The organism is Klebsiella sp. A52 (assembly GCF_018388785.1).
GTDB lineage: Bacteria > Pseudomonadota > Gammaproteobacteria > Enterobacterales > Enterobacteriaceae > Klebsiella > Klebsiella aerogenes.
The window spans coordinates 686,270-801,612 of sequence record NZ_CP074437.1 but is presented as its reverse complement, the minus strand read 5'-3'; the positions used below and the strand labels follow the sequence as shown (position 1 = coordinate 801,612).

At 51.9% G+C, this 115,343-nt stretch carries 104 protein-coding genes, 2 tRNA genes and 3 rRNA genes (2 of these 109 running past the window's edge); 35 read left to right on the top strand and 74 right to left on the bottom strand.

Going from position 1 to position 115,343, the window contains the following annotated elements; genetic code table 11:
- From KGA69_RS03685 to pepA, 3 genes are all read right to left on the bottom strand, one after another.
- A protein-coding gene (locus tag KGA69_RS03685) for a valine--tRNA ligase (protein ID WP_049060380.1) crosses the window boundary here: on the bottom strand, positions 1 to 2,419 show its 5' portion. 437 nt of this gene lie to the left of the window's left edge; 2,419 of the gene's 2,856 nt are visible here — the first part of the coding sequence; it begins with the start codon at positions 2,417 to 2,419; its stop codon lies beyond the left edge, outside the window.
- Complete coding sequence (gene holC, locus KGA69_RS03680) at positions 2,419 to 2,862, bottom strand: DNA polymerase III subunit chi (protein ID WP_020079783.1); 444 nt, start codon at positions 2,860 to 2,862, stop codon at positions 2,419 to 2,421. The genes KGA69_RS03685 and holC overlap by 1 nt, the downstream gene beginning before the upstream one ends.
- A 121-nt stretch (positions 2,863 to 2,983) precedes the next feature.
- Entirely contained in the window at positions 2,984 to 4,495 is a 1,512-nt protein-coding gene (gene pepA / locus KGA69_RS03675; protein ID WP_008807121.1) for a leucyl aminopeptidase, read from the bottom strand.
- Positions 4,496 to 4,885: 390 nt separating this feature from the next.
- On the opposite strand from pepA, the gene lptF reads away from it, so the two are divergent.
- Together lptF and lptG are read left to right on the top strand one after the other, a co-directional pair.
- Complete coding sequence (gene lptF, locus KGA69_RS03670) at positions 4,886 to 5,983, top strand: LPS export ABC transporter permease LptF (RefSeq protein WP_045394713.1); 1,098 nt, start codon at positions 4,886 to 4,888, stop codon at positions 5,981 to 5,983.
- On the top strand, positions 5,983 to 7,065 hold the full coding sequence (lptG, locus tag KGA69_RS03665) for an LPS export ABC transporter permease LptG (RefSeq protein WP_045394714.1): 1,083 nt from the start codon (positions 5,983 to 5,985) through the stop codon (positions 7,063 to 7,065). Before lptF ends, lptG begins: the two co-directional genes overlap by 1 nt.
- 142 nt (positions 7,066 to 7,207) lie before the next feature.
- Here the strand turns inward: lptG and KGA69_RS03660 are convergent, their stop codons facing one another.
- Both KGA69_RS03660 and KGA69_RS03655 read right to left on the bottom strand, forming a co-directional pair.
- Positions 7,208 to 8,710: a helicase HerA-like C-terminal domain-containing protein gene (locus tag KGA69_RS03660; protein ID WP_047046200.1), complete on the bottom strand. Its 1,503-nt coding sequence runs from the start codon at positions 8,708 to 8,710 to the stop codon at positions 7,208 to 7,210.
- 87 nt (positions 8,711 to 8,797) lie between these two features.
- Positions 8,798 to 9,619 carry a TIM barrel protein gene (locus KGA69_RS03655; RefSeq protein ID WP_213292844.1) on the bottom strand — a complete coding sequence of 274 codons (822 nt, stop codon included), beginning with the start codon at positions 9,617 to 9,619 and terminating at the stop codon, positions 8,798 to 8,800.
- 355 nt (positions 9,620 to 9,974) lie between these two features.
- On the opposite strand from KGA69_RS03655, the gene KGA69_RS03650 reads away from it, so the two are divergent.
- Positions 9,975 to 11,480 (top strand): CoA-acylating methylmalonate-semialdehyde dehydrogenase, encoded by a 1,506-nt coding sequence (locus KGA69_RS03650; RefSeq protein ID WP_213292843.1) that lies wholly within the window; start codon positions 9,975 to 9,977, stop codon positions 11,478 to 11,480.
- Between the two features lie 18 nt (positions 11,481 to 11,498).
- Positions 11,499 to 12,299 (top strand): 5-deoxy-glucuronate isomerase, encoded by an 801-nt coding sequence (iolB, locus tag KGA69_RS03645; RefSeq protein ID WP_047046197.1) that lies wholly within the window; start codon positions 11,499 to 11,501, stop codon positions 12,297 to 12,299.
- 84 nt (positions 12,300 to 12,383) lie between these two features.
- Here the strand turns inward: iolB and KGA69_RS03640 are convergent, their stop codons facing one another.
- Complete coding sequence (locus tag KGA69_RS03640; protein WP_015368536.1) at positions 12,384 to 13,238, bottom strand: MurR/RpiR family transcriptional regulator; 855 nt, start codon at positions 13,236 to 13,238, stop codon at positions 12,384 to 12,386.
- Between the two features lie 148 nt (positions 13,239 to 13,386).
- Positions 13,387 to 15,300 (bottom strand): bifunctional 5-dehydro-2-deoxygluconokinase/5-dehydro-2-deoxyphosphogluconate aldolase, encoded by a 1,914-nt coding sequence (locus tag KGA69_RS03635; protein WP_213292842.1) that lies wholly within the window; start codon positions 15,298 to 15,300, stop codon positions 13,387 to 13,389.
- Between the two features lie 527 nt (positions 15,301 to 15,827).
- Between KGA69_RS03635 and iolD the strand changes: the two genes are divergently transcribed.
- The 5 genes from iolD to KGA69_RS03610 all read left to right on the top strand — a co-directional run bounded on the left by iolD (position 15,828) and on the right by KGA69_RS03610 (position 22,328).
- A complete protein-coding gene (iolD, locus tag KGA69_RS03630) occupies positions 15,828 to 17,768 on the top strand; it encodes a 3D-(3,5/4)-trihydroxycyclohexane-1,2-dione acylhydrolase (decyclizing) (protein WP_047078563.1) in 1,941 nt (646 codons plus the stop codon).
- A gap of 47 nt (positions 17,769 to 17,815) precedes the next feature.
- Complete coding sequence (locus KGA69_RS03625; RefSeq protein WP_101705572.1) at positions 17,816 to 18,829, top strand: bifunctional inositol 2-dehydrogenase/D-chiro-inositol 1-dehydrogenase; 1,014 nt, start codon at positions 17,816 to 17,818, stop codon at positions 18,827 to 18,829.
- Positions 18,830 to 18,870: 41 nt separating this feature from the next.
- On the top strand, positions 18,871 to 19,755 hold the full coding sequence (locus KGA69_RS03620) for a sugar phosphate isomerase/epimerase family protein (RefSeq protein WP_213292841.1): 885 nt from the start codon (positions 18,871 to 18,873) through the stop codon (positions 19,753 to 19,755).
- A 23-nt stretch (positions 19,756 to 19,778) separates the two neighbouring features.
- Entirely contained in the window at positions 19,779 to 20,678 is a 900-nt protein-coding gene (gene iolE, locus KGA69_RS03615) for a myo-inosose-2 dehydratase (RefSeq protein ID WP_047046183.1), read from the top strand.
- Between the two features lie 153 nt (positions 20,679 to 20,831).
- The gene (locus KGA69_RS03610) at positions 20,832 to 22,328 is read left to right on the top strand and encodes a sugar porter family MFS transporter (protein WP_015368530.1); all 1,497 of its coding nucleotides are present in this window, start codon (positions 20,832 to 20,834) and stop codon (positions 22,326 to 22,328) included.
- 100 nt (positions 22,329 to 22,428) lie between these two features.
- Here KGA69_RS03610 and KGA69_RS03605 read toward each other — a convergent pair whose 3' ends face one another.
- The 8 genes from KGA69_RS03605 to KGA69_RS03570 all read right to left on the bottom strand — a co-directional run bounded on the left by KGA69_RS03605 (position 22,429) and on the right by KGA69_RS03570 (position 30,775).
- Complete coding sequence (locus KGA69_RS03605) at positions 22,429 to 23,739, bottom strand: ABC transporter substrate-binding protein (protein WP_213292840.1); 1,311 nt, start codon at positions 23,737 to 23,739, stop codon at positions 22,429 to 22,431.
- The gene (locus tag KGA69_RS03600) at positions 23,732 to 24,805 is read right to left on the bottom strand and encodes an ABC transporter ATP-binding protein (protein WP_213292839.1); all 1,074 of its coding nucleotides are present in this window, start codon (positions 24,803 to 24,805) and stop codon (positions 23,732 to 23,734) included. Before KGA69_RS03600 ends, KGA69_RS03605 begins: the two co-directional genes overlap by 8 nt.
- 5 nt (positions 24,806 to 24,810) lie before the next feature.
- Complete coding sequence (locus KGA69_RS03595; protein WP_213292838.1) at positions 24,811 to 25,635, bottom strand: phosphodiesterase; 825 nt, start codon at positions 25,633 to 25,635, stop codon at positions 24,811 to 24,813.
- Positions 25,636 to 25,645: 10 nt separating this feature from the next.
- Positions 25,646 to 26,533, bottom strand: a complete 888-nt coding sequence (locus KGA69_RS03590; RefSeq protein ID WP_063447659.1) for a carbohydrate ABC transporter permease — start codon at positions 26,531 to 26,533, stop codon at positions 25,646 to 25,648.
- Positions 26,523 to 27,395: a carbohydrate ABC transporter permease gene (locus KGA69_RS03585; protein ID WP_015368525.1), complete on the bottom strand. Its 873-nt coding sequence runs from the start codon at positions 27,393 to 27,395 to the stop codon at positions 26,523 to 26,525. Before KGA69_RS03585 ends, KGA69_RS03590 begins: the two co-directional genes overlap by 11 nt.
- Positions 27,396 to 27,537: 142 nt before the next feature.
- The gene (gene ahr, locus KGA69_RS03580; RefSeq protein WP_032709732.1) at positions 27,538 to 28,557 is read right to left on the bottom strand and encodes an NADPH-dependent aldehyde reductase Ahr; all 1,020 of its coding nucleotides are present in this window, start codon (positions 28,555 to 28,557) and stop codon (positions 27,538 to 27,540) included.
- Between the two features lie 113 nt (positions 28,558 to 28,670).
- Positions 28,671 to 30,140, bottom strand: a complete 1,470-nt coding sequence (locus KGA69_RS03575) for a SulP family inorganic anion transporter (RefSeq protein ID WP_213292837.1) — start codon at positions 30,138 to 30,140, stop codon at positions 28,671 to 28,673.
- On the bottom strand, positions 30,137 to 30,775 hold the full coding sequence (locus KGA69_RS03570) for a carbonic anhydrase (protein ID WP_213292836.1): 639 nt from the start codon (positions 30,773 to 30,775) through the stop codon (positions 30,137 to 30,139). Before KGA69_RS03570 ends, KGA69_RS03575 begins: the two co-directional genes overlap by 4 nt.
- 573 nt (positions 30,776 to 31,348) lie before the next feature.
- Between KGA69_RS03570 and KGA69_RS03565 the strand changes: the two genes are divergently transcribed.
- The 3 genes from KGA69_RS03565 (at position 31,349) to KGA69_RS03555 (ending at position 35,441) form a co-directional block, all read left to right on the top strand.
- A tRNA-Leu gene (locus KGA69_RS03565) sits at positions 31,349 to 31,433 on the top strand.
- A gap of 188 nt (positions 31,434 to 31,621) precedes the next feature.
- A complete protein-coding gene (locus KGA69_RS03560; protein WP_213292835.1) occupies positions 31,622 to 32,878 on the top strand; it encodes a tyrosine-type recombinase/integrase in 1,257 nt (418 codons plus the stop codon).
- Positions 32,879 to 32,891: 13 nt separating this feature from the next.
- On the top strand, positions 32,892 to 35,441 hold the full coding sequence (locus KGA69_RS03555) for an N-6 DNA methylase (protein WP_213292834.1): 2,550 nt from the start codon (positions 32,892 to 32,894) through the stop codon (positions 35,439 to 35,441).
- Between the two features lie 208 nt (positions 35,442 to 35,649).
- On the opposite strand, the gene KGA69_RS03550 is transcribed toward KGA69_RS03555, so the two are convergent.
- Positions 35,650 to 35,961, bottom strand: coding sequence for a conjugal transfer protein TraD (locus KGA69_RS03550; RefSeq protein WP_213292833.1), 312 nt, complete (start codon positions 35,959 to 35,961; stop codon positions 35,650 to 35,652).
- 832 nt (positions 35,962 to 36,793) lie between these two features.
- Here KGA69_RS03550 and mobQ point away from each other — a divergent pair.
- Positions 36,794 to 38,278, top strand: coding sequence for a MobQ family relaxase (gene mobQ / locus KGA69_RS03545; protein WP_213292832.1), 1,485 nt, complete (start codon positions 36,794 to 36,796; stop codon positions 38,276 to 38,278).
- 240 nt (positions 38,279 to 38,518) lie between these two features.
- Here mobQ and apeA read toward each other — a convergent pair whose 3' ends face one another.
- The 4 genes from apeA to KGA69_RS03525 all read right to left on the bottom strand — a co-directional run bounded on the left by apeA (position 38,519) and on the right by KGA69_RS03525 (position 42,297).
- The gene (gene apeA / locus KGA69_RS03540; RefSeq protein ID WP_213292831.1) at positions 38,519 to 40,324 is read right to left on the bottom strand and encodes a HEPN family anti-phage protein ApeA; all 1,806 of its coding nucleotides are present in this window, start codon (positions 40,322 to 40,324) and stop codon (positions 38,519 to 38,521) included.
- A 564-nt stretch (positions 40,325 to 40,888) separates the two neighbouring features.
- Positions 40,889 to 41,164: a hypothetical protein gene (locus tag KGA69_RS03535; protein ID WP_213292830.1), complete on the bottom strand. Its 276-nt coding sequence runs from the start codon at positions 41,162 to 41,164 to the stop codon at positions 40,889 to 40,891.
- A 9-nt stretch (positions 41,165 to 41,173) separates the two neighbouring features.
- Positions 41,174 to 41,704 (bottom strand): hypothetical protein, encoded by a 531-nt coding sequence (locus tag KGA69_RS03530; protein ID WP_213292829.1) that lies wholly within the window; start codon positions 41,702 to 41,704, stop codon positions 41,174 to 41,176.
- 5 nt (positions 41,705 to 41,709) lie between these two features.
- Positions 41,710 to 42,297 carry a hypothetical protein gene (locus KGA69_RS03525; RefSeq protein ID WP_213292828.1) on the bottom strand — a complete coding sequence of 196 codons (588 nt, stop codon included), beginning with the start codon at positions 42,295 to 42,297 and terminating at the stop codon, positions 41,710 to 41,712.
- Positions 42,298 to 42,638: 341 nt separating this feature from the next.
- Here KGA69_RS03525 and KGA69_RS03520 point away from each other — a divergent pair, with 341 nt between their 5' ends.
- From KGA69_RS03520 to KGA69_RS03505, 4 genes are all read left to right on the top strand, one after another.
- Entirely contained in the window at positions 42,639 to 43,088 is a 450-nt protein-coding gene (locus KGA69_RS03520; RefSeq protein ID WP_213292827.1) for a hypothetical protein, read from the top strand.
- 125 nt (positions 43,089 to 43,213) lie between these two features.
- Positions 43,214 to 43,690 (top strand): hypothetical protein, encoded by a 477-nt coding sequence (locus tag KGA69_RS03515; RefSeq protein ID WP_213292826.1) that lies wholly within the window; start codon positions 43,214 to 43,216, stop codon positions 43,688 to 43,690.
- Positions 43,691 to 43,786: 96 nt separating this feature from the next.
- Complete coding sequence (locus KGA69_RS03510; RefSeq protein WP_213292825.1) at positions 43,787 to 44,215, top strand: hypothetical protein; 429 nt, start codon at positions 43,787 to 43,789, stop codon at positions 44,213 to 44,215.
- A 165-nt stretch (positions 44,216 to 44,380) separates the two neighbouring features.
- Positions 44,381 to 44,788: an H-NS family histone-like protein gene (locus tag KGA69_RS03505; RefSeq protein ID WP_213292824.1), complete on the top strand. Its 408-nt coding sequence runs from the start codon at positions 44,381 to 44,383 to the stop codon at positions 44,786 to 44,788.
- Positions 44,789 to 44,852: 64 nt separating this feature from the next.
- Here the strand turns inward: KGA69_RS03505 and KGA69_RS03500 are convergent, their stop codons facing one another.
- Positions 44,853 to 46,103 carry a hypothetical protein gene (locus KGA69_RS03500; RefSeq protein ID WP_213292823.1) on the bottom strand — a complete coding sequence of 417 codons (1,251 nt, stop codon included), beginning with the start codon at positions 46,101 to 46,103 and terminating at the stop codon, positions 44,853 to 44,855.
- Positions 46,104 to 46,245: 142 nt separating this feature from the next.
- On the opposite strand from KGA69_RS03500, the gene KGA69_RS03495 reads away from it, so the two are divergent.
- Positions 46,246 to 46,695 (top strand): N-acetyltransferase, encoded by a 450-nt coding sequence (locus tag KGA69_RS03495; protein ID WP_213292822.1) that lies wholly within the window; start codon positions 46,246 to 46,248, stop codon positions 46,693 to 46,695.
- A 57-nt stretch (positions 46,696 to 46,752) separates the two neighbouring features.
- Here KGA69_RS03495 and KGA69_RS03490 read toward each other — a convergent pair whose 3' ends face one another.
- The 4 genes from KGA69_RS03490 to KGA69_RS03475 all read right to left on the bottom strand — a co-directional run bounded on the left by KGA69_RS03490 (position 46,753) and on the right by KGA69_RS03475 (position 51,701).
- Positions 46,753 to 49,404, bottom strand: a complete 2,652-nt coding sequence (locus KGA69_RS03490; RefSeq protein ID WP_213292821.1) for a DotA/TraY family protein — start codon at positions 49,402 to 49,404, stop codon at positions 46,753 to 46,755.
- A gap of 16 nt (positions 49,405 to 49,420) precedes the next feature.
- The gene (locus tag KGA69_RS03485; RefSeq protein WP_213292820.1) at positions 49,421 to 49,945 is read right to left on the bottom strand and encodes a hypothetical protein; all 525 of its coding nucleotides are present in this window, start codon (positions 49,943 to 49,945) and stop codon (positions 49,421 to 49,423) included.
- Positions 49,946 to 50,264: 319 nt separating this feature from the next.
- The gene (locus KGA69_RS03480) at positions 50,265 to 51,029 is read right to left on the bottom strand and encodes a hypothetical protein (RefSeq protein ID WP_213292819.1); all 765 of its coding nucleotides are present in this window, start codon (positions 51,027 to 51,029) and stop codon (positions 50,265 to 50,267) included.
- 423 nt (positions 51,030 to 51,452) lie between these two features.
- Positions 51,453 to 51,701 (bottom strand): hypothetical protein, encoded by a 249-nt coding sequence (locus tag KGA69_RS03475; RefSeq protein ID WP_223683755.1) that lies wholly within the window; start codon positions 51,699 to 51,701, stop codon positions 51,453 to 51,455.
- Positions 51,702 to 52,367: 666 nt separating this feature from the next.
- On the opposite strand from KGA69_RS03475, the gene KGA69_RS03470 reads away from it, so the two are divergent.
- Positions 52,368 to 54,098 (top strand): pentapeptide repeat-containing protein, encoded by a 1,731-nt coding sequence (locus KGA69_RS03470; protein WP_213292818.1) that lies wholly within the window; start codon positions 52,368 to 52,370, stop codon positions 54,096 to 54,098.
- 228 nt (positions 54,099 to 54,326) lie between these two features.
- Positions 54,327 to 54,836 (top strand): hypothetical protein, encoded by a 510-nt coding sequence (locus KGA69_RS03465; RefSeq protein ID WP_213293158.1) that lies wholly within the window; start codon positions 54,327 to 54,329, stop codon positions 54,834 to 54,836.
- A gap of 5 nt (positions 54,837 to 54,841) precedes the next feature.
- Here the strand turns inward: KGA69_RS03465 and KGA69_RS24100 are convergent, their stop codons facing one another.
- From KGA69_RS24100 to KGA69_RS24095, 8 genes are all read right to left on the bottom strand, one after another.
- A complete protein-coding gene (locus KGA69_RS24100) occupies positions 54,842 to 55,177 on the bottom strand; it encodes a hypothetical protein (protein ID WP_223683757.1) in 336 nt (111 codons plus the stop codon).
- Between the two features lie 102 nt (positions 55,178 to 55,279).
- Entirely contained in the window at positions 55,280 to 55,528 is a 249-nt protein-coding gene (locus tag KGA69_RS03460; protein ID WP_213292817.1) for an H-NS family histone-like protein, read from the bottom strand.
- A 60-nt stretch (positions 55,529 to 55,588) separates the two neighbouring features.
- On the bottom strand, positions 55,589 to 55,939 hold the full coding sequence (locus KGA69_RS03455) for a hypothetical protein (RefSeq protein ID WP_213292816.1): 351 nt from the start codon (positions 55,937 to 55,939) through the stop codon (positions 55,589 to 55,591).
- Between the two features lie 39 nt (positions 55,940 to 55,978).
- On the bottom strand, positions 55,979 to 56,215 hold the full coding sequence (locus tag KGA69_RS03450; protein ID WP_213292815.1) for a hypothetical protein: 237 nt from the start codon (positions 56,213 to 56,215) through the stop codon (positions 55,979 to 55,981).
- 54 nt (positions 56,216 to 56,269) lie between these two features.
- Complete coding sequence (locus KGA69_RS03445) at positions 56,270 to 56,566, bottom strand: hypothetical protein (protein ID WP_213292814.1); 297 nt, start codon at positions 56,564 to 56,566, stop codon at positions 56,270 to 56,272.
- Positions 56,567 to 56,645: 79 nt separating this feature from the next.
- Complete coding sequence (locus KGA69_RS03440) at positions 56,646 to 56,960, bottom strand: hypothetical protein (RefSeq protein WP_213292813.1); 315 nt, start codon at positions 56,958 to 56,960, stop codon at positions 56,646 to 56,648.
- A gap of 183 nt (positions 56,961 to 57,143) precedes the next feature.
- Positions 57,144 to 57,347: a helix-turn-helix transcriptional regulator gene (locus KGA69_RS03435; RefSeq protein ID WP_021535617.1), complete on the bottom strand. Its 204-nt coding sequence runs from the start codon at positions 57,345 to 57,347 to the stop codon at positions 57,144 to 57,146.
- A gap of 293 nt (positions 57,348 to 57,640) precedes the next feature.
- Positions 57,641 to 57,898 (bottom strand): NIPSNAP family protein, encoded by a 258-nt coding sequence (locus KGA69_RS24095; RefSeq protein WP_223683756.1) that lies wholly within the window; start codon positions 57,896 to 57,898, stop codon positions 57,641 to 57,643.
- 460 nt (positions 57,899 to 58,358) lie between these two features.
- On the opposite strand from KGA69_RS24095, the gene KGA69_RS03430 reads away from it, so the two are divergent.
- Positions 58,359 to 58,919, top strand: a complete 561-nt coding sequence (locus KGA69_RS03430; RefSeq protein WP_045394764.1) for a hypothetical protein — start codon at positions 58,359 to 58,361, stop codon at positions 58,917 to 58,919.
- Positions 58,916 to 59,257, top strand: coding sequence for a putative T6SS immunity periplasmic lipoprotein (locus KGA69_RS03425; protein ID WP_045394766.1), 342 nt, complete (start codon positions 58,916 to 58,918; stop codon positions 59,255 to 59,257). The genes KGA69_RS03430 and KGA69_RS03425 overlap by 4 nt, the downstream gene beginning before the upstream one ends.
- 40 nt (positions 59,258 to 59,297) lie before the next feature.
- Here KGA69_RS03425 and KGA69_RS03420 read toward each other — a convergent pair whose 3' ends face one another.
- Positions 59,298 to 60,167, bottom strand: a complete 870-nt coding sequence (locus KGA69_RS03420; protein WP_045394768.1) for a phosphorothioated DNA-binding restriction endonuclease — start codon at positions 60,165 to 60,167, stop codon at positions 59,298 to 59,300.
- A 179-nt stretch (positions 60,168 to 60,346) separates the two neighbouring features.
- Between KGA69_RS03420 and KGA69_RS03415 the strand changes: the two genes are divergently transcribed.
- Positions 60,347 to 60,979 (top strand): HNH endonuclease, encoded by a 633-nt coding sequence (locus KGA69_RS03415; RefSeq protein ID WP_213292812.1) that lies wholly within the window; start codon positions 60,347 to 60,349, stop codon positions 60,977 to 60,979.
- Between the two features lie 27 nt (positions 60,980 to 61,006).
- Positions 61,007 to 62,002, top strand: a complete 996-nt coding sequence (locus KGA69_RS03410) for a hypothetical protein (protein ID WP_213292811.1) — start codon at positions 61,007 to 61,009, stop codon at positions 62,000 to 62,002.
- 89 nt (positions 62,003 to 62,091) lie between these two features.
- Here the strand turns inward: KGA69_RS03410 and KGA69_RS03405 are convergent, their stop codons facing one another.
- From KGA69_RS03405 to KGA69_RS24210, 8 genes are all read right to left on the bottom strand, one after another.
- Positions 62,092 to 62,436 carry a DUF1294 domain-containing protein gene (locus KGA69_RS03405; RefSeq protein ID WP_213292810.1) on the bottom strand — a complete coding sequence of 115 codons (345 nt, stop codon included), beginning with the start codon at positions 62,434 to 62,436 and terminating at the stop codon, positions 62,092 to 62,094.
- A gap of 114 nt (positions 62,437 to 62,550) precedes the next feature.
- Positions 62,551 to 63,300 (bottom strand): DNA/RNA non-specific endonuclease, encoded by a 750-nt coding sequence (locus tag KGA69_RS03400; protein ID WP_224107526.1) that lies wholly within the window; start codon positions 63,298 to 63,300, stop codon positions 62,551 to 62,553.
- A complete protein-coding gene (locus KGA69_RS24215) occupies positions 63,263 to 63,391 on the bottom strand; it encodes a hypothetical protein (protein WP_264753184.1) in 129 nt (42 codons plus the stop codon). The genes KGA69_RS03400 and KGA69_RS24215 overlap by 38 nt, the downstream gene beginning before the upstream one ends.
- Positions 63,392 to 63,587: 196 nt before the next feature.
- On the bottom strand, positions 63,588 to 66,737 hold the full coding sequence (locus KGA69_RS03395) for a CusA/CzcA family heavy metal efflux RND transporter (RefSeq protein WP_213292808.1): 3,150 nt from the start codon (positions 66,735 to 66,737) through the stop codon (positions 63,588 to 63,590).
- Between the two features lie 11 nt (positions 66,738 to 66,748).
- Positions 66,749 to 68,011 carry an efflux RND transporter periplasmic adaptor subunit gene (locus tag KGA69_RS03390; protein ID WP_049061235.1) on the bottom strand — a complete coding sequence of 421 codons (1,263 nt, stop codon included), beginning with the start codon at positions 68,009 to 68,011 and terminating at the stop codon, positions 66,749 to 66,751.
- Positions 68,012 to 68,055: 44 nt separating this feature from the next.
- Positions 68,056 to 68,400, bottom strand: coding sequence for a cation efflux system protein CusF (gene cusF, locus KGA69_RS03385; protein WP_049061236.1), 345 nt, complete (start codon positions 68,398 to 68,400; stop codon positions 68,056 to 68,058).
- Positions 68,401 to 68,417: 17 nt separating this feature from the next.
- A complete protein-coding gene (locus tag KGA69_RS03380) occupies positions 68,418 to 69,803 on the bottom strand; it encodes an efflux transporter outer membrane subunit (RefSeq protein WP_049061237.1) in 1,386 nt (461 codons plus the stop codon).
- On the bottom strand, positions 69,790 to 69,912 hold the full coding sequence (locus KGA69_RS24210) for a hypothetical protein (protein WP_257394921.1): 123 nt from the start codon (positions 69,910 to 69,912) through the stop codon (positions 69,790 to 69,792). The genes KGA69_RS03380 and KGA69_RS24210 overlap by 14 nt, the downstream gene beginning before the upstream one ends.
- A gap of 64 nt (positions 69,913 to 69,976) precedes the next feature.
- Here KGA69_RS24210 and cusR point away from each other — a divergent pair, with 64 nt between their 5' ends.
- The 3 genes from cusR (at position 69,977) to KGA69_RS03365 (ending at position 72,522) form a co-directional block, all read left to right on the top strand.
- A complete protein-coding gene (cusR, locus tag KGA69_RS03375; protein ID WP_047046104.1) occupies positions 69,977 to 70,660 on the top strand; it encodes a copper response regulator transcription factor CusR in 684 nt (227 codons plus the stop codon).
- Positions 70,650 to 72,092 carry a Cu(+)/Ag(+) sensor histidine kinase gene (locus KGA69_RS03370; protein WP_047078540.1) on the top strand — a complete coding sequence of 481 codons (1,443 nt, stop codon included), beginning with the start codon at positions 70,650 to 70,652 and terminating at the stop codon, positions 72,090 to 72,092. Before cusR ends, KGA69_RS03370 begins: the two co-directional genes overlap by 11 nt.
- A gap of 109 nt (positions 72,093 to 72,201) precedes the next feature.
- On the top strand, positions 72,202 to 72,522 hold the full coding sequence (locus KGA69_RS03365) for a hypothetical protein (RefSeq protein WP_045394792.1): 321 nt from the start codon (positions 72,202 to 72,204) through the stop codon (positions 72,520 to 72,522).
- A gap of 92 nt (positions 72,523 to 72,614) precedes the next feature.
- Here the strand turns inward: KGA69_RS03365 and KGA69_RS03360 are convergent, their stop codons facing one another.
- Positions 72,615 to 73,736: a ribosomal protein uL16 3-hydroxylase gene (locus tag KGA69_RS03360; RefSeq protein WP_045394793.1), complete on the bottom strand. Its 1,122-nt coding sequence runs from the start codon at positions 73,734 to 73,736 to the stop codon at positions 72,615 to 72,617.
- 592 nt (positions 73,737 to 74,328) lie between these two features.
- On the opposite strand from KGA69_RS03360, the gene KGA69_RS03355 reads away from it, so the two are divergent.
- The 6 genes from KGA69_RS03355 (at position 74,329) to KGA69_RS03330 (ending at position 80,580) form a co-directional block, all read left to right on the top strand.
- A 16S ribosomal RNA gene (locus tag KGA69_RS03355) occupies positions 74,329 to 75,868 on the top strand.
- 85 nt (positions 75,869 to 75,953) lie between these two features.
- A tRNA-Glu gene (locus KGA69_RS03350) sits at positions 75,954 to 76,029 on the top strand.
- Positions 76,030 to 76,211: 182 nt separating this feature from the next.
- Positions 76,212 to 79,116: ribosomal RNA gene (locus KGA69_RS03345) — 23S ribosomal RNA — on the top strand.
- Positions 79,117 to 79,212: 96 nt separating this feature from the next.
- Positions 79,213 to 79,328 (top strand): 5S ribosomal RNA (rrf, locus tag KGA69_RS03340).
- The 16S, 23S and 5S rRNA genes sit together here with 1 tRNA gene alongside, the layout of an rRNA operon.
- Positions 79,329 to 79,662: 334 nt before the next feature.
- Positions 79,663 to 79,938: a DUF2574 family protein gene (locus tag KGA69_RS03335; protein ID WP_020079736.1), complete on the top strand. Its 276-nt coding sequence runs from the start codon at positions 79,663 to 79,665 to the stop codon at positions 79,936 to 79,938.
- Positions 79,939 to 80,262: 324 nt separating this feature from the next.
- Entirely contained in the window at positions 80,263 to 80,580 is a 318-nt protein-coding gene (locus KGA69_RS03330) for a hypothetical protein (protein WP_020079735.1), read from the top strand.
- A 27-nt stretch (positions 80,581 to 80,607) separates the two neighbouring features.
- Here the strand turns inward: KGA69_RS03330 and KGA69_RS03325 are convergent, their stop codons facing one another.
- From KGA69_RS03325 to KGA69_RS03315, 3 genes are read right to left on the bottom strand one after another with little or no spacing between them, the layout of a single operon-like run.
- A complete protein-coding gene (locus tag KGA69_RS03325; RefSeq protein ID WP_047043805.1) occupies positions 80,608 to 81,732 on the bottom strand; it encodes an ABC transporter permease in 1,125 nt (374 codons plus the stop codon).
- A complete protein-coding gene (rbbA, locus tag KGA69_RS03320) occupies positions 81,732 to 84,491 on the bottom strand; it encodes a ribosome-associated ATPase/putative transporter RbbA (protein WP_213292807.1) in 2,760 nt (919 codons plus the stop codon). Before rbbA ends, KGA69_RS03325 begins: the two co-directional genes overlap by 1 nt.
- Complete coding sequence (locus KGA69_RS03315) at positions 84,488 to 85,552, bottom strand: HlyD family secretion protein (protein ID WP_213292806.1); 1,065 nt, start codon at positions 85,550 to 85,552, stop codon at positions 84,488 to 84,490. The genes rbbA and KGA69_RS03315 overlap by 4 nt, the downstream gene beginning before the upstream one ends.
- A 372-nt stretch (positions 85,553 to 85,924) precedes the next feature.
- Between KGA69_RS03315 and KGA69_RS03310 the strand changes: the two genes are divergently transcribed.
- The gene (locus tag KGA69_RS03310) at positions 85,925 to 87,319 is read left to right on the top strand and encodes a diguanylate cyclase (protein ID WP_045395430.1); all 1,395 of its coding nucleotides are present in this window, start codon (positions 85,925 to 85,927) and stop codon (positions 87,317 to 87,319) included.
- 45 nt (positions 87,320 to 87,364) lie between these two features.
- Here the strand turns inward: KGA69_RS03310 and trpS are convergent, their stop codons facing one another.
- The 25 genes from trpS to dagR form a co-directional block, all read right to left on the bottom strand.
- Entirely contained in the window at positions 87,365 to 88,372 is a 1,008-nt protein-coding gene (gene trpS, locus KGA69_RS03305; protein ID WP_213292805.1) for a tryptophan--tRNA ligase, read from the bottom strand.
- A gap of 275 nt (positions 88,373 to 88,647) precedes the next feature.
- Complete coding sequence (locus tag KGA69_RS03300) at positions 88,648 to 89,211, bottom strand: hypothetical protein (protein ID WP_223683747.1); 564 nt, start codon at positions 89,209 to 89,211, stop codon at positions 88,648 to 88,650.
- Positions 89,212 to 89,451: 240 nt separating this feature from the next.
- The gene (locus KGA69_RS03295; protein WP_004204123.1) at positions 89,452 to 89,781 is read right to left on the bottom strand and encodes a DMT family transporter; all 330 of its coding nucleotides are present in this window, start codon (positions 89,779 to 89,781) and stop codon (positions 89,452 to 89,454) included.
- A gap of 17 nt (positions 89,782 to 89,798) precedes the next feature.
- Positions 89,799 to 90,203, bottom strand: a complete 405-nt coding sequence (locus tag KGA69_RS03290) for a DMT family transporter (protein WP_049061341.1) — start codon at positions 90,201 to 90,203, stop codon at positions 89,799 to 89,801.
- A gap of 31 nt (positions 90,204 to 90,234) precedes the next feature.
- Positions 90,235 to 90,903 carry a hypothetical protein gene (locus KGA69_RS03285; protein WP_213292804.1) on the bottom strand — a complete coding sequence of 223 codons (669 nt, stop codon included), beginning with the start codon at positions 90,901 to 90,903 and terminating at the stop codon, positions 90,235 to 90,237.
- 12 nt (positions 90,904 to 90,915) lie between these two features.
- On the bottom strand, positions 90,916 to 91,536 hold the full coding sequence (locus KGA69_RS03280; RefSeq protein WP_045395440.1) for a phosphate propanoyltransferase: 621 nt from the start codon (positions 91,534 to 91,536) through the stop codon (positions 90,916 to 90,918).
- Positions 91,533 to 91,931 carry a BMC domain-containing protein gene (locus KGA69_RS03275; protein WP_045395442.1) on the bottom strand — a complete coding sequence of 133 codons (399 nt, stop codon included), beginning with the start codon at positions 91,929 to 91,931 and terminating at the stop codon, positions 91,533 to 91,535. Before KGA69_RS03275 ends, KGA69_RS03280 begins: the two co-directional genes overlap by 4 nt.
- A gap of 12 nt (positions 91,932 to 91,943) precedes the next feature.
- Positions 91,944 to 92,891: a choline TMA-lyase-activating enzyme gene (gene cutD, locus KGA69_RS03270; protein WP_045395444.1), complete on the bottom strand. Its 948-nt coding sequence runs from the start codon at positions 92,889 to 92,891 to the stop codon at positions 91,944 to 91,946.
- Between the two features lie 85 nt (positions 92,892 to 92,976).
- Positions 92,977 to 96,363: a choline trimethylamine-lyase gene (cutC, locus tag KGA69_RS03265; RefSeq protein WP_213292803.1), complete on the bottom strand. Its 3,387-nt coding sequence runs from the start codon at positions 96,361 to 96,363 to the stop codon at positions 92,977 to 92,979.
- 133 nt (positions 96,364 to 96,496) lie between these two features.
- Entirely contained in the window at positions 96,497 to 97,678 is a 1,182-nt protein-coding gene (locus tag KGA69_RS03260) for a 1-propanol dehydrogenase PduQ (RefSeq protein WP_213292802.1), read from the bottom strand.
- A gap of 17 nt (positions 97,679 to 97,695) precedes the next feature.
- Positions 97,696 to 97,953: a EutN/CcmL family microcompartment protein gene (locus KGA69_RS03255; RefSeq protein WP_015368471.1), complete on the bottom strand. Its 258-nt coding sequence runs from the start codon at positions 97,951 to 97,953 to the stop codon at positions 97,696 to 97,698.
- A 24-nt stretch (positions 97,954 to 97,977) separates the two neighbouring features.
- Positions 97,978 to 99,579: an acetaldehyde dehydrogenase (acetylating) gene (locus KGA69_RS03250; RefSeq protein WP_213292801.1), complete on the bottom strand. Its 1,602-nt coding sequence runs from the start codon at positions 99,577 to 99,579 to the stop codon at positions 97,978 to 97,980.
- Positions 99,580 to 99,632: 53 nt separating this feature from the next.
- On the bottom strand, positions 99,633 to 99,911 hold the full coding sequence (locus KGA69_RS03245) for a BMC domain-containing protein (protein ID WP_004146125.1): 279 nt from the start codon (positions 99,909 to 99,911) through the stop codon (positions 99,633 to 99,635).
- Between the two features lie 12 nt (positions 99,912 to 99,923).
- Positions 99,924 to 100,208, bottom strand: a complete 285-nt coding sequence (locus tag KGA69_RS03240) for a BMC domain-containing protein (RefSeq protein ID WP_002442227.1) — start codon at positions 100,206 to 100,208, stop codon at positions 99,924 to 99,926.
- 17 nt (positions 100,209 to 100,225) lie between these two features.
- Complete coding sequence (locus KGA69_RS03235; protein WP_012542984.1) at positions 100,226 to 100,504, bottom strand: BMC domain-containing protein; 279 nt, start codon at positions 100,502 to 100,504, stop codon at positions 100,226 to 100,228.
- 446 nt (positions 100,505 to 100,950) lie between these two features.
- Positions 100,951 to 101,469 carry a FidL-like protein gene (locus tag KGA69_RS03230; protein ID WP_213292800.1) on the bottom strand — a complete coding sequence of 173 codons (519 nt, stop codon included), beginning with the start codon at positions 101,467 to 101,469 and terminating at the stop codon, positions 100,951 to 100,953.
- Complete coding sequence (locus tag KGA69_RS03225) at positions 101,466 to 102,269, bottom strand: winged helix-turn-helix domain-containing protein (protein ID WP_063416117.1); 804 nt, start codon at positions 102,267 to 102,269, stop codon at positions 101,466 to 101,468. Before KGA69_RS03225 ends, KGA69_RS03230 begins: the two co-directional genes overlap by 4 nt.
- Positions 102,270 to 102,290: 21 nt before the next feature.
- Positions 102,291 to 102,875: a TetR/AcrR family transcriptional regulator gene (locus KGA69_RS03220; protein ID WP_015704263.1), complete on the bottom strand. Its 585-nt coding sequence runs from the start codon at positions 102,873 to 102,875 to the stop codon at positions 102,291 to 102,293.
- A 166-nt stretch (positions 102,876 to 103,041) separates the two neighbouring features.
- Positions 103,042 to 103,788, bottom strand: coding sequence for a 2-dehydro-3-deoxy-phosphogluconate aldolase (gene dagF, locus KGA69_RS03215; protein WP_213292799.1), 747 nt, complete (start codon positions 103,786 to 103,788; stop codon positions 103,042 to 103,044).
- Entirely contained in the window at positions 103,775 to 104,884 is a 1,110-nt protein-coding gene (gene dgaE / locus KGA69_RS03210) for a D-glucosaminate-6-phosphate ammonia lyase (RefSeq protein ID WP_049060889.1), read from the bottom strand. The genes dagF and dgaE overlap by 14 nt, the downstream gene beginning before the upstream one ends.
- Before the next feature lie 3 nt (positions 104,885 to 104,887).
- Positions 104,888 to 105,748: a PTS system mannose/fructose/sorbose family transporter subunit IID gene (locus tag KGA69_RS03205; protein ID WP_161799897.1), complete on the bottom strand. Its 861-nt coding sequence runs from the start codon at positions 105,746 to 105,748 to the stop codon at positions 104,888 to 104,890.
- Entirely contained in the window at positions 105,745 to 106,494 is a 750-nt protein-coding gene (locus KGA69_RS03200; RefSeq protein WP_015368463.1) for a PTS mannose/fructose/sorbose/N-acetylgalactosamine transporter subunit IIC, read from the bottom strand. Before KGA69_RS03200 ends, KGA69_RS03205 begins: the two co-directional genes overlap by 4 nt.
- Positions 106,495 to 106,519: 25 nt before the next feature.
- On the bottom strand, positions 106,520 to 107,005 hold the full coding sequence (locus KGA69_RS03195; RefSeq protein WP_015368462.1) for a PTS sugar transporter subunit IIB: 486 nt from the start codon (positions 107,003 to 107,005) through the stop codon (positions 106,520 to 106,522).
- Between the two features lie 10 nt (positions 107,006 to 107,015).
- Positions 107,016 to 107,468, bottom strand: coding sequence for a PTS sugar transporter subunit IIA (locus tag KGA69_RS03190; protein WP_411710446.1), 453 nt, complete (start codon positions 107,466 to 107,468; stop codon positions 107,016 to 107,018).
- Positions 107,469 to 107,563: 95 nt separating this feature from the next.
- Positions 107,564 to 110,365 (bottom strand): transcriptional regulator DagR, encoded by a 2,802-nt coding sequence (gene dagR / locus KGA69_RS03185; RefSeq protein ID WP_049060350.1) that lies wholly within the window; start codon positions 110,363 to 110,365, stop codon positions 107,564 to 107,566.
- 179 nt (positions 110,366 to 110,544) lie between these two features.
- Here dagR and fosA point away from each other — a divergent pair, with 179 nt between their 5' ends.
- Positions 110,545 to 110,967, top strand: a complete 423-nt coding sequence (gene fosA / locus KGA69_RS03180; protein WP_063447363.1) for a FosA5 family fosfomycin resistance glutathione transferase — start codon at positions 110,545 to 110,547, stop codon at positions 110,965 to 110,967.
- 55 nt (positions 110,968 to 111,022) lie between these two features.
- On the opposite strand, the gene symE is transcribed toward fosA, so the two are convergent.
- The 3 genes from symE to KGA69_RS03165 all read right to left on the bottom strand — a co-directional run.
- Positions 111,023 to 111,358: an endoribonuclease SymE gene (gene symE / locus KGA69_RS03175; RefSeq protein WP_126034200.1), complete on the bottom strand. Its 336-nt coding sequence runs from the start codon at positions 111,356 to 111,358 to the stop codon at positions 111,023 to 111,025.
- A 223-nt stretch (positions 111,359 to 111,581) separates the two neighbouring features.
- Positions 111,582 to 114,845, bottom strand: a complete 3,264-nt coding sequence (locus tag KGA69_RS03170; protein ID WP_213292798.1) for a type I restriction endonuclease subunit R — start codon at positions 114,843 to 114,845, stop codon at positions 111,582 to 111,584.
- A gap of 95 nt (positions 114,846 to 114,940) precedes the next feature.
- A protein-coding gene (locus KGA69_RS03165; RefSeq protein ID WP_213292797.1) for a restriction endonuclease subunit S crosses the window boundary here: on the bottom strand, positions 114,941 to 115,343 show its final stretch. Its footprint extends 989 nt past the window's final position; only the last 403 of its 1,392 coding nucleotides appear in the window; the start codon falls outside the window, past its right edge; it ends in the stop codon at positions 114,941 to 114,943.

The following is a 115,343-nucleotide window of genomic DNA, read 5'->3' as shown; positions in this document are numbered from 1 at the left end:
CGGCAACGATCGCCTGCTTCAGCCATTCGGTATCCGCCAGCGCCGCTTCATCAACCTGAGAAGCCTCATACTGCGGGAACGGCTGCAGCATGATGGTGTCAGCGTTAATACCGCAAATGACCTTCACGCGCTGCCAGATGGTCTCGGTGATGAAAGGAATAATCGGGTGCGCCAGGCGCAGCAGACCTTCCAGCACGGTCACCAGCGTATGGCGAGTGCCGCGCAGTTCCGCTTCGCTGCCGCCGTTCATGACCGGCTTGGTCAGTTCGAGGTACCAGTCGCAGAACTGGTTCCAGGTGAACTCATACAGGATGCCCGCGGCGATGTCGAAGCGGAAGTTATCCAGCGCTTCGCGGTACGCTTTCACGGTCTGGTTGAATTCAGCCAGGATCCAGCGGTCGGCCAGGGACAGCACCATCTCGCCGCCGTTAAAACCGCAATCCTGATCTTCGGTATTCATCAGCACGAAGCGGCTGGCGTTCCACAGCTTGTTGCAGAAGTTACGGTAACCTTCCAGACGCTTCATATCCCAGTTGATGTCGCGGCCGGTAGAGGCCAGCGCCGCCAGGGTAAAGCGCAGGGCGTCAGTGCCGTGCGGCTCGATGCCGTTCGGGAACTGTTTCTCGGTACGCTTGCGGATTTTTTCCGCCAGTTGCGGCTGCATCATGTTGCCGGTACGTTTCTCCAGCAGCTCCGGCAGGGTGATACCGTCAACCATATCCAGCGGGTCAATGACGTTACCCTTGGATTTGGACATCTTCTGGCCTTCGTCGTCGCGGATAAGGCCGGTCATGTAGACGGTCTTAAACGGAACCTGCGGCTTGCCGTTTTCATCTTTGATGAAGTGCATGGTCATCATGATCATGCGGGCAATCCAGAAGAAGATGATGTCGAAGCCGGAGACCATCACGCTGGTCGGATGGAACTGACGCAGCGCGTCGGTGTTTTCCGGCCAACCGAGGGTGGAGAAGGTCCACAGCGCGGAAGAGAACCAGGTATCCAGAACATCTTCGTCCTGACGCAGGGCAACGTCGGCGCTCAGGTTGTTTTCCTGACGCACTTCGTCTTCGCTACGGCCAACATAGACGTTGCCGTCGTTGTCATACCATGCCGGGATGCGGTGACCCCACCACAGCTGACGGGAAATACACCAATCCTGAATATCGCGCATCCAGGAGAAGTACATGTTTTCGTACTGCTTCGGCACGAACTGAATGTCGCCATTCTCAACGGCTTCAACTGCCGGCTTGGCCAGCACGTCGGCACGCACATACCACTGGTCGGTCAGCATCGGTTCGATAACCACGCCGCCGCGGTCGCCGTAAGGCACGGTCAGGTCGTGCGGTTTGATTTCTTCCAGCAGGCCCAGCGCGTCGACAGCGGCAACCATCGCTTTACGCGCGGCAAAACGTTCCATCTTCTGGAATTCAGCCGGGATCTCGTTGGAATAAACGTCGGATTCGTTGCCTTTGGTGTCATAGACTTCCGCGCTTTCGCGGATGTCGCCATCAAAGGTCAAAATATTAATCATCGGCAGCTGATGACGGCGGCCAACTTCGTAGTCGTTAAAGTCGTGCGCCGGGGTGATTTTCACGCAGCCGGTGCCTTTTTCCATGTCGGCGTGTTCATCGCCAACAATCGGAATGCGGCGGTTAACCAGCGGCAGCACCACGAATTTACCAATCAGGTCTTTGTAGCGCGGGTCTTCCGGGTTTACGGCCACGCCGGTATCGCCCAGCAGGGTTTCCGGACGAGTGGTGGCGACCACCAGGTAATCTTTACCGTCAGCGGTTTTCGCGCCATCGGCCAGCGGATAGCGGATGTGCCACATGGAACCTTTCGATTCGCGGTTCTCCACTTCGAGGTCGGAAATGGCGGTGCGCAGTTTCGGGTCCCAGTTCACCAGGCGCTTGCCGCGATAAATCAGGTCTTCTTTGTACAGGCGAACGAAGACCTCTTTCACCGCGTTGGACAGGCCTTCGTCCATTGTGAAGCGCTCGCGCTCCCAGTCTACGGAGTTGCCGAGGCGGCGCATCTGGCGAGTAATGGTGCCGCCGGATTCCGCTTTCCACTGCCAGATTTTATCGATGAAGGCATCGCGACCGTAGTCGTGGCGGGTTTTACCTTCTTCAGCGGCAATCTTACGCTCAACCACCATCTGGGTGGCGATACCCGCGTGGTCGGTACCGGCCTGCCACAGGGTGTTTTTACCCTGCATGCGCTGGTAGCGAATCATGGTATCCATGATGGTTTGCTGGAAGGCATGACCCATATGCAAACTGCCGGTGACGTTCGGCGGCGGGATCATGATGCAGAAGCTCTCCTGGCTTTCATCACCATTCGGTTTGAAATAGCCCTGCTTTTCCCAGTGCTCGTAAAGCGGCTGTTCGATATCTTGTGGGTTGTATGTCTTTTCCATTATTTCCAGGTTGCCGTGTTCAGGTTGAAACCAGCCATGCGGTACGCTTTATAGCGTTCGCGCGCCAGTTGTTTCAGAGAATCTTCGTAAGGGACAAAGTCTATCACTTCTGTGAAAGCGGTGGCAAAATCTGCAAAGTTTAGCCGCAGGCTGATAAGAATATCCCGCGGACTGCTGTTGCGCTTTTGCGGCCAGGCAATTTCTACCGGCGCGCCGCCTCTCGGGCCTTCGCCCGCCAGGTTATGCGGCACAAAGCTCTCCGGCGGCCGCGTCCACAGCGCTTCGTCGAGGCGAATAGCCTGCTGTTCATCTTCACAGGCGATCAGTACGCGCTTGCCGTTGCGCCAACGTTCTGCGGCAATTTCACACACCAGCTGTTCGACGGCGCTGAGCTCGTCGACGGTGTCTTCGTTGTCCAGAAGATAGAACGTTGCGTTTTTCATATATGGGGCTTCTTGTTGTGGATTTAAATGCAAAGCCGGGTGGCGCTACGCTTACCCGGCCTACAAACGGCATCTTTCCGTAGGCCCGGTAAGCGTAGCGCCACCGGGCATCAGACGGCAATCACTCTTCGCCGTTAAAACCCGCACGATTGAGCAGGAACTGAGACAGCAGCGCCACCGGACGACCGGTTGCGCCTTTGGCCTTCCCGGAACGCCAGGCGGTACCGGCGATGTCGAGGTGTGCCCAGTTGTACTTACGGGTGAAGCGTGACAGGAAGCAGCCAGCGGTAATCGCGCCGCCAGGACGGCCGCCGATGTTGGCCATATCCGCAAAGTTGGACTCCAGCTGATCCTGGAACTCGTCGGCCAGCGGCAGACGCCATGCGCGGTCGCCGGCCAGTTCGGAGGCGCCGATCAGCTCATGAGCCAGCGGGTTATGGTTCGACATCAGGCCGGTGATGTGATGGCCGAGGGCAATCACGCAGGCGCCGGTCAGCGTTGCGACATCGATAACCGCTTCTGGTTCGAAGCGCTCAACGTAGGTCAATACGTCGCACAGCACCAGACGGCCTTCGGCATCGGTATTCAGCACTTCAACGGTCTGTCCGGACATGGTGGTCAGAACGTCGCCCGGGCGGTACGCGCGGCCGCCAGGCATGTTTTCACAGCCCGCCAGCACGCCGATGACGTTGAGCGGCAGCTGCAGCTCGGCCACCATTCGCATTACGCCGTAAACCGCTGCCGCGCCGCACATGTCGTACTTCATCTCGTCCATGCCTTCGGCAGGCTTGATGGAGATACCGCCGGAGTCGAAGGTCAGGCCTTTACCGACCAGCACGATAGGGCGCGCGTCTTCAGACGGGTTGCCTTTATACTCGATGACCGACATCAGCGACTCGTTCTGCGAGCCGTTGCCGACGGCAAGATAGGAGTTCATCCCCAGCTCGCGCATCTGCTGCTCGCCGATTACGCGGGTGATGACGTTCTTGCTGTAGGTGTCGGCCAGCTGGCGCGCCTGGGAAGCAAGGTAAGCCGCGTTACAGATATTCGGCGGCATGTTGCCGAGGTCTTTCGCCGCTTTGATACCGGCAGCGATCGCCAGGCCATGTTGAATGGCGCGTTCGCCGCTGGTGAGCTCGCGGCGAGTCGGCACGTTGAAGACCATTTTACGCAGCGGACGACGCGGCTCGCTTTTGTTGGTCTTCAACTGATCGAAGCTGTACAGCGTCTCTTTGGCGGTTTCAACGGCCTGGCGAACTTTCCAGTAGTTGTTGCGACCTTTAACGTGCAGTTCGGTCAGGAAGCAGACGGCTTCCATCGAACCAGTGTCATTCAGAGTATTAATGGTTTTCTGAATAACTTGTTTATACTGACGTTCATCCAGTTCGCGCTCTTTACCACAGCCGATGAGCAGAATGCGCTCAGACAGGATGTTCGGCACATGGTGCAGTAACAAGGTCTGGCCAGGCTTGCCTTCGAGCTCGCCGCGACGCAGCAGGGCGCTGATGTAACCGTCGCTGATTTTATCGAGTTGTTCGGCGATGGGGGAGAGGCGACGTGGTTCGAAGACGCCGACCACGATACAGGCACTCCGCTGCTTCTCCGGGCTACCGCTTTTTACACTGAACTCCATGCACTATGCTCCTGAATCTTAAAGACAACAGTGGTGGCTACGGCTATACTCGTCGCCTTTCCAGTTGCAGATGCGTTGGCTACGCCTGCTTACCCCTGACGCTGGCTGATGCCGCACCGGGGCTTCACAGTCCTGCCGCCTTTCTACAACTCGAAATCCATTGAGTATATAATTGCAAGCTTTCGTAACTCATGTCCGCTGTTGCGGTGACTTCGTGTTAATCTTAACGTTATTACGGCTTTGGTTCGTCAGAAAAGATCCTGATACGCAGAACCGATGAGTCATTTAATCTTAGCGATGTTTTCGACGACAAAAGAGAATAAATGACGTTTAAGCCATGAAACAAGCAATTTTCCTGCAATAAGACGGGTTTTTACGGGCGTATTTATAGTGATAATCATAAGATATCTGGTTCGTGAGACGCTGAAAAGCCAGTTGGCGATCCTATTCATCCTGTTGCTGATTTTCTTCTGTCAGAAACTCGTCAGGATCCTCGGCGCCGCGGTAGATGGCGATATCCCGACCAACCTGGTGCTCTCGCTGTTAGGGCTGGGCGTACCGGAAATGGCGCAGCTCATTCTGCCCCTGAGTCTTTTCCTCGGGCTGTTGATGACGCTCGGCAAACTGTATACCGAAAGTGAAATTACGGTGATGCACGCCTGCGGCTTAAGTAAAGCCGTATTGATTAAGGCGGCGATGATCCTCGCCCTGTTTACCGGCGCCGTCGCGGCGGTCAACGTGATGTGGGCGGGGCCGTGGTCGTCGCGCCATCAGGACGAAGTACTGGCGGAAGCCAAAGCTAACCCTGGAATGGCGGCGCTGGCTCAGGGCCAGTTCCAGCAGGCCAGCGACGGCAGCGCGGTGCTGTTTATCGAAAACGTCAACGGCAACCGCTTCAACGACGTGTTCCTGGCGCAACTGCGGCCTAAAGGCAACGCGCGTCCTTCCGTGGTGGTGGCGGACTCCGGCGAGCTGTCGCAGAAAAAAGACGGCTCCCAGGTGGTCACCATGACCCAGGGGACGCGTTTTGAAGGCACGGCGATGCTGCGCGATTTCCGTATTACCGACTTTAAAAACTACCAGGCGGTTATTGGCCATCAGGCGGTAGCGGCCGATCCCAGCGACACCGAACAGATGAATATGCGCACCCTGTGGCGTACCGACACCGATCGCGCCCGCGCCGAACTGCACTGGCGCTTCACGCTGGTGGCGGCGGTGTTCATGATGGCGCTGATGGTTGTCCCGCTCAGCGTGGTGAACCCGCGTCAGGGCCGCGTGCTGTCTATGCTGCCGGCGATGCTGCTGTATCTGGTGTTCTTCCTGCTGCAAACGTCGATCAAATCGAACGCGGGTAAAGGCAAAATGGACCCCGCCATCTGGATGTGGGGCGTGAACCTGCTCTACTTCGCGCTGGCGGTGCTGCTTAACCTGTGGGATACGGTGCCGATGCGTCGTTTCCGTGCCCGGTTTAATAAAGGAGCGGTGTGATGCAGGCGTTTGGCGTACTTGACCGCTATATCGGTAAAACCATTTTTAACACCATCATGATGACGCTGTTCATGCTGGTGTCGCTCTCCGGCATTATTAAGTTTGTCGACCAGCTGAAAAAAGCCGGGCAGGGCAGCTATGATGCGCTGGGAGCAGGACTCTATACCATTCTCAGCGTACCAAAAGATGTGCAAATTTTCTTCCCAATGGCGGCCCTGCTTGGGGCTTTGCTGGGGCTGGGGATGCTGGCGCAGCGTAGCGAACTGGTGGTGATGCAGGCTTCCGGCTTTACCCGTATGCAGGTGGCGCTGGCGGTGATGAAAACGGCGATCCCGCTGGTGTTGTTGACCATGGCGATGGGTGAATGGGTGGCGCCGCAGGGCGAACAGATGGCGCGTAACTACCGAGCGCAGCAGATGTACGGCGGTTCGCTGCTGTCGACCCAGCAGGGTTTGTGGGCGAAAGACGGGCATAATTTTGTCTACATTGAGCGGGTGAAGGGCAACGATGAGCTGGGCGGGGTGAGCATCTACCAGTTTAACGATAACCGTCGTCTGCAATCTGTCCGTTACGCCGCTTCCGCTAAGTTTGATAATGAAGCTAAGGTTTGGCGTCTGTCGCAGGTTGATGAGTCCGACCTGACCGATCCGAAGCAGGTAACCGGTACCCAGATGGTCAGCGGTACCTGGAAGACCAAACTAACGCCGGACAAACTCGGCGTGGTTGCGCTGGATCCGGATGCGCTGTCAATCAGCGGCCTGCATAATTACGTGACCTATTTGAAGTCCAGCGGTCAGGATCCGGGCCGTTACCAGCTCAACATGTGGAGCAAAATCTTCCAGCCGCTGTCGGTGGCCGTGATGATGCTGATGGCGCTGTCGTTTATTTTTGGTCCATTGCGGAGCGTGGCGATGGGCGTGAGGGTCGTTACCGGGATTAGCTTCGGCTTTATCTTCTACGTCCTCGATCAGATATTTGGCCCACTGACGCTGGTTTACGGCATACCGCCAATCATCGGCGCGCTGCTGCCAAGCGCAAGCTTCTTCCTGATAAGCCTTTGGCTGATGATGAGAAAAGCGTAGTTCGATAAATAACCCGGCCAAGCGCAAGCAACGCCGGGTTTTTTATGCCTGCCGTTTGAGTGGCTATCCGCAATGTAATGCCCTGTATTGTTGTCGCCCGGATCGGACGCAGCGCGCCGCAATCCGGGGCTCGACACTGACGTTAACGGCGCCTTCCGCCAAGCAGGCTGCCCAGCATGCCGCGGACAATCTGGTTGGTGACCTGACGTACGGCGCTTTTGGCCGCGGTCTGTACGATACCGTCTCGTTTACCGCCGCGCGGGCCAGTCGTGCCGAACAGAATATCTTTCAGTCCGCCGAGCAGCCCGTCGTCATCGCCGCTTTGTTGGCCTTTTGCCGGCGGCGCCGACTGCTGCTCTGTGGCGACCTGCACCCCTTTTTGCAGCATTTCGAAGGCCGACTCGCGGTCAATCTCTTCTTCATACTTGCCGTACAGCGCCGAGTGGTTAATCAGGCCATTACGCTCATCATCGCTGACCGGCCCCATACGTGAACATGGGGCGATGACCATCGCACGCTCTACTACCGACGGACTGCCTTTTTCGTCGAGGAAGGAGATCAGCGCTTCGCCGGTACCGAGCTCCTGAATGGCCTGCTCGGTACTGAACGCCGGATTGGCGCGCATGGTCTGGGCGGCGGTCTTCACCGCTTTTTGATCCTTCGGGGTAAAGGCTCGCAGGGCATGCTGCACGCGGTTGCCCAACTGGCCGAGCACGGCATCCGGGATATCCGACGGATTCTGCGAGACAAAATAGACGCCGACTCCTTTAGAACGGATAAGGCGAATCACCTGCTCGATTTTATCCAGCAGTACCTGTGGCGCATCGTTAAACAGCAGGTGGGCTTCGTCGAAGAAGAACACCAGCTTCGGTTTTTCGAGGTCGCCGGCTTCCGGCAGGCGCTCGTAGAGTTCGGAGAGCATCCACAGCAGGCTGGCGGCGTACAGCTTCGGCATCTGATAGAGCTTTTCAGCGCTGAGGATATTAATCACCCCTTTACCGCTGGCATCGACACGCATCCAGTCCTGAATATCCAGCATCGGTTCGCCGAAGAAGTGCTCTGCGCCCTGCTGCTCCAGGGTTAACAGCCCGCGCTGGATAGCGCCGACCGACGCGCTGCTGATATTGCCATACTGGTTCTGGAAGGCTTTGGCGTTATCGCCAATAAACTGGGTAATGGCGCGAAGATCTTTAAAGTCGAGCAGCAGCAGACCGCGATCGTCAGCGATACGGAAAATAATGTTCAGCACGCCGCTTTGTACTTCATTAAGATTGAGTAAGCGGGCGAGCAGCAGGGGGCCGAGGTCCGACACCGTGGCGCGCACCGGGTGGCCCTTTTCGCCAAATATATCCCAAACAACCACCGGGTTGGCGTGCGGCTCCCAGTCGGTAACGCCGATTTTTTCCAGACGCGCCTGAAGTTTCTCAGAGCTCTGGCCTGCCTCCGCGATACCGGTCAGGTCGCCTTTCACATCGGCCATAAAGACCGGCACGCCGATCTCAGAAAACGACTCCGCCAGCTTTTGCAGAGTAACGGTTTTACCGGTGCCGGTGGCGCCGGTAATTAAGCCGTGACGGTTGGCCATTGCAGGCAGCAGATGGAGCTGTTTGTCCAGCGTGCGTGCAATTAGCAGGGGTGAGCTCATGATCGATTCCTCCATTTATCCTGCGTCGATTATAGGCAACCTGACAGCAAAAAGAGGGAGGAAATCGATAACTCTCAACGTTTAATCTCACGCGCAGTGGCGTTGAATCAGCGCAATGCTCTGTTCAATCTCGTGGCGAATATCCTCTTCACGCCATGACGCCAGCTGCGGGGCGAAAGGCTCGAAGGCGTAATCGCCACGATATCCGCGGGCTTCGAGATGTTTTACCTGCTGGCAGGTCAGCAGCCTATCTTGTGGTGTCAGCATGATGCGCTCGTCGTCGGTCAACTGTTCGCGCGGGCGGGGATCGTCGACGCCGGAGAGATGCACCAGGCCTATATCAGTAATGTCCAACTGGCTGAATTCCTCTTCAGCTTGTGGATAGAGGTGATGGTGGAAAGTATCAATTAACAGTTTAAACGGCACCTGGGCGTCGCGAATGAGCGCCTGAGCCTGAACCGCAGAGCGTAGCGAACTTTGTGGGAACCCAAGCGGCTCGACCAGGCCCTGAATGCCATATTGTTCGAACAGCGGCGCCAGCTCGCGCATAGCAGCAAGCGTTTCTTGCGGCGCTACAACGGTGCCATCATTTAACGGGCACATCACCAGCGATTTGGCGCCAATAGCCTGCGCCTCTTTTAGCAGCGACTCCGTCAGCTGACGTACTTCAGCGCTGCGGCGGTTGAAGGGATAGACGGCGTTGATCGTCAGAATTTCAAGCTGGTAACGGTCGGCCAGCCTGCGCACCTGCTGGTAGGTGAGCGCGTCGGTGACTTTACCGCTGGGTAAATCATTACGCAGCTCGACCTTATGCAGCCCGAGTTCGCTCACCAGACGGAAAAACGCCTCAATGCTGAGCGACGGCGCAATTTTACGATTGATACAGAAACGCTGCAGGGCAATGGCCATTTGACACTCCTGACAAGATGTTGACTGGTTTAGTTCGATTGCCAGATAGTTAAAATGTTTATTTCATCATTGGCAATGGATGAAATGATGGTTATTTGAGCACGATCGCAAAATAGTTGCTGCGCCATTTCATGGTTTACATCAAAGCTAACCGCATAAAATCTCACCTTCTATACTGCTGTGATATGAAATCACATAGAGAGAGGCTTGCTGAAAAATGCGACAGCTATCACCAAAGTGGAATTTCATTTTATCTGTTTATTGAAATATAAATTTCATTTTACTACGGTTATAGCACAGCACAATCAGCGACGGGCCGTAACTTGAACGGCCTTCTACACTATGAGGCGAGAAGATGACTATCACAGGTAACTTTATTGGTGGGAAAACGTTAACCAGCAGCAGCCGCGAAACGATGCCGGTGTACGACCCGGCCACTGGCGATGTAGTTCGCGAAGTCACGCTTTCCACCGCGCAGGAGGTTTCCGACGCAATCCAGGTCGCTCGCGACGCTTTTGACAGCTGGTCCCGCACCACGCCGCTGCGCCGCGCCCGCGTGCTGTTCAATTTTAAAATGCTGCTCGAACAGCACGTCGATGAACTGGCGGGAATTATCGTTAGCGAGCACGGCAAAGTGTGGTCCGATGCGTTGGGCGAGCTGACCCGCGGCATGGAAGTGGTTGAGTTCGCATGCGGTATTCCGCATCTCATTAAAGGTGAGTTTTCTTCCGACGTGGGTACCGGCGTCGACAGCTATTCGCTCATGCAGCCGCTGGGCGTGGTGGCGGGGATAACGCCGTTTAATTTCCCGGCGATGGTGCCGATGTGGATGTTCCCCATCGCGCTGGCCTGCGGCAACAGCTTCGTGCTGAAACCACCGGCGCTGGCGCCAACCGCGGCGGTACGCATGGCTGAGTTACTGAAAGAAGCCGGTCTGCCGGATGGCGTCTTTAACGTCATCCATTGCAGCAATGAAGATGCCGAGCAGCTTTATACCGACCCGCGTATTGCCGCCGTCAGCTTTGTCGGCTCCTCCGGCGTGGCGGAATATATCTATAAAACCGCCAGCGCTCACGGAAAACGCGTCCAGGCGTTTGGCGCGGCGAAAAACCATGCCATCGTGATGCCGGACGCCGATCTTGATGCGACCGTGAATGCCATTATGGGCGGCGCGTATGGTTCCGCTGGCGAGCGCTGTATGGCCCTGCCGGTAGTGGTGGCCGTCGGTGACGAGACCGCAGATAAGTTAATCGCCCGCCTGAAACCATTAGTCGAGTCGCTGAAAGTCGGTCCCGGCTGCCTGCGCGGTAAAGACGAAAACGAAATGGGGCCGGTGGTATCCGAAGCGCATCAGAAAAAAGTACTTGGCTATATTGATAAGGGCGTCAGCGAAGGGGCGTCGTTGGTGGTGGATGGCCGCAGGCTTCGCGTGGCCGGGCATGAGGACGGATATTACGTTGGCGGTACGCTGTTTGACCATGTCACTCCGGAAATGACCATCTGGCGTGAAGAGATTTTTGGCCCGGTGCTGGGGATCGTCCGCGTCGCTGATTACCAAAGCGCGCTGGCGCTGGTTAACAGCCATGAATTTGGCAACGGCAGCGCCGTCTTTACCAGCAACGGCCATACCGCCCGCGAGTTCGTCCATGACGTACAGGCCGGCATGGTTGGCGTCAACGTACCGGTGCCGGTGCCGATGGCCTTCCATAGCTTCGGCGGCTGGAAGCGCTCGGTATTTGGCGCGCTGAACGTCCACGGGCCGGACGGCGTCCGCTTCTATACCCGTATGAAAACTGCCACCGTGCGCTGGCCGCAGGGGCAGCAAACCGTATCTGAATTCAGTATGCCGACGTTAGGTTAATCGGCGAAGGAGAACGCTATGTCGTTATTGGCTAAAGCGCAAAAAGAGGGACATATCCAGCACATCACCCCGCAGAGCGCGGGGTGGCAGTATATTGGCTTTGATGTCTGGATGTTAAAACAGGGGCAAACCGTGACCCTGGAGAGCGGCGAGCGTGAGCTATGTCTGGTACTGGTTTCCGGGCTGGCCTCGATCAAAACTCAGCACGCCGATTTTCCCGACCTTGGTAAACGCATGTCGCCATTCGAGCGTACGCCGCCGTGGTCGGTCTATGTGCCGCCGCACGATAAGGTCGAGGTCACTGCAGATTCCGATCTTGAGCTGGCGGTTTGCAGCGCGCCGGGCAAAGGCAGCTTCCCGGCGCGAGTGATACGGCCTGAGGATGTCGGCGTAGAGCATCGCGGTAAAGGGCGCAACCAGCGCCTGGTGCACAATATTCTGCCGGATAATGCGCAGGCGGATTGCCTGCTGGTGGTGGAAGTCTACACCGAAGAAGGGGCGACCAGCTCCTGGCCATCGCACAAGCACGATACCGCGCTGCCGGGGCAGGAAACCCAGCTGGAAGAGACCTACTACCACCGCTTCGATCCGCCGCAAGGTTTTGCCTTTCAGCGAGTGTACACCGATGACCGCAGCCTGGATGCCTGTATGGCGCCCTATAACCATGATGTGGTGATGGTGCCGCGCGGCTATCATCCGGTAGCGGCGATCGCCGGTTACAACAGCTACTATCTGAACGTAATGGCGGGGCCGGATCGTAAGTGGCTATTTACCTGGGAAGACGATCACGCTTGGATCAACAGCGATCGCTATTCATAGTGCGCGATAAACGAGAAAAGCCGGGGATGTCCCGGCTTTTTTGTCTGTTGATTGCCGTTGTTTACATCGTAGCGCAACGGGTAATCAGGCGCGGTGCTGCTGCGGCTCTTTGCTGCTATTCAATGCCAGCGATACCGCCAACGTCTGCGCCAGGCACAGCGAGGCCACCTGCGAACGGAAACCATCTACCTGCGCTTCACGCACCACAAAGCACACATCACTGAAGGCGGCAAGCGGGCTTACCTGGCTATCGGTAATGGCGATTTGTCGCGCCTTGCGCTGGGCGCCAAGCTCAACCAGCTCCACCACTTCACGGGCGTAGGGCGAGAAACTCACCGCCACAACCACATCCTTCGGCCCCACCAGACTGAGCTGCTCGGTGAACATCCCGCCGAGGCCGTCGATCAGGAAGGCTTTGCGATCCAGATGGCGCAGCGCGTAGGTCAGGTAAGAGGCGACGCTGAACGAGCGACGCAGGCCGATGACATAGATATTTTCCGCATCCGCCAGTAAATCTACCGCGCGGTTGAGGTCTTCGCCGGAGGTCTGCATTGCCAGTTGCTGCAGCGCCTGGGTATTGACCATGCTGAACATGTTGAGGATTTCCGTCGGCGTTTCCGGCGGCGTCGTTTCGTCGTTAGTGGTCTGGCGGAACAGACGCGCGCGCTCGGTGTAGTTGGCGGTCTCTTCCATCAGATGCTGCCTGAACATCTGCTTCATTTCGTTAAAGCCGCTGAAGCCAAAGGCGTTAGCGAAGCGAATCAGCGTTGAGGGCGGAACGTCAGCCTGTTGCGCAATGGAGGCTACGGTATCGAAAGCAACGCTATTACTGTTATCCAGTATATAGCGCGCCACCTGCTTCAGACGTTTGCTGAGCGTGTCGTAGCGCCGTCTGATTTCATCCTGCAGGATGGTCAGTTGGGTCGGATTATTAGCCATAAGTTGCGCTCTGAGAAAATGGAAGGAATATGGCTTCCAGTGTACCAAATGAAGCGAATTTTTCATTTTTTGCGATGAAATACGCGATTCATTTCACGAAGAAACCGCAGGCCCGCCATTTTCAAGGAAGAGGCGGGCCTGAAGGAGGTTAGCCGCGCGCTTCGCGCCAGTAGCCGATGAGCCGCAAATAGTTACGCTTCACTTCATCGATTAGCGCGGCGTCATCCAGTTCGCCCTGCATCCAGCGGCGCGAAGGCTGGCCAAAGATGGTGCGGCCGACGGCAAAACCCTTGATCATCGGGTGTCCGGCCGCTTCGGCGAAACCTGAACGCAGGCGATCCGATGGGGCATCCAGCCCCAGGAGCAGGATGCCCCGGCACCATGGATCTTCGCGCTCGATAAGCGCTGAGATCCGCTCCCACTGGGCGCTGGCCAGCGGCGGCAGTTTCCACCAGTCCGGCTGGATCCCCAACTGATAGAAGTGCTCCAGCATAGTGTGGTAGTGGCGTTCGTCTTTGTCCGGTCCGTTCTCCGGCAGGATCACTTCCAATAGCAGCTCGTGTCCGGACTTATTACAGGCCTGCCATACTTCCAGCAGCAGCGCGTCCTGCTCGGCGCGCAGCGCCGCCGGATCGTCCGGATGGTAAAAGACCAGACATTTGACGACGTGCTCCAGCGGCCAGTCGATCAGCTGCGAGCCAATATTGCCATGCTCAAGGCGCAGCGGACGTGAACTGGGGAGCTCGATCGGCCGGCCGATCCACCAGCCTTTACCGGTAATGGCGTTAAGCGCACGCTGGCCGTAGGTGCCGTCGGCCAGGATACCGCTACGCTGTTCAAGCCCGGCCTCAGCGGCTGCGGCTTCGGCGGCTGCCAACAGTAGCAGCTTGAGCCGGGGAATGCAGGCCGGATCGCGGCCGGTTTCTAACGCCAGGTCCGCCAGTTGTTTGCGGTGGTCAAAGGCGAAGATACATAGCTCTGGCCACGGCTGGCGGCGGCTGGTCACCCGGTGCAAGTGATTGAGCCGCGCATCGATATCCGGGCGCGGAACGGCATCTGCCCGCGATAGATAATCATCAAGTTCGACTTTCGTCGGCATCGCCGGCGCGCAGCCGTGGCGCGAAACCACCAGCGCGCCGCAGGCGTTGGCGTAGCGGCAGGCCTGTTCCCAGCCTTCATCATTCAGCCAGCCGCGCAGCAGGCCGGACATAAAGGCGTCGCCGGCGCCGAGCACGTTAAGCACCTCGACGCGAACGCCCTGCTGCAGCGGGACGCTATCCCAGCTATCCGGGATCGCGCCTTCCAGCACCACGCAACCCATCGGCCCGCGCTTGCAGACCAGCGTCGCGTTAGTGGCGTGGCGCACGTTTTTCAGCGCGGTGAGGGTGTCGGTACTGCCGCCGGCAATATGAAACTCCTCTTCGGTGCCCACGACTAAATCGAACAGATGCAGAACTTCCTGCAGCTGGCGGGTCACCGGTCCGGATTCAATGAAACGCGTTTCACCGTCGCCCAGCGAAGTAAGCCCCCACAGCACCGGACGGTAATCGATATCCAGCGCGGTACGCAGGCCGTGGCGGCGGGCGTATTCCAGCGCCTTCAGTACCGCGTCTCGGGTATTGGCGTGTGAAAGGTGGGTGCCGGTCACCGCCAGAGCGCGTGAAGAGGCGATGTACTCCTCATTGATATCGTCAGGCGTCAGCGCCATATCGGCGCAGTTGTCGCGGTAGAAAATCAGCGGGAAGGTATCCTGATCCTTAATGCCCAGCATCACCAATGCGGTCAGCCGTTCTTTATCCGTGATCAGATATTCGGTATCGACACCTGCGCGGCTGAGGGTTTCACGCAGGAAGCGACCGTTGTGTTCATCGCCAACGCGGGCCAGCATCGCTGATTTCAACCCCTGAATCGCGGTGCCAAAGGCGACGTTGCCTGAGGAGCCGCCGAGATATTTGGCGAAACTCGCCACATCTTCCAACCTTGCCCCTATCTGCTGGGCGTAGAGATCGACGGCCACCCGGCCAATACAGATGACGTCGAGCCGCTTAACTGCTGCATTCATCGCTTGGGTTTCCTTTTGCATATTTGCTGCCAGGAGAAGGTCGCTCGAGTGACGGTCTGCCGTGAACAGCCTGATGGTTATTGGTTATCTCTAGTTTGAGAAATAAATATTTCATTTTCAAATCTAATCGAAATTAAAAAACCAAAAGTGTGAAGGATCTACCACTCTGCGCGGCTGAGCAGCTGCCTGCTCATACATGCTGTCTGCGTCCCGTTTACCCATGTCCCCCTTTTTTTAATATCAATATTATCCATAATTTTCATGTAGATAATCTTGTTTTTCCTCTTTTGTTTGGAAGACTTCTCGCGAAGGAGATGTAAGTGAAACGTGTGAAATGGGTAGAGAGTTTGATCCTTCTCGCAAAATGAAACATTTCTTCTGTATTTGTGTTTAATGAAAAAAATGTTTGCCTATAATCCAAAAATATTCCAGTGGACGTTAACGGCTTTCCCGCACCTACGCCATCTTCTTTGGCGAGCAAAGCGCTAACTCACACGACAAATACTGAACGATAAGGATTAGGCAACATGGGCAAACTGAGACTGACAATGGCGCAGGCGCTGGTGAAGTTCCTTGATAACCAGTATCTGGAGGTGGACGGCGAAGCGCAGAAATTCGTGAAAGGGATTTTCGCTATCTTTGGTCACGGCAACGTGTTGGGCTTAGGCCAGGCGCTGGAAGAGAACAGCGGCGAACTGCGGGTTTTCCAGGGGCGTAATGAACAAGGCATGGCCCATGCGGCCACCGGCTTTGCCCGTCAATCACTGCGCCGGCAGATCATTGCTTGCACTTCTTCCATCGGTCCCGGGGCGGCCAACATGATCACCGCCGCGGCGACGGCTACGGCCAACCGCATCCCGCTGTTATTACTGCCGGGCGATGTATTCGCTACCCGCCAGCCGGACCCGGTACTGCAGCAAATCGAACAGAGCCACGATCTGAGTATCACGACTAACGACGCGTTTCGCGCGGTGAGTAAGTACTGGGATCGTATTACCCGCCCGGAACAGCTCATGAGCGCCTGCATTAATGCCATGCGCGTGCTGACGGATCCGGCGGAAACCGGCGCCGTCACCTTGTGTCTGCCGCAGGACGTGCAGGGTGAAGCCTGGGATTATCCCGAGTCCTTTTTTGCCCGCCGCGTCCACCGTCTGGATCGCCGTCCGCCAAGCGCGGCGCAGCTGGCTGATGCGGTAGCGGCAATAAAAGCCAGCCGTAAACCGCTTATCGTCTGCGGCGGCGGCGTGAAATATTCCGCGGCAGGCGATGCGCTGGTGAGCTTCGCCGAACGTTACGGCATTCCGTTTGCGGAAACGCAGGCCGGTAAGGGCACGGTGGTTTCATCGCATCCGCTGAACGTCGGTGGCGTTGGCGAAACGGGCTGTCTGGCTGCCAATCTGTTGGCGAAAGAGGCCGATCTGGTCATCGGTATCGGCACACGTTTTAGCGATTTCACCACCTCCTCGAAATGGATATTCCAATCCCCTGGCGTGCGCTTTCTTAACGTTAACGTCAGTAATTTTGATGCCTGGAAGCTGGACGGCATCCCAATGCTGGCGGACGCCCGCGAGGCGCTAAGCACGCTCAGCGCTGCGCTGTCGAACGAGCCCTGGCAGGCAGAATGGGGCGCGCAGATTGCAAGCGTCCAGAGCCGGCAGATGAAAGAGACCCAGCGCGTCTATCAGGCGGTCTGGCAGGAAACGGATTTCGTACCAGAAATTGATGACCATATTGACCGCGAATCGGTATATCGCGAATTCCGTCAAATCACGGATTCTACCCTGACGCAAAGCAGCGTTCTTGGCCTGCTGAACGAGTCGCTGGCGGCGGATGCGGTCATTGTGGCGGCGGCGGGCAGCCTGCCGGGGGATTTACAACGCGTCTGGCGCAACCGGGCGCCGAATACCTATCACGTCGAGTACGGCTACTCATGCATGGGTTATGAAGTCAACGCCGCTCTCGGCGTGAAGCTGGCGCAGCCGCAGAGCGAGGTCTATTCGCTGGTCGGCGATGGCTCCTTCATGATGCTGCACTCTGAACTGGTCACTTCCTTGCAGGAGCGGGCGAAGATCAACGTCATTCTGCTCGACAACATGGCGAACGGCTGCATCAACAACCTGCAGCTGGAACACGGTATGGATAGCTTTGGCACCGAGTTCCGCTACCGCTCGGCGGAAAACGGCCAGCTGCAGGGCGGGCTGGTGCCGGTGGATTTCGCCACGATCGCTTCCGGCTACGGCTGCAAGACCTGGCGGGTCACCACCCTCGATGAGCTTCGCCACGCGCTGGATGCCGCTCGCCGTGAAACCGTCAGCACGCTTATCGACATTAAAGTGCTGCCGAAAACCATGGTCCACAAATACGGGAGCTGGTGGAACGTCGGCGTGGCGCAGACGGCGCTGTCGGAACGCATCCGTAAAGTCGCTGAAATGATTAATGAAAAACGCGCCCAGGCGCGGGATTACTAACAAAGAACACGAACCCTGAACCCTACAGAACTACGGAGAGAACCATCATGTCACTCAAATTAGGTGTCATCGGCGCAGGCGCCATCGGTAAAGAACATATCCGTCGCTGCACCCAGGTCTTACAGGGGGCGACCGTGGTCGCCGTTTCCGATATCAACGCCGATAACGCCCGTGCGGCAGTAGCGCTGCCGGGCGTGCAGGCGGAAGTCTACGCCGATGGTCATGATGTGATTAAAGCCAGCGACGTTGACGCCGTGCTGGTGACCTCCTGGGATCCAACCCATGAAGAGTACACCCTGGCGGCTATTGAGGCCGGTAAGCCCGTATTTTGCGAAAAGCCGTTGGCGATGAGCGCGAAAGGCTGCCGCCGCATCGTTGATGCTGAAATGAAAGCCGGGCGTCGCCTCGTTCAGGTCGGCTTTATGCGCCCGTACGATGAAGGCTATCTGGCGCTGAAGAAAGTCATTGATGACGGCGATATCGGCGCGCCGCTGATGCTGCGCTGCGCCCACCGCAACCAGTCGGTCGGTGAGAACTACACCACCGATATGGCGATTACCAACACCCTGATCCACGAACTGGACGTGCTGCGCTGGCTGCTAAATGACGACTACCGCTCCGTACAGGTACGCTTCCCGCGCTCGACCTCCCATACCCATGCGCGGCTGAAAGACCCACAGATCGTCTCGTTTGAAACGAAAAAGGGCACCCTGATCGACGTCGAAGTCTTCGTAAATTGCCAGTACGGCTACGACATCCAGTGCGAAGTCGTTGGCGAAACGGGCATTGCGCGCCTGCCGGAACCGTCGGCGGTGGAGATGCGTAAAGCCGCCAGCCTGTCGACAGCTATCCTCACCGACTGGAAAGACCGTTTCATCAAAGCCTACGACGTCGAACTGCAGGCATTTATCAATGATGTGAAAGCCGGCAAGCTGCAGGGCCCCTCAGCCTGGGACGGCTATGCGGCATCGGTTGCCGCCGACGCCTGTCTGAAGGCGCAAGAGTGCAACGAACCGGTAGCGGTATCGCTACCTGAGTGCCCGGCATTCTACCAACGCTAAATCCTCCTTCACCGACGTAACGTTTCAAACAGGTAACGACGATGAAAATTGCTTTTGATGTCGATGTGATTCGCGATCTCGGGATCACCAGAATGGTTCAGCAGGTGGCGGAGTGGGGCTACAAATACATTGAACAGTCGCCGCACCCGCAGATTAACCCATTCTACAAACATCCGCGCGCCAGCCGGGAGATCATGGCCGAGTATAAGCAGGCGCTGCGTGACAACGGCGTTGAACTCTCCTCGTTCATCTGCGTTTATCGCTGGTCCGGCCCGGATGAGCTGCGCCGTCAGGCGGCGGTGAAGAACTGGAAGCGGCTCATCGAAATAGCGGTAGAGATGGGCGTGCAGGTTATCAACACCGAATTTTCTGGCGATCCTAACCAGCCGGAAATTTGCGAAGAAATGTTCTACCGCTCGATGGAAGAATTACTGCCGATATTCGAACGTGAAGGTATCCGCGTCGAAATCCAGGCCCACCCGTGGGACTTCTGCGAAGAAAACAACGAGACGGTGGATATCGTGAAATCCTTCCGTAGCGACAACGTGAAGTACGTCTACAGCGTGCCGCACACCTTCTTCTACGACAAAGGTAAAGGTGAAGTCGAGAAGATGCTGCGCTATGCCGGTCAGGACCTGTCGCACGTGCTGATTGCCGATACCCGCAATCACACCAAACACTGCCGCTATATCGTTAATCCGCCGGGCGTTGACGCCGCCGTACACCAGCACGTCGGCGTCGGCGAGGGGGATGTCGATTTCAATGCTCTGTTTAGCACCCTGCGCGATATGCGCTTCGCTGAACAGACCTTCAAAGTTGGCGGTGAACCGATCGTCTGCACCTCGCTGTTTGGTTACCCGGAAAAGATGAAATACCAGGCCGTGGAAACGCGTGAACTTATCGAACGTGAACTGCTGCGCCGGTAAGGCGCGGCGGCAGGAGCATCAAAATGAACAAAGACAACGTCAAACTAGCTATCGCCCCTATCGGTTGGACTAACGACGATATGCCTGAGCTGGGAAGCGAAAACACCTTTCAGCAAACGGTCAGCGAAATGGCGCTGGCCGGGTTTACTGGCAGCGAAGTCGGCAGCAAATATCCGCGCGACCCGGCGGTGCTGAAGCCGATGCTGGATATTCGCGGCATGCAGATTTGCAACGCCTGGTTCAGCACCTTCTTCGCGAATGGCCAAAGAGAAAAAACCATCGATGAATTCGTTAACCACATGAATTTCCTCCATGCGATGGGCGCGAAGGTGATTGGCTGCTCTGAACAAAGCGGCAGTATCCAGGGGCTCGATAAACCGATCCTCGGCGATGTAAAACCGTGCTTTAGCGACGAAGAGTGGCAGCGGGTAGCCGAAGGTTATAACGCGCTTGGCAAACTGGCGGCAGAGAAGGGGATGCAGGTTTGTCTGCATCACCATATGGGCACCGGCATTCAGACTACCGCGGAGATCGACAAGTTTATGTCGCTGGTGGACGAACGCGTCTTCCTGCTCTATGACACCGGTCACGCCTGGTATTCAGAGGGCGGCGAGGCGCCGATGCTGGCGATCCTGAAAAAATATCTGCCGCGCATCAACCACGTGCATCTGAAAGACGTCCGCCCCGCGGTGATTGAGCAGGTGCGCCGCGAAGGGCTCTCATTCCTCGACGGCGTCAAGAAAGGCACCTTTACCGTACCGGGAGATGGCGCCATCGATTTCCGTCCGGTTTTCCAGTTGCTGGATGACTACGGCTACAAGGGCTGGATGGTGGTGGAAGCCGAACAAGACCCCGCGCTGGCGAACCCCTTCGAATACGCCGTAAAGGCGCGTAAGTACATCCGCGAAACGGCAGGAATCTGATCGTTGATGCATTTCGGGCCACACAGCTGCGTGGCCTGCTTTTTCTAAACCTCAAGAGAACCACACGAGAACGACACGTCCGTGAGGCAGGAGGCCTCTGTATTCAGACAAGAGCATATCTTCCCCCTACAAGGTAGGTTACTGGAGTCTTCTATGTCACAGGAACAATATCTCACACTCAATAAAGCGTCGGGGCCGAATAGCGACGCCCCGGCAACGCCGTTTGTTAAGATCGTTGCGTTGATTGCGACCTTAGGCGGTTTACTCTTTGGCTACGACACCGGGGTGATTTCCGGCGCCCTGCTGTTTATGGGTAAGGAGCTGCATCTCACTCCGTTTACCACCGGGCTGGTGACTAGCTCGCTGCTGTTCGGCGCCGCATTCGGCGCACTGCTTTCTGGCCATCTGGCCAGCGCCGCAGGCAGAAAGAAAATCATCCTCTGGCTGGCGGTGATCTTCGCTATCGGCGCGGTGGGTACTGCCCTCGCGCCGGACGTCAACTGGATGATTTTCTTCCGCCTGGTTCTCGGCGTAGCGGTTGGCGGCGCGGCGGCAACGGTGCCGGTATATATCGCTGAGATGGCGCCCGCCAACAAACGCGGGCAACTGGTCACGCTGCAGGAACTGATGATCGTCTCCGGCCAACTGCTGGCCTATATCTCTAACGCCACCTTCCATGAGCTGTGGGGCGGAGAAAGCACCTGGCGCTGGATGCTGGCGGTGGCGACGCTGCCTGCCGTGCTGCTGTGGTTTGGCATGATGTTTATGCCGGATACCCCGCGCTGGTACGCGATGAAAGGCCGACTGGCGGAAGCGCGCCGGGTGCTGGAGCGTACGCGGCGTAAAGATGATGTCGAATGGGAGCTAATGGAGATTACGGAAACTCTCGACGAGCAGCGCAATCTCGGTAAGCCAAAAATTCGTGAAATCATGACCCCGTGGCTGTTTAAGCTGTTCATGATCGGTATCGGCGTGGCGGTTATTCAGCAGCTTACCGGCGTCAATACCATTATGTACTATGCGCCGACGGTGCTGACCTCGGTCGGTATGACCGATAACGCCGCGCTGTTCGCCACCATTGCCAACGGCGTGGTTTCGGTACTGATGACCTTTGTCGGCATCTGGATGCTGGGGAAGATAGGCCGTCGCCCGATGACTATGATCGGCCAGTTCGGCTGTACCGCCTGCCTGGTGTTTATCGGCGCGGTGAGCTACCTGCTGCCGGAAACGGTCAATGGTCAGCCGGATGCGCTGCGCGCCTATATGGTACTGGCGGGAATGCTGCTGTTCCTGAGCTTCCAGCAGGGGGCGCTGTCGCCGGTGACCTGGCTGCTGTTGTCGGAAATTTTCCCAACCCGGATGCGCGGGATGTTTATGGGCGGGGCGGTGTTCTCAATGTGGATTGCCAACTTCCTGATCTCGCTGTTCTTCCCGATGCTACTGTCGTGGGTCGGCCTGTCCGGAACCTTCTTTATCTTTGCGGCAATCGGCATCTTCGGCGCGATCTTCGTGATCAAATGCGTGCCGGAAACGCGCAACCGCAGCCTTGAGCAGATCGAGCACTACCTGCGCGAGAAGCTGGATACCAGCCCGGCGGGAAAAGCCTACGCGCGTAAATCCTGGGCTTCGTCGCAGGCGGATAAAATCTAAGGCTTCGCAAAATCTCCCCGGCGCATCCTGCGCTGGGGGCGGTTGGTCACCCGGCCTGGGCGTTTACGCCGCAAGCCGGGCGCCCCGCTACAGAACTGCGCTACTTCACTTCTTCCAGCGCGGTCTTATCAACATAAGGTTTCATTAGCGCGTCAGCTTCCTTCTGCGCCGCCTGTACCGCTGCTTCCGGCGTTACTTTGGCATCGTTGACCACCGCCGCCAGCTGGTTCTCCATCGCCTTACGCACGGCGACGGTCTCCCAGGTGGAGTACCACGGATGCGCGTACTTCAGCTGTTCAAGGGCGATCGCCGCCCTCGGGTCCTGCTGCAGATATGCTTTCATCTCCGGCGTATCATACGAAGCCTTACGCGGCGAGAAGTAGCCGGTAAAGCGGCTCCACGCCCCGTTCACCTGCGGGCTTACCAGATAAGTCAGGAACTGGTAGGCCGCTTTCTTCTGCGCGTCGTTGATGCCTTTAAAGCTTACCAGGCTGGCGCCGCCGATCGGCACCGCGCGCTGCTCCTTGGCTGGTAGCATGGCGACACCGAGTTCAAAATCTTTACTGTTCTCGCGCATAAAGCCCAGCGCGCCGGTGCTGAGCATCGCCATTCCGAGCTTGCCGGAGAAGAATGCGGCGCTGATCTGCTTCGAATTCAGTACCCCGGAAGGCATCACTTTGTCTTTGTAGATCAGAGCCTGCCAGAAGCGCAGAGCGCCGATAGCGGTCGGCGAGTTGTAATAAACCTCACCCGGATAGTCTTCATTGAAATATTTACCGCCGTTGGCGCGCACCAGCGCCGAGAAGATCCAGCCGCCGTAGTCGTCGTTGGTCGACGGCAGCATGATCCCCCACTGGCCTTTGCTCTCGTCGGTCAGCTTTTTTGCATCGGCCAGCAGCTCGGCCCAGGTCTGCGGCGGCTGGGCGATCCCGGCCCGATCGAACAGCGTCTTGTTGTAGTAGAGAATTGGCGTCGAGTTATGGAATGGGATCGCATAGGTGGTGCCCATCACCTGGGCGTTCTTATGCATCGCGGGCCAGAATTCCTTTTGCAGAAAATCACCGGCCTTTTGATCGCCGTATTTAAACAGCTCATCCATCGGCAGGATCTCATCCTTCAGCGCCAGATCGGTGGTGAAGTTGGCGGACATGATCACCAGCGCCGGCGGCTGCCCGGCCTTCTGTGCGGATTCGGCTTTGATCTTGGTGGTGTCATAATTACCGGTGAAGATGCCGCGTACTTCGACATCCTGCTGCGAGTCGTTGAACGCTTTAATAACGCGGGTCATCTCCATCGTCAGCTTGCCGTCTACCGGAGCCGGGAACATGAAGTCTATTTTCTCTTTCGCCAGCGCCGCGCCGCTCAGGGCGAGGCTGAGCCCAACCGTCAGGGCGGTGAGGGGGTTAAACATGGTCTGTCTCCATCAGTAAATTATGCTGGGTCTCAGCATGAAAAAGATGCACATCGGCAGGCGAGAAGCCGAGGATCAGCGATTCGCCTTTTTCCGGCACTGCGCCGCGGTGGCGGCGGCTAAAGCGCAGGGTGCCGATCGGGGTGCTGACGTGGAGCAGATAATCGGCTCCCATCAGTTCTCGTTGCAGGACGGTGCCCGGCAGGCGCAGATGGCCTTGCTCCACGCGGTCGGTAATATGTTCCGGGCGAATGCCCAGCCAGACGCGGGTCTGGCTGCGGTGGCGCGGCGGTAGCGGATGGCGTAGTTCGCCAAGCTGAACGTTGCCGTCAACGCAGGGGAGCGATAGCAGGTTCATCGCTGGCGAACCGATAAATCTGGCCACGAACAGATTGGCTGGGTTGGCATACAGATATTCTGGCCGTCCTACCTGCTGCACGTGGCCGCCGTTCATCACCACGATGCGGTCGGCCATCGACATGGCCTCGGTCTGATCGTGGGTGACGTAGACGGTACTGGTTTTCAACTGCTGGTGGAGGTCCATAATGCTGTCGCGGACTTCGCTGCGCAGGCGGGCGTCGAGGTTGGACAGCGGTTCATCCATTAAGAACAGCCGCGGATTACGCACGATCGCCCGCGCCATCGCTACCCGCTGCCGTTGGCCGCCGGAGAGCTTCGCCGGTTTGCGATCGAGCAGCGCCTCCAGCTGCAGCATCTGCGCGACTTTATCTACCCGCGGCTGCCAGCCGCTTTTCTCTTCCTTGCGTACCTTCATGCCGAAGGTGATGTTGTCGCGCACAGAGAGATGTGGAAACAGCGCATAGTTCTGGAAGATCATCGCAAAATTGCGTTCGCGCGGCGTGGTGTCGGTGATGTTCTCATCATGCAGCCAGATTTCGCCTTCGCTGACCTGATCCAACCCGGCAAGCAGGCGCAGTAGGGTGCTTTTACCACAGCCCGACGGGCCGACCAGCACCACGAATTCGCCTTCGTGGATATCAAGCGACAGCGCGCTGAGCGCCGGTTTACCGTCGAAATGTTTACTGATGTTTTGCAGACTGAGCATGGCGGTTAGCGCTCTTCCGTTGGACAACTGATGTTTTCGTCGTACAGCCACGGCCCGGCGTAGTGGGCCAGCGAGTGCTGGTAGCTCACCCACTGTTCGCCGACCTGGCGGTGCATCAGGCACGAAGCCGGCGAGAGATCGTAATACGGCCGAGTGTCTTCGTGGCAGTACGGTACCTGATGGACGGTGCCGGGGATGGTGGAGATCAGCGCCTGGCGATACTGGGTCATGGTCAGGCTATGGTTATGGCCGCAGAAGATGCGCGTCAGCGACGGGAAACGTTCCACCAGCGCCAGCAGACGGTGGCCGTTTTCGCAGGCAATCGGGTCCATCTGCGCGTTGCCCAGCGGCAGCGGCGGGTGGTGCATAAACACCGTTGCCGGTTTGTCGCCGCCGTCGAACAGCTGCGCTTCCAGCCAGCTAATGGTCTCGTCAGTCAGCCAGCCTTTTGAAGTGCCGGCGCGGCTGGAGTCGATAAACAGCAGGCGGGTAGCGAAGTCGTCAACCGCATAGCGCATATTATTGGCATCGTTGCCGAGCAGCGGGCACAGCGGCTGCAGGTACTCCAGAAACAGCGCTTTATCATCGTGGTTGCCGGGGATCGGATACAGCGGATAATTCAGGCTGCCGAGGATCTGGCGGGCGACCTGATACTCCTCCGGGCGGCCGCAGTTGACGATATCGCCGCTCACCACCACCGCATCCGGGCGTTCGCGCAGCGCGTTAAGTTGAGAAACCACATCAGCATTGGCGGCGTTGACGTCGATAAAGCCGTACAGCTTCTCGCCGCGGCTGCGGAAATGGGTATCGGAAATGTGCGCTAACAGCATGAATAACTCCTTATTTGATCCCGGAGAAGCCGAAGCTTCGCAGGAACTGTTTCTGGAAAAGGATGAACGCCAGCATCAGCGGCAGGCAGACCATCAGCGTTCCGGCGCCGATGGTGCCCCACTGGCCGCCGGATTCAGCGCCCATGGCGAAAGAGACCAGCCCGACCGTCAGCACCTGCTTATCGGGATCGTTGAGCATCATCAGCGGCCACAGGTACTCGTTCCAGTGGTAGGTAATGCTGACGGTGGCGAAGGCCAGCACCGACGGCCAGGACATCGGCAGTAGTACGCGGAATAGCACCTGCCACCAGCGGCAGCCCTCCATCAGCGCCGCCTCTTCCAGCTCTTTCGGAATGGCGAGGAACGCCTGGCGCATCAGAAACACGCCAAACGCCGAGGTGAAGTAGGGCATCATTACGCCGGTCAGGGTGTTAAGCAGGCCGAAGGTTTTCAGGGTCAGCATGTTCGGCACCATCATCACCACCGGCATGATCATCAACTGGACGAGGAACAGCAGAAACAGCGTTTTCTTGCCGCGAAATTCGTGGCAGGCGAAGACGTAGCCGGCGGTGGTGATGGTGAGTAGCTGCACGAAGAAAGTGCCGAAGGTAAAGATAAGGGTGTTGGTGTACAGGCTCAGCCAGTCGGCGCTGTCCCAGGCGTCGCGGAAGTTATCGAGGGTCAGCGGCAGACGGGGCAGCAATGAGGCCATATCTTCGCCGAAGGTGGTGGCGCTGAACGAGGTCGCCAGCATCCAGATAAACGGGCTCACCCATAGCAGCGCCAGGCAGCACATAATTACCGTCAGGGTAAAGGGCTGCGAGCGACGTAGGCGCAACCACAGCGGACGCGAAGCGGCGGGCGAGCGGACCATCAGCGGCGAGATTTCAGCGCTCATAGTGGGCTCCTTTTTCCAGCAATTTCAGGTTAATCAGCGAGAAGGCAAACAGCCCGGCCAGCGTCAGGAAGGTGGCGGCGGAGGCTTTGCCGAGGTCGTGGGTATCCCAGGCGAGATTCTGGATGTAATAGAGCAGCACGGTCGTGGCGTTATCCGGCCCGCCGCGCGTCATCACCGCGACGTGATCAATTTGGGTAATGGAGTAAATCAGCGCGGTGGTGATAACAAAGCTCAGCGTCGGGCGCAGCAGCGGCAGCGTCACCTTAAAAAACACCTGGGTGCGGCTGGCCCCTTCCATCAGCGCCGCTTCCCGCGTCGAGGCCGGAATGCTCTGCAGCCCGGCGAGGAAAAACAGCATGTAATAACCGGCGAACTTCCACACGCCAATCAGCGCCAGCGCCAGCAGCGCGCTGTTGCTGCGCCCCAGCCAGTTGTTGTTCTGAGGGCCAAATAGCTTCGCCAGATAGTGATCGAGCAGGCCGAGGCCGGGCATAAAAATAAACAGCCACAGCGCGGCGGCGCTGACCATCGGGATAATCATCGGGAAGAAAAAGGCGGTGCGCAGCCAGCGGTTGACGCGGTGATTCTCGCTCAGCGCCACCGCCAGCAGCAGGGCGAGCGTCACGCCGGGTACCACCGTCAGCAGGATATAGAGCAGATTATTGACCAGCGATTGCCAGAAAACGCCGTCGGCAAACAGGCGGGCGAAGTTATCCAGCCCGACGTACTGCGCGCCATCGCTGGCCATGCGGGTATCAAACAGGCTGTCATAGACCGAACGGCCAAGCGGAAACCAGGTAAACAGCAGTAAAAACAACAGGGAAGGCGACAGTATCAGCCAGGGGAGCCAGCGTTTATTCATGGTGACGGGCGTCTCGTTCAGGCGTTTATGGAAGCCCGGATTGTGGGAAGCGATGACTACAGGGGAATGGCGGGGAGATGACGGTTTGATGAAGCAAGGAGAAAAACGCCGGGCGAGCGGGACGCCCGGCGGTAAATACCAATCAGAAGTCGGCTTTTAGTACCGCGCGATAGCGGGCTTTACCTTCGCGCACGTGTTTCAGCGCTTCGTTAATTTGCGACATCGGGAACAGTTCGGTGGTTGGCGCCACTTTGCTACGCCCGGCGAATTTCATCAGCTTACGCAGTTCGGACGGGTTACCGGTCGCCGAGCCGGAGATGCTGCGGTCGCCGCCGATAAGGGTAAAGGCCGGTACCGGGAACGGCTTCATCACCGCGCCGACGGTGTGGAAGTTGCCGCCGTAGGCCAGCGCCTGGAAGTACGGCTGCCAGTCAAGGTCTACCGCCACGGTGTTGATGATCAGATCGAACTGACCGGCCAGCGCGGTTAACGCCTGCGGATCGCGGCTGTTCACTACGCGATCGGCGCCCATTGCCAGCACTTCCTGCTCTTTCGCCGGGTTGGAACTGAAAGCGGTCACTTCCGCTCCCATCGCCCGCAGCAGTTTAATCGCGATATGGCCGAGGCCGCCGATACCAATCACGCCGACGCGGCTGGTGGCGGTCACGTGGTGGGTCAGCAGCGGTTTGAAGACGGTGATGCCGCCGCACAGCATCGGGCCGGCGGAAGCCAGATCGATGCTCTCCGGTAGCGGGATCACCCATTGCCAGTCGGCGCGCAGCTTATCGGCGAAGCCGCCGCGGTTCATGATGGTCGGTACCGAGCCTTCCAGGCAGTTGATCTGATTGCCGCTGATACAGGCGTCGCAGTGGCCGCAGCTGCGCGCCGTCCAGCCGATCCCGACCTTCTGACCAATCTTCAGCCCTTTATCCTGCGCCGCGCTGCCCAGCGCCGCCACCCGACCAATAACCTCGTGACCGGCGACCAGCGGGTAGCTCGACATGCCCCATTCGTTGTCGATCATCGACAGGTCCGAATGACAAATCCCGCAGTACTCCACTTCGACTTCAACATCTTCCGGCAACAGTTCGCCGGCATCGTACTCCCACAGCGACAGATCGGCGCCCGCTTCTTTGGCGGCGTAACTTTTAATGATGCTCATGTTTGTTTCCTTGGGGTTGGCGTAGTAACGAAGAAAGTGTAGAGCATGGCAACAGGCGTCGCTTGGCATTAGGAGGGGTGGATAACCGGGCGGACCAGCCGCCCGGGAGACGGTCAGCGGCTGGCAAGCGGCCACTGATTGAGGCGGATACCGCGCTGCGGCGCGCTCTCGGCAAAATCATCCAGCACCGCCTGCACATCCGGGTCAAGATAGCCGACGTTATCGTGCTCGACGATCACCACGCTCTTTTCCGGAATTTTCGCCAGCAGCGCCAGCAGATGCGGATTGTGTAAAAAGGTCAGGTTCTGCTGGATGCGCAGCACGTAGTGGTCGTCGTAGCGCGCCAGCTGCAGCGAATGGCGATGGCTACGCCAGATGCTGAACGCCACCTGGGGGGCGAGGCCAATGCCGATCCCCGCCAGCATGCCGAAGCCGATAATTCCGCCAATGGTGGCAAGGAAGGGGACGTACTGTGCGGCGCCCTGGCGGAACTGTTCAATGAACAGCCGCGGCGTCGCCAGCTTATAGCCGGTATACAGCAGCACGGCAGCGAGGCTGGCGAGCGGGATTAACGTCAGCAGGCCGCTAAACCACAGTCCGCAGATCAGTAGCAGCACGCCGTGGATAAAGATCGACAGTTTGCTCTGCGCGCCGTTGCTGACGTTGACCGAGCTGCGGACGATGACCGCGGTGATCGGCATCGCCCCGAGTACGCCGGAGAGCAGGTTGCCGACGCCCTGGGCGACCATTTCGCGGTTCGGCGAAGGCGGCGGATTTTGCGGACGCAGTTTTTTCAGCGCCTCCTGACTGAGCAGGGTTTCGAGGCTGGCGACCAGCGCGAGGGTCAGCGCCACCACCCACACCGACGGATTACGCCACGCTCTCCACGCAGGAGACTCCAGCTCGCCCAGCAGATCGCCGAGGCTACCGAACTCCGGCAGGGTAATGCGCGGCAGGGAGGCAAGCTGCTGCGGCGCGGCCTGGGTCATTAATACGGTGGTGGCACAACCGAGCAGGACAGCGATCAGCGGGCCGGGGATCCAGCGCAGGCTCTTCACCCGGCGGATAAGCGGCGAACCCCACAGCCATAGCACCAGCAGGCCGCCCAGGGCGACGGCGATAGCACTGAGGGAGAAGGTGGCGTTGCCCTGCGCTATATCGGCGAGCCCGGTCTCATCTGCGCTGCCAAGCGCGACGGGGATCTGCTGCATAATCAGCAGGATGCCGATCGCCGCCAGCATACCTTTGATGACGCTGGCGGGGACCAGCGAGATAAAGCGCCCGGCCCGCAGGATGCCGAACAGCAGCTGCAGCACGCCGGCCAGCACCAGCGCCATCAGGAAGACGGAGAAGGAACCCAGGGATTCAATGGCGGCGACGACGATGGTGACCAGTCCGGCGGCGGGGCCGCTGACGGCGAAGCGGGAAGGGCTGAGGGCGGTGACGACCAGGCCGCCGATGATGCCGGTTAGCAGACCGACAAAAGGCGGTAAGCCGCTGGCCTGGGCGATGCCGAGGCACAGCGGCAGGGCGACAAGGAAGACGACAATGCCTGCGAGAGAGTCCTGACGAAGAGTATTCATGGGGCATGCTCCTGAAGTGAGAGGTGTTCGACGAGAGTGGTCAAATGGCCGGATGCCAGATCGTAGACGCAGCCGTGCAGGCTGAGCGGCCGTCCGCTGGCGAGCAGCGTCTGTACGGGTTCACAGTCAAGCAGGCGGCTGAACTGGGCGCGAACGTTGGCCTCCACCAGGGCGTTGAGCGCCGCGGTCGCGTCGGTGTCAGTGTCAGCGGGCGTCAGAGCAGCGATATCACCCTGCAGGGTATCGCGCAGCGAGCCGATGCGGCGGGCCAGCGCCGAGGACTCGTGGGCCAGCGGCATCTCCGGCAACGAGAGCGCCGCCTGTACGCCGCCGCAGCCGTAGTGGCCGCAGAGCACCACCCGTTCGACCTCGAGATAGTGGAGGGCATATTGCAGTACGCTCATAAAGTTGTCGTCGGCGGGGTCAATCATGTTAGCGATATTGCGGTGGACGAAGAGTTCGCCGGGATGGCTGCCGGTGAGTACTTCGGCGGGAACGCGGCTATCGGAGCAGCCAATCCACAGCGAATGTGGCTGCTGCCCGGCTACCAGTTTTTCAAAATATTCCGGGTCATGCTGGCACTTCTGCAGCGCCCAGCTGCGGTTACGCGCCAGTAAAGGTTTTAAGGTAGTCACAGTCTTTCTCCTGAGTAAATTCACCGAGTGAAGATGTCCATCGAGACTCGTACAGCGACTAGTAAAAATAGTATTTACCGGAACTTTCACGCCTGAGGAAAATCCTGGAATAAAGAGCGAAAACAAAACTTTTCATTAATGTAAAGTTATAAAAATATTGACGTAATTAATAAATTCTTAAGGATTGCGGTAATAAGAAAAAGCGATGGGATAGTTTTTTATGGAATATATAAATTAATTACTTTAATTATTCTGGAATCTTATATTGAGTGTTTGAGGAAGCGTAAATGCTTATGGTTGGCGGCGATAAAACGTTGGCGCGATGAGGGGGTAATGTGAGATGGATTTGAGAAAAGTTGGGGCGGAATTGGTGATGTGTCGGTCGTAGGGGCAGGGAAGCGAAGGCCAGGGAGCCGGTTTGCTGCGCATTGATGACTGAAAAATGTGACGCCGCACCGCTCGTTTGTGGGATTGCGCTGTTTTTTTCAACACTTAGCACTACTGATGCACGCTGTCGCTTGCATGGCGGCTATCGACAGGTATAATCCAAAACGTTTTCCGTATCCCTTCAGTGCCGAAGTGGCGAAATCGGTAGACGCAGTTGATTCAAAATCAACCGTAGAAATACGTGCCGGTTCGAGTCCGGCCTTCGGCACCAATCAAGTCTTTTTTTTCGTCAACTAAAGTCTATTTACGTATACAAAATCAGTAAGTTAGATATCCTATCCCTTGTTTCAGGACTATTAAAGTCTACTGTTGTATATCAACATCTACCAGCAAATGATGGTATAACTGTTGGTAGCTTCGGTTCGATTGAAATTGATACCAACACGGGGAGGGGGATCTATGGCTCTTACTGATATCAAAGTCAGAACGGTTAAGCCTGCAGACAAACCTTACAAACTTACCGATGGTGAGGGGATGCACCTGCTGGTTAACCCCAATGGCTCAAAATACTGGCGTCTTCAATACCGTTTCAGTGGCAAACAGAAGATGCTGGCGTTAGGGGTTTATCCAATAGTTTCGTTGGCAGAGGCTCGTAAGAGGCGCGATGCCGCAAAGAAACTGGTATCTGATGGTATCGATCCCTCTCAAAAGAAAAAAGAGGACAAGATTGAAGAAAGCGGAGCACTAACCTTTGAAGCTGTAGCAAGAGATTGGCATGCATCCTGTAGTAAAAAATGGTCGGTGTCCCATAGTGAACGAGTGCTTAAAAGTTTAGTGGATAATCTTTTCCCTGCGTTAGGTAAACGTAAGTTTTCGGAACTGAAGACAAGGGATCTACTCGCCCCGATAAAGGTAGTCGAGGCGAGCGGGCGATATGAAGTTGCCTCTCGTCTTCAACAACGTACAACTGCTATCATGCGTTTTGCAGTACAAAATGGTCTGCTTGATTATAATCCGGCCCAAGACATGGCTGGTGCGGTAGCCGTGGTAAAACGTGTGCATCGTCCAGCTCTGGATTTTGAACGCATTCCCGAATTACTTGAACGTATTGAGCGTTATAAGGGAAGAAGCTTGACTAAGCTAGTGGTGAAATTAACGCTGTTGGTCTTCATTCGTTCAAGTGAATTACGTTTTGCCAGATGGTCAGAAATCGATTTCAAAAATGCGCTTTGGACGATACCTGCAGAGCGAGAACCTTTGAAGGGCGTTAAGCACTCACATCGGGGTTCAAAAATGCGTAGTCCTCACCTCGTTCCTCTAAGCCGTCAGGCATTGAAAGTGTTGGAAGAGATAAAAAAAATCAGTGGGGATTACGAGTTGGTCTTCATAGGCGATCACCAGCCGGATAGGCCAATGAGTGAGAACACTGTCAACAAGGCTCTTCGCTTAATGGGATATGATACAAAAGCAGAAGTTTGCGGCCATGGTTTTCGGGCGATGGCATGTAGTGCACTGATTGAATCAGGTTTATGGTCAAGGGACGCTGTTGAGCGACAGATGAGTCATCAAGAGCGTAACTCAGTTCGTGCTGCTTACATACATAAGGCTGAACATTTAGATGAGAGACGTCTAATGGTGCAGTGGTGGGCAGACTATCTGAATGCATTGTCAAAAAAATTTATTGTCCCTTTTGAATTTGCAAAAAATATTCTTTGAAATAGCGATGATTATGAATACTATCTTAATATGTCCTATCCGTGGTAAATTGAAGTCTAACTATATTGCTGCAGATGGCTTTACTGTTACAGAAGAAGCCAGACGCATAGAATGCATTAAATATTTATGTAAGAAAAAATATCCCAAAGAAAACTTTGCCTGTGAAACAACAATTATAAAAAGAATTGGCAATGCAGGAAGAAACTCTCTTAGAGCGGATATTGTTATATATGATAAACCAACAAATCTTATTAATAAGCTTTCGGAAGAAGAAAGAAACAAACATATATTACTTATCGCCGAGATAAAAAGAGAGAGTAAGTCCAAGAAAAAGGCATTAACCTATCAATTAGAACCTGCCTTGAGACAAATAGATAGAAATAATGCATTTGGAGTTTATTGGGATGATGTTAATAGACTTCTCTTCATTAAGAAATTTAATGATAATGAAGTAACTATTGAAAAAGATGAGTTAGGTAATATCCCTGACTATGGTTTACCCTATAAATACAATAGATTAACGTACGATAAACTTATTAGCCCTGAGGATATATCAACAACTCTGATGGATATTGCAAATATCCTTAGGTCAAATCATATAAATGATGAAGCAACAAGATATAGGGAGACGGTAAAGCTCCTATTGGCAAAGTATGTTGATGAAAAAGAGGCTAAAGAAAGTAAAGAACCTTTGATTCTTCAGGTCTTACCCGGAGAAGATCCGAATTTTGTATCAAGAGTACAAAATCTCTATTCCAGAACAGCAAGGATTTACTCTAAAGCAAAATCTATTTTTAGCAAGGAAACAATTAATTATTTGTCTGAAAAGCCTTTACGAGAAATCGTCTCAAAAGTGCAAGGTCTTGATTTGCTTAATTCATCAAGTGATTCGATGCAGCAAGTATTTATGAATTTTGTCCCTGCTGTATTTAAAAAAGATTTAGACCAATACTTCACACCTTTAACGTTAATTAATTGCATGGTTGAAATATTGAAACCGGGTCCAAATGATAAAATTGCTGACCCTGCTATGGGGACAGCTGATTTTTTAACAGCATCAATGCAATATCGATTTAATCATAACGATGGTCAAGTAATTAACCGTGTTTATGGATCAGATAAAGATCCTCAAGCATACGAACTTGCTGTCATAAATATGATTTTAAATAAAGATGGCCAGACCAACTTGCTAAATGTCGATACTATCGAAGAATATTATCGATGGTCAGAAATGATGGATATTGCCTTTTGTAATCCCCCGTTTGGAGCTAAAACTGTTGAAACAAGAGAGGATGTCTTAAAACAATTTGATTTAGGATATGTTTGGGAGTATGAAGATGGTAAATGGTATAAAACAGATAAAATCCAAGAATCACAGCAGTTGGGAATATTATTTATTGAAAGGTGCTTTAAACTTTTAGCAGAAGGTGGCAGAATGGGAATAATTTTGCCAGAAGGTTATTTATGTACTGCAAGTTATGGCTATGTTAGGCAATGGATTATTGAAAATTTCAGAATTATAGGACTAGTTGAACTTCCTCGAAGAATATTTTTAAAGTCTGAGGCAGATTTAAGATCAAATATACTTTTCGCATATAAGAAGTATAATAATGAAGAGAGTGAAGATTATCCGGTACATACCGAGTTAGTTAGAAAAGTAGGGTACAAATTAGGTAAAGGCTTTTTTCCAATACCATTGAGGGATCCGGGTACTGGTATTGAAATGCGTGATTTAGACAATAATGTCATAATTGATACGGATTTTCTACGTGTCCGTGAAAACTTCCTGCAGTTTATAAAATATATCAATGAGCCGATCGATAAAGATTGGGATGGGGCATACCTCAGTGATATAACCTCTCATCCATTATTGGATATGAAACCTCGTAGATTAAATAAAAAAGCGTTATCTAACATAAGAAGCATAACTAACGGGAAATATGTAAAGTTATCGGAAGTCGCTGAGGTCTTAGAAACTACAGAGTTATTTAATGAAAAAGTGGATGAGGAAATATATCTTGTAGAAGGACAAGATATTCGCGCGGTAGAAGGTATAGTTGTGCTTAAGGATAGTGAAAAGCGATGGCAGGTTGAGGTTCGAAAAACCAATAAAGGATACAAGCTTAAAAAAAATGATGTTATTGTTGGTCTTGTTAGACCAGAAAGAAGAAATATCGGCCTCTATAATTATAATTTAAATAACGTGTATGCCAGTTCCGATGGTGTTGCTGTCGTAAGAGCCAAAGCTGAATTAATAGAAAAATACCCAATTGAGTGGATATTCCATACTCTAAGAACTGAAAAATGCCGGTTGCAATTTTGGACTGAATCAGGCGGAACCAGTTATGGTAAGCTAACACTTGAGCAAATAAAAAATGTATTAATTCCATTGCCGACTCAACATGATATTGATGAGATCACAAAGAGAGTACAGTCATGGTCCAGTTTAACCGCGCAAATGAATGATCTTTTTCAAAATATGTGGGCTGATGAAGATAAAAAGGCTATACTAAACTCTCCAATTATAGGATTGGAAAGTGAGTCCCTATATGATGAAGAGTAGGAGTTTATAACTCCTTTAATAAATATTTAAAGGAGTTAAAGGAGTTAAAGGAGTTAAAGTATTTAAAGTATTTAAAGTATTTAAAGTATTTAAAGTATTTAAAGGGCTGAAAAGCCCTTTAAATACTCTCTCAAAGATAAATTTTCTTAGGTTTAATTAGATGATTGATTTTATTATTCCTAATGTGTTCTGTTTTATGCCGAAAAAATTATTTCTGCCTGCCAATCATATCCACAAGAAATCTTTTCCCTCGTAACTTAATTCTTGCTTTAGCCTCCGCATTAATATTCGAAGCCTGCAATAACATTCCCAATACAAATTCCTTATCGACATCTTCTACTTTACAGCCAACAGCTTTAGCCACTTCTGCCCCTAAAATAATCTTCAGACGTGTTTCAGCAATCTTGGATAACGATTTCTCTTTGGTCTTGAGACGATTCAAACGCATCTGCGCTGATGCTATTTTTTGCTTAATTGTTTTTTCTGTTCTTGGCTCTCTGTTTTTATCATCTGTATTCATAATTACTTTTCCTTTTGGTGTCAAAAACATGAAATACAATTAAAAAAAGAAAAGGTCAAACCATAGGCAGAAGTTTGAATGCTTTGCATTCCAGATTGAATTACGCAGCGCGAGATGATTGTTTCAGACAATCAGTAGCTGAACAGGCTTGCCCTGTTAATGATGGGATTCATCCCGAAAAATAGTGTTTTGGTTTTAAAAATGATATGTCAGTAAGCTCAAAATAAAAACATGCAACACATACTAGTGCAACCACTAACATTAAATACCTGATACTCTCCCCGTTACTTATTTTATCAAATCAATGAAAACAATTTTACATCTTGTTTTTTGACTCTGATTTCCGAACCTAACCTGTGAATTGTGCAACAGATAAAATCTTTTGTAATTTTCACCATTTCTCTTAAATTTTGTTTTCCCGCCTTACTGCGGGAGGAAAAATACTTTTTTTGCCCTTGCGGGCGCTATCTAAAACAAAAACTCTTGATATTTGTGTAATACCTCAGCCGTTCATCCGATTTCACCCTCATTTAATTTCACAGCCTGTAAAACTAGCGTTATTATTTAAGAGTAAGAAAAATTTTTACATTGTCGTTATTTTTAGCTCCTTTAGGAGATATAAAAATAAAGCAATGCCCACTTATACACTCACTTCGTGAGCGTGTGGGGTCTACCGACGGTTGCCTGCCGCAGGCTAACACCGTTTCCTTCGGAAACAAGGTCAACGTCAACACCAGAGTTTTTCTTACGAAAAACTAAAACCAGCATAGTCGCATTGGAGATTTATATTTTGGTTTGATATTTAATTTTATATTGAGGTTGTTTTTATTGTATGGCTATTTTTCATCTGGATTTTAAAATTGTGAAACGAAGTGAGGGCAGATCTTCCGTTGCGAAGGCTGCTTATCATGCTCGCTGCAGAATCACAGATGAAAGAACAGGTGATACCTATGATTATAGCCGCCGTACCGATTTATATGGGCATTTCATATTAGCACCCGTTAATGCACCAGAACATATAGTAAAAGACTCCACAGCATTGTGGAATGAAGTTGAAAGAGTTGAGCGCCAAAACAATGGTCAAACATCCCGTTATTTCGATGTTGCCATTCCTGCCGAGTTAAATAATGATGACAAGAAAAAACTTGTTCTTGAATATTGTCAGAAAAACTTTGTAGAAAAGGGAATGATTGCTGATATCGCTTTCCACGATCTAGATAGTGATAATCCTCATGCTCACGTTATGTTGACATTAAAAACCATAGGCCCGGAGGGTTTTGGTAAAAAAGAAAGAAGCTGGAATGACCGAAAAATGTCTGTCCTTTGGCGTGAGTCATGGTCAGCTATGGCGAACAGCTATCTTGCTGCTGCTGGTTCATCAGAACGTATTGATCATCGTTCTCTTCAGGCCCAGCACGAGGAAGCGTTAGAAAAAGCAGCAGTAGCTTTAGATAATGAAGAAAAAGCGTTATGGCTTGCTAAGGCCGCTGAAACAAATCGTCCTGCAATGAAACGTATCCACAGCGCTAAATGGCGTAGTAAGGCTGCTCAGGAGCAAAGGGCCGCAGAACAGGCTGTTCGTGATGCAGCTAAGCAGGAAGCGGTTGAAGTCTACAAAACATTCAGTGAACTTGATCTTGAAATCATTGTTGATGTCAGAAGCTTTACTGTGGCTGTTCTTGCTGAACCAGAAGAGATCGTATTACCAGAAAAGCACTCCGGCTCTTCTACTCATGAAACACAAAGGCCTGTATTGGTAGCACCAGTTCCTCATAATCGTGTGCGTAGTGTTAAATCTTACCGTGATAAATCCAAAGTCAGTAAGGTCATTGCTGGTAAGAAACCATCGGCAAGTATTTCTGATTCTGGAACAAATACTATTCTGAAAACATCCTCCTCTCAAAACCCAAACAGGGCATCCAGAAGCGCCCCTGAACATATTAAGAGGCAACAGACTACTACACATCAAGATAATGTTTTTAAACGTATCACTACCATTTTATTCGATTTTATGAGGGGTAAATTAAGATGGTCTAAAAAAGATAAATCTAAAGTTGATTTTATCAGTGAGGAACATGATAAACGTATTGCTGAAAACTACGTCTTTGACGAGGTATTAGGCCGTCATATTTCTCGAACTAAATTTGAGAAAATGTCTAGTTTCAATTGTCAAAATGACGAACAACCACCTAATGAGAATCAGCGTTTTCCGGATCGTCATCTCAACCCTATACCTCCTGTAAATGATTTTGAATGCACACCAACAAGCCCGGAAGATAGGAAATCAGTATCTAAATTGAAACCACCAAGATATTGATAAGATTGTAGGTATGTATGAGGACAGCGCTTGCAATACTAATTATTTGGTGGGGAATCCTCATTAAAAATGTATTTGTTGATGAAAACAATCATTTCTTCTTTCAGCTTTACATTATTTAGAGAAACGTAATAGTGATAGCTCTATAAAATTGGATATTCACCGGCTATCGATGAATATAAGGCCATAATTACTATGGCCTTATGATTTTTTCTGAATACGACACCTAGAAAACATTCACTATGAGAAAATTATTTCATCCATAGTTATATTTTCAAGTGTTTTTTCTTCTTCAACATTGAATATTAAACTCTCGCACGAGATAATATATGCATTAAACATATCTTGTGGTTCAAATTTATTTATTGTATTATATCTTAAACTATAAATTAGTGTGCTATATGCACTTAGTAAATAGCTATAAAGATGATCCACTAATTGGGGCCTAATATTTCCGTAGTATGCTCTATGAGTTATTTTATTTCTTACCTTGTAAATTCTATAAAGCTGAGACTCAACATCCTTTTTAGTATCATTAAATCTATCATTTATTTTCTTTGACGTTCCGAATGATTCAAATATTTTTATTAGTCGAAAAACGGCAAACTCATCCCCCTTGGAAACTAACTCATCGAAAATTTTATGCCTGTTTTTTTCGATTTTCACTATGTCAAAGTATTCTTTTAAAGAAAGGTCTCGAAATTTAGATTTCTGATTGGCTGTAATCTCTAAAAGGCTATCTGAAATAGGCTTCAATCGGGCTTCTAATAAATCCTTAGAATATCTAATTCTAATTTCTAGACTTTGAGTGCTATAGAACGTAGGGATATGGTTAGTTATTCCAGAAATGATATTACCTGATGTGCTCTCGAAAATACATTCAAGAGCTATCCATACGCCCAGCAATTTTTGCTCAAGTGAAGTTGATTCTTTTGCAACTCTTAAATACCTTAAAGATCTTGTCAGTACATCATATCTGTCTAGTTTTATAGACTCTCGTAATAGTACCTTGGACTCGTTAGGTATATTTTCAAGAATGCTGTAATTTTTACTTGTAATGAATTGTTTCAATCTGCCTATGTTTATAGTCTGACGGTGTGTGAATCCACCATTTGAAAACTCTGTAAGACATACAGGAGAATATCTAATATTATATTCTGGCTTCTCTATTTCTAAATAATCTATGACTTTATCCAGTTTTTCATTTGCCTGCCACGCCGCGGAAACGTAGTCTGTTGTATTAACAACAATTTTGGCTAATACCGAAGATTCAACCCCTTGTGAAATTTTATTGTAGTTTTTTTCATTAATAATACCTTCTCGATTGATAAAGCTAACATCAAGGATATTATTCAATTCAATCAGATATTTAGATAAGGGGGTAATAAGAAAATAAACTGTATAATCATGAATCCTAATAGTTAATTTATCAAGGCAACTATTAAATTGAGCGGGAAAGTCTCTACTGCCATAATTTTTAATTCTCGTAAGATACTCCATTCTATTATATAAATAAGTTGGTGAATACCCCTTCCACAGGAGATAGCCAATAAAGCTTTTAGTTAATTGATAAATGGAGTCCATTAAACGGGCTTTTTTCTTCAAATCAGCATTAGACAAAATAGATGATTTTAGCTGCTTTTTAAGTTCGTGATAATAGTCACTTTCTTTGGATAATACTAATTTAACAATTGTTTTTAATTCTAAAATATAATTACTAGATATTGGGTCAGGAACAGTCTCAATTTTTTTTAACAGCGTTGCATGCAAGTTTTTAAAAGTGTCTTTTGCTATAGAGTCTTTTTTTAAATTACCTTTGTAATCTTCTATCATTGATAATAAGCTTTTTTTACTCTTATCATCTTGTATGTAATCATCAATGGCTTCGACTAACTCCTCGGCACCTGACATCGTATTAATCATTTTAGATTGATAAAATGAAGGAGTGTTGACGTACAAAATCTCCTTCCAAACTTCTATAAAAAAACGAGCCCTATAATCAGGCAGTTTAAGTCCATCCCAAACGGTATTGCTGACTATTTTCATGATATATTTCCGTCGCTTAATATTTATAGGTTTCTTAAATAAGAACTTGTTTATTATATCACAAATAAAACCTATATAGAACAGTGTGTTTTTTCCACGACTGAGGGATGACCAGTAAAGAGTAAGACGTTTTACACAATATTTCTAAAATTAGTATTTTACTTCTACCTATTGTTCTTATGTTTTTTTAAACAACCTTCCTAAATCAAGTGACTTATTCACTTTAATTATCGCAATGGCGTTTATAGGTTGGTAGATAGCTTCTGCCACCGTACATATAGATATGCAGATAAGAGAAGATAAGCCAAATATATATGCTTACTTCACTTTTCATCTAAAATATGGAAATGAAAAAGATATATACATAAAAAACATCAATTTTAAACAATAAAAACCCAATCATTTTTAATAACATTTATATCTTTTCTTTAATTTGTAGGGAATAGATAAGTTGCTCATTTACAATTTATTTACTATAAGATTTATTGAATTATGTAAATTAAATCGATTTTTATGAAAGCCACATCTTTGATTAAAATGTGGCTTATTTATTAAAAACGATATTTACATCCTTCTCCTGAAAACAACATTATCAGAGAAAATTGCCTTACCTGCGACAAACCCTACAGCCGCAATGATTGGTAGGCTGATAGTAGTTCCCGCCATGCCTGTAGACATTCCGATCAGTATAGACAGGCCGAAGGTTAATAATATAACCACGAAAGCATACCAGCCGGGGTAGGCTCCATATAAAACAGTCGCCATGCAACCGGTGCAGACATGAACACCTCTCTGGCTTTCCTTTAAGCAAAATGGACACTTGATGGTATTGTTTTCCATAATAGTCCCTTAGTTCGCTTTCCAACCATTGCTGGTTTTAACAAGATTCATGGCACCATCAGCAGATTCATTCATCCCTTTCACTCCAGAGAACGCGCTTTTGTCCACCCATGAAGGGACATCTGCCAGCTTCCATGTATAAGACACGCGAACAACTTTCTGATTACCGTTGCCCGGTTCAGTCCATTCTTTGACTTCATCAACAACTCGGCGACCAATACAAACACCTTCTTTGGCATCCCAGATTTTGGCTTGTTTACCTTCATCTGTTATCCCAAGCGTATTGTTATCCCAGCCTTTTACAAAAGCCATTAAGCCCTGTTCTACGAGGCCGTCGAGGGTCACAGACCCTGTTCCAGTGCCTGTTTCATCGAAGCGCGGTTTAGAGAGCTGGATTGGGAATGTGACATCGTTGTTTCGTAGTGAGAAACAGGTTTTCGATTGACCAATCTTGGCGTTGATCGCTTTCTCAAAATCCCCTTTTTCACCGCAGCCTGATAACAACACGGCAAGACCCGCGATGGCTAAAAATTTACGCATGGTTCTTATCCCTTTTTATGATTGTTCGTGCCGTTTCTCAGAACAACCAGACGAACTGGCATATCGGCATTGTTGACGGTAGCGAATCCACGGACTTCGAAATTGTTTACCGTTCCGGTGACGCTGACTTTCTGGCCTTTCTTATAGGTAAGAACTGCATCATCAATACCAGAGTAGTAATCCAGCCATACCATTCCACCGCAGTAGCTGGTATCTGCTGTTTTGAAGAGCAGATAATAGTTAGGGGCCGATTTGGGCATTCCCGTCATCATGTCGCTGGCACTTCTGCCCTTTGTTACTTCAAGAACAGTGGCATTGGTGATAGCGATCCTTTTGCCTGTCCATTTTTTTTCTGCTGCCATCGCATTTTCTTCATAGTCTTTGCAGACAGCACCAAGGCCAGTAATGGACGTCGCTGGACCACTATCCTGACCGGAAGCTGAAACCCCCAGCGCTTTATCAACGGTGCTGTTCAATGATGACAGTGAAGAGTTAATTGCCCCATTAACGCTATTCACGCTTTCGTTGAGCTGCTGGCAGCCAGAAAGAAACATCAGAGAGACCGCCAGTGGTAAGAAGTTATGTCCTTTCATTTATCCCTCAAGGATTTAGTCAGATTCGTATACCCCAATCCCGGCGTTCTCACCGAAAGATCAGGAGTTATCGTCTAATCAATTGATAGAATTGAATTATTTTTAGTGTTCGTCACATCGTTTAAATCGATCGATACAAAATAAATGATAGCCACAAACTATCATAAGTTATATATCGATCGATTAAATCAATTAAGAAACCGATCGATAAATCCTTTTTAATCGTTGATAGCTATCAATATAAATTTATCGATCGATTTTACAGATCATTTTGCTTGAGTATGCTGACAGTGGCGACTATGCTGGGCTGAGATAAAGCAGTAAAACAGCGAGGGATGAGCATGGAAAACAACAACGAGCGAAGCTCTATGGAAATCTTCGAAAAAGATCAAAAAATCGCTTTTGTTGACTTGTTCAGCGATGCTGCTTTGTCTTACGAATACGAACAGACGGGCTTCACCATTAATTTAATGCAACGCTCGGTTCTTCTCTTTAACCATAATATAAAGAAAAACGTAACTGCCAAGCAGTTGCGTAAAAATAATATAAAGAAAAACGTAATATCTTCGATATTGCGTAAAAATATGAACAGCACATTTATATATCCATATAGCAACATCAGGGAAATCAACTACTCGCTGCCTGATTGCAGATCCGATGATGCCGAGATCTGTATTATGACTGATGATGTATTAAATCCAGTCTGGACGTTCAGGGTTCCATCTCACGCACATTATATTTGCGAGCAATGGGTGGAAGTATTTAATAACCATATTTTCTTTGACTCATAAACAAAGTATTAAACAAAAGGAAAATAAACATCTGACTAATGATATTAATCAATAGAATTATTTGCTTTTAAGTGAATTAATGTTTAATTATATACACATAGAATAATTGATATCGAGGTATATTTATGTCTGGAAAAAATCCGTTTTGGAATTATGATTATAATGCGGCGCAACGTAATAGAGAAATTGTAGACTCTTACCAACAGGCAAATGAGGCAAGGCTGGATTCTCAACAGTCGCAGTTTGAAGCGTCTATGGCTAATGACAGGGTTAGTAGAATACAGATGCAGTTGAATAACACAATTAATAGCCATAAGAAGGTTGTCGCTGATTATGAGCAACGTCTACAGAAGACTAAAACGGTAGCATTTAAATTAGCTATTCGTTCTAATATATTTGAAAGAACATTAACTCAACTCCAAGATCAGTGGCCTGATAAAAAGGGAAATATTTTAGATGAGATTCAACGTCAAAAAAATCACTGCACAACACAAGAATACAGAGACAACTGGTGGGGTTGGATAAGTCAGAACGATCCTTCTTCAGATAATAGTTATCTTGATTTTCCATTTCCCGACAGGGAACTAAAACATAAGCCATAAGAAGAACCCAAGTATTTCTTCATAACATCCGATTACGTATATTAAAGCACTTTTATTGTGCTTCCTGCCAACTCGTCTTTTATCTGGATAATATCGATGAATACTCCATATGACGAACCAAAAACTCAAGAAATCAACACATCTAACCTCAAGGAACAAGATACTCTACCCTCAGACTCGAAGAGCAAAAAGAAACCAAAGTGTAAGATACTGGCATTGATCGTTTTTGTATTAATCCTGTTAATTGTTGCCATATATGAATACTTCACTCTAGGAAAACAATTAAATAACGCATCAATCACCTTTCTTATTGTTATGGTTTTTTCATTGGCTATAACAATAAAGAAAACAAGGCAAATAGAAGAATATAATGAAGACTCATTTTTCATAAAAACATTAAGAGCAAAAAAACTATTATCAAAAGCTAAAAAATTAGTGCGATGGTTGAATACCATTCCATTATGGCAGCGCTATATGATATTCTTCACCATATTTATTATCGGATTTCTGATGATGGTTATATAATACTAAAATAGTAGTGAGATGTTACGCATTAGTATATGGCGATAATAAAATGAAGCACGAATCAACTGTACCAATATTAACTACAAAAAACTCAACGGATTGATTTTTCAGGTCAAAAGGTTTAGAACTATGATGTCTTTTCATCACTACCATTAGGGAAATCGCATGTCTGATGCTTTAAAGGTTATCAACAATATTCGCACTCTCCGTGCTCAGGCTCGTGAACTGACACTCGATACTCTGGAAGAGATGTTAGAAAAACTCACTATCGTTGTAGAAGAACGTCGTGAAGAAGAAGCCTCATTTCTCAAACAGCAGGAAGAGAAACAGGCCAAGCTGGAAGCATTCCGTCAGAAGTTGCTGGAAGATGGCATAGACCCGGCAGAGTTGCTTTCAACTGTTAGCCCATCTTCTTCCAAGACAGGAGCGAAACGCGCCCCACGTCCAGCTAAGTATAAATATGTTGATACCGATGGTTCGGAAAAGACGTGGACAGGTCAGGGCCGAACTCCTCGTGCTATCGCTGCTGCGCTCGAAGCCGGTAAGACGCTGGAAGATTTCGAGATCAAGTAATCTTCATACCATATGTCTACCAAATCCGCTGGCCCGTCGCTGGCGGTTTTACCATGACTTTCAATTATTTTGTTGCCTGAGTCGCTCTTGTAGCATTAGTTTTTAAATGATTCAGCATTTGCTTATCAACCGGTTGCAGTTGTTGTCCTAACAGAGCCGCAAGCAAAATATTTGTGTCTTCTGTTCTTTCGATTTGAAGCATTTGTAATCTTAAATCAAGTGCCTGCATTCTTGCCTGCTCATGCGCAGTTTCTTTTTCATCAGCACTACTGATTTTTACCTGCCAAGCGTCAGCGCCTGTTGTATCTGCATAGCGTGAATAGATCTCATATCTTAACATTTCCCACTCTGAAGGATTATCCGGGAATGTTGTGCCGGGAAATAAGGTCGCATACTTGTTTTTTACGGAAGCATCTGACCAAGCAAGATTTGCTCCCTGCGTAGAGCCTAATGTGGATCCTATTTTGGCCCCTCTGGAGTTCACTGATACATTACTTGCTTTTTTCATTGCCAGTACGGAATCAATGGCGTTTGTTCCAGCAGTGCTTCTGGAGACAAAGCTCGAAAAGGCAGATAAATATTCTCGACCTTCATTTGTGTCTTCTAATCCTTTGTTCTTCAATGGTTCAACGGGCAAGTTCCCTATAAGATTTCTTTTTGCTGCTTCAGAAACCTCAATCTGCTCAACAGAATAGGACTGATTCGAAACCTTATTAGACAATGCATCGGATTTAGATAATGGTGGTGTAATTAGGCTTGATGCCGATTTGTCTTTATCAGGATACTGACCTATAGTATTGCACCCACCTCTGTTATATTTCACATCATCTTCAGAGCAAACATTTATTGATACTCTGCCCATGATGTTTTTCTTGGCCTCATTTATTCCGGTATTTGCTTGTGTAAACATCTTAACGCTGTTTTCAGATAAAGCCTCTTTCGCTGAGCTTGTATTCGATCCTGCTGCACCACGACCACCTGCGCTCGTGACTTCTTCACAGGCATTGGCATCAGGTATTCTGTTTAAGATATTTTTCATGCGCTGTTCTTGGATTGCCTGACTGGCATTACTGACAACAGCATTCTTCTGATTCTCATTTGCTGTTATGGTTGCTTGTGCCAGCTTGTCGTTCATTGAAACTAATGTTTCAATTATTCCATTGCCCATAGATTGGGGTGAAGCCCCCATAAGATACGGTGTCAAAACCTCTTCTGTGACGGGCCAGACAGCAAAAGCTGTATTTGTATATAACACAGAAAAACATAAACCCGAAACCACTGCTATTCTCTTTACTTTAAATTTATTGATCCTCATTACAATACTCCTGTTAACTTATTACCTTTCTTATTATTTAACCAATTAAATATGGACTGTCAATTTTGAAAAATTAATTTATTGGCATTGATGCGGAAAAGTAGTATAACCAGACGGTTATAAATTAAACGGAGTGAGTGTCATGGTTGTGGAAGTTATTTTGCTGCAAGAAAAACAACAGATTCTGGATGAAATAAATGGATGGCTTAACACAGTCTATCCTTATAAAAAATCACCTGCATATCTTTGCGATTCTATTGAGTTCTCCGAACCCCATTTTCGTATCATGGCTCAAAGAAAGAAATATGACATATACATACGATTCGGAAAAACATGGATTTCCGATAACATAAAATCCATAGTAGTTGCAAGGATAGGGTTCGATCAGCAACGTAGCGGTCATGGCACTAATTTATTAAAACTTTTAGTGAGAATTGCGAAATTAAAAAATTACCAGTCTATCGGTATCGAAAGTGTTAATCAAAACAGTAAAGCATTTGCACTTAAATTCGATTTTGAAGAACATACGAGCAGTAGCAGAAATTACGTTATCTCAACAGACAAACTGAGTAATGCTCTTGATAATAAATAAACTTTAGAAACCCACTACATGAGTATGAGTGGGTGTCTTATCATTACATCGCGTTGATCATTTAATGCTGCTGCCACTTGTAGCACTATTTTTATCATCCTCGCTCCCTTTTCTATCAGGAGCCTTGAAATTCTCTATTGAAGATGCTTGGGCTTGTAAATTTATAGGCAACAATGGCCTGTTATGCTCACCAAATGAGACTGCCCTGTCAGCAGCCTTTTGAGCTACATTCATATAACCCGCTGCGCCAGCTGTATCACCAACAGCATCTGCTGCCTCAGCCGCATTATAAGCAGAGTTAGCACTTTCAAGAGACTGATATTCATCCTGCTGATCCAGTGGGCCAGCATTACTCATATGAGTTCTGAATGCAGATCCCGTATCATTGGCTTTATTAGCTGCCTGTGCTTTCCCCTGTTGAGCTTGTTGATGCTGCTGAAGCTCACGTTGCTGTTCACGGTCTTTGTTGATTTGCGCATTCCTGAGCTGATTACCCATCGCATTTGAGGTGTGAGAAACCTGATCCAACACGGTTTTGGTAAACATAGCACCTTCGACACCTTTTGATGCCGACTGTGCGTAACCCGACATGCTCTGACCACCATGAACACCAAGCCACTTCATAATTTCATCAGGGATGATGTGAATCAGTGAAAGTGATTTCTTCACTACCGTGAACATCATCGCAATATAAACAGCAATGAGAGCCAGTGACTCGATGATACCTATCCCGGCATTGGCTGACATCATGCCAAACGCGCCGGAGAATGTTTCATTGACGATCCCACCAAGGATAGGGAGCATCGTATAGGCTGCTATCAATCCTGTTATCATTAGCGCTGGTCGCATGGTTAACGATAAAACCAGACCATAACCAGCGCCACCACGACCCACTACGCCATCACCGTCTGGATGTAAATGTGTTATTACCCATAATGGTGCTGCGACCATTGCTTCAAGGCACAGGATCATCCAGCCGACGCAAACACCAAACCACATGACATAAGGCAACATAGGAATAACGACGGCTAAAGTATCGCCAGCTATCCATAATGGAATAACCAGTGGCATAACAATCCCCATAGCGCCAAATGCACCTGATACCCAGCTTGCAGTCGCTGATGTCCATGCGCCAAGACCTGCGCCAACAACCGCAGAACTTCCTAATAACGTCCAGCCAGCGGCACTGATTGTATCCCCAAGCCCTTTAACGGCTAATAACGGGTTTATCGCCTGTAAATTGGCAGCGGTTGTGTCGGTTGAAAATGAAACAATTTTCCCTTGCTTTCTTCCATTAATAACGCTGGAACTGAGAAAACCCGCCATTGCACCAGAAATACTCTTATTGGCTTCACTTTGAAGAGAAGAAACTATTTTTCCAGCATCATCTGTTTTAGGGCCAGCGCCACTTTTACCACTGGTATTGGCTTCCGTTCGGTTTTGCGCATCAATACCATTCGCATATCTTGAAGCTGTCGTTGATTTCGCCATATCCTGAGCCACTTTTGCCATAATCGCGTTCAGGCTGTTATCGAATATATCTCCGTATTCCATTGTCGCTTGCCCACCTACAGGAAGATTATGAGCTGCTCCATTAATCGCATCCTGCACACGGATCAGTTTCATACTCCATGCGCAAGCCATAAACCATCCGTCTTTCTGGACATTCTCTTTGAAATCATCCCACTGGTCGCCAGTGGAGAAAACTGTTCGTACTGCAGTATCAATAATGGATACATATGAGGCTGTAGCGCTGTTTATTCCGGTCTGAATATCAATATTATTATTAGCTACATACTGTTCAGCCAGCATTTGCATACTATTATCAAGGCCGATGAATGCGGCATTGTGTGCCTCAATAACATCTGAAATGTTCGTCTTTATATCCTGTGGCATATAGGCCATGTACATGCCCCCGGCAGCGATGGTTGCCTGAGCTTTAGCCTGTTCGTCATAAGAAGCTTTGGCCTTCGGGTCTGTAAGCGTGATGCTTCCACATGCAGCCTTGGATACCAGTAAATTTTTATTCATATCATTACCGGCATTACTGGCTCCATAACTGTATGTGTATAAATAGGCACCTTTCTCCGGTGTCATTTCAAACGCAGGCGTGACGTGTGGGAAGGGATCGGCTGCTGCTGATTTCTTCCATAATTCTCCAGCCTTTAACATACAGACGTTATTGATAAAGGCGGTTTTCGCTATACGATCAAGCTCCTGATAAGATGCAGATGTGGTAATAACAGCCCCATCTGAGGGGTTGGATGCATAGGTATTCCAGACGGTATCTGCCAGACCGACTCCCTGATTAATCATCCACAGCACCATAACCTGAGCTGCGCAAAACCCACCTGCTGCGGGGAGTATCATTGCCGTGCCTAATGCGGTTCTAACGGGCAACCACATGGAAGACCATTTCTTACCCAGCATTTCTCCATCATGTGCCGTTGACATGGTTCCGGCAATCAGCGTGTAGGCAGCTAAAATACCACCAACCAGCAAAACGGCGCTGTTAAGGATTGTCATTGTGCTGGCTAAGGGACTTTCCGCTAAATTGTCCGGAAATAAAATATCCAGAAACCACAGTTTTGATTTGTCTGTATCCGGGACAGTAAATAAATCGGCGGCATAAGCTGACTGAGTTAATAACAGGCAAGCTAATGTTGCTAATAATATCGACACTTTTTTTTTCTTTATATTTATCATCATTACATTCCTTTGCCTCTTACTTCATTGAATTACTGATGCTGCTCCAGACATCGTTTCCATTGACTGTTGCTGCCGATCCTGATGTATAGCCAGTTCCTGCAGAAACACTTCCATTTGCGATATTCCCAAGGACGGGCATATCAATGGAAATGCTTTCGGATATATTTCCGGTCAGTTGAGCGACTTTTTCTCTCGCAATCGAACAGGCTTTACTTATTGCAGCCTCCTTCGTTTTTTTTATTATTAAATCCACAGATGGCAGGCTGATGCCGAGGTTTCCCACAGGCCAAGCGTCCGTACAACCAATCGTCTCCAGTGACTGATTGATGTTATCCATGAAATTCTTCGCTACCGGCTCTAACTGAGCCGCATCCTGCTTCATGGCGTTATATTGCGCTTGTTTTAATGATGAGCTGACATCCGGGCTACAGACTGCTGCGTTAGCTGTGGTTGCTGAAATTAATATTGTTGCGGGAAGGATTATTTTGAAAATGCGGACACAGACATTTGTTCGCCATTTGTTTTTATTAAGTTTATTCATTTGATACTCCTTTGATTTATTACATTTTATTCACCATATTTCTTCTTCTGATTAAATAAAAATACAATGCCTTATTAATATATATTAAATAAAATGGAATTAATCAAGAGAGTGATAATTTAATTTGACAATGACTTTATTTTTGATTACTGTTTAAAAGTAAATAAATGATTACTCCAAAAAATTTATTACAATACTCTGAAGAGGCCAGTTCATCTGGCTTCTTTTAATTTAATAAGGATTTCATCTTCCACATCCCAACGTTTAAAATATGAATATATGTGTATAAAAAGTTCAGAGAAGTCGCGTTAATGGATCACTAAATATTATCCCAATCTAACGGTTCTTCTGGTGGCACAAGACTTGTGTTCTCTACAGAAGGGATTTTATTTATACTTTGACTCTTCACTAACCCTTGAGACTTTTTAGCCTGCAATCTTGCGATTAACAAATCTATGTCATCTTGGTTATTAACTTCTCGTATAACTGCTTCAATTGACCTGTTTTTATCTTTAAGTGTGCTATTGCCGCCGCCATTGACGACTATGCTTTCGGGTTGTTCTTCCATTGCTTCTTTCTTTTTTATAATCTCTGAAACAAAGCGAGCACGATCACCATTGAAGACAATAGCAGGGTTTATGAAATACCAGTTTTTCTCATTGGTTTTAGCAATAATACGTTTTTCGATGAGTTCTTTGATCCCTCTGTAAAAGATAGATTCAGACAAGACAAAGTGATCTATCTTTTCCGCAAGAGACATTGCCTTTTTACAGCTCAGGTAGAAATGATCTTTGCCTATCGCATCCTGATATATTCGTAAAAATATGAAAAACACTTTGTATGCTGTTTTCGTGAGATCAAAGTATGCTTTTATCTGAGAGGTATAGAGTTTAATGAACTCTTCTTTATCGACCTCTTGCGTATGCACGATATTGGCGAAGTAGCTTTTACCTGTATTTTTCTTTTCGATAAGTTCTGTGCCTCTTGAAACGGTCAGATTTTTCTTTCGTGTTTCAATCTTTAGCTCTGTCTCAAAGCAAAAAGGATTTAATCCTAAATCCAAGTCAACGTCTATTTCATTCATTTTATTATTACCTCTTGTTATCTTATTTATAATTAAATACCATGCACAAAAAAGATATCAAGTTTTTTGCATATTTTTTTGCGAAAATTTTTTCAAAATCGCAACTATTCCAGTGACGATACTTTAAAGCACTGTCGTTTTTAATCTAAAAATGATATAGAAACTGACTGCAAAGTCAGGAAAGCTCACCGTGCAGTCAGGAATGCTGACTATAGAGTCAGGAACACTGACTGTACGGTCAGTCGTATATTTTCGTTCTAAGCCTTATGCCGTAAGGGCTACAGGCCGGTTTTTTTAATTTAATTTTGCAAGAAGTAAGAGATAATACTTAATAGGATTAAAAGAAACCGGGCGTTTTTTATAATCGCCATACATGGTTTCAACATTTTAAATGATTAGTTTTTTTGAGTGCAATATTTATTTTTATTGCGAAGCATTTCTTTCTATTTCACTAACATCTTTTTTTTGAAAATCACCACCATCTATGAGCTGAAGCTCATGTGCTGACGCACGGCTACGCCCTAACTCTGAAATATATATTTTTATCTTGATGAGGTGTCTTATTAATATTGATAGTAAAAAGAGGAAAGATCTTTTCCAGATCATTTCATCATAAAAAAATAAAATTGATCCTATATTTGAACATAGCATTACCGCAATAACATATAGCATTTTCCCTTAAACGAATAGGAAAATTATATTTTCATTAGCAGCACTTAGTGATTGCTCAAGACAATCACATTGCTGGAACAGGGTTCATCCCTGTTAATAATGGATTTATTCATAAAGAATTGCGGCGATAGCTGCTATGAAGTAAAGGATAAACAATTTCATCTGTACAACGACATAAGCAGCGGTTCGTGATTGTTCAAAACAATCACTTCGCTGAAATATAAAAAAATGAAAAATCATGACAAGTTATATAACAGGTTCATTGTAGAAAAGAAACCAATGCAATAAAAAGTAAAACTGTCCCTCTAAAATACCTCTGCATAGTTGTTATCAGCTTCGCTAATTGAATAATGAAGAAGAAGAATGCGCTCAGATCAGCTATAGCTTAAAACTAAGTACCGATATCAGGGAGTTAAAGTCCCGAATCCCGGTACTTAAGTTGATAACTATTCTCAAATAAAAATGATAAAGTATTATTTATATATATGCTGTCGTACTACAAGTTTCATAAGTAAAAATATAAAATTTAACTATTGACTTGCTGAAGTATTGTTCATGTCATCTACAGACCGTTTTTATTGCACTTTTCCCTTGAAGTTGTATAAACATAAATACTATACTATTAATTTGCCCTACTGGTTTGGATATTTCCGAAAGGAACAAAACATGCTGAATGGAAAAACGGTCTTATCAAAAAGAAACAGGCTAAACGCAGAAAATAAAAAAGAAGCAGAAATACAAGCCAATGATTCTTCTGAAAAAACTCATCGTTTTTTCTTGGCTTATGTATTTCTGCTTTCCTATGTCCTTGTTATAGTTTCGTCAACAACTGATCTACAACTTTTATTGGAAGACAAAGGTATCGTTTTACCGATCCTAAATGTTAATGTCTCACTCGTGGGCTTTTACGTAATAGCACCTATTTTAATTACAGCTGTACACATTAATCTATTATTACATTCTTCTATAACATATAGTTCATTAAAATATCTTAGCTTAATTTACTCAAAAAAAGTTCCAAATATAAAAGTTAAAAATAACATACTGGACATTGCAATACTAGGAAAAGATTCTTCAATAAAAAGATTATACCAAGCACTTGCAAACATCCTATATATTTACTCATCCCCGATCGCATTATCTATTATCCTGTTCAGATTTTCTGATTATCAAAGTACTCCAATATTCTGTCTTCATATTCTGATGATAATGATTGATTTTATTTTTATAATATATTTTGGGAGATTACAGCAAAAAACAAACACCGAGACGGGACATTGTAATAACCCTATAGGGTTTCCTTTTGGGGACAATAAAGCAATTAAATGTTTAATATATTTGTTTTTCTCCCTCTTGATAATAAAAATAGTCGTTTGCTGGGACGTATTTATAAGGGATTGGCGCGACTCTGTGTCCAAAGATATCATTTATCATTATTATAACGTTACCGATGATGATGGTTCTATAGATGACCTATACGGATTTTTACCAATTATAAAAATTGATAGGACAACAAAATTATCTAAAGAAGAGGATTCCAACTATTTCGGTTCTCTTAATCTAAAAAAGGATACCAGCTCGTTACATTCCTTTATTAATAGAGGAATGTCCATTGATCTAAGAAATAGATCATTACGATATGCCGCTCTTCCAATGCAGAATTTAGCTAGAGCATGGTTCACTAATTCTGACCTTCAAGGTGCTAATTTATTGTTATCACAGTTACAAGGCGTGGTTTTAAATCAGACTCAATTGCAAGGCTCAAATTTGTCAGGTTCTAATCTTGATGGTGCTTATGTTTTTAATGCAAACTTAACCGATGCTAATTTAAGAGGAGCCACCATAAGGGGGGCAATTTTTGATGATTCAAATTTAACTTTCACAAATTTTGAAGAAAGTGACTTAACATCATCTGTTTTTACAGGAAATACCTTAGTATCAACAATTTTAGTTAAGGCTGATTTAAGTTCATCATTTCTTGCAAATAATTATTATACCCATAGCTTGATGCCTGAGGGTGAAATTGCAATTTTTGATATAGATTTTAATAGAGAACCATTTATTCTTAATGTAATTAGTGAGAAAGATATTAACTATCTTTTAAAAGAAATTAGCTCGTCAAAAGAGCTTTTTTTACAGATTGTTCATTCTGAAGATAAAAGAGATCCACGCAAACTTGTAATTAGAGATAGCAATAGGGCCAATTATAAAATAATGACTAAGCTATGTAAAAATACAAGCAAGTTAAACAACCTAGTCGCTCTTGATTATATTTTTGGGAAGTTAACGTTAATTGATTATGAACAATCTAAAAATCTATTTTATTATCTAAAAAAACATGATGAATGTAAAAATGCTATAATCTATTTAGAAGAAAATGACCTTGCCCCTATTTAGCATATTAGGGGGATAACCTCCCCCGACGCCAAAACTTAGATGAATAGTTTATAACAGTCACTTTCGCTTTTTTCAATCCTATAAAAATACTCTTGAAAAACTGTATAATATCTTATCAGATGTTCAAATCATCATGTTCAAAACGTAGTTAAATTCCTTTCTAAATGCATATCTTCATAATATAATGCTGGAAATCTGATGAATTGAAAATGAAGCGAAGGGAGATAAATGGAACAAATAGAAAGAAGTAAAAGATATCTTACCAGAATGGAAAAAATATACTCAGGAATATTTTCTTCTTCGGGTCATGATAAAGAAGACTACGATGATGATGTAGTTTCTTTTTTCATCCATTGTTATCACGTAAGAGATTGGATTATCGAACTTAACACATTGAATATAAAGTCAGGTCAGGTGGATATATTCATCAATAAACACCAAGCGTTGAAGATTTGCGCTGATTTAGCTAATGGTTCTAAACACTGTAAGTTAACTCGTTCATTACGGACTGGACGCCAACCTCATATTGCGGCTAAACAAAAACAAACATCTACTTGGTATTCAGGAACAGGTGGTGGAGAAGTAATGACATGCAAATATACTATTTTATGTGATGGACAATTATATGATGCTTTAGATTTAGCCAGAGAATGCATTCAACTTTGGGACTCTTATACTTCTGAACTCAACGCTTTAAAAAATCTAGAGATTAATAATGACTCTGCTAGCACATTATAGAAACATCATTTAAGCTTTGAAATTAACCAGCCCCATAATGATTGTTTTTTACTAGTAGGTAATGAGGTCGCCCTTGAAGGATTAATAAGATCGCTTGGTAGTAAATATTTATGGTCATCCTCATCAACAACTACAGCATTTAACTTATCAGCTATCTGCAACATCTTACAATAAAGCGCCTCGTCTGGATGCTTAGTCGAAATCCTTCCATCATTCCAATCAAGCCAAGGTTCATTGTGTTTACTTTGAACACTCCATATAGCAAAAAACTCCCCATTCTTGCGATCTATTGATAGTTCTTTATCATCATCAACAAGCTGGAGCCATTCCTCACTACTGATTGGATTGCTTGCGCTATCGAATCAATTATCTGTTCTTATTATATGAAGTTCCCAGCCCATAGACACCTCCGTTGCTTGATGAAGATACAATATTATGACTGGCTATTGCCAGTCAATGAGATCCACCGGTGATACACGATCACGCCCCATTTTCTCAAGCAACTTTTGCAATCTCTTAGCCCTCAAATTCTGAGCCTTTTTCTCACCAATCTCCCGATAGTATTCTTCCCGGCGCTCCGCAACAACTTTACGGAACTTCTTCAAAAGCTGTTCCAGTGTTTTGATGTCGGTAGTAGCCGCTTCAGCTTGGATTTTTCTATACATATACATTACGTGGAATTCATCAATCATCTTAAACCTCTTAGTTTTATTATTTCCCTCTTTCGAGGGAATAATCATTACATCTAAATATTAAATAAGTGTTATTTTTAACTTCCAATAAGTAGGATCTTGATTTTCATTCTGATTTATATTTTTAAACACAAGTTCAATGATATGCTCCAGATGCCAATGTAAGATCTCTTCCTTCAAATCATTTTTATCGATATCATATATATTATTGTTGATAGAGTATTTCATTATCTCACGAGTTATAACCACATCATAAATAACTTCTGAAAGTTTGCCCCAACTCATAATATAGATTGCTGTTTCAGGTTCTTCTTCATAAATGGTATATATCTCATCACAGAATCCTTGTAAGATGTTAGCGACAAGAGCGTTTTTTGTTTTATCATAACTGTTCAATACAATCTCTTTCATTTTCTTATCCTTATTTTTCAGTTAATAGTTAGCAAAATACTAGTCGTTATAAACAAGATTGATAATGACAGATCCATATTCCAGATCTAACTCATCAACTAAATCGTTATTAATATGTCGATTTAATGCATCAACTAAATTTTTATCCTCTATGATTTCTTCTACTGAATACCCGCTCAGAGCAACAAACACATCAAAGCTTTCTTGGATGGTATTCATTAATTTCGGGGTTCCTTCGCACAGCATACTTACTACTACAGATATTTTATTTGTCATTAATATTTTCCTCTTATATTTTTTGGTTAGCCCCTTGCGGGACAAGATCAAACGTCATTTTCTAAAGCTTTCTGAATATCCTACTAACATGGCAGCGACTTTTTCAAAGTTAACCTCATGAATATCACCATTGTTTCCTTCTTGAGCGGTGAATCTTTTAAAGTTATTCTGAATATGGTCAATAACATAAATAATAAATGGACTCATAAACTCTGGATCATCCAGATAATCATTGGCATCCCCATCACCATTGACTTCCATGAACATATTCCAGCTTGCGGTAAATGATCTGCAAGCAAGGTCATAGAACAGTTCGGTTGATTTATTAATACCTATCTTTTCTTTAGACATATTTATATCCTCATAGTTAAATGCTTATTTAATTCATTGTGTTTTTTATTAACCCCTTCCGGGGCCGAATACGCGGTTATTAACTCATACTAAAAAGTAATGCTTGAGTATGTACATATCTCATTTCATGCATAACCTTATCCATATCAACATAAATCAGTCTTTCTCTTTTACCTGCCTCTTCCATATGTTCATCAAAGCGTTTTTCCAGATATTCTTTAACATGTAAAAGATATGATTCAGTTCTATTACTATCTAACATTATGGCTTCCAATACCTCATACTCTTCCTGCTCTTTATATATGCGTATTCCTGTGATATAAAGATTCTTCGCCATAGCAGTAAAAACTTTAGTTGATGAGTCCTTAATGTTATTTAGTTTTTCAGTATTCATATAGTTACTCCTTATTTTTTAAATGTATAACCCCCTGCATTTTCATGCATTATTTGAGAGCTGTTTATATTTTTTGTTTTATGCTGATACTAAGTTCGGTTGTTTTTACATATGACCTCCCACGTTTATATTTTTTAGTTAATAGACTAACCGGCTGTAGCGAAATCATTATGATTATGCTTTTTATGCTACTTTATTCCGTGATAAAGAAATCTTTTCATCAATCCACTTATCAATATCACTCTCTAAGAATGCTATTGCTCTTTCACCAAGTTTTACTTGGGCCGGGAATTCATTACGACTAATCAGGCGATAAATCCAAGCCTTACAAAGGCCAGTTCTGTTTAGTACTTCAGGTAAACGGATAAATCTTTTTCTCTCGTTCATATATTTCCTCGCCGTTGTTTTGATGAGGCTATTATTCGAATATCGCTTATGACAATCAACACCTGTTTTTTCGGAATTATTGCGTGAATGAGTGTTTTTTGTACAAAACAGAAAGGAATAGATTGAATGCTGTTACAAGACGGGGCTTAGAGGGCTTTAGCAAAAAGTGCTATTTTTAGAAGCGGGAAAGGGATTTTAAAAATGTAGCTATTTATCAACGAATTATGATAATTCAGTTTAAATTCTGTACTGCGGAGGATACCCACTTAACAGCGGATCCCCCTTTGCTCACTTTATCTCAAACCATCAATAACGCTTTGTGGTAGTGATAGAACTGATTTTAAACTGAGTTCATTTCGACTGATGATTGCTTCTCGTGGGCCACTGCGCCAACCCGCACTCGCATAGAAATCATCAAGAACGCTTTTCATCTGTTCTTCACTTTCAAAAGCACGTATGAGGTAATAGCTGTCAGCATCATGGAGAGAGTTTCCGTACGCAACCACATCGATACGGTTCCGGGTATGAAGTGGAACACTGACTTCGCGCATGACTTAGGGGACAATAATTGACACGCCATTTCTATCTAATATTACTTTAGCCTCCTTACACGGAATGTCAGAGTTATTCTTGCCAATTAGCCGTTAAGAGATTTAAGCTGTAGTGATACTGATGAGTTATGACGCTGTTCGATAATCACTGAATGGGACTGTTGGTATATTTGTTGGTACTGAAAATCATTTATTAAATTTTATTATTTTTTAACATAGGGTTAAATGCGATGTTCGAGTCCGGCCTTCGCACCCAATCGGCAACCAATTCACCTGAAGGCATCTTTTTGTGCCGGAAATTCAGTATCTGTTTAAACACTTCGTGTAACGAATGTGAGTATTGTATTCCCATTAACTATGCTAAGTCAGCTGCAAATTTTTTCGGATAAAATCTTTCCCTTGTCGATTGCATTGGCGTACGATAAATAAACAATACCGCTGCAATTCAGAGGGATTTTGAATGCCTGTAAACGAGAGGATTAACGCGACATCCGGGACACGTATTAAGCCCGGTGGAACGAGGCTTATAACCACTGGTGAGATTGGGTTAGCAAGAACGCTATTTAGCTACGGTCTCCGGTACAATACAGTGTGGATTCATCGGGAAAGTTATTTGCCGTTCAATCTGCAGCCTACTGATATTGCTATGAGTCCTAACGGAGAAATGTGGTTTAGGGAAGACACCTACTCCCATGATTTTTCAATGGAAGTTGATGTGCAGAAAAAACATAGATTCATGCATGAGTTAATGCATGTATGGCAAGCGCAGCACGGAATGTTTGTCAGAACCAGAGGGTTTTTCTCCCGATTTGCTGATTACAGTTATAGTTTAGACAAGGAAAACATACGACATTATAGCTTAGAACAGCAGGCTTCATTAGTTAGTTATTACTGGTTGTTGCAAGCTTACGGTTTTAAAAATTATCTGTATCTGCCTGCATTACGAGATTATGATCATAAAGAATCTGACTATACATTGCTTCAAAAATATAAATTAGTTATGAAGGGATTTCCACAATGAAGAGATTCGCTATCTTACCTTTAACTTTTCTTATTTCCGGTTGTCCTGGTGGTAATCCTGCGCCACACCCAAGAGATACCATTATTAATGGAGAGCATCTTTGCTTTAGTTTGGATAAAAGGGATGTATTGAATTACTACACTATTGATTCAGGCGAAAACGGTAAGACGCAAACGGTAATGAGTTCTGGTTATGACAAGTTAATATCATCATATCCTGACAATTGCATCGATATTGAATGGAAGAAGAATCATACTTATGTCATTAACTACGGTTTAAATAATAAAAAATATGTTCATGAATTCTTTATTGATAGTGCTGGGACGTTGACTAAATAGCGGAGGGGTGACTCCGTGACATATAGTCGCGTGCCTTACCTCACCCCCTAAATACCTCTCTCCTGTGCCACTCCACAAATCCCTCTTTCGGGTAACAGTCCTTCCCCTGAGGCAATCCAATTTGCTTACCATCAAAATCCCAGAACAGCTTTCCGACAATCCCGCCGCCGTTAACCGCGGGAGAAATCTGTACCCGCATATGCTCATCCAGGCCAATCGAACCTTTATCAAATGCTTTGTGGTGAATGGCGCATAGCGCCAGGCCGTTGGGAATTTCACATGGGCCGCCGTGCTGCTTCCATTTGATATGCGCAGCCTCCAGCGCGACGGAGGTGTTGTCATGGCGCATATTAAAGCCGCAGATAGCGCATTCATAGTTATAAGCGCGTAGCACCTGCTGGCGGAACAGCGGGTCGCGTTCTTTGCGAATTTGCTGGATATCAAACCCCATCTCGTCGGCGATCTCTTCCTGAATACTCTCCGGGAAATGGGCCTGCAGGATCTGATGCGCCAGGGTGTTAATCAGCCTCTTATTCTTGCTCAGCAGCGCGAAGTGCTCTTCGTCAAAGCCGCCCGCGACGTGATAGGTTTCCAGTTCTTTAGAGGGTGGCTGTCTGCTGCCTTCAGTTGAACATTGCTCAGCGTTGCGTAATTCCCAGAAGCCGTCGCCTTTTAGACGCCAGAAAGGCATATCGGGGCGGTATTGCGCGCGCTGTGGACCAAAACGCTCCAGCAGGCTATGTAACTCATCACGAACCTCTGAGGCGTAATCGAACATCCGCGGATGTCCGTGCTGGTAATGCGACAGCACGTGCAACAACAGCAGAGGTTTATGCGGCGCGCGCTGTTCGCCTTTGCGCCAGATAGTGATATTGGCGATCGCTTGTTGCAGAGTTTTACTAGAAGGCATCGCGTTACGTATTTTGCTAAATAATTGCGATGATGCTCGCAAAACTGCTGTCGATCAAGCCACCGGGATTCGATATCCAACCCAAGTCTCTTTTCAACTATCACCATGATTTATCTATTCGAAATTTATTCCGCTTTCTATCTATAATGAGGTCACTCATCATCAAATAGCTCAGCCATATGAAACGGTTGCCAGATCATCTATCGCGAGAATGCATCATCGAAGCCATCCGCGCGTACGACGAGGGTATAGCGCATCAGTTTAAAGACGCGCGTCTGTATGAAGTCGAATTCGAAGGACGTCGTTATCCCTCTAAAGCTATCGTTGGGATAGCGGCCACCATGGCGACAAAAACGGAGTTCACGCCGGCGGATTTCAGCGGTGGGATCAAATCCAAATGCGTCCGTCTGTTGCTGGAACAAGGATTCAAGATCGTTCAGGAGCGAGTAGATGATGCCGGCATTACCCTTTTTCCCGACGAGCTACAGACGAAAAGTGAGTTTGTGGAAGGGGCTGCGGTTCAGGTTATGGTTAACCGCTATGAGCGCGATCGCCAGGCCCGCGAGGCCGCGTTGCGCTATCACGGCCCTCAGTGCCAGGTGTGCGGCCTTGATATGGCTAAGCGCTACGGTGATATCGGCCAGGGCTTTATCCACATTCATCATCTGGTGCCGCTATCGGAGATTAAACAGGATTATCGTCTGGATCCGAAAACTGACCTGATCCCAGTTTGCCCCAACTGTCACGCGATGCTGCATCGGCGAAACCCGCCATATACGCCGGATGAATTAAAAGCTCTGATACAATCATAGTAATACTTTCATAAACGGATTTGAAAAATGGCATTATTTAATATTGCTGATAAAAATTTAGTTGCGCTGGAAAAAACTACCTACTCAATAGAGGGGCTTCAGGAACGTTACGATTTGCAAGAAGCTATAAAAAATAATATTGATATCCTTGCACCTGATTGTCTTGTCATTGCTGAGGAGTTTTCTGATTGGGCGGACAGCAGAAGACGGATTGACTTATTAGCGATTGATAAGCAGGCTAATCTTGTCGTAATAGAGTTAAAGCGAGATGAAATCGGCGCTCATATGGAATTACAAGCATTGCGCTATGCAGCTATGATTTCTACAATGAGTTTTACAAAAGCATGCGAATATTATCAGTCATATTTAGGTACTGATTCAGATGTTAATGCTAAAGCAAAAATATTAGAATTTATTGGTCTTGAGGAGAATGAGCTCTCTGACTTTGGTAAGGATGTTAGAATTGTTCTTGCTTCAGCTGATTTTGGTAAAGAACTGACCACTACATCGATTTGGCTGAGAGATAAAGGTGTTGATATTCGTTGTGTTCGTCTTACACCTTACAAGTTTAACGATGATATACTAATAAATGCAGAGCAAATAATTCCGGTTCCTGAATTAGAAGAATATCAAGTTAAGTTCAGAGAAAAACTGGTTGAGCAAAATATAAGTAGCCAGAAGTCTGAAAAAGATTACTCTGAATATAGGTATAATGGTGGTGTTTATAATAAGCGTAAGTTAGCCCTTGAACTATTTACTGATTGGATAAATAAGCATAATCCCCACAGCCTTGAGGACATTTATACTAAGCTGGGTGAAATTCTCAAAAATCGAACAATTGTTTTGGCTGATCAAGTTCCTGATGGGCGAAAGAATCGATATCATTTGAGTGAAGATGCGGTAATTGAGCTTCAATCTGGCGAAGTTATCGCAATATCGAACCAATGGGGGCTTGGTAATATCCAGCGAGTAATTGATTTTTTACGACGCGATGGTTTTATTATTGAAAAAGTAGAGCAATAGGTAGTAAAAGATATTGCTCAACGCTGCGTTTTCAGACCTGGTGTTGAGCATATTGAGCATGTATGTAGTGATAATAAATTACACCAACCCTACACCCCATAATCCCGGTACAGCCAATACCCGCCAACCAGCAGCACAACATTCAGCACGATGCTAATAATGAAATACGTTCTGAATGGCTGCTTCTGGGTTTTGTGGCGAAAACACTGCTGCCCGGCAATCGCGCCGGGCCATCCGCCAAGCAGGCCGAACGTCAGCAGGGTGGATTCCGGGATCCGGTTCCAGGCTTTACGGGCGGCTAATTTATCGATGCCGTAGATAAGCCAGGTTAGCACGTTCGCCAGCAGGAACCACATGGCGATGGAATAGGGCAGCAACAGGCTGCCGACGGCGGCGATGGCCAGCAGGAAGTAACAAAAATAACCGAGCTTCATACAATATCAACAGCGCTTAGCGGTGGCAGGGAGGGCAACTATATCTGGTTTGCTGGCTGGCGGTAAGACGCCGATTGTTAATCGCGACAGGTCGACAACTTTACCCCTTGCTCCTTACCGGCAACCCATTTCCCGCGCCAACCTCCCCGGCTGCGTTTTTAACGTTGCGCCAACGGCCGCCGGCAGTGCCGACCACAGCGTCAAATGCGGACTGGTTCGGCGCTCAATCTCCGCCACCGTCACCTGATGGTCGCAAAAATTAGCATCGCGCGGCGTCGCCTGGTCCAGCACAAATGCCGCGTACTGGCCGCTCTGCGGACCATTATCGAGGAAAATAATCTTCCAGTAGCCGCTGGGGATCTCCACGCCCGGCGCGGCGGGCAGGGTGGCGATATGCCGCTCGAACAGCGGCCCGGTAACCGTATAAACCGCCGTCACCTCCGGGCGCTCGGCTAACGCGCGCTCCGCGTCTTCCAGCCGCGCCCATGCTCCCTGATTCAGCGCCGCTTCCTGCGGGGTGATATTCGACAGATAGTTCAGCGCAGGCCAGTCCTCCACGCCGCCGAGGCTCGCCAGCGGTGCCTGATGGCCGCGATCGACCGCCAGTAAAGTGTTGGCCCGGCGATAGTCGGCGGGCGCCAGGGTATCGGCTGCGGGTAAATCGGGGTCCTGCTTCCACACTCTTGCCCGGTTGCTGGCCTCGCTGGCACGGGTGATTTTATACGCTACCCAGTTGGCCAGTTTACGACTGGGGTTATTGTTCAGCGTGTAGGCCGCGCGGAAAAGCGTCTGTTGGCTGCCGCCGGTCGGGCAGCCAACTTCGCAATTATCCACCTTTACTGTCGCGGCATGGCAGGGGGATATCGTGCTCAGGGTGGAAAGTAATAACAGCAAAAATAAACAGGGTGGAGAAGGATTCAGGTTCATCGATAGCGCTCATTAATTTAAGGCCCACCTTTTCTCCGCGTGATAAATACGCAGCCTGGGTGAGCAGGAAAATCAATGAAGCTAAAGGGGAGAACGAGGAGTGAAGGTCGATTGGCGCAGAGGATGAGATAATATGAGAGCGGGTGAGGGTTAAATGAGGTAATTGCTTGTGGGTCTAATAATAAAAAGGCCCGCCGGTGAAATACCAACGGGCCTGCCTTTATTTATTCTCCGCGCTTGCCCCGATGCCGATACAGCCACATCAGCTTGTATGCCGCCGGAATGATAAACAGCGACAGCAGCGGCGCGGTGATCATCCCGCCAATCATCGGCGCGGCGATACGGCTCATCACTTCTGACCCGGCGCCGGTGCCCCATAAAATCGGCAGCAGGCCGGCGATAATCACCGCCACGGTCATCGCCTTTGGCCGCACGCGCAGCACCGCGCCCTGATACAGCGCCTCGTCGAGCTTATCGGCGCTGAAGGTCTGCGGATTCTCCAGCGATGGCTCCGCCTCGATGGCGTGGCGCAGGTACATCAGCATCACCACGCCAAATTCTGCCGCCACCCCGGCCAGGGCGATAAAGCCGGTACCGGTGGCCACCGACAGATGGAACCCCATCCAGTAAAGGAACCAGATCCCGCCGACGAGGGCGAACGGCACGCTGGTGATAATCAGCAACGCCTCGCCGAAGCGGCGGAACGCCAGGTACAGCAGCACGAAGATTATCATTAGCGTCATCGGCACCATCAGCTTCAGCTTCTGATTGGCGCGCTCCAGCAGCTCAAACTGCCCGGAGTAGGAAACGCTGATGCCCGGCTTCAGCTTCACCTCTTTGCCGATGGCCTGCTGCAGATCGCGCACCACCGACACCATGTCGCGGTCGCGAGCGTCGATGTAGATCCAACTGGTCGGGCGGGCGTTCTCGGTCTTCAGCATCGATGGCCCGGTAACGACTTTAACCTCGGCGACGTCGCCGAGCACGATCTGCTGCTTCAGCGGCGTGAGGATCGGCAACTGGCGGAGGGTCTCCGGGCTGTCGCGATAGCTCTGCGGGTAGCGGATGTTGATCGGATAGCGCTCGACGCCCTCTACCGTTTCGCCGACCATCGCGCCGCCGATGGCGGACGAGACGAACAGCTGCACGTCGCCGACGGTCATGCCGTAACGGGCCGCCTTCTCACGATGAATATCAATGTTGAGGTAGCGCCCGCCGACCAGCCGCTCGGCTAGTGCCGAAGTGACTCCCGGCACGGTGCGCGCCACCACTTCAATTTGTTCGGCGATGGCGTCGATATCGGCCAGATTAGTGCCGGAAACTTTAATGCCGATCGGGCTCTTGATGCCGGTGGAGAGCATGTCGATGCGGTTGCGGATCGGTGGCACCCACAGGTTCGCCAGCCCCGGTAGGCGCACGGTTTTATCCAGCTCCTCGACGATCTTCTCCATGGTCATCCCCGGTCGCCACTGATCCTGCGGCTTGAGCTGAATCGTGGTCTCTACCATCTCCAGCGGCGCCGAGTCGGTGGCGGTTTCGGCCTTGCCGGTTTTGCCGAACACCCGCGCCACTTCCGGCACCGTCATGATCAGCTTATCGGTTTTCTGCAGCATATCCGCCGCCTGCGCAGCGGAAATCCCCGGCAGCGTTGACGGCATATACAGCAGATCGCCTTCGTTAATCTGCGGCAGAAACTCGCCGCCGACCCGGTTAAGGGGCCAAATCACCGTCAGGATCGACAGGAGTGCGATCAGCAGGGTAGTCTTCGGCCAGTGCAGCACCTTTAGCAGCAGCGGGTGATAAATGCGGATCAAAAAGCGGTTCAGCGGGTTGCTGTTCTCCGCCGGGATCTTGCCGCGGATCCAGAAGCCCATCAGGATCGGGATCACCACGATCGCCAGCAGCGCCGCCCCGGCCATCGCCCAGGTTTTGGTGAAGGCCAGCGGGCCGAACAGTTTGCCCTCCTGGCCTTCGAGGGTGAAAATCGGGATAAACGACAGAGTAATGATCAGCAGGCTGATAAACAGCGCCGGGCCGACCTCCACCGACGCATCGGTAATGATTTTCCAGCGGATGTCGTTGCTTAGCTTCTCTCCCGGGTGCTGATGTTCCCACTCCTCCAGCCGCTTATGGGCGTTCTCAATCATCACGATGGCGGCATCGACCATCGCCCCCACCGCAATGGCGATCCCGCCCAGCGACATGATGTTGGCGTTGAGCCCCTGGAAATGCATCATGATAAAGGCGAAGCACAGGCCGAGCGGCAGCGAAATAATCGCCACCAGCGCCGAGCGCACGTGCCACAGGAACAGGGCACAGACCAGCGCGACAACGATAAACTCTTCCAGCAGCTTGTGGCTGAGGTTGTCGATGGCGCGGTCGATAAGCTGGCTGCGGTCGTAGGTGGTAACCACTTCAACCCCATCCGGCAGGCTGCTTTGCAGCGACGCCAGCTTCTCTTTGACCGCCGAGATCACCTCGCGGGCGTTCTTGCCGGAGCGCAGGATCACCACGCCGCCGGCCACTTCGCCTTCGCCGTTAAGCTCGGCGATACCGCGGCGCATCTCCGGGCCAATCTGCACCCGCGCGACGTCGCCGAGATAGACCGGCACACCGTTATCAGCAGTCTTCAGTACGATATTTTTGAAGTCGTCGAGCGTCTGCAGGTAGCCGCTGGCGCGCACCATATATTCCGCTTCCGCCAGTTCGACGGAAGAGCCGCCTGCCTCCTGGTTAGAGGCGTCCAGCGCCGATTTCACCTCGCCGAGGCTGATGCCGTACTGGGTCAGCTTCATCGGGTCGACGACAATCTGATACTCCTTGACCACGCCGCCTACCGAAGCCACTTCCGAGACGTTAGGAATGGTTTTCAGCTCATATTTTAAGAACCAGTCTTGCAACGAGCGCAGTTCGGCGAGGTCGTGTTTGCCGCTGCGGTCGACCAGCGCGTACTCGAAGACCCAGCCAACCCCGGTGGCGTCAGGGCCCATTTCGGCGCTGACCCCGGCGGGCAGTTTGCCCTGCACCTGGTTGAGATACTCCAGCACCCGCGAGCGCGCCCAGTAAGGATCGGTTCCATCTTCAAAAATCACGTACACGTAGGAGTCGCCAAACTGCGAGAAGCCGCGCACCGTTTTGGCGCCAGGCACCGACAGCATGGTGGTGGTCAGCGGCCAGGTGACCTGGTTTTCAACGATCTGCGGCGCCTGCCCCGGGTAGCTGGTTTTGACGATTACCTGCACGTCGGAGAGGTCCGGCAGGGCGTCTACCGGGGTGTGGATGATGGTCCAGGTTCCCCAGATGCTGAGAAACAGCGCCGCCATCATCACCAGGAAACGGTTGGCCACCGAGCGGCGGATAATCCATTCAATCATTGTTCCGTTCCTCAGTGCTCGTGGGCGGCAGGAGCCGTGCCATCAGGAGCCTGCGCGCGCATGCGCTCCAGCGCGCCGGAGATATTGGCTTCCGAGTCGATCAGGAACAGACCGCTGGCGACGACTTTTTCGCCCTCCTGCAGACCGCTGCGAATGGCCGTAACGCCGGCGGATTCATGGAATACCTGTACGAGCTTCGGCACGAAGCGGCCCTCGTTATCCACGGTAATCACTCGCTGCTCGCTACCGCTGTCGATCAACGCTTTTGATGGGATCAGCAGCATCGGCGCGCTTTCGCTGGTCAGTTTCAGATAGGCGTTCATCCCCGGCTTCAGCGCTTCATCCGGGTTGTTGACCTGCAGGCGTAGCTGCAGGGTACGGGTGGTGCTATCGACGCTGGGGAGAATGGTCCATTTGTTGATGCTGAAGGTTTTGCCCGGCCAGGCGGGAACCTGAATGGCGAACTGCGAGGCGTCTTTAATCAGCCAGGCGATGGATTCCGGCACCGCCACGCTGACCCACACCGGGTCCATGCCCTGAATTTTCGCCACCACATTATCTTTGGCGATATTCATTCCGGCGCGCAGATCGAAGGCGGTAATAACGCCATCGATCGGCGCTTTGAGGGTAAAGCGGGTCTGGATTTTACGTGTGGTTTTCAGGCGGCGGATATCGTCATCCGGCATTCCGGCGAGGCGCAAACGCTCGAGGATCCCCTCGACCTGCGTGGCGGTGCCCCCGGTCTCCTGCAACAACAGATATTCGCTCTGGGCTTCCACCCAGTCCGGGATGGTCAGCTCGAGCAGCGGGGCGCCTTGCTTGACTTTGTCGCCGACGGTCAGCGGATAGACTTTATTGATAAAGCCCGCCGCCCGCGCCTGCATAATCACGTACTGATACTCGTTATAGCTGATGTTGGCCGGGAAGGTCTGGGCGTAGCGCAGCGGCCCGCGGCTGACCGCGGCGGTTTTTACACCGAGATTCTGGGTCTGCGTCGGGTCGATACGCACCCCCGGCGCACCGGCGGCGGCACTCTCCTCATCAGCGTATTTCGGCACCAGATCCATATCCATAAACGGCGATTTACCCGGTTTATCAAAGCGAGTATTCGGGTACATCGGGTCGTACCAGAACAGCACTTTGCGCTGCTGCTCGGTCGCGGATGCGCTAGTCAGGGGCGGCGTCAGTCGGGTATACAGCGCCGCGGTAAGCGCGCCGCCAATTACCATGCTGCCGAGGATCAGCGCCGTATTTTTCAGTGTCAGGGATGCCATGTGTCGTCCATTCAGTTGTTGAGGAGCCTACCGTCGCCGGGCCGTTATTGGGCGCGGATATCCTGTAACAGCGACAGATTGCCCTGCTGAACGAAGGTGAAGTCCACGCTGTCGCCGTCCTTCACATTGTTAAGCTGCGTCTGCGGGGTGATGGTGAAGCGCATGGTCATCGGCGGCCAGTTCACCGCCGGGATGGCGTCGTGGGCGATAGTGATTTTTTTGCTATCCATATCAATGGCTTTAATGACGCCTTTGCCAGTGATGCTTTGCGTCTGCGTGGCTGCGGGCTGTTCGTGCATTGCCATACCGGCGTGCGGGTCGGCGGCCTGGGCCGCGAACACTGCGCCAGAGAACAGGGTGAACAGGGCGATTTTAGACAGTGAATTCATAATCAAGATTCCTCGGGTTATTCCATCCAGCCGCCGCCGAGAGCGGTGAACAAGGTGATTTCATTAGCCTGACGGGAATAGTTGAGTTCCAGCAGGGTTTGTCGGGTGGTGAAAATGTCGCGCTGGGCGCTCAGGACTTCGATGTAGCTGACCGCGCCGTGACGATAGAGCGCAGTCGCGCGCTGCAGGGTGATATTTAGTGAAGCGAGATAGCGTTCCTGGGCGGCAATCTGATCGGCCAGGCTTTGGCGCAAGGCCAGCGCGTCGGCCACCTCTTTAAAGGCGGACTGTATTTTTTGCTCATAGTTGACCACCTGCTGCTGCTGGCGGATCTCCGCCAGATCGAGGTTGGCCTGATTACGCCCGGCGTTGAAAATCGGCAGTTCGATTTTGGGGATGAAGTTCCACATCGCGCTGCCGGCGTTAAACAGGCTGGAGAGCTCGCTGCTGCTGCCGGAGAGCGAGCTGGTCAGGGTAATCGACGGGAAGAAGGCCGCCCGCGCGGCGCCGATATTGGCGTTGGCTGCCAACAGGCTGTGTTCGGCCTCTAAAATATCCGGCCGCTGCAGCAGGATCTCTGAAGAGAGCGACGGCGGCAGGGTTACGCCTTTCAGGTCCACCGCGCTGCTGGCGCTATCGTCCGGCAGCCGTTGATAGCTGCCGAGCAGTAGCTGCAGGGCGTTATTAGCCTGCGCCAGTTGGCCCTGCCGTTTGGCGATATCGGCGCGGGTGCTTTCGATCATGCCGCGCGCCTGTTCCAGCGCCAGAACGGTGGTGCTGCCGGTCAGCAGCTGTTTTTCGACGAAGGCGTAAGACTGCTGATAGTTCTGTAAGGTGTCGTTCGCCACCTGCAACTGCGCCGCCGCCAGCCGCTGGTTGAAGTAGCTTTGTGAAACGTTAGCAATCAACAGGATATGCACCGCGCGCCGAGCCTCTTCGCTGGCGAAGAAGTTCTGTCGGTCGGCCTCGCTAAGGTTTTTCAACCGGCCAAAGAAGTCGAGGTCGTAGCTGAGATTCAAGCCAGCGGCATAATCGCTGCTGGTGGTGGTGTCGCCTTTGAGCTTGCCGCCATAGGTGGTGCTGCCGTCGCCGTTAAGCTGCGGGTAGAGGTCGGCGTCGGTCACCCGGTACTGGGCGCGGGCCTCCTGCACTTTCAGCGTCGCCATCCGTAGATCGCGATTGTTGGTCAGCGCGGTGCTAATCAGGCTTTTTACCTGTGGGTCGACGAAAAAGGTGCGCCAACCGGTCTCCTGGTAGCCCGCTGTCGCAGTAACCAGTTTGTTCTGGCTGAGAGAGAACTGCTGCGGCACCGGCGCTGCGGGGCGCTGATAGTCCGGAGCAAGTGACAGGCAGCCTGTTAAGGCGAATATCACGCTGAGAGAAAGAAGCTTAATTGGGCGCATGGCGACAGACGGTTTTCGGCGATTTATCAATGGCGGATACTTTACGCAGCGGGCTCTGTTCAACGCGTGACAGGAAAATGACAAAGCTGTCATTTTCCTGATATTTCATTGCTATCCGGAGGGGCTCCTCTAAAATTGAATACCCGCACAGAGCGCGCGTGAAGGAGCCAGCCGTGAAGATTTTGATTGTCGAAGATGAGAAGAAAACCGGGGAGTACCTGACCAAAGGGCTTACCGAAGCCGGATTCGTCGTCGACCTGGCCGACAACGGCCTTAACGGTTATCACCTGGCAATGACCAGCGATTACGATCTGCTGATCCTCGATATCATGCTGCCGGACGTCAACGGCTGGGATATCGTGCGCATGCTGCGCGCCGCCAATAAAGGGATGCCGATCCTGCTGCTCACCGCGCTTGGCACTATCGAGCATCGGGTGAAGGGGCTGGAGCTGGGCGCCGACGACTATCTGGTGAAGCCCTTTGCTTTTGCGGAACTGCTGGCGCGGGTACGTACTCTGCTGCGTCGCGGGGCGGCGGTAATAGTAGAAAGCCAGTTTCAGGCGGCCGATCTCAGCGTTGATTTGGTCAGCCGCAAGGTGATGCGCGGCGCGACTCGTATCACCCTGACCAGTAAAGAATTCACTCTGCTGGAGTTCTTCTTGCGCCATCAGGGCGAGGTGCTACCCCGCTCGCTGATCGCGTCGCAGGTGTGGGATATGAATTTCGACAGCGACACTAACGCCATCGACGTGGCGGTGAAGCGGCTGCGCGCCAAAATCGATAACGACTTCGAGCCGAAGCTTATCCAGACCGTGCGCGGCGTCGGCTATATGCTTGAGGTGCCGGATGGCCGCTAAGCGCCCCTTTTCGTTGGCCACCCGGCTGACCTTCTTTATCAGCCTCGCCACCATCATCGCTTTCTTTGCCTTCACCTGGATCATGATCCATTCGGTGAAGGCTCACTTTGAAGAGCGCGACGTTCACGACCTCAAGCAGCTCAGTACCACGCTTGAGACGGTGCTCAACCATGCCGACTATCCGCAGGAGCGGCGGCTGGAGATCTTAAAAAACGTGATCGGCGGCTACGCTAACGTCTTTATCTGTCTGGATGATGCCGAGGGCAATATTCTGTTTCAGTCGCCAGACGGCCCGGAACTCAGCCATATTATGAGCACGCCGGGGCTGGCGATGAAGTTGCGCGACGGTAATGTGATTTCATGGACCGACCCGCAGCCGCGGGAAATGGTTCATGATAATCATCAAATGGAGACCCGCTCCTGGCGGCTAATCATGTTGCCGCTGGGCAAACAGGCGGACGGTAAACCGGCCTGGCATCTGCTGATGGCTTTATCGATCGACTTTCACCTGCACTATATTAATGAGCTCAAAGCAAAGCTGATTTCCGCGGCGTCGATAATCAGCCTGTTGATTATCGCCATCGTGCTGTTTGTGGTCTATCAGGGGCATAAGCCGATTCGCCAGATCAGCCGCCAGATCCAGAATATTACCTCGCGGGATCTCGATGTACGCCTTGACCCACAGGCGGTGCCCATCGAGCTGGAACGGCTGGCGCTGTCGTTTAACCATATGCTGGAGCGGATAGAGGATGTCTTTACCCGCCAGTCTAATTTCTCCGCCGATATCGCCCATGAAATCCGTACGCCGATTACCAACCTGGTGACGCAAACCGAAATCGCCTTGAGCCAAAGCCGCAGCCAGCAGGAGCTGGAAGAGGTGCTCTATTCCAATCTCGAAGAGTTTTCGCGCATGTCGCGGATGGTCAGCGATATGTTGTTCCTCGCCCAGGCGGATAATAACCAGTTAATCCCTGAACAACGGGCGCTGGATCTGGCCGAGGAAGTGAATAAGGTGTTTGAGTTCTTTGAAGCGTGGGCGGAAGAGAAAGAGGTGGCGCTGCGTTTTGTCGGTAGCCACTGCCGGGTGATTGGCGACCCGCTGATGCTGCGGCGGGCAATCAGTAACCTGCTGTCGAACGCGATCCGCTATACGCCGGCCGGACAGGCGGTGACCATTCAGTTGAGCGAAAGCGCCGAGAAGATTCGCCTGGTGGTGGAGAACCCCGGCGCGCCGATTGCTGCTGAACATTTGCCGCGCCTGTTTGACCGTTTCTATCGCGTCGACCCGTCACGCCAGCGCAAAGGCGAGGGCAGCGGTATCGGTCTGGCGATTGTAAAATCGATTGTCAGCGCCCATCACGGTAGCGTGGCGGTGCAGTCCGATCAACGATCTACGCGTTTTATTGTGGTATTACCAAAATATGCGCAATAACGACCTCATCTGACGGCTTCGTCATAATGCGGTCACGCTGGCGACAGAGCCATTATTTTATCCTTCCTGTTGATGACTCACTATTTGTTAATCTTCAGGGAGTAATAGAATGAACACAGTACGCACTATCGTGGCTATCAGCGTTATTTTTGCAGCAAGTGTGGCGAATGCTGCGGAAATGACCCATCACAACGCGGCGTTGGCGCATGAGATGATGAACAACGGGCAGTCGCCGGCCCATCAGCAGATGGCGCAGGGGCATCTTGCGCAGGTGGGCGACAATCTTGCCTCCCCGAAACAGCCGCGTTCTTTTTCACAAATGAATGAACATGAACAGGCTGCGGTATTTCATGAATCGCTGAATAATGGCCAGGCGTTTGCCCATCAGGCGGAAGCAAAAGCGCATCGCCAACAAATTCCAGCTCTCTAATCAGTGGTGGAGGTGATGGGGGCGAGTTGTCTGGATAATGTCTGAGAGATAGCGGGCAGCGCCAGGCGGCTGCCCGCAGTATTGCCGTTCTCTTACTCTTCGAAGTACCAGTAGCCCTGATTAATCAGGCGCGTCAGTTCGCTAACGAATGCCGGATTTTTCAGGCCGCTGCCGAGCTCTTCTTGACCTAATGAGGTATAGCGGCACAATGCATCCAGCGCTCCGGCATCGGTGGTATCCAGCTGTTCGCTATGTACGAAGAAGCTGTCGCCGATATGCAGAACGCGCAGGCCGCTCAGGCGAGAAAGCTTTTCGCCGCCCAGCAGCGCATCGACCACTTCCGCTTCTTCATATGCCGGTTCCGCCGGAGCAATGTCCAGCTCGTGACGCGGCGTGGTGACGAAACTGCCGAACCACTGCTTGAAGTCTTCGGGTTGGCGAATCATGTCGATCATCATGTTGCGCAGACGTTCGAGTTCATACTCTTCAACCCGGCCCGGATGCTCGCGGCAGGTGAGATCAGGATCGCTGTAGTGTTCGCCGCCGAGGTCGTTTTCCAGCACATAGTCGGCGAAGCTGCTGATCAGGTCGCGGCCGTTTGGCCCGCGGAAGCCGACGGAGTAGTTCAGTGCCGTTTCGTGGGTCACGCCGTCGTGCGGGAATCCCGGTGGAATATAGAGGATGTCGCCCGGCTCCAGATCTTCATCAATGATCGGTGGGAACGGATCGACGTGCAGCAGTGCCGGATGCGGACAGAACTGACGCATCGGCAGCTTATCGCCCACGCGCCAGCGGCGGCTGCCCATGCCCTGAATAATAAAGACGTCATACTGATCGATATGCGGGCCCACACCGCCGCCGGGGACGGAGAAGGAGATCATCAGATCGTCTAAACGCCAGTCAGGCAGTACGCGGAACGGGCGCACCAGTTCGGCGGCCGGCATATGCCAGTGGTTTACCGCCTGGGCCAGCAATGACCAGCCGCTTTCGCCCAGCCCGTCGAAATGCTCAAATGGACCGTTACTGGCCTGCCATTTACCGTTAACCAGGCTGACCAGCCGGCTATCGACTTCCGGCTCCATGGCTAACCCGGCCAGTTCGTCTGGCGTAATGGGGTCGATGAAGTTCGGAAACGCCTTCTTTAATACGACCGGCTGCTTTTGCCAGTACTTCTCTAAAAACTCGGGCCAGTTAATGTTGAGTTGATAAGCCATAGATTATTACCAATAGGAAGAAACGGCTCTGATTATAGAAAGGAGAGGAAGTTGAGCGCTTTGTCATGGGTCAAGAGTGGTGCTTAATTCACCATTGGCGTGATAGCGGCGGTGGGTGAACGAGAAAAATCGCGTTTTCGCAAAAAAGTAGTTTCGGTAGAGAATGCGCTGCAGGCCGCATGAATACTGGGTTTTATCGGTTCTGTCTTAACGAGGATAAACGTGAAAAGTTTAATTAATGAGCGCTTGATAAGTTTTTTGTATTTTAAGGCTTGCTATATCTCAGCAGCTCCCTATAATGCGCTCCCACTGACACGGCAAATGTGAATCACTTCACACAAACAGCCGGTTCGGTTGAAGAGAAAAATTCTGAAATTCAGGGTTGACTCTGAAAGAGGAAAGCGTAATATACGCCACCTCGCGACAGAGCGCTAAAGCGCGTCGCAACTGCTCTTTAAAAATTTATCAGACAATCTGTGTGGGCACTCAAAGTGACATGGATTCTTAACGTCCTCGGACGAAAAATGAATACCAAGTCTCTGAGTGAACATACGTAATTCATTACGAAGTTTAATTCACGAGCATCAAACTTAAATTGAAGAGTTTGATCATGGCTCAGATTGAACGCTGGCGGCAGGCCTAACACATGCAAGTCGAGCGGTAGCACAGAGAGCTTGCTCTCGGGTGACGAGCGGCGGACGGGTGAGTAATGTCTGGGAAACTGCCTGATGGAGGGGGATAACTACTGGAAACGGTAGCTAATACCGCATAACGTCGCAAGACCAAAGTGGGGGACCTTCGGGCCTCATGCCATCAGATGTGCCCAGATGGGATTAGCTAGTAGGTGGGGTAATGGCTCACCTAGGCGACGATCCCTAGCTGGTCTGAGAGGATGACCAGCCACACTGGAACTGAGACACGGTCCAGACTCCTACGGGAGGCAGCAGTGGGGAATATTGCACAATGGGCGCAAGCCTGATGCAGCCATGCCGCGTGTATGAAGAAGGCCTTCGGGTTGTAAAGTACTTTCAGCGAGGAGGAAGGCGTTAAGGTTAATAACCTTAGCGATTGACGTTACTCGCAGAAGAAGCACCGGCTAACTCCGTGCCAGCAGCCGCGGTAATACGGAGGGTGCAAGCGTTAATCGGAATTACTGGGCGTAAAGCGCACGCAGGCGGTCTGTCAAGTCGGATGTGAAATCCCCGGGCTCAACCTGGGAACTGCATTCGAAACTGGCAGGCTAGAGTCTTGTAGAGGGGGGTAGAATTCCAGGTGTAGCGGTGAAATGCGTAGAGATCTGGAGGAATACCGGTGGCGAAGGCGGCCCCCTGGACAAAGACTGACGCTCAGGTGCGAAAGCGTGGGGAGCAAACAGGATTAGATACCCTGGTAGTCCACGCCGTAAACGATGTCGACTTGGAGGTTGTGCCCTTGAGGCGTGGCTTCCGGAGCTAACGCGTTAAGTCGACCGCCTGGGGAGTACGGCCGCAAGGTTAAAACTCAAATGAATTGACGGGGGCCCGCACAAGCGGTGGAGCATGTGGTTTAATTCGATGCAACGCGAAGAACCTTACCTACTCTTGACATCCAGAGAACTTAGCAGAGATGCTTTGGTGCCTTCGGGAACTCTGAGACAGGTGCTGCATGGCTGTCGTCAGCTCGTGTTGTGAAATGTTGGGTTAAGTCCCGCAACGAGCGCAACCCTTATCCTTTGTTGCCAGCGGTCCGGCCGGGAACTCAAAGGAGACTGCCAGTGATAAACTGGAGGAAGGTGGGGATGACGTCAAGTCATCATGGCCCTTACGAGTAGGGCTACACACGTGCTACAATGGCATATACAAAGAGAAGCGACCTCGCGAGAGCAAGCGGACCTCATAAAGTATGTCGTAGTCCGGATTGGAGTCTGCAACTCGACTCCATGAAGTCGGAATCGCTAGTAATCGTAGATCAGAATGCTACGGTGAATACGTTCCCGGGCCTTGTACACACCGCCCGTCACACCATGGGAGTGGGTTGCAAAAGAAGTAGGTAGCTTAACCTTCGGGAGGGCGCTTACCACTTTGTGATTCATGACTGGGGTGAAGTCGTAACAAGGTAACCGTAGGGGAACCTGCGGTTGGATCACCTCCTTACCTTAAAGAACCTGCCTTTGTAGTGCTCACACAGATTGTCTGATGAAAGTAAAGAAGCAAGGCGTCTTGCGATTGAGACTTCAGTGTCCCCTTCGTCTAGAGGCCCAGGACACCGCCCTTTCACGGCGGTAACAGGGGTTCGAATCCCCTAGGGGACGCCACTTGCTGGTTCGTGAGTGAAAGACGCGCGCCGACATATCTCAAAACTCATCTTCGGGTGACGTTTGAGATATTTGCTCTTTAAAAATCTGGATCAAGCTGAAAATTGAAACGACACACAGTCAATGTGTGTTCGAGTCTCTCAAATTTTCGCAATCAGAAGTGAAACATCTTCGGGTTGTGAGGTTAAGCGACTAAGCGTACACGGTGGATGCCCTGGCAGTCAGAGGCGATGAAGGACGTGCTAATCTGCGAAAAGCGTCGGTAAGGTGATATGAACCGTTACAGCCGGCGATGTCCGAATGGGGAAACCCAGTGTGATTCGTCACACTATCGTTAACTGAATACATAGGTTAACGAGGCGAACCGGGGGAACTGAAACATCTAAGTACCCCGAGGAAAAGAAATCAACCGAGATTCCCCCAGTAGCGGCGAGCGAACGGGGAGCAGCCCAGAGTCTGAATCAGCTTGTGTGTTAGTGGAACGGTCTGGAAAGTCCGACGGTACAGGGTGATAGTCCCGTACACCAAAATGCACAGGTTGTGAACTCGAAGAGTAGGGCGGGACACGTGGTATCCTGTCTGAATATGGGGGGACCATCCTCCAAGGCTAAATACTCCTGACTGACCGATAGTGAACCAGTACCGTGAGGGAAAGGCGAAAAGAACCCCGGCGAGGGGAGTGAAAAAGAACCTGAAACCGTGTACGTACAAGCAGTGGGAGCACCTTCGGGTGTGACTGCGTACCTTTTGTATAATGGGTCAGCGACTTATATTCTGTAGCAAGGTTAACCGTATAGGGGAGCCGCAGGGAAACCGAGTCTTAACTGGGCGTTAAGTTGCAGGGTATAGACCCGAAACCCGGTGATCTAGCCATGGGCAGGTTGAAGGTTGGGTAACACTAACTGGAGGACCGAACCGACTAATGTTGAAAAATTAGCGGATGACTTGTGGCTGGGGGTGAAAGGCCAATCAAACCGGGAGATAGCTGGTTCTCCCCGAAAGCTATTTAGGTAGCGCCTCGTGAACTCATCTTCGGGGGTAGAGCACTGTTTCGGCTAGGGGGTCATCCCGACTTACCAACCCGATGCAAACTACGAATACCGAAGAATGTTATCACGGGAGACACACGGCGGGTGCTAACGTCCGTCGTGAAGAGGGAAACAACCCAGACCGCCAGCTAAGGTCCCAAAGTCACAGTTAAGTGGGAAACGATGTGGGAAGGCACAGACAGCCAGGATGTTGGCTTAGAAGCAGCCATCATTTAAAGAAAGCGTAATAGCTCACTGGTCGAGTCGGCCTGCGCGGAAGATGTAACGGGGCTAAACTGTGCACCGAAGCTGCGGCAGCGACACTATGTGTTGTTGGGTAGGGGAGCGTTCTGTAAGCCTGCGAAGGTGGCCTGTGAGGGTTGCTGGAGGTATCAGAAGTGCGAATGCTGACATAAGTAACGATAATGCGGGTGAAAAGCCCGCACGCCGGAAGACCAAGGGTTCCTGTCCAACGTTAATCGGGGCAGGGTGAGTCGACCCCTAAGGCGAGGCCGAAAGGCGTAGTCGATGGGAAACAGGTTAATATTCCTGTACTTGGTGTTACTGCGAAGGGGGGACGGAGAAGGCTATGTTAGCCGGGCGACGGTTGTCCCGGTTTAAGCATGTAGGCGGAGGTTCCAGGTAAATCCGGTACCTTATTAACGCTGAGGTGTGATGACGAGGCACTACGGTGCTGAAGTAACAAATGCCCTGCTTCCAGGAAAAGCCTCTAAGCATCAGGTAACATCAAATCGTACCCCAAACCGACACAGGTGGTCAGGTAGAGAATACCAAGGCGCTTGAGAGAACTCGGGTGAAGGAACTAGGCAAAATGGTGCCGTAACTTCGGGAGAAGGCACGCTGATATGTAGGTGAAGCCCCTGCGGGTGGAGCTGAAATCAGTCGAAGATACCAGCTGGCTGCAACTGTTTATTAAAAACACAGCACTGTGCAAACACGAAAGTGGACGTATACGGTGTGACGCCTGCCCGGTGCCGGAAGGTTAATTGATGGGGTTATCCGTAAGGAGAAGCTCTTGATCGAAGCCCCGGTAAACGGCGGCCGTAACTATAACGGTCCTAAGGTAGCGAAATTCCTTGTCGGGTAAGTTCCGACCTGCACGAATGGCGTAATGATGGCCAGGCTGTCTCCACCCGAGACTCAGTGAAATTGAACTCGCTGTGAAGATGCAGTGTACCCGCGGCAAGACGGAAAGACCCCGTGAACCTTTACTATAGCTTGACACTGAACATTGAGCCTTGATGTGTAGGATAGGTGGGAGGCTTTGAAGCGTGGACGCCAGTCTGCGTGGAGCCAACCTTGAAATACCACCCTTTAATGTTTGATGTTCTAACGTTGGCCCCTTATCGGGGTTGCGGACAGTGTCTGGTGGGTAGTTTGACTGGGGCGGTCTCCTCCCAAAGAGTAACGGAGGAGCACGAAGGTTAGCTAATCCTGGTCGGACATCAGGAGGTTAGTGCAATGGCATAAGCTAGCTTGACTGCGAGCGTGACGGCGCGAGCAGGTGCGAAAGCAGGTCATAGTGATCCGGTGGTTCTGAATGGAAGGGCCATCGCTCAACGGATAAAAGGTACTCCGGGGATAACAGGCTGATACCGCCCAAGAGTTCATATCGACGGCGGTGTTTGGCACCTCGATGTCGGCTCATCACATCCTGGGGCTGAAGTAGGTCCCAAGGGTATGGCTGTTCGCCATTTAAAGTGGTACGCGAGCTGGGTTTAGAACGTCGTGAGACAGTTCGGTCCCTATCTGCCGTGGGCGCTGGAGAATTGAGGGGGGCTGCTCCTAGTACGAGAGGACCGGAGTGGACGCATCACTGGTGTTCGGGTTGTCATGCCAATGGCATTGCCCGGTAGCTAAATGCGGAAGAGATAAGTGCTGAAAGCATCTAAGCACGAAACTTGCCCCGAGATGAGTTCTCCCTGAGACTTTAAGTCTCCTGAAGGAACGTTAAAGACGATGACGTTGATAGGTCGGGTGTGTAAGCGTAGCGATACGTTGAGCTAACCGATACTAATGAACCGTGAGGCTTAACCTTACAACGCCGAAGCTGTTTTGGCGGATTTGAGATGATTTTCAGCGTGATACAGATTAATCAGTGCGTCGATAAGACGGGCTGGTAAAACAGAATTTGCCTGGCGGCGATAGCGCGGTGGTCCCACCTGACCCCATGCCGAACTCAGAAGTGAAACGCCGTAGCGCCGATGGTAGTGTGGGGTCTCCCCATGTGAGAGTAGGGAACTGCCAGGCATCAAATAGAACGAAAGGCTCAGTCGGAAGACTGGGCCTTTTGTTTTTGTGTTTTGCGGCCAGACGCGCCGCCGTCTTCCCCGGTGGCGCTGCGCTTACCGGGGCTACCGCTCCTTCCCCGGGCTACACCGCCTCCGGGGAAACACCCTGCCCAGCCGCCTGGTCCGCTAACATCAGTAATACCTATCACACTAATAGCTCTCAGTATAATTGTCCTTATTAATTATATGGATTATCTTTCCTGCGTGATGACATCAACGCATCACTTCTCCTGAGGGAGAAAAATAGAAAGCAAATCGCTTATTTCTCATCCTGTTAACTGGTTATAAATTCAATGAAAAAACCGCTAATTGGGATTCTGACATTAGCTTATGGATTGAGCTTGCCTGCATTCGCTGCTGATACCGCTACATTAACCATCTCCGGGCGTGTGGCGACACCTACCTGCAGTACCAATATCATTAATGAAAAAGCTCAACAGCGTTGCGGGCAAAATACTTACCTCATTAACACGCAAAATATGGCAGTCCCTTCTCATGGGGTGGTTACCCAAACGGTGAATTTACCGAATGATGCGAACAGGAAAATAATTATCAGCAGCTACGATTAATCACCCACTTATATTTCCGCGCCATTATATTGCCCAGCGGCGAAATAATGGCGCGCTGCTATCAGCCATAAAAATCAGCCATTTGTGGGCTTGAAAATTTATTCCCGCCGCTTAATACTTCTCCCCCCGCTTATTTCCATGAACGACAGGGTTTTCCGCTCTTTTTGGGATTGATGCGATACATCATTAACACTTTGTTAACTTGATCTGGTTTAAGTGACGGTAAATTTGATATACAAATAGGGTAGATTGCCTGTACGGACGCTGCCCGGAATGCCTTGCGATGAATGTTGCAGGTCATCGGCTGGCAATATGAGAATATAAATGAAAATCCTGCTTAACTGGCCGCCGCTGCGCCAGATCGTTACTTACATTCAGGAGCGCTTTACCTTTCTGGTTCTGCTCTGCTGGCCGGCGATTATCTGGCTGTTCTGCCGGGTTGGCGTGTGGCTTACCGATAGCGCCTATCAACTGCTGGGAAAATCGCCAGCCCACTCTTTCACTGTTTATCTTCAGCCATTTATGACGCCGGGCACGTTGCTGCGCATTTCTATCAGCTGGATTGTGCTGTTATTCATCCTTTTCAGTATGGCGATGGCCTTCACCTGGGGGTTACGCCGCTTTATGAATCGTCAAAAATAAGCCATCGGCGCAGCGCCTGGTTCAGGTTTATGCCATCTCACCAATTGTCTTGCGAAAACGCAGCAGCGCAATGGTAAAGAAAGCGCTGCCGATAGCGAACAAAATTAAAAACTGCGGCCAGACGATGGCAAAGCTGGCGCCGCGGTACAGTATCGCCTGCGCGAGGCTGACGAAGTGGGTGGTTGGCATGGTCAACATAATGTCCTGAACCAGCTGCGGCATACTCTCCCGTGGCGTGGATCCGCCGGAGAGCATCTGCAGCGGCAGCAGCACCAGGATCATCAGTAGCCCCAGTTGCGGCATAGAACGGGCGAGCGTGCCCATAAAAATGCCGATGGAGGTGGTGGCGAACAGGCTGAGCGCTACCCCCAGCATAAACAGCGGGATCGACCCCTCAATCGGTACCTGCAAAATTCCCTGCACCATCAGCAGTAGCGACAGCCCGGAGACAACCAGTACCACTAGCCCCATCGACCATATCTTGGCCATCATTATCTCAAACGGCGTTACCGGCATCACCAGTAGGTGCTCAATGGTGCCGTGCTCTCGCTCGCGGATAAGCGCCGAACCGGTGAGGACAATGGCCAGCATGGTGATGTTGTTGATAATCGCCATCACCGCGCCGAAGCGCTCTTGTTCAAGGTTAGGGTTAAAGCGCATCCTCACCGCCAGCTCCACCGGCAGCGTACTGTTGTCGCGATAGCGGGCAACAAAGCTGTTCACTTCACCGCTGATAATATTCTGGATATAGCCGTTGCCGGTAAAGGCCTGGCTCATTCGCGTGGCGTCGACGTTGACCTGCACCTCCGGCTGACGACCGGCTAGCACATCGCGCTGGAAGTTTGGCGGAATATTAATGGCGAATGTGTATCGTCCGGCATCCAGCCCGGCATCCATTTCATCGGCGCTGATCAACTCCGGCGTTAAAAACCATGGCCGATAAAAGCCGTTAATGATCCGCGATGAGAGCTGTGATTTATCCATATCGGCAATAGCGATAGGCGCCAGGTGTAGAGAGCCGGGCATTACCGTGGCCGAGGAGTAAACCGACACGGTAAAAGCAAACACGATCAGCGCCAGCATCGCTTTATCGCCGAGCAGGCTGCGCAGCTCTTTGATGCCGAGGTTATAAATATTGCGTAATCCGCGCATCATCCCTCCTGTTTCTTCAGCAGCAACACGCTCAGCCCGAGCACCAGCGGCACCGCAATCAATAGTGGAATGAACGAAAACCACAAATCACTAATATTCAGCGCCTTGGAGAAGGTACCGCGGGCGATGGTCAGGAAATGGCTGGTCGGGTAGATTTGTCCGATCCAGCGACCTGGCCCCTCCAGAGACGCCACCGGGTCGATCATCCCGGAGAATTGGGTGGCCGGAATCAGCGTAATAATCGCGGTACCGAAAATGGCGGCGATTTGGCTCTTCATAAATGTCGAGATCAGCAATCCCAGCCCGGTGGCGATGGTGACATACAGCAGCGCCGCCAGGGTGAGGGTCAGGAAACTCCCCTTATGCGCAACGCCAAACACGAAGACCGACAGCGCGCACAGCAGAAAGAAGTTAAACATGCCCAGCACGATGTAAGGCAGCTGTTTGCCGAGCAGGAATTCGCTGCGGGTGGTCGGCGTCACGTACAGGTTGATGATCGAACCAAGCTCTTTTTCCCGCACCACGCTCAGCGCGCTGAGCATCGCCGGGATCATCATCAGCAGCAGCGGGATCACCGCCGGGACGATGGCCGGCAGGCTCTTCACGTCCGGGTTATAGCGATAGCGGGTCTCGATGGAAATGAGCGAAGTATCACGATTCGGGCTACTTTGCCGCCCGGCCATCTCCTGCAGCCAGGCCAGATGCATCGCCTGCACGTACCCGCGCACCGTTTCGGCGCGATTTGGCATTGCGCCGTCCACCCACACGCCAATCTGCACCGGCGTACCGCGAGCGATATCGCGGCCAAAGTTCGGCGGAATTTCTATCGCTACCGCCAGCTCGCCGTTACGCATTCGACGATCCAATTCGTCATAACTCTGCAGTGGCGCCTGCTCGATAAAGTAGCGTGAGCCAGCAATGTTCTGCGACCAGTTCTGGCTGCTGATCGTTTGATCGCGGTCGAGGACGGCAAAGCGCAGATCCTCGACATCCATGCTGATCCCATAGCCCATGATAAACATCAGGATCACCGTTCCCAGCAGCGCCAGCGTCGATCGCACCGGATCGCGGCGCAGTTCCAGCGCTTCGCGGCGGCTATAGCTAAACAGGCGGCGCAGGCTGAATGACTGGCGTGGGGACGCGTTCTTGTGGTGTGATGCGACAGCAGGCGGCGCGGGCGTTGTAGAGGCAGAAACGGTCGGCTGTGTGGCATCCGCCGCCTCCTGCAGCCAGGCGATAAACGCCTCTTCGAGGCTGGCGGAGCCACGTTGCTCAACCAGCGCCTGCGGCGTATCGCTGGCCAGCACTTTGCCGGCGTGCATCAGCGAGATGCGATCGCAGCGTTCCGCCTCATTCATAAAGTGGGTGGAGATGAAGATGGTGACGCGATCCTGCCGCGCCAGGTCAACCATCAGTTGCCAGAACATATCGCGCGCCACCGGGTCGACGCCGGAGGTGGGTTCATCGAGGATCAGCATCTCCGGGCGATGAATTACCGCGACCGCTAATGACAGGCGCTGGCGGATCCCCAGCGGTAGAGCGGCGGGGAGCGCGTCTTCAACCTCGGTCAACATAAAACGCTCGCTCATTTCAGCGACCCGGCCGGCTATTTCATGATCCGGAATGTGAAACAAGCGGGCGTGCAGCTCCAGGTTTTGCCGTACGCTCAGTTCGCTATAGAGCGAGAAAGCCTGCGACATATAACCCACTCGCTGGCGGGTGGCGATATCTTTCGGGTCGACCGGTTGGCCAAACAGCCAGGCCTCGCCTTCGCTGGCGGGCAACAGGCCGGTGAGCATTTTCATGGTGGTGGATTTGCCGCAGCCGTTAGAGCCGAGGAAGCCAAAAATTTCGCCACGGGCGATACGAAAGTTAACGTGGTCGACGGCGACAAAGTTGCCGAAGCGCATGGTCAGGCCGCGCGCTTCAATGGCGATCTCTTCCTCGCTGCCGTCGCGCGGCGGGATGACCACGTCTTTATGCGCCAGGCGCTGCGCTTCCGGCAGCAGGGCGATAAACGCCTGCTCCAGGGTCTGGCTGCCGGTCTGTTTTTTGAGCGCCGCCGCGCTACCGGTCGCCAGTATCTCGCCAGCGTTCATCGCCACCAGCCAGTCGAAGCGCTCGGCCTCTTCCATGTAGGCGGTAGCGACCAGTACGCTCATTTCCGGCTGGCGCTGGCGAATGCTGTCGATTAGATCCCAGAACTGCGCGCGGGAGAGCGGGTCGACGCCGGTAGTCGGTTCATCAAGGATGAGTAGCTGCGGGTCGTGGATCAACGCACAGCACAGCCCGAGCTTTTGTTTCATTCCACCGGAGAGTTTACCGGCAGGGCGATCGCGAAACGGCGCCAGCCCGGTGCTCTGCAGCAGTTCGTTGATGCGTAGTTCACGCTCGGCTTTATCATGACCAAACAGGCGGGCGAAGAAGTCGACGTTTTCATAGACCGATAACGTATGGTAGAGGTTTTTCCCCAGGCCCTGCGGCATCCAGGCGATTTTCGGGCATACCTGCTGGCGGTGATGAACGTCGCGCATATCGCCGCCGAGCACCATCACGTTACCCTGCTCGATGGCCCGCGCCCCGGCGATAAGCGAGAGCAGGCTTGATTTGCCGACCCCGTCCGGGCCAATCAGGCCAACCATACGCCGCGCCGGGATCGCCAGGTTGATATCGCGCAACGCGATGGTGGCGCCAAACTGCTGGCCAACGTTTTCCAGCAGGGCGACGGGAGGCGAAGTATCCTGCGGCGTGAGTTTCATTGCGGCAACCTCACCGTCAGCGCTTCAGGCCAGCTTTTCTGCTTATCCAGTCGTACCCAGGCCATCCCAGGCAGGCCGGTTTTGACATATTCCAGATGCTGTTCCAGCAGCTCTGGCGGAATGCGCGCCTTGACGCGGAACATCAGCTTGAGCCGCTCGTCGCTGGTTTCTACCGTTTTTGGGGTGAATTGCGCGACGCTGGCGACAAAGCTAATATTTGCCGGGATCACTAGATCTGGCGCGGCATCCAGGATCAAGCGCGCTTCACTGCCGAGCGCCAGGAGACCCGCCTGTTCCGTTGGCAGGAAGAAGGTCATATAGACGTCTGCCAGGTCGACCATGTTTAATACCCGCCCCCCGGCGGCCAGCACTTCGCCTGGTTCGGCGACGCGGTACTGGATGCGGCCGTCGCGCGGCGCTTTCAGCTGGCTATCGTCAATATCGGCGAGGATCCGCCGCTCGGTGGCTTCGGCGGCTTCAACGCGGGTTTTAGCCTGGATGATGCTGGTGCGGGCAGCCTCGATGGCGGCGCGGGCGGCGGAGACCTGCGCTTTCGCCGATTCCAGCGCCGCGCGGGCGCTTTCAGCGGCCGCGCGATCGTCATCCAGCTGCTGAGCGGAGACGGCGCCGCGCTGTGAAAGAGTGCTGGAACGGACGTGACGTTTAGCGGTGGAGTCTAGCTCCGCCTGGCGCTGTTTCACCACCGCTTCGGTGGCGCGCATTTCGCTCTGCCGCTGGTCGAGTAACGCGTTGGCGGCGGCAACCGCGCTTTGCGCTTCTTTGATTTGCGCGGCGGCTTCGAGGCGCTGCTCGTTAAGTACCCGCGTATCCATCCGCGCCAGCACATCGCCTTTATGGACGAACTGCCCCTCTTTGACCAGAATCGTCTCGATACGCCCGGCAATTTTGGTGGCGATATCGACTTCCGTCGCCTCGATGCGGCCATTACTGGCGGCGAAGCCCGGCGGTAGCCCAGCCTGGCGCAACATCCACCATGCGGCGGCGATGACCACCGCTGCAACTACGATATACCCGGTCCAACGTCGTTTGTTCTTGTCCATACGCGACTCGCTCTGTTCCATATTGCTGAGTGGTGCGCGTTTCGCTATTTCGCCCGGCGGGACGATAAAACAAAAGGGAGATAAGGCCGTCCGGCGCAAAATCCTGTTACGTTGCCAACCGGTGGGGAAGATGTGCTTTTAGAGTGGTCATCATCAGCAATCCTGGCCTTAAATGAAACACGCATATTTATAATCTGGATACTAACATCGGTAGCGTCAAAGTCCATATATAAACTATGGAATTGCGACCCCCTCGCTATAATGACTGAGAAATACGCTATCCCTATGATTTTCTTCGTCTGGTTGACCTGCGGCAACTCATGTATGATCGGCACCCCCGAAATAGACTAACGCCCGGCGAGCGCTTTATTCATGAACGATGAAAGCAAAAAATATATCTCTGTTATTTTTAAGGAGTGGCTACCGCTGTATGACAGCCTGACGCCAGCCGTTAAGGAGGTACTTAAAAATATCGCAGAGGAGCAATCGGAAGCGTTAGCGGCCCGGTTTTATGATTTTATTTTTCAGGATCCGGATATTGCCCGCCACCTGACTTATGATTTAGTTCAGGAAAGACTGAGCCGCTCGCTGGCGCTATGGGTGAAGGAGATCCTGACCAGCGACAAAGCGCAGTTGCCGGCGCTGGCGGAACGGCAATATCAGATTGGCAGCATCCACGCGCGGATCGGTATCCCGGCGGAGGCGGTGCTGCGCGGCGCCCGGCAAATTAAGGCCGGGCTTATTGAGTATATCCGCAGCCACGTTAACGACCGCCAGATTGCCGTCGATGCCATCTATTACGCTATTATGGCGATTAATATGGCCGTTGAGATGATGTGCCATGCCTATACCTTATCGCACTATCGGGCGACCAAAAACGAAGAGGCTTATCGCCTGTATAGTTTGATGGACAATGTCCCGATGGAATATGGCAAACAGCAGGCGGCGCTTTCCGGTTGGGAAAATACGGCAATTTTTAATATTGTTAGCGAAAATAAAGCGCATACTAACGCTACGTTATTATCTGAATCGGAATTTGGTCTCTGGTTCCGCCATAAATGCGTGCGCTATTTTAACAAAAATAGCCAGATGGACGAAATCGCCGCATTAATTTCGCAGGTCGACGACTTATTAATAGGATGGCGGGCATCAGCCTCTGCCATGGATTATAAAAATACACAAAACCTGATTCAGGGGATCCATATTCATTGCCAGCAAATCGGCAGCCAACTGGGCGTAATTTTTAGCAGCCTGTCGCAGATGCAAAACGGCAAAGATGCATTAACCAGCCTGCTTAACCGCCGCTATTTGCCGGTGGTGCTCAAGCATGAAGTGACGCTGGCGATGGAGCATGAGTTGCCGATGACGGTGGCGATCGTCGACATCGATCATTTCAAAGGCATTAACGATAACTGGGGCCATATGGTGGGCGACCGGGCGATTAAACATGTCGCGGAACTGCTCAGCGACAATATCCGTTCCAGCGACTATATCTTCCGCTACGGCGGGGAAGAGTTTCTGCTGGTGCTGGTGGAGACCGGCGTGTCAGAGGCGTTTACCATCCTCGACCGCCTGCGGAAAAAAATTAGCCAACTGGCGTTTAACGTTGGCGGCGATACGCAGATCCCAATCACCGCCAGCATTGGCTATGCCGTGCACTCCGGCCATCCCGATTACAACCTGCTGTTGCGCGATGCCGATAATGCGCTGTACGCCGCCAAACGCGAAGGGCGCAACTGCGTGAAGATGCATAAAGGCAGGGTGTAAAACGAGCCCCGGCAGCGTAGCGCGACCGGGGCAGGGCTCTGAAGCTCAGAACAGCACCGGCAGCCCCAGCCCGCGCTTCACTTCATGCAGCGTCCGCTGCGTGAGCTGGTGGGCGCGTTCGCTGCCCTGGCGCAACAATTCCAGCAGCATTCCTTTATCCTGACTGTAAGTGGCCCGGCGTTCGCGGATCGGCGCCAGTAGCTCCTGCAAGCAGGTTTCCAGTTCATTCTTACACTGGCGATCGCTCAGCCCGCCGCGTTGATAGTGGGCTTTCATCTCAGCAACCAGCGCCTTATCGCTATGGAAAGCGTCTAGATAGGTGAACACCACGTTGCCGTCGACATGCCCCGGATCGCTGACTCTCAGGTGTGTCGGGTCGGTATACATCGCGCTGACCGCGCGGTGAATCTCCTCTTCACTGGCCGATAACGTCAGCGTATTGCCCAGCGATTTCGACATTTTGGCATTACCGTCGACGCCCGGCAGGCGGCTCACTTCGCTGAGTAGCGCTTTGCAGTGGCGCAGTACCGGTTCGCCGGTGAGGCTATTCATTTTGTGGACGATTTCGTTGGTCTGCTCAATCATCGGTAGCTGATCGTCGCCCACCGGCACCAGCTCGGCCTTGAAGGCGGTGATATCGGCGGCCTGGCTAATCGGATAGGCGAGAAAGCCAACCGGCAGCGAGCGGGCAAATCCCTTCTGGGCAATCTCATTTTTTACCGTCGGATTACGTTCCACGCGGGCGACGGTGACGATATTCATATACAGCGCGCTGAGCTCCGCCAGCGCGGGCAGAGCGGACTGCAGGCAAATAGTGGTGAGCCTGGGGTCGATGCCGACGGCCAGATAATCGGCCATGACTTCGAGGATATGGTGGCTGATTTTTTGCGGGTTGCTGCCGTTATCGGTGAGCCCTTGCAGGTCGGCGATCAGGATAAACTGCTGGTGGTCGTGCTGCAGCGCGACGCGCTGGCGCAGCGAGCCGACGTAGTGGCCAAGATGTAGTTGGCCGGTCGGGCGGTCGCCGGTGAGGATGGTTTGTGGATGGTTCATCAGGGACTCCTTATCAGACTGTTCAGCCGAAAGACGTCCTGAAAATAACAAAGCCGCCTTCCGGCGGCTTTGAAAATGGAAACGTGTATCGTGCCGCCTGTTATGCAGGCAGCCACCAACGACGGGGGTAGGTAACGATAACGTTTCTGTTCATCTTTTTATCCTGCCACGAAATCACGGCGGGGTAAACCTGTTGCGTACAAAGTATTACTCAGCAATCTGAAATCCTGCTCGTAAGCAGGTTTTGCTGAATTTGGTACCTCTGACTGGGAGGATCACATATGCTGTTCTTCAATTTTCAATTGCTTACGCCATACGCGGTTATGTAACGTCAAGACGATCGACTGGTAAAATGATGATGAATTCATCCACATGATATTCAGGCAGAAAAACATCAAACCTAAAGCAGATGTTATCTGTGGCGTATAATTGTCTACCGTGCCGAATAAAAATGAAAACCAGGAACCGATAAAGTAGATAATGCTAGTTATTCCTGTCATCGTGATAATAATCAGATGTAATTTATATCCGTTTAAAGAGCCTCGAGCAGTCAGTAACGTTGTAGTCATGATAACTACGCAATATACGATCGCTGCAAAAAAAACGCCCATCAGTACTTTGTATTCAGGTATTCCTAACCAGCGAAAGAGTAGCATCCATACATAAACCTGGGGCATCGCGTAGCAAAAGATAGCAAGTATCATGCTGATCGCGATAGGAATACCGGCCATGTGTATACCAGGCGCCGCGCCGAATCGGCTTTTTAACCGATCCTTTAGTTGTTCCAGGTGTTGCAGATCGCTGGTTGCCAGTTTTTTCTTGATGATAGCGCTCAACACGAGGCTCTTCTTAATATATTTCATCATTGTGGAGCAATGGAGCCCAGTGAATGGAAGCGATTGAATTAAGCCAAAAGATACTTCCCTGATTATGTCATATTCTGAGGGGCCTGATGGTGCCCGGAATCGCGCTACCGACAAATGCCGAGGCGATGTCCATGTAAATCACGGCTCTCACCCAGCATGGTGAATGAGCCGGGCAAGGCGTAGCCGCCGCCCGGCAAGATAAACAAACCGTTGTTACATGGTCGAGAAGACGTTCATGATCACGCCGCCGGAGATAATCAGCGCCATGGCGATAATGGCCGCCAGGTCCGGCTTCTGCTTATAGAGGATCATGGAGCAGATCGTCACGCCGACGATACCGAAGCCGCACCACAGCGAGTAGGCTACGCCCACCGGAATGGTGCTCATCGCGCGGGTGAGGGCGAAGTAGCACAGGCCGTAGGCGCAGACCACCAGCACTGAAGGCGCCAGCTTGCTGAAGCCGTTGGTTTTTTTGATCATCGAGGTGCCGGTGATTTCGGAGCCGATAGACAGCGCCAGCCATAAAAATCCGAGATTAAACATAGGGTATTCCTTTCCTGTTAGTTGGCGATTTTCTTATCCATGGAGGCGACTGGCGCGGGTTCTTCGCTCTCTTCGGAACCCATTTTCGAGAACAGGTTCATGATAACGATGCCGCTGGCGATCACCGCCATGCCGATGATGGCGGCGGTATCCGGGTGCTGGCCGTAGAATGCCATTCCCAGCGTCGAAACCACCAGGATACCGGTGCCGGACCAGGTGGCGTACGCCAGGCCGACCGGGATATCTTTCACCGCCCTTGAGAGCGAGTAATAGCAGGTGCAGTAGAGCGCAATCAGCAGTACGAGCAACAGCATTTTGCTGCTGCCTTCGCTGCTACCGAACATTTTTAACGTCGAGGTTGCCGAGGTTTCGGAGAGGATAACCAGCAGCATCCATAACCAGCATTTTGTTTTCGAAGACATCGTTAAGCTCCAGGTTCATAGTTGGGTAAGGTCATATCTTTCTGTTTTTTAAATAATCAATGGCCGCATCGGTCAGCTGCGCGTACGGGGCCGCCGCCAGCGCCGGATTATTCACCACGTCTGTGACGGTGAGATAACGGCGCGGTTCGCTGCTGGTGGCGGCAGGCGCGGTGGGCGCGTCCAGCGTCGCCAGCAGCTCATTCATCGTGCCGAGGAAGACGCCGCAGGCTTCCAGACGAGCCAGCGTGGCCAGCAGATGCCCGGTATAGGCGCTGTCGGCCTGCGCGCCGCGTAGCTGGTTGAGTTCGCTAAGCGGATCGCAGTGATAGCGCAGCGCCAGCACGGGAATACCCTTCAGCAGCGCCTCGTGCGCGCAGCGGGCGAGCGGGCTGCTGCGCGTGCCGTTCAGCAGGTCTGAAGCCAGCGGGTAATCGAGAAACGGCAGCAGTACCGCCCGCCACGGCGCTGACGGCAGGGCATCCTGCCAGGCCGATGACGGGATAATCTCGCCTACCTCTCGCCATGCGGCGGCGTCGGCGAGACCATCCTCCAGCGCGAGGCGCAGCGGGTAGCCGCAGCTTGTCAGGCGCTGGCGGATTGCCGCGCGGTAGCCGTCAGCGGCGGTCACCATCACCAGTACCGGCGGTTGCAGGCGCTGTAAAATCCGCGCGACTAAACCTTCAATCTGTTCGTCGGTCATGGCGAGCCTCCGTTAGCCGATGAGCGTCACCTGCGCGCCGTTTTTCAACCCGGCGGCATTGGCTTCTTCGGTGTCAATGTGAAACTCCAGCGCGAAGTCATCGCGCACCCGCACCACCACTTCATCGAAAGTCAGCTGGCGCTCGCCGTTGCTGCGCACGCTGACCTTCTGGCCATTGCTAACGTTGAGTCGGCGCGCGTCCTGCGGCGACATATGAATATGGCGCCAGGCGCAGATCACCTGCGAATGGAGTTCAACGTGGCCAGCGGGCCCAATCAGCAGCGCGCTGCCGGCATTCTCCAGCTGGCCGGACTCACGAACTGGCGCCTTAATCCCGAGCGTGAAGCAGTCGGCGCGCGACACTTCCAGCTGCGATAGCGGGCGGGTTGGCCCCAGCACGCGGACGTTGGTCAGCGAGCCCTTCGGCCCGACAACGGTCACGCACTCCTGGGCGGCGAACTGCCCCGGCTGGCGCAGCGGTTTGAACGGCGTCAGGCTGTAGCCTTTGCCGAATAGCGCCTCGACGTCCTGTTGCGCGAGATGAACGTGGCGGTTGGAGATCCCCACCGGGATTACCGGCGCCGTTGCGTTCAGGCGAACGGTGATTTTTTCGCGAAGCAAGGTGTCGATCATGACTTCTTCCCTTTCTTCAGCGCCGGATGCTTATCTTCCGCTTCGTTCGGGGCGGCAGGCGGAACGATGGGTTCCGGGGCGGCGATAACCACAGGTTCGGCCGCTTTTTTCGCAGGCGGCGGGTTGCCTTTGAGGTTGCTTAACGCTTCAACCACGCAGCGCTCCGGGCGGGCAATGACCAGCGACTTCACGGTGTGCTCGGCGCCAGCCACCGCCACGCCGCGCTCGATAGCGGTGTGGATGGCGCTGATTTCCCCTTCAAAGCAGACGCTCACCAGCCCGGAGCCTGGTTTGCGATAGCCAATGCAGGTCACTCCCGCGGCTTTACAGGCGGCGTCGACGGCCTGAATGGCGGCGACCCATCCTCGCGTTTCAATTACGCCTAAACTTTTCATGGTCGGCTCCTGTTAATGGCGGACTAAGCGAATATCAAAATCAAATTGCTGGAAGAAGGTTTCCAGCCGGTCCAGTTCGTCCGGTGAATAAGACGGGTCCTGGGTAATCGGGTAGGGCATATCCAGGCGTTCGTATTTTTTGCGCCCCAACTGGTGGTACGGCAGCATGTCGATGCGGCGGATATTCCCGCGCTTCGCCAGCTTCTGTACGTAATCAATCGCGCCGGTAATGGCGTCGAATGAGTCGTTGTAGCCGCGAATGAGCGGCATGCGCACAATCACATTGGCGCCGGAATCCACCAGCCATTCGAGATTGCGGCGGATCCCTTCGTTGCCGATGCCGAGCATCGCCTTGTGGTGTTCGCTGTTAATCTGCTTTATGTCGAACAAGAAGGTGTCGGTGACCGGCGCCAGCTTCTGGTAGTTGGCAAGCGGGGTGGTGCCCTGGGTTTCGACGGCGGTGTTAATCATCATTTTTTTGCATTCGCTAAATAAGGCGACGGCAAAATCGGTCTGCAGACTCATCTCGCCGCCGCCGATGGTCACGCCGCCGCCGGAGGAGATGTAGAAGTCGTAGTCCTGCATGATGATCTCCATCAGCTCGCTGACGGTGACGTCCTTGCCCATAATGTCCAGCGCGTTCTGGGTGCAAATCTCTTCGCATTTGCGACAGCCGATGCAGTCTTTGTTGCGGTCAACGAAGTGCTTCATTTCGCCGTTTTCTTCCGCCCGATAATGAATACCCGCCGGACAGACGCTGACGCAGTCGCCGCAGTTAATGCATTTGTCGTGCGAGAACATCACCTGGAACTGGCTGCTCAGCCCTTCCGGGTTGGCGCACCACGGGCAGCGAATGTTGCAGCCCTTAAAAAACACCAGCGTGCGAATGCCATCGCCGTCATAGATCGAATATTTCTGGATATTGAAAATTCGGCCCGTTAATTCTTGTTTTGCGATCACGCTTGCCTCCCGCTCCGTCCCGTTACGGGACGGAGAACTTCCGGTTATTTCTCAAATACAGCTCATTTAATTCTCTTTAAGAGAACTAGAACTTCTCAATCACCGTACGACTGATGATCTCGTCCTGGACCTCTTTGCACAGCTCAACGAAGTAGGCGCTGTAGCCGGCGACGCGAACGATCAGGTCGCGGTATTTCTCCGGCTCCTGCTGCGCCTTCTTCAGTACTTCGTTATCGACGTAGCTGAACTGCATCTGGCCGTTGCCAAGAATCGAGGCGGTACGCAGCAGGGTAATCAAGCCGTGGCGACCTTCCGGGGTATCCAGCAGCCCTTTGAGGAACTTGAAGTTGTGCACCATGCCGATGTTCATGGTTTCCACGTTCATCTTGCTGACCGACTTGATAATCGCCGTCGGGCCTTGTTTATCCGCGCCCTGAGTCGGGCTGATGCCGTCGGAGAGCGGCATCCACGCCAGGCGGCCGTTAGGCGTGGCGTTGGTCAGCTCGCCGATTGGCGTGTTGTTGGAGATAGACAGGGTGCCGTGGCTCAGGGTCGAGTAGAGCATTTTGTATTTACGGCACTCTTTCTCGGTCCATTCGGTAATATCCAGCGCGTACTGGTCGACGTAGTTATCGTCGTTACCGTATTTCGGCGCGTTCAGGCAGTCGCGGCGCAGCGCTTCGTAACCTTCAAAGTTGGCCAGCAACGCATCGCGGATCTGCTCAAGGGTGTATTTCTTCTCTTCGAACACCAGCTTGCGGATCGCCGCCATCGAATCGACGTAGGTCGCCAGACCGGAGAAAATCAGCCCCGGACCGTGGTTGACCATCGCGCCGCCTGCGGCGACATCTTTGCCGCTCTCCATGCAGCCTTCGACCAGCAGCGACATCAGCGGCTTCGGCGCCACATCGCGGTGGACGCGCTGGCTGATGACGGTGCCGATGGCCGACAGGCGCACGATGTGGGCGATCTGCTGTTTCACCGCCGCGTCGAAATCTTCGAAGGTGCGCAGGTCGCGCAGGTCGCCGGTATCCAGCCCCTGATAGCTATCGAACAGCACCATCCGCCCGCGGTTAAGCACGAATTCGATAGCGATAGGCCACTGGGTGTAGCCGGTGGAGGTCCACTGGTAGATGCGCCCGGATTTTTGCGGCTCAACGCAGCCCATCAGGCAGTAGTCGCGGGCGTCTTCAAAATCGAAGCCTTTGCGCAGCATCATCTTGATGTGGGAGTCATCGAAGTGGCAGGCCGGGAAGCCCATTCCCGCTTTCACCACGTCGACGATTTTTTCCATGTATTTCTGCGGCGACTGGTTGTGGATACGGCAGGCCAGCGACGGCTGATAAACCTTCACAAAGCGCACCGCGTCCATAATCAGGTAGGTCAGATCGTTACAGGCATCGCCGCCGCTACGTTTCTGGCCGCCAACGGTGAGGTTGATAAACGGCTGATAACCTGCGAAATATTTCGCTCCCAGCTCGCTCGACATCCACATCAGTTCGGCACATTTGATGATGAACGCCTGCAGCAGCTCCAGCGCGCTGTCGTGGGTCAGGCGGCCTTCGCGGATATCGGCTTCGAACATCGGGTAGCAGTACTGGTCGACGCGCCCCAGCGACAGCCCGGTCTGGTTCTCTTCGATTTCAAACAGTGACTCGACGGTCCAGATACTCTGCAGCGCTTCCTGCAGGGTCTTCGGCGGATTGGCCGGCACGTTTTCGTTGACGTCGGCGATGGTCAGCAGTTCGGCGCGGCGCTGGGCGTTTTGCTCTTTAGCCGCCAGTTCGCGGGCGTGGGCGGCGATGCGGCGGGCGTAGTTGACCACCCCTTCACAGGTTTCAATCGCCGCTTTGTAGTAGTAGATACGGTCGATATCTTCCGGGTTTTCCATGCTAAGGCCGGCCAGATGCGCCTCGGCATCGGCTTTAATGCCGTTCATCCCTTTGGTGAACAGCAGCACGTCGTAGCCCGGACAGGTATCGCCGCCGCCGTTAATCTGGTGATAGGAGAGGTCGCTGACGAAGGTCTCGCCGCTGAAGGCCCAGACGCCGGCCTCACGGTATTGCGCTTCGCAAATCTCATCCAGCGAACGGCCTTCCCAGAACGGGACGATCTCTTCGCGAATGGTTTTTTTATCCGCTTCGCTGATTTCAAACGGATCCTGCGGGCGGGTGCTCATGGTGTCGAGCTCATCGCGCACCCAGCGCCAGGCGATATCCGGCGAGAAGGCGCCCGCGCGCGGCTTGCCGCACGGATGGCCGACAATCAGCTCATCGTCCTGAATCAGAATCGGCGCGGTTTCGCAGGCGTGGCGGAAAGCTTTGGCGCGCAGCAGAATGGTCGGCATGCCCGGGTTGGCTTTGACCACTTCGGTAAAGGCCAGCGCGCGGTAGATAGAGACGCTCGGGCGTACCGTCAGGTAGTGGTTACGCAGGCGCTGCATACGCGGAGTTAAGCCTTCCATCGCCGGCGTGTCGGCACAGGCGGCGAACGGCGCGTGGCTGACCTGTTGTGCGCCGCTAAACAGACGCACCGGCAGATTCAGCGCGCTGAGGTTGCGTTGGGCGCTGATAAACATCGCCGAGAGTTCGTTCACTTCGGCGTTATCAAAAGAGGCGCCGTGCAGCATGGCGTCGAGCATCGGATAGCCGTCAATGGCGCAGGCGGCGCGGACTTCGCTCAGTTCCGCCAGCTTGAACCACAGGCACTCCACGATTTCATAGGCCTGCTGGGTATTCAGCGCGCCGCTGTTGATATCGCGCTGGAAGTAAGGCAGTAGCGCTTTATCCGCCCCGTGCGGGTTAACCGCATAGCTGCCGTTATCCAGCTGTAGCGCCAGCTGGAACAGATAGAACGCCTGGCAGGCTTCTTTGAAATTACGCGCCGGATGGGCCGGAACGTGGTGCAGAATGGCCGCGCTATCGAGCAGCTCGGCTTTGCGATAAGCATTGGTTTCTGCGGCCGCCAGCTGCTCGGCGCTGTTGGCCAGATTTTGCGCCAGCGCTAACAGGGCGTCACAGGCGTAGATGGCGGCGCGGCAGCCGTTGACTTCATCCATACCGCTGCGGCTAACGGCGCTACCGAGGGCGCGGGTTTTCTCTTCCAACTGGTGCTTAATCGCCAGCACGCCTTTTTCGACGACCAGGTTGTAGTCCGGTGAATCGAGATCGCTGTTGAGGTTGAGGAACTGGAATACGGATGGCCGATGCGCGGCGCTTTCATCATGGAAAATCGCCCCGTGCGGTTTACGGGTCTGGTTACCGACGATCAGTTCGTCGGCGCTGATGGTCAGCGGCAGCTGGCGCATCAGTTCATAGAAACGGCGAGCCGGTTTGACGGCGGCGGGAATGCCTGCGATATCGCTATCCAGCGCGCTGAGGATCGCGGCGTGTTCGGTGCACAGGGTGCTTGCCTGTGAGCGTAAACGGTCTGCCAGCACTTTGACGCGCGGCGTTAAGCTGTAGTGTGCCATGTAGTATTCTCCAGATGTTCTTTTTCCGCGGCTGATGACAACCCGGTTGTGGATACAGTGTCCGTATTCCTGCCGGGTGGTGGCTGACGCCTTACCCGGCCTACAAATAACTCAGCGATCACCCGGTTATTTGTTACCCGTAGGCCCGTGCAAGCGGAGCGCCGTCGGGCGATTCCAGGCAACCGGACCAGGCCCGGCGATAAAGCTCGGTTAACGCGTTAGCGTCCGGCGCGCGTGGGTTGGTTGGGGTACAGCTGTCGCGCAGCGCCTGGCCGACCATCTCCGGCAAACGGCGTTCGAATTCAGCCACCTCAATGCCGGTGTCGCTAATGCCGGAGGGCATGCTCATCTCTTCTTTTAAAGCCTGAATGGCGACCAGCAGGCTGGCGACGCCCTGGCGCGGCGAGGCGGCTGGCAGATCCAGCAGATGCGCCAGACGGGCATATTTCGTTGCCGCAAGGGTGTCGCACTGGCCGTTGAAATCGGCGTTCCAGGCGACGACTTCCGCCATCAACAGGGCGTTGGCGCGGCCATGGGGTACGCGGAAGACGCCGCCGAGGGCGTGGGCCAGGCTGTGGGTTATCCCAAGCGAGGCGTTGGTGAAGGCCATCCCCGCCATGCAGGAGGCGTTATGCATCTTTTCGCGCGCCTGCAGGTTGTCGCCGCTGCGCCAGCAGGTCGGCAGATAGCGGAATACCTGCTGCACCACTTTCTCCGCCAGCGCGTCGGAAAAGTCGCTGGCGGCGCGAGAGACGTAGGCTTCCAGAGCGTGACACAGTACGTCCATGCCGGTGTCGGCGGTAATTGCCGGCGGCACCGAAGCCACCAGCGCCGGGTCAAGAATGGCGATATCCGGTAGTAGCGACGCATCCACCAGCACCAGCTTCTCCGCATTGGCTTTCACCACCGAAAAGGCGGTGACTTCCGAGCCGGTGCCGCTGGTGGTGGGGATGGCGACGAAGCACGGACGGGGACGGTTGCCCTGCGGTCGGGTCTGCGCCAGGGAGAAAATAACCGCTTTGGCGGCATCGATTACCGAACCGCCGCCGAGCGCGATAACCAGATCCGGATAGTGGTTATCCATCAGCTTCATGCCGCGCACCACGGTGGCGATATCCGGATCCGCCACTACGTCGTCCCACATCTGCCAGGCGATCCCGCGCTGGCGCAACAGGGCGGTGACGCGCCCGGCGAGGCCAAACTTCACCATCGCTTTATCGGTCACCAGCAGTACGCTGCGGGCGGAAAGTTCGTTCAGCACCGAGAGGGCGTCCTGACCGAAGCAAATCCGCGGTTTCAGTAAAAATTCACTCATTGGGCTATTCACTCCTGTTAGGCGTCCCGAAACACGTTCTCGACAATGGCGACCACCGACATCGCTTTGTAGCGGTCTTTATTGAGCGCGAAGTACTCTTCGGCCAGCACGATGTCGTGCATGCCGGCGCCGACGTTATCGACGGCGACCCAGGTCTGGTCTTTCATCGGCTGCTGTTTGTCATCTAAGCGGGTGATCAACAGCAGGTTGCTGCCGCGTAGCTCATCGCATTTTTGCGTGGCGACGACATGGCCGGTTACCTTTGCGAGAATCATCGTTTATCGCCTTATATCAGTGCGTTACTTAGCGAGGCGCTCCAGCACCTGGCGAATCATGCGTTCCACGTTTTGTTCGTTGATTTCACCTTCCATACTGGCGGCGCCTGCGCTGGCGAAACGGTCATCGTTGCCTGCGGAGCACGCTGGCGCGGCATTGGTCGGAGCGTTGAAACGCACGTCATCAAGAATGCTGCGCTGCGGATCGCTCGCCGGAGTAACGATGGTCGGCTGGGGCTCAGGGCGGCTGCCCGGCGCGCGAAGCTCGTCAATCGAACGCACGCCATAGCCGACTTTGCGGATATTGAGCAGGTTCATCGGGCCGACGTTGTCGGAGCTGGAGCCGCCGCCGACCGCGCCGCAGCCGAGGGTCAGCGCCGGAGAGATGTTGGTGGTCGCGCCGATACCGCCGAGCGCCGCTGGGGTGTTAATCAGAATGCGGTTGACCGGTTTTTCGAGGCAGAACTGGCGGATGACGTCCTGATTACGGGTGTGGATCACCAGCGTATGGCCGAGTCCTTCGTTGGTCAGCAGCTCCACCACGCGGTGGCAGGCGGCTTTCCAGTCCTCTTCCACGTACAGGCCGAGTACCGGGCACAGTTTTTCGCGCGAGTAGGGGTTTTTCGGCGATACGGTGGTTTGCTCGGCGATTAGCACTTTAGTGCTGGCCGGTACGCAGAATCCCGCCATCTGGCTGAGGTATAGCACGGTTTTGCCGACCACTTTCGGGTTGATGGTGCCGTTCGGGCGCAGCAGCAGCGCCGCCATTTTCGCCGCCTCATCTTCATTCATGAAGTAGACGCCCTGCGCTTCCAGCTCGCGGTGAACCTCGTCGTAAATGCAGCGTTCGACGATAATCGACTGCTCGGAGGCGCAGATCACGCCATTATCGAAGGTTTTACTGGTGACGATATCTTTCACCGCGTGGTGGATATCGGCGCTGCGTTCGATAAACGCCGGGCCGTTACCCGGGCCGCCGCTGATGGTCGGGGTGCCGGAAGCGTAGGCCGCCCGCACCATGCCTTCGCCGCCGGTGGCGAGGATCAGCGACACGTCTTTGCTGTGCATCAGTTCGGAGGTAGCTTCGAGCGTTAACTGGGTGATGCCGTCAACGCTGCCAGCCGGGGCGCCGGCCGCTTCTGCCGCGCGTTTGACGATTTCAATCGCCTTCCAACTGCACTGACGCGCGCCCGGATGCGGGGAGAAGATAATGGCGTTGCCGGCCTTGAGGGCGATCAGCGCTTTGTAGATAACCGTAGAAGTTGGGTTAGTTGAGGGGACCAGCGCGCAAATCACGCCGAGCGGCACGCCCACGTCCATCACTTTTTTTACCGGGTCGTCATGAATGATGCCAACGGTCTTCATTTCTTTGATAGCGTCGTAGACGCGCAGCGAGGCGAAACGGTTTTTCAGCACTTTGTCCTGCCAGTTGCCAAAACCGGTCTCTTCCGCGGCCATTTTCGCCAGCGCTTCGGCGTGGTGCGCTGCTTCCTGGGCCACGTTTTTCACGATGGCGTCGATTTGCTGTTGCGAAAAGGTGGCCAGAATCGCCTGCGCCTTTTTGGCGTTGCGCACCAGTTCCCGCGCGTTCTGCCGGGACTGCAAATCGTTATCCAGTTCAATCATGAGTCTATCCTTCATCAGACGAAAAGAGTGGAGACGGGGCGCGCCCTGTCAGGTCATGCTTTGTGCTGCGCCGCGATTTTTTCGATGTCGTTATGTGGACGCGCAATGACGCGAGAACTGACGACTTCGCCGATGCGTTTCGCCGCTTCCACGCCGGAGTCGACCGCCGCGTTGACCGCGCCGACGTCGCCTTTCACCATCGCGGTAACCAGGCCGGAACCGACGTTTTCATAGCCGATAAGCTCGACGTTGGCGGCTTTACACATCGCGTCCGCGGCTTCAATGCAGGCCACCAGACCTTTGGTTTCGATAAGACCAAGCGCTTCTTTCATCAGGATTCTCCGTTAGTCCGCAATCTTGTAATGCGAGACGATTTTGTTGATGTCGTTATGCGGACGGGCGATAACCAGCGAGGTCACCACTTCGCCGATGCGCTGCGCCGATTCCACACCGGAATCCACCGCCGCTTTCACCGCGCCGACGTCGCCTTTCACCATCGCGGTGACCAGGCCAGAGCCGACGTTTTCATAGCCGATAAGTTCGACGTTGGCGGCTTTACACATCGCATCCGCCGCTTCAATGCAGGCCACCAGACCTTTGGTTTCAATCAGACCTAATGCATCACCCATTTGCGTTCTCCTGGCCTTCAGGCCTTGTGTTTAATGACGATTTTGTTGATGTCGTTATGCGGACGCGCGATGACCAGCGAGGTCACCACTTCGCCGATGCGCTGCGCGGATTCCACACCGGAATCCACCGCCGCTTTCACCGCGCCGACGTCGCCTTTCACCATCACGGTGACAAGGCCAGAGCCGACGTTTTCATAGCCGATCAGTTCGACGTTGGCGGCTTTACACATCGCGTCCGCTGCTTCAATACAGGCCACCAGACCTTTGGTTTCGATAAGCCCCAATGCATCACCCATCGTGATTTCCTCCAGAACAGGTTTTGTTATTCGGGAAAACCGTCCGCGTAACGGCATCAACACGCGGAAGCGGCGTTCGGGGTTCACTATAGGGAATGGGGAAAGAAGTGAAATTTAAATCCGTGGAGATGAATATTTTAGGTTTTTACTCTGTGATTTAGCCTTATTTAGCCTTCCATTTATCTTTTCGTTCTGTTTTATGCGTGTTGATTTTTATGATGATATGGCGCTTTTTTAGACTATTTATCGGCGAGAGGTGAATGTTAATAAGATGCTAATTACTTGCCAGCAGGCGGTAATATAGCCGCGTGATAATTGTGGTTATGTGCAAGTTTTGACGTCGAAGCTAAATGCAAAACGTGCGCTTTTAGCATCGTGGAAAGAGGGGGCAATAACGGAGCGTGAGCGAGGGCGCATTTTCCTCGCGGCGATACAGAGGGGACGGGTTAGTTAAGCGTGCTGCCGGATTTCAGCGTGCAGATGTAGAGCGGTGAGTTGATAGAGCTCAGCAGGATAGCTTTGTCGTTAAGCTTCTGCGCGTTGAGGAACAGGCCATCGTGGCTGTCGGACATCTCGCGCATGAAGTAGTCAAAGATGACATTCGGCGATTCGTCGATGGATGAGGCGCTGGATTCCCATTTTTTAATGCGGTAGTGGCGTTCGGTTGCCGAGATACGTTGGCTGGTGTAGCTGAATTTGACGTAGCGCTGCAGGTAGAGCCAGCCGGCGGCGGAGTCGGTATAGCCTTCCACCACCATCGAACCGTTACCGTTGGCGGCAAAATTAAAATGGATATTGCCGTTCACATTCTCTTTTTCCATGTTTTCAAAACGCATGATCGCTTTGGTGGAGCAGCTCATCACGCCGTCGTTGGCATCCGGCAGCAGGCGCCAGGTGCTAAACCCGGCGGCGGCGATAAATGCGAGGGCGGAGAGGGCGAAAAAGGTGCGGGGCGCGAGTCTCATTGCGGCTTCCAGGAGTAGTAAAAGTAGTTATCGCAATAGCTAAATGGGTTGTCTTCGTGCATCGCGCAGTGGGCGAGAAATACCCGGCCCAGGCCGTTAGTCTCCAGCCGGTCGCCGTAGAAGAAAACGAAACGCTCCCCCGGCTTGCAGCTGAGCTTCAGCCGCTGACGCACCTCATCAAAATTCTTACCATAGGCCGTGGCCGAGACCGAACGCAGCATTTCATCGCTGGCCAGCAGTTCGCACTGGCTGTGGCTCATCAGCGTCAGATTGATTGGCCGGGCGACGTGGGTGCCGGCGAGACTAAATGCCACCAGCAGCAGGGCGATGAGCAACAGACAGCCGCCGGCCAGATACCAGCACATACCGCGCGCATGTAGAGAAGCGGTGGGCGGCGTTGGCGCCGCAGCGGGGGCGGCTTCATCAGGCGTATCGCATGTGAGAACGGCATCGGCGGGCGTCGGCTCGGCGTCGAGCAGTTCGATGCTGAGATCCTGATTCAGCTGCAGCATGCCGCGCGACACGGTGACAATAATGTTATCGATATCGTAGTGGCGGAAGGTTTTGCGCAGCATGCTCAGGTATTGATTGAGATTGCTGTTGGATGAGGTTAAGCCGTTATCGTCCCAGACCTTTTTCAACACTTCATCGCGACTGACAACGCCGGTATGGCGAAGAAAGAAATAGAGCAGCGCGTTGGCGGTAATGGATAGCTGACTATCCGGCTCATTGCCGCCCGGTAATGTTAGGGTGCCGTCCGTTGCGTCATAAATGAGACGGGCATTGATGTTGTAGCGCATCGCGGCCTCACTCTACTCGCTTCACGCGGGAAGCGTCATTTTTGTCAGATCGTTTACCAGCGCCTGGCGGTGTTCGCTGCTCATGGTGCGCCCTTCGGTCAGTTCCGATAACCAGATGCCGTCGGCGGCGTAGCGCACCAGCGTACCGGTCGGGCCGTTGTCGAGCGCATCGCCCTGCGCCAGATGATCCAGCATCCAGTCGCGCCAGCATTTTCGCAGCACCGGTTCGTCCGGCATCGCCAACGACAGCACCATCAGCTGGCGGCTCTCGTGGGTATCCGTCAGCTCCGGGTTGGACAGATAGCGCAAATAGGCGCGGGTAAAGCGTCCGTAAGCGATGTTATCGGCGGCCATCAGCTCGCTAATCGCCTTTTCCATAATCGCCAACAGCCGGGCGAACAGGGCGAAAATCAGCGCCTGTTTATTGGGAAAATGGTGCATGAGCCCGCCTTTGCTGACACCAGCCTCGCGGGCGACGGCGTTTAGCGACAGGGCGGCAATACCATCCCGACCGGCGATCATCGCTGCGGATTCAAGCAGTTGACGATGCAGACGGACGGGGTCTTTTTTACGATGCTGGGCTTCCATGTTCATGGCCCGAATCATACCGACCAGACGGTATGATTATTCTTGATCGCTATCAATATGAGAGGGCGCTTCGGACGGCGGGATGTCGTTATTGCGTGGAGGCTCACAGATTGACAGTGACCTTCAGCAGATCAGGAAGTTAGCGCGTGCGGTAATAGTGGCCTACACCGCACGCGCGGGGGGGTTAATCGACCAGTTCCTTGACGATGTTCATCAGAGCATGGACATCTTGCGGGCGGGTATTGCCGCTTTGCGGATCGATAATGGAACTATAAATATGCGGCATGACCTGCGCGACGCCGGCCTGCAGGCAGGTTTGTAGAATCAGCGCAAAGTTATCGAGATCGATGCCCCCGGTGGGCTCAATCAGCGTCATACCGTTTTCTACCGCGCTTTGGGCGAGCGCTTTCAGCTCCGCCAGCGACTTTTCGCCGTCCATCGGGAAAAATTTAGCCGCATGCGCGCCCATATCCTGCATCATTCTGACCGCCGCATCGCAGGATACCTGGGCCGGAATGCCCTGGGCGCTGCGCACGCCGGTGGAGATGCGTACTTCACCGGGCGTGCCGCTGGGGCTGACCAGCGCATTAATAAAGGTTTGCTGGCCTCCGGTCGCCGCCAGCGCCCCGGCGGCAAAGCCGCTGCCGGTGAAGGTCTGGTTGACGTGAGCGGGGTGGACCTGCGCGGCGATCATTGCCGCTTTGTAAAACTGCGCCGGATCGCCGGCGCCGAGACCGACGGAAATAGAAGGCACTTCCGCCATCCAGCGGCGCACTTCTGCAACGCCTTGTTCGACGTTGGTAAATTGCGCCGAGAGTACGCCAATCACCGCGTGCCCTTCAGCGGCGTCATAGATTTCCCGGGCGTTGGCGATGTCCTTCGCCAGCACGTTAATCGCCACCCGCTGGCGATAAAAGTTAATCCGCTGCATGCTGCGTAATCTCCTGTAAGCGCGCGACGATGAGCGACATTTCTCCTTCGCCGACGGTGCGAGGGTCAAGGCTAAAATGGCCCTCATGCAGATAGTAGCGGCGGGCGTAAATGGCGATATCGCCGCCGCGTAGCTGGGCTTCAACCTCATGGGCGCTGAGTCCCAGTTCATTGGCGTCGACGCTGACACGAATGCGCCAGATGGCGCGCCCGGCCTCATCCTGCTCGATATCGGCGCGCAGGCCGGGTAGCGCGGAGATCGCCTCGGCGAATGGACGCAGCGCGGCGGCGTCGGGCGCCGGTGCCGCCGTCCGGTAACGGTCCAGCGCGTAAACGAGACCGACCATATTCTCTTTGCCGATTTTCATCGCCCGCGCGATGCCGTAATGCTGGGCTTTACAGGCGGCGATCCAGTTACGCTTGCCGCTAATAAAGCCTGAGGTTGGGGCGTTAAAGGCTTTCGCCCCGCTGTAGATAACCATGTCCGCGCCGCTGGCGACCCACTGGCGCAAGTCTTCTTCGGCGGCGGCATCGACGATCAGCGGCAGATTATGCTGGCGGGCGACCTGCACGAAATCGTCAATACCGAGCATCCCTTTTTGCACGCAATGGTGGGATTTCACATACAGTAGCGCCGCCGTGCGTGCGTTCACCGCGCTCTCCAGCTGCCAGCGTGCCGCCAGATTGCTGGAGCCGACTTCGACAATGCGCCCGCCGCCGAGGCGGATAGCGCTGGTGATTGGTGCGCCGTAATCGACATTATGCCCGCGCAGTATCACTATCTCGTTCGGCCACTGGCTGCTGTCCGGCATCTGCGCCACCTTTTCCGGCTCGCCGCGGGTGATAGCCGCCGCGACGGCGATGGCGATACCGGCGGAGGCGCAGGAGGTGATATAGCTGTCTTCCGCGCCGGTGTGGGCGGAAACCAGTTCGCCCGCGCGGTCGGTTAATTTATCGATTTCGACGAAGGCTCCCGCCGCCTGCGCGGTGGCCTGCATCACTTGCGGGTCGACGGCGGACACGCCGAGGATGGTCATTTTGCCGCAGGCGTTAATCACCCGTTTTAAGCCCAGTTGCTGGTAGATATTGCCGTTCATGATTTACAGCACTCCCAACAGCGAGCAGACGATGCTGATAGCGACTATCGACAGTAAAATGGTGGTGTAGCGCGGCCCTTTTTTCAGTAAGTAGAAATAGATAGCGAACACCGCCGCCAGCGGCAGCAGGCCGGGGGCAATTGAGTCGAGGATCTGCTGGACCACCACTTCCGAGCCTTTAAGCGCGCTGATTTTCAGCGGGGTGGTGATTTTGACGTAGCTTGCCGACAGCGCGCCCATCATGATGAGACCCAGTACGTTGGCGCCGTAAATCAATTCTTTAATTCGCCCCCCTTGCAGCAGGCCGATAATGGAGTCACGGCCCAGGGTGTAGCCTTTATGCACCAGTCCGTAGCTTATCGCCATGGTAATCGCCGGGTAGAGGATCAGCGGGGCGATCCCGCCGAACGCGCTGCCGCTGGCGGCGAAGGGGATGAAAATCGCAATCAGCAACGGCATCACCGCGGCCCAGATAATCGAGTCGCCCATCCCGGCCAGCGGGCCCATCAGGCCGGTTTTTATCCCGGTGATTGAAGCGTCGCTGATCGGCTCGCCGCGGGTTTTCTGCTCTTCCATGGCGATGGAGATACCCTGGATAACCGAGCCGAAAGTCTGTTCCGAGTTAAAGAAGTTCAGGTGGCGTTTGAGCGCCTCGGCCTGCTCCTCTTTTTCCGGGTACAGCTTTTTGATAATGGGCGTCATTGAGGCGCAGAAAATCAGGCTCTGCAGACGTTCGTAGGAGCTGGATACCTCCGCCCCCAGCCAGTAAATCAGCCAGGCTTTGGTGATATCGGCTTTGCTCAGCGCCTGGGTTTCGCGGGCGCGTTCAACCAGTTCATGTTCCATTACATCGCTACTCATCATGCAGCTCCTTCATTTTTGGCCAGGCCTTTAATCAGGAAGGCGACGCAGGTACCGAAAATCGCCATCGCCATGATGTCCACCTTCAGGTAGAGCACCGCGAAAAATCCGCCGATAAACCACGGCAGCAGGCTCTTTTTGCCGATCACCATGATGGTGATGGCAAAGCCCAGCGCCGGCAGGATACCGCCCATAATTTCAAAGGAGTGGGTCAGCCAGTGCGGCATCAGTTTGAGGAATTTTTCCACTACGCTTTGGCCAAAGTAGTTGGCGGCGAAGACCACCGGGAAGCGCAGCACCAGCCCCAGCAGCGCCGGATAGATAAAGGCGCAGCGCATGATGCCCGCCATGTTGGCGCTTTCGGCGTGTTTGTCGGCCATGTGCACCCACGCGGCGTTGAGCGTGCGGCGCAGCTGATCGAGGAATACCCCGATGACGCCAAACGGGATCGCCAGCGCGATCGCCAGGTTGGGCTCCATCCCGGCCTTCACGGCGATCGGAATGGCGATACAGGCGGCCAGCGCCGGGTCCGACGGCACGTTGCCGCCCGGCGTGGAGGTCACTCCAAGATAGACCAGCTGCATACCCGCGCCGATGATCATCGCGGTTTTCATATCGCCCAGCAGCAGGCCGACGAATACTGCGATCACCACGGGTTGCAGCAACATGGCGGAGAAGGTATAGCCTAAACGTAATCGGGCGAACCAGTAATACAACCCCATCAGGCTCGCAAAAAGTAAGGTATCCATAGTTTTTTACCTTTTTATCAACTGGTTAGAATTTTTTCAGGATGTCGTCCAGTGACTGTGGTTTATCTTCCGGGATGGTCTGAAAGAACACCTGAATGCCGCTATCCTTCAGAGCGCCGAGGATGCCGACATCTTTTTCATCAAGGGTGATGTTCTGGAACACGGCCTTGCGGTTCGGCCCGCCGCCCAGCCCGCCAACCTGAATCGTCTGCACGTCAAAGCCCAACTGGACGGCTTCCTGAACGGCTGATAGCGACGGGAATAGCACCAGCACATTGCCATCGCCGAGCTGATTCTCTTTCCAGGCGGCGGCGAAGCTGGCGTTGCCGTAACAGTCGACTTTGATGTTCGGCGGCGCGGCCATTAAATAGATATTTTTCATAAACGGATCGGCATCCAGCTCGTCGCTGACCACGGCGATACGATTGGCCTGAGACTGGCCGACCCATTTGGTGACGACCTGACCGTGGATCAGACGGCTATCGATACGACATAAAACGATTTTTGCCATGATGGGCTCCTTAAGAGGTTAACTGGTTCACGTGGGCGACAACGTCGCGGCAGCTGCTGCGTCCTGCTTCGACCAGCGCATCAACGCAGCCGGTGAGCGGACCCTGTTCGCGCAGATCCAACGCCTCCAGCAGCAGCGAGGCGTTGAGCCCGCAGACGACGGCGATGGGGTAATCCGCGCTCAGGCGCGCGGCGACGTTGGAGGTGGTGCCGCCGAGAAAATCGGTCAAAATCAGCGATCCTGCTGGCATCGCCTGCACGGCCGCTTCGACGCGCTGATAAAACTCGCCGAGGGTATCGACCGGCATAAGCGCGATTTCGCTGACGCCGGCGATTTCGCCGGTCACCATGCGCAGGCTGTCGCAAAGTTGCGTGCCCCAGCCGCCGTGCGTCAGCAGCAGAATTTGGGGTAACTGGGTGGTAGGTTCAGTGGATGACAAAGTGGCCTCCTGGCGCCGAATCATTGACGCACTAATAAGAGCAAAGCGCGTGCCACAATTTGTGTCATCTACCGAAGAGGAAAAGGCTGGCGGGCCGCAAAGCCGCGCCAGAACAGGCGTTAACTAAATAATAATTCGTAGATATAAATGTACTCGGCATCGGATAAACGGATGGCGTAGGCCTCCTCAACCGGATGGAAAGCCGATTTAATGACACTAAATGCCTGAGCGTCCATATCCGGCCGCGTTTCCAGCGCCATCTGTAACGGTTTCCGGTTAATCACGATACGCTCGACCATACAGCAGCAGTGGATCAGGAAGCGTAGTGTCACCTGGCGGTTAGGCGCGATGGCCAGCGTGTTCCTGAGCTGGTTCAGGATCCCTTCCATTTCTTTTAATATGCGCTGCGGATTGAGCACCGAAATATGGTTGATAATGCTTTCCATGGTCAGGGCGCTGATAAACCGTGAAGCGCTGCGCTCCATCTCCAGACGACGTTCACTGCTGGACAGATCGGGGGTCAGCAGGCTGAGCACCAGCTCCGGCCCCTGCTCGGAAAACAGCTCCTCCAGCGAGATAAACGGGATATCGGGCAGCCCCGGCTGGAATGTCCCGACAATACCCGCCAACCGTTCATGCGCCCTGATTGCCTGCTGTAGGCGCTCCGGGCTGCGAACTTCGTTGTAATCGAGGATAACCATCCGGGTATCCTGCGACATCAGCTCGCCAAAGCTCTCCTCCAGCACCTTTTTGATTTTTTCCGCCGTGCCCATGCCGGTAATGCAGGAGATCACCAGCACCTTGCCGGCGTTCTCCTGCTGCGGCGTGCACAGCTGGCTGGCGATGCCTTTTTCCTGCATCAGATTGACCAACCGCGGCAGGTCGCCAGTTTCGTAGCTGAGATCGAGACCGATCTCCAGTAGGCTGGTCAGGGTGATATTCGGCATCAGCAGGACATCGATCTGGAACAGTTTGCTGATGGTGCTGCCGAAATGGACCAGCGATCCGATGTCGACCATCAGGATCAGCCGCTGCCAGCCTTTGCTGTGGATCAACTGGATCAGCTTTTCCAGCGTATCGTGCACCGATTGTTCGAACGGCATGTCGATAGCGTTGAACAATTCGCGCTCCAGCACCCGATTGACGTATTGCGCCATGCTGGTGGCCGTGGTGGCGCCATGGGCAATGAGGATCGCCCCGCAGTCAGGGCTGGCGGTGATGCGCTGGCGGTAATGGCGGCACTCTTTGAGGAACAGGCACAGCCAGACCACCTCGGTGGCCGGACACTGGATATGCAGCAGGTCGTTGATCTTCTTGCACAACAGAGTGGCATTATCGTATTCATCTTTGCAGCGATCGAGGATCAGGCTCGAAGAGTATAACTGCGGGATCAGGCCGCGTTGTACGTAGCTGATGAGAGCGAGAAAGTGTTTACGCAGCGGGTTGACCAGGTTTTCCGGCAGGGCGAAGCCGAGTACCTGCTCAACGTAGCCGATAAGCAGGGTCACGCGCTCCTCAATCCGATCGCCATAGCGTGGCGCGTGGCTGGCGTTATCGCGGCTGTAGAGGCCATATTCAAAAATCGAGCTGAGCTTATTTTTAAGAATCGCCAGCGTCTCGGCGGGCGGCACGTTGCTATTGCGCAGGTTAACGTATTCGCGGGTCAGGAAGCTGTAGAACAGATCGCTCTCCTCGACGCTGTCATCGGCCGCCGAACTTTTCAGCTGCGGAAGAGTTCGGGCATCGATGTTCAGCAGGGGACGGCTGTTAAACAGCGCATCGACCAGCTGTCGTTGCTCCGGCGTGGCATTGATCGGGCCGTCCGCCAGTTTGCTGTCCAGCAGCAAAACTTCGTTATTGGCCGCCATTCCCGACGCCCATGCCTGGGCGCATAAAAACTGGATATCGCTTTTGAGCTGACCGATGTTGCCTTCCAGCGGCTTGTTCAGCAGCCACAGCAGCAAAGGTTTATCTACGCTTACCGTGCGTTCGATCTTGCGACTTTCACGCTGTAAAAAGCCGATGATCAGTTCGATTTGCTCTTCTACCGTACGCTGGCGGATGCCGGGTAGATCGATGGCGACCTGGATACGCCGCTGAAAGGTACGTAATAGCGATGAGCTGACGGGCTCGGTGGTGGCGCAGATCAGACGTACGGCGATATTGCGCGCCGGACCACTGGCGCCGAGCGGGCGATATTCGCCTTTATCCAGCAGCGAAAAGAGCTTTTCCTGCCCTTCATAGGGCAGGCGATGCACTTCATCCAGCAGCAGATAGCCGCCGTCGGCCTGTTCGATTAGCCCGCTTTTGTTTTCCGTCGCCCCGGTAAAGGCGCCCTGACGGTGGCCAAAGAGATGCGATGACAGCAGCTCCGGGTTGTTGGCGTATTCCGCGCAGTTGAAGTAGACCAGCGGCGGCCGTTTTTCACCGGCATGCTCGCAGGCGTAGCGGTGCATCAGCTCGGCAAAAAAGGTTTTACCCACGCCGGAAGGGCCGGTCAGCAGGACGTGCAGCCCGTGGGGATACAATACTGCGGCTTTCCCTTTTTCCACGGCATCGTGCAGGCTGCGATCGTGGCCGATCAGCATGGCGAACGGGTCGACAGCCTCATTGTTATCTTGCGGCTGCGGCAGGAGATCGGCGAGCGTTGCCAGCTCGCGTTCGCTTTCCGTCAGCGTACGGTCGAGCAGCGTTTCCGTCGTCCGGCGATGTAAAAAGAACACCGGGCGGCCGCGCGTTTTAATCACCAGCCCGTCACTCCACAGCTGATTGAGATCTTTACTCACCGAGTTGCGCGCCAGCCCGAGGTTAAAGCCGATTTGCTCTGCGGTGAAGGCGTTCGAGCCCCTGGCTAAATCCTCCAGCGTCACGGCCTGGCTCAGCCTCTCCAGCTCCCGCAGTACTATCTCAATACGTCTCATCTCGTTACCGGGTTGTTCAATGTCGATAGTTGAGAACATACACTATTACGCGGCGTCAGAAAGAGACCGGGGGCGAAGTTGGCGGTCTAAACGATATCTACAGAGTGTCCTTTCGCTGCCACAATGGTGGTTTAGGGTGGGATTGGATATGGTTAGCGCATCTCACCGGAGGAACAGATATGTTGAGCGGATTAAATCATCTGACCCTGGCGGTCAGCCAGCTGGCGCCGAGCGTGGCGTTTTATCATCAGCTACTCGGCATGACGCTGCACGCGCGCTGGGATAGCGGCGCGTATCTTTCCTGCGGCGATCTGTGGCTGTGCCTGTCGCTGGATCCGCAGCGGCGCGTCACTCCGCCGGAGGAGAGCGACTACACCCATTATGCGTTTAGCATCAGCGAGGCGGATTTCGCCAGCTTTGCCGCCCGCCTTGAGGCCGCTGGCGTAGCGGTATGGAAGCTAAACCGTAGCGAAGGCGAATCGCACTATTTCCTTGACCCCGACGGTCACAAGCTGGAGCTACATGTTGGCAGCCTCGCCCAGCGCCTGGCCGCCTGTCGCGAGCAGCCGTATAAGGGGATGGTGTTTTTTGAGGATGAGTAAGTGGTAACTGGGAACCTGTAGCCCCGGTAAGCGCAGCGCCACCGGGGAGAATAAACTATGCCAGCTTCTGCTTTTGCCCGACGATGGCGTCGATTAACGCCTGTACCTGTTTTTGCTTACGCGCCGACAGCTTGCTGACCTGACGCAAAGCGGCGGTGAGCTCCGGCTCTGTTGGTTTGGCGGTAATCACGATACAGCCGTTCATCACCTTGAGATCCACTGCGGTACCGGTGGCAAAACCTGCCGCCTCCAGCCACTGACCCTTCATGGTCAACGCCGGAATACGCTGATAATCAGGATGACGAGTCGCATAACTCACGGTTAATTGACGACTAACGGCCGGGGAGACTTCTGGATCGGTGAATTCTGCAATAGAATGCGGGGTAGTCATGATGGCTATTCTCCGAGAATAGTGGTTGTGATTAGCGATGTGGTCGTGTTGCAGCACGGCCACACCGCGTTAAATAACACCTGTAAATCTACCCAGTAAATAAAAATAAAGCCAGCTAAAAATGGACAATAATAAAGGTGTTACTGGAAATATAAATACGGGGATTAAATTGAAGGGAAATATAAAGTAGGCCGGATAAGCAAAGCGCCATCCGGCAATGAAATTAGTGCAGCGTATGACTATGGTGCTGCTTAAAATTCTCCGCCTGCGCCAGCACGCCCATATATACATCATCATTCGCCACCGGCGGGAACTTGTGTTTGTGCAGCAGCAGGATCAACTCCACCTTCAGTTTCGCCTTGATATCATCACGCTTGCTCCAGTCCGGATACTTCGAGGTATTATCGACCACCGCCTTCATCTCTTTCGCCAGCGCCAGCATCTTGTCATCCTCATAGGTGAATTGATACTTATCGCGCATATGCGCCAGAATGTCGTAAAAAGCTTTCTCTTCGATATCAATCCCCATTTCGGCATAGGTACCCATTTCGGTTTTAATATCGTAGATAATATCGGTCATTTCCTGACTGAAGGTATCGAACTCTTCACCATTGAGAACATCATCCTCCCGGCGTTCGTTATATTTATCCATAATTGACTGGAAACGGCGGGTGAAATTGATCCCCTGAAGCTGGTTGATCTTTTTAAAGTCGCTAATGGCTTTTTCCAGCAGCTTTTGCAGCAGCTGAATTTTGGTTGCCGGCAGTTTGATCTTATTGATACGCGCCAGATAATCGTCGTCGAAAATATCGATCGACTCCGCTTTTTTGTCGCCAAGGAAAAACAACTCTTCCACGCCGTCGGCCTTCAGCGCATCGGCAATCATCTCGCGTACGCGGGCGTTCATTTGGGTCACGTCCGGTGCGTCGCCTTTGGTCAGCTTGAAGACGATGGAGCGCACGGCAATATAAAAGTGAATGTAGTCGCGCTCGGTCTGCGAAAGCGCTTCGCTGCCGCAGCAGACGTCGTAGGCCGCTTTCAGGCGCTTCACCAGCCCCATAAAGCGGCGCTCTGTCTTCTGAGTGCGCATGACAAACTCTGCCGCCTGATTCAGGCAGGCCAGCTGCGCCTGCGGTTCTCCTGTGAAGTAAGCCCGGCTGTCGAAGTCGTGCAAAACCTGCGCCAGCAGTTCGAGATGGTTTTTCACCTCAATCACTGACTGCTGGATATCTTCAAAGTTAGTGGCGTCAATGCGGGAATACATCGCCAGCGCCTGGTTCATCTGGCGCTTAATGCCGATATAGTCGACGACCAGCCCTTTACTTTTGCCTTCCAGCTTGCGGTTAACGCGGGAGATGGTCTGGATCAGGTTATGCTTTTGCAGCGGCTTATCGATATAAATGGTGTCCAGCTCCGGCACGTCAAAACCGGTCAGCCACATGTCCACCACGATGGCGATTTTGAAATTCGATTTGTCGTTTTTGAACTGTTTATCCAGCTCTTTGCGGTACTCTTTGCTGCCCAGCAGATCGTACAGTTGTACGCTATCGTCTTTGCCGCGGGTCATTACCATCTTGACCATTTCGGATGGCGGCAGTTCCTTCAGCTCCTGCTCGGTAAGCTCTATACCGTCTGGCGCTTGTTTCACCTCAAACCATGCCGGACGAAAGTCTTTTAATTGACGATAGAAATCCCAGGCAATTTCCCGGCTGGCGCAGACAAACATCGCTTTACCTTTCACCGTGGAGCCTTCGGCGACGCGCTTTTCATAGTGTTTAGCAAAGTCTTCCGCCAGCGCTTTCAGGCGGTCTTCATCACCGAGAATGGCGTTCATAGTGGCGCTGGCTTTTTTGCTCTCGTCGATTTGCCACTCGTTGGTGCCCGCATTGGCGCACTCTTCGTAATACTTTTCCACCTCTTCCAGCTTGCGGGCATCGAGGATGACCTTCGCGGCGCGGCCTTCATAGACGATGCGCACGGTGATCTCATCCTGCACGGATTCGGTCATGGTGTAGCTGTCGACGATGTTGCCAAAGACTTCCATCGTGGCGTCGATAGGGGTACCGGTAAAGCCAACATAGGTAGCCTGTGGCAACGAGTCGTGCAGATATTTGGCGAAACCGTAAGTTTTGCGCACCTTGCCGTTTTCTTTATCGACGATCACTTTCTGATCGAGGTTGACCTGGCTGCGGTGCGCTTCGTCGGAAATACAGATGATATTGCTGCGCCTGGAGAGCAGTTCGGTATCTTCGGTAAATTTATGGATAGTGGTCAGGAAGACGCCGCCGCTGTTGCGACCAGCCAGCTTCTCCCGCAGATCGTCGCGGCTGGTGACGGGCACCACGGTGTCGTCGCCAATATAGTTTTTGGCATTGCACATTTGCGCCGAGAGCTGATCGTCCAGATCGGTGCGATCGGTGATCAGCACGATCGTCGGGCTGGCGAACTCGACGCTTTTCATCAGCAGGCGGGTTAAGAACTGCATGGTGTAGCTCTTGCCGCAGCCGGTCGCGCCAAAGTAGGTGCCGCCCTTACCGTCACCGAAAGGTTTACGCGCCCGTTCGATGCTGTAGTACAGCTTGCGCGCCGCATAGTACTGCGGGTAGCGGCAGCAAATTTTTACTTCGTGTTTGGCTTTATCCGGGAAGCAGATAAAGTTTTTGATCACGTCCAGCAGGCGGACCGGATGAAACAGCCCCTGAATCATTGAGTGCAGGGAAGGGATGCCGTCCTGCTCGCGGTTCTCATTGCCGGTAACTTTGCGCCAGGAGTAGAAATACTCGTACGGCGCAAACAGGTTGCCCATGCGGTTATTGACTCCATCGCTGATAATGCACAGCGCGTTATAGACAAACAGCTGCGGAATATCGCGACGGTAGCGGGTGCAGAGCTGCTTATATGCATCGCCAATATTGGCTTCCTGCTCGCGCACCGCGCTTTTAAATTCAAAGACCACCAGCGGCAGGCCATTAATATACAGAATGGCGTCCGGGATACGCGGCTGGTTTTCTTTGCCGGAGATAGTCAGTTGATTGACGACCTTAAGACGGTTCAGCGGCTTGACAAGATAGGTCGCCGACGGTTCTGCTGCCTGTTGCAGCGGAACCTCTTCGGCATTGAATAATTCACGTAGTGCCGCAGAAAGATGCCGGGTATCGAGCAGTTCGATATAGAGATCTTTCTGCTGACGATCGTCGCGTTTAAACAAGAAACCATTCGCCAGCCAGGCGCAGAAGGTTTTATTGCTTTCGTAAAGATCGGAAGCGGGCAGCGTGGTGAGCTGCTTAATCAGCCGCTGGATTTCCGCTTCGGTGATGCCGTCAATCTGATAGCGAGAGGCGAGATAGTGGCGAAGATCGTCTTCGATAATCACCTGATCGAGGCTTGAACGCGGCACATCATCGCCGATCAGGTGCTGATAGCCCTGTTCCTGTAGCAGTTCGATAATGGCTTGTTCTAACTTCGCTTCACTGAATGAGAGATGCATATCTCGCTCCGGCCCTGGCTGTTTTTCTGGTAAAGGTTCCTGTAACGAAAGAAAACCTTACCAGAAAGCCCCTGATTTAACAGGGGCAAAATGCATTAAGCGGGTTCGGTTTGGGTTACTAAATCCGGGAGATCCTCCAGGGAGAGCTCGCCGGAGATAAGTTTGGGGAGCAGGGTGTCGCGAAGGGCGGTTAGTGTATGAATTTCATTCTCATTTGCTAATATTCTTCCGAACCAATGCTCTGATGTTTGCTGGAAACGTTCAAGCACAGAATCTTCTGGCTTTAAGGTTAAAACATTTGAAAATATGCCAGTATTCATATTTAAAGTAGCGCTTCCACCACTTGCCAAGTCATGAAATGTTTTGTTTTTTTCTAACATAGAAAAATAGAGATAGTTTCTCAGTATTGAACTATTTGGTACAATACTGTTTATTTGCTGGTTTGTATGACAGTCTTTTGAATTGATAGCAACAATACCTACAGTTGCAATGCAGCTA

Bases quoted from the DNA above. Each gene is read 5' to 3' on its own strand.
- KGA69_RS03510 (WP_213292825.1), top strand. From the start codon at position 43,787: ATGAATACTCCATATGACGAACCAAAAACTCAAGAAATCAACACATCT.
- KGA69_RS03405 (WP_213292810.1), bottom strand. From the start codon at position 62,436: ATGAAGCTCGGTTATTTTTGTTACTTCCTGCTGGCCATCGCCGCCGTC.
- KGA69_RS03290 (WP_049061341.1), bottom strand. From the start codon at position 90,203: ATGTCTTCGAAAACAAAATGCTGGTTATGGATGCTGCTGGTTATCCTC.
- KGA69_RS03605 (WP_213292840.1), bottom strand. From the start codon at position 23,739: ATGTTTAACCCCCTCACCGCCCTGACGGTTGGGCTCAGCCTCGCCCTG.
- KGA69_RS03205 (WP_161799897.1), bottom strand. From the start codon at position 105,748: ATGATGAGTAGCGATGTAATGGAACATGAACTGGTTGAACGCGCCCGC.
- KGA69_RS03530 (WP_213292829.1), bottom strand. From the start codon at position 41,704: ATGCGTAAATTTTTAGCCATCGCGGGTCTTGCCGTGTTGTTATCAGGC.
- KGA69_RS03235 (WP_012542984.1), bottom strand. From the start codon at position 100,504: ATGGGTGATGCATTGGGGCTTATCGAAACCAAAGGTCTGGTGGCCTGT.
- cusF (WP_049061236.1), bottom strand. From the start codon at position 68,400: ATGAATTCACTGTCTAAAATCGCCCTGTTCACCCTGTTCTCTGGCGCA.
- KGA69_RS03410 (WP_213292811.1), top strand. From the start codon at position 61,007: ATGGCATTATTTAATATTGCTGATAAAAATTTAGTTGCGCTGGAAAAA.
- KGA69_RS03475 (WP_223683755.1), bottom strand. From the start codon at position 51,701: ATGCTATATGTTATTGCGGTAATGCTATGTTCAAATATAGGATCAATT.
- KGA69_RS03625 (WP_101705572.1), top strand. From the start codon at position 17,816: ATGTCACTCAAATTAGGTGTCATCGGCGCAGGCGCCATCGGTAAAGAA.
- KGA69_RS03650 (WP_213292843.1), top strand. From the start codon at position 9,975: ATGACTATCACAGGTAACTTTATTGGTGGGAAAACGTTAACCAGCAGC.
- KGA69_RS03575 (WP_213292837.1), bottom strand. From the start codon at position 30,140: ATGAATACTCTTCGTCAGGACTCTCTCGCAGGCATTGTCGTCTTCCTT.
- KGA69_RS03240 (WP_002442227.1), bottom strand. From the start codon at position 100,208: ATGGGTGATGCATTAGGTCTGATTGAAACCAAAGGTCTGGTGGCCTGC.
- KGA69_RS03200 (WP_015368463.1), bottom strand. From the start codon at position 106,494: ATGGATACCTTACTTTTTGCGAGCCTGATGGGGTTGTATTACTGGTTC.
- KGA69_RS03535 (WP_213292830.1), bottom strand. From the start codon at position 41,164: ATGGAAAACAATACCATCAAGTGTCCATTTTGCTTAAAGGAAAGCCAG.
- KGA69_RS03425 (WP_045394766.1), top strand. From the start codon at position 58,916: ATGAAGAGATTCGCTATCTTACCTTTAACTTTTCTTATTTCCGGTTGT.
- KGA69_RS03595 (WP_213292838.1), bottom strand. From the start codon at position 25,635: ATGCTGTTAGCGCACATTTCCGATACCCATTTCCGCAGCCGCGGCGAG.
- KGA69_RS03360 (WP_045394793.1), bottom strand. From the start codon at position 73,736: ATGGCTTATCAACTCAACATTAACTGGCCCGAGTTTTTAGAGAAGTAC.
- KGA69_RS03190 (WP_411710446.1), bottom strand. From the start codon at position 107,468: ATGATTCGGCGCCAGGAGGCCACTTTGTCATCCACTGAACCTACCACC.
- KGA69_RS03585 (WP_015368525.1), bottom strand. From the start codon at position 27,395: ATGAATAAACGCTGGCTCCCCTGGCTGATACTGTCGCCTTCCCTGTTG.
- KGA69_RS03590 (WP_063447659.1), bottom strand. From the start codon at position 26,533: ATGAGCGCTGAAATCTCGCCGCTGATGGTCCGCTCGCCCGCCGCTTCG.
- KGA69_RS03430 (WP_045394764.1), top strand. From the start codon at position 58,359: ATGCCTGTAAACGAGAGGATTAACGCGACATCCGGGACACGTATTAAG.
- KGA69_RS03500 (WP_213292823.1), bottom strand. From the start codon at position 46,103: ATGAGGATCAATAAATTTAAAGTAAAGAGAATAGCAGTGGTTTCGGGT.
- mobQ (WP_213292832.1), top strand. From the start codon at position 36,794: ATGGCTATTTTTCATCTGGATTTTAAAATTGTGAAACGAAGTGAGGGC.
- KGA69_RS03250 (WP_213292801.1), bottom strand. From the start codon at position 99,579: ATGATTGAACTGGATAACGATTTGCAGTCCCGGCAGAACGCGCGGGAA.
- KGA69_RS03225 (WP_063416117.1), bottom strand. From the start codon at position 102,269: ATGCGCTACAACATCAATGCCCGTCTCATTTATGACGCAACGGACGGC.
- KGA69_RS03390 (WP_049061235.1), bottom strand. From the start codon at position 68,011: ATGGCATCCCTGACACTGAAAAATACGGCGCTGATCCTCGGCAGCATG.
- holC (WP_020079783.1), bottom strand. From the start codon at position 2,862: ATGAAAAACGCAACGTTCTATCTTCTGGACAACGAAGACACCGTCGAC.
- KGA69_RS03455 (WP_213292816.1), bottom strand. From the start codon at position 55,939: ATGAAAGAGATTGTATTGAACAGTTATGATAAAACAAAAAACGCTCTT.
- KGA69_RS03550 (WP_213292833.1), bottom strand. From the start codon at position 35,961: ATGAATACAGATGATAAAAACAGAGAGCCAAGAACAGAAAAAACAATT.
- symE (WP_126034200.1), bottom strand. From the start codon at position 111,358: ATGACTACCCCGCATTCTATTGCAGAATTCACCGATCCAGAAGTCTCC.
- KGA69_RS03420 (WP_045394768.1), bottom strand. From the start codon at position 60,167: ATGCCTTCTAGTAAAACTCTGCAACAAGCGATCGCCAATATCACTATC.
- dagR (WP_049060350.1), bottom strand. From the start codon at position 110,365: ATGAGACGTATTGAGATAGTACTGCGGGAGCTGGAGAGGCTGAGCCAG.
- KGA69_RS03640 (WP_015368536.1), bottom strand. From the start codon at position 13,238: ATGGCTAATAATCCGACCCAACTGACCATCCTGCAGGATGAAATCAGA.
- KGA69_RS03490 (WP_213292821.1), bottom strand. From the start codon at position 49,404: ATGATGATAAATATAAAGAAAAAAAAAGTGTCGATATTATTAGCAACA.
- KGA69_RS03485 (WP_213292820.1), bottom strand. From the start codon at position 49,945: ATGAATAAACTTAATAAAAACAAATGGCGAACAAATGTCTGTGTCCGC.
- KGA69_RS03620 (WP_213292841.1), top strand. From the start codon at position 18,871: ATGAAAATTGCTTTTGATGTCGATGTGATTCGCGATCTCGGGATCACC.
- iolE (WP_047046183.1), top strand. From the start codon at position 19,779: ATGAACAAAGACAACGTCAAACTAGCTATCGCCCCTATCGGTTGGACT.
- KGA69_RS03450 (WP_213292815.1), bottom strand. From the start codon at position 56,215: ATGACAAATAAAATATCTGTAGTAGTAAGTATGCTGTGCGAAGGAACC.
- KGA69_RS03395 (WP_213292808.1), bottom strand. From the start codon at position 66,737: ATGATTGAATGGATTATCCGCCGCTCGGTGGCCAACCGTTTCCTGGTG.
- KGA69_RS03245 (WP_004146125.1), bottom strand. From the start codon at position 99,911: ATGAAAGAAGCGCTTGGTCTTATCGAAACCAAAGGTCTGGTGGCCTGC.
- KGA69_RS03525 (WP_213292828.1), bottom strand. From the start codon at position 42,297: ATGAAAGGACATAACTTCTTACCACTGGCGGTCTCTCTGATGTTTCTT.
- KGA69_RS03260 (WP_213292802.1), bottom strand. From the start codon at position 97,678: ATGAGTGAATTTTTACTGAAACCGCGGATTTGCTTCGGTCAGGACGCC.
- KGA69_RS03195 (WP_015368462.1), bottom strand. From the start codon at position 107,005: ATGGCAAAAATCGTTTTATGTCGTATCGATAGCCGTCTGATCCACGGT.
- KGA69_RS03230 (WP_213292800.1), bottom strand. From the start codon at position 101,469: ATGAGACTCGCGCCCCGCACCTTTTTCGCCCTCTCCGCCCTCGCATTT.
- KGA69_RS03330 (WP_020079735.1), top strand. From the start codon at position 80,263: ATGAAAATCCTGCTTAACTGGCCGCCGCTGCGCCAGATCGTTACTTAC.
- KGA69_RS03560 (WP_213292835.1), top strand. From the start codon at position 31,622: ATGGCTCTTACTGATATCAAAGTCAGAACGGTTAAGCCTGCAGACAAA.
- KGA69_RS03295 (WP_004204123.1), bottom strand. From the start codon at position 89,781: ATGTTTAATCTCGGATTTTTATGGCTGGCGCTGTCTATCGGCTCCGAA.
- KGA69_RS03325 (WP_047043805.1), bottom strand. From the start codon at position 81,732: ATGCGCGGATTACGCAATATTTATAACCTCGGCATCAAAGAGCTGCGC.
- iolD (WP_047078563.1), top strand. From the start codon at position 15,828: ATGGGCAAACTGAGACTGACAATGGCGCAGGCGCTGGTGAAGTTCCTT.
- ahr (WP_032709732.1), bottom strand. From the start codon at position 28,557: ATGAGCATCATTAAAAGTTACGCCGCCAAAGAAGCGGGCGCCGATCTG.
- KGA69_RS03460 (WP_213292817.1), bottom strand. From the start codon at position 55,528: ATGATTGATGAATTCCACGTAATGTATATGTATAGAAAAATCCAAGCT.
- KGA69_RS03415 (WP_213292812.1), top strand. From the start codon at position 60,347: ATGAAACGGTTGCCAGATCATCTATCGCGAGAATGCATCATCGAAGCC.
- KGA69_RS03365 (WP_045394792.1), top strand. From the start codon at position 72,202: ATGAACACAGTACGCACTATCGTGGCTATCAGCGTTATTTTTGCAGCA.
- pepA (WP_008807121.1), bottom strand. From the start codon at position 4,495: ATGGAGTTCAGTGTAAAAAGCGGTAGCCCGGAGAAGCAGCGGAGTGCC.
- KGA69_RS03220 (WP_015704263.1), bottom strand. From the start codon at position 102,875: ATGATTCGGGCCATGAACATGGAAGCCCAGCATCGTAAAAAAGACCCC.
- KGA69_RS03310 (WP_045395430.1), top strand. From the start codon at position 85,925: ATGAACGATGAAAGCAAAAAATATATCTCTGTTATTTTTAAGGAGTGG.
- rbbA (WP_213292807.1), bottom strand. From the start codon at position 84,491: ATGAAACTCACGCCGCAGGATACTTCGCCTCCCGTCGCCCTGCTGGAA.
- dgaE (WP_049060889.1), bottom strand. From the start codon at position 104,884: ATGAACGGCAATATCTACCAGCAACTGGGCTTAAAACGGGTGATTAAC.
- KGA69_RS03660 (WP_047046200.1), bottom strand. From the start codon at position 8,710: ATGAGCTCACCCCTGCTAATTGCACGCACGCTGGACAAACAGCTCCAT.
- KGA69_RS03470 (WP_213292818.1), top strand. From the start codon at position 52,368: ATGCTGAATGGAAAAACGGTCTTATCAAAAAGAAACAGGCTAAACGCA.
- KGA69_RS03285 (WP_213292804.1), bottom strand. From the start codon at position 90,903: ATGACCGACGAACAGATTGAAGGTTTAGTCGCGCGGATTTTACAGCGC.
- KGA69_RS03370 (WP_047078540.1), top strand. From the start codon at position 70,650: ATGGCCGCTAAGCGCCCCTTTTCGTTGGCCACCCGGCTGACCTTCTTT.
- KGA69_RS03600 (WP_213292839.1), bottom strand. From the start codon at position 24,805: ATGCTCAGTCTGCAAAACATCAGTAAACATTTCGACGGTAAACCGGCG.
- cutC (WP_213292803.1), bottom strand. From the start codon at position 96,363: ATGGCACACTACAGCTTAACGCCGCGCGTCAAAGTGCTGGCAGACCGT.
- KGA69_RS03515 (WP_213292826.1), top strand. From the start codon at position 43,214: ATGTCTGGAAAAAATCCGTTTTGGAATTATGATTATAATGCGGCGCAA.
- lptG (WP_045394714.1), top strand. From the start codon at position 5,983: ATGCAGGCGTTTGGCGTACTTGACCGCTATATCGGTAAAACCATTTTT.
- KGA69_RS03435 (WP_021535617.1), bottom strand. From the start codon at position 57,347: ATGAACGAGAGAAAAAGATTTATCCGTTTACCTGAAGTACTAAACAGA.
- KGA69_RS03655 (WP_213292844.1), bottom strand. From the start codon at position 9,619: ATGGCCATTGCCCTGCAGCGTTTCTGTATCAATCGTAAAATTGCGCCG.
- dagF (WP_213292799.1), bottom strand. From the start codon at position 103,788: ATGCAGCGGATTAACTTTTATCGCCAGCGGGTGGCGATTAACGTGCTG.
- KGA69_RS03480 (WP_213292819.1), bottom strand. From the start codon at position 51,029: ATGAATGAAATAGACGTTGACTTGGATTTAGGATTAAATCCTTTTTGC.
- apeA (WP_213292831.1), bottom strand. From the start codon at position 40,324: ATGAAAATAGTCAGCAATACCGTTTGGGATGGACTTAAACTGCCTGAT.
- KGA69_RS03520 (WP_213292827.1), top strand. From the start codon at position 42,639: ATGGAAAACAACAACGAGCGAAGCTCTATGGAAATCTTCGAAAAAGAT.
- KGA69_RS03610 (WP_015368530.1), top strand. From the start codon at position 20,832: ATGTCACAGGAACAATATCTCACACTCAATAAAGCGTCGGGGCCGAAT.
- KGA69_RS03335 (WP_020079736.1), top strand. From the start codon at position 79,663: ATGAAAAAACCGCTAATTGGGATTCTGACATTAGCTTATGGATTGAGC.
- KGA69_RS03315 (WP_213292806.1), bottom strand. From the start codon at position 85,552: ATGGACAAGAACAAACGACGTTGGACCGGGTATATCGTAGTTGCAGCG.
- KGA69_RS03275 (WP_045395442.1), bottom strand. From the start codon at position 91,931: ATGAAAAGTTTAGGCGTAATTGAAACGCGAGGATGGGTCGCCGCCATT.
- KGA69_RS24210 (WP_257394921.1), bottom strand. From the start codon at position 69,912: ATGAAATATCAGGAAAATGACAGCTTTGTCATTTTCCTGTCACGCGTT.
- KGA69_RS03380 (WP_049061237.1), bottom strand. From the start codon at position 69,803: ATGCGCCCAATTAAGCTTCTTTCTCTCAGCGTGATATTCGCCTTAACA.
- KGA69_RS03440 (WP_213292813.1), bottom strand. From the start codon at position 56,960: ATGAATACTGAAAAACTAAATAACATTAAGGACTCATCAACTAAAGTT.
- KGA69_RS03170 (WP_213292798.1), bottom strand. From the start codon at position 114,845: ATGCATCTCTCATTCAGTGAAGCGAAGTTAGAACAAGCCATTATCGAA.
- KGA69_RS03465 (WP_213293158.1), top strand. From the start codon at position 54,327: ATGGAACAAATAGAAAGAAGTAAAAGATATCTTACCAGAATGGAAAAA.
- KGA69_RS03445 (WP_213292814.1), bottom strand. From the start codon at position 56,566: ATGTCTAAAGAAAAGATAGGTATTAATAAATCAACCGAACTGTTCTAT.
- fosA (WP_063447363.1), top strand. From the start codon at position 110,545: ATGTTGAGCGGATTAAATCATCTGACCCTGGCGGTCAGCCAGCTGGCG.
- trpS (WP_213292805.1), bottom strand. From the start codon at position 88,372: ATGAACCATCCACAAACCATCCTCACCGGCGACCGCCCGACCGGCCAA.
- KGA69_RS03255 (WP_015368471.1), bottom strand. From the start codon at position 97,953: ATGATTCTCGCAAAGGTAACCGGCCATGTCGTCGCCACGCAAAAATGC.
- KGA69_RS03505 (WP_213292824.1), top strand. From the start codon at position 44,381: ATGTCTGATGCTTTAAAGGTTATCAACAATATTCGCACTCTCCGTGCT.
- KGA69_RS24095 (WP_223683756.1), bottom strand. From the start codon at position 57,898: ATGCGCGAAGTCAGTGTTCCACTTCATACCCGGAACCGTATCGATGTG.
- KGA69_RS03495 (WP_213292822.1), top strand. From the start codon at position 46,246: ATGGTTGTGGAAGTTATTTTGCTGCAAGAAAAACAACAGATTCTGGAT.
- KGA69_RS03555 (WP_213292834.1), top strand. From the start codon at position 32,892: ATGAATACTATCTTAATATGTCCTATCCGTGGTAAATTGAAGTCTAAC.
- iolB (WP_047046197.1), top strand. From the start codon at position 11,499: ATGTCGTTATTGGCTAAAGCGCAAAAAGAGGGACATATCCAGCACATC.
- KGA69_RS03635 (WP_213292842.1), bottom strand. From the start codon at position 15,300: ATGAATGCAGCAGTTAAGCGGCTCGACGTCATCTGTATTGGCCGGGTG.
- KGA69_RS03280 (WP_045395440.1), bottom strand. From the start codon at position 91,536: ATGATCGACACCTTGCTTCGCGAAAAAATCACCGTTCGCCTGAACGCA.